At 72.5% G+C, this 115,026-nt stretch carries 98 protein-coding genes, 1 tRNA gene and 2 pseudogenes (2 of these 101 cut by a window edge); 42 read left to right on the top strand and 59 right to left on the bottom strand.

Translation table 11 applies throughout. From position 1 onward, the window contains the following. From IPJ59_RS11660 to IPJ59_RS11670, 3 genes are all read left to right on the top strand, one after another. Window positions 1–622 carry the final stretch of a hypothetical protein gene (locus tag IPJ59_RS11660; RefSeq protein WP_293256011.1) on the top strand. Its footprint begins 1,679 nt before the window's first position, so only the last 622 of its 2,301 coding nucleotides appear in the window; its start codon lies beyond the left edge, outside the window; the stop codon is at window positions 620–622. 11 nt (window positions 623–633) lie between these two features. Further along, window positions 634–1,944 (top strand): DUF1501 domain-containing protein, encoded by a 1,311-nt coding sequence (locus tag IPJ59_RS11665; RefSeq protein ID WP_293271564.1) that lies wholly within the window; start codon window positions 634–636, stop codon window positions 1,942–1,944. 161 nt (window positions 1,945–2,105) lie between these two features. Continuing rightward, window positions 2,106–4,001, top strand: a complete 1,896-nt coding sequence (locus IPJ59_RS11670; protein WP_293271566.1) for a hypothetical protein — start codon at window positions 2,106–2,108, stop codon at window positions 3,999–4,001. A gap of 41 nt (window positions 4,002–4,042) precedes the next feature. Here the strand turns inward: IPJ59_RS11670 and IPJ59_RS11675 are convergent, their stop codons facing one another. The 3 genes from IPJ59_RS11675 to IPJ59_RS11685 form a co-directional block, all read right to left on the bottom strand. Then, window positions 4,043–4,651: a hypothetical protein gene (locus IPJ59_RS11675; RefSeq protein ID WP_293256002.1), complete on the bottom strand. Its 609-nt coding sequence runs from the start codon at window positions 4,649–4,651 to the stop codon at window positions 4,043–4,045. Between the two features lie 66 nt (window positions 4,652–4,717). After that, window positions 4,718–4,790, bottom strand: a tRNA-Lys gene (locus IPJ59_RS11680). Between the two features lie 93 nt (window positions 4,791–4,883). Next, window positions 4,884–5,438 carry a helix-turn-helix domain-containing protein gene (locus IPJ59_RS11685; protein WP_293271568.1) on the bottom strand — a complete coding sequence of 185 codons (555 nt, stop codon included), beginning with the start codon at window positions 5,436–5,438 and terminating at the stop codon, window positions 4,884–4,886. Window positions 5,439–5,530: 92 nt separating this feature from the next. Between IPJ59_RS11685 and IPJ59_RS11690 the strand changes: the two genes are divergently transcribed. Next, window positions 5,531–6,286 (top strand): SDR family NAD(P)-dependent oxidoreductase, encoded by a 756-nt coding sequence (locus IPJ59_RS11690; protein ID WP_293255996.1) that lies wholly within the window; start codon window positions 5,531–5,533, stop codon window positions 6,284–6,286. Then, window positions 6,286–7,350: an S-adenosylmethionine:tRNA ribosyltransferase-isomerase gene (locus IPJ59_RS11695; protein ID WP_293271570.1), complete on the top strand. Its 1,065-nt coding sequence runs from the start codon at window positions 6,286–6,288 to the stop codon at window positions 7,348–7,350. The genes IPJ59_RS11690 and IPJ59_RS11695 overlap by 1 nt, the downstream gene beginning before the upstream one ends. 169 nt (window positions 7,351–7,519) lie before the next feature. On the opposite strand, the gene IPJ59_RS11700 is transcribed toward IPJ59_RS11695, so the two are convergent. After that, complete coding sequence (locus tag IPJ59_RS11700; RefSeq protein WP_293255990.1) at window positions 7,520–7,720, bottom strand: hypothetical protein; 201 nt, start codon at window positions 7,718–7,720, stop codon at window positions 7,520–7,522. 336 nt (window positions 7,721–8,056) lie between these two features. After that, entirely contained in the window at window positions 8,057–8,797 is a 741-nt protein-coding gene (locus IPJ59_RS11705; protein ID WP_293271571.1) for a tRNA (adenosine(37)-N6)-threonylcarbamoyltransferase complex ATPase subunit type 1 TsaE, read from the bottom strand. A 241-nt stretch (window positions 8,798–9,038) separates the two neighbouring features. Here IPJ59_RS11705 and IPJ59_RS11710 point away from each other — a divergent pair, with 241 nt between their 5' ends. Both IPJ59_RS11710 and IPJ59_RS11715 read left to right on the top strand, forming a co-directional pair. After that, window positions 9,039–11,108, top strand: coding sequence for a M1 family metallopeptidase (locus IPJ59_RS11710; protein ID WP_293271573.1), 2,070 nt, complete (start codon window positions 9,039–9,041; stop codon window positions 11,106–11,108). Continuing rightward, a complete protein-coding gene (locus tag IPJ59_RS11715; protein WP_293271575.1) occupies window positions 11,105–11,854 on the top strand; it encodes a hypothetical protein in 750 nt (249 codons plus the stop codon). The genes IPJ59_RS11710 and IPJ59_RS11715 overlap by 4 nt, the downstream gene beginning before the upstream one ends. Window positions 11,855–11,950: 96 nt before the next feature. Here IPJ59_RS11715 and ruvB read toward each other — a convergent pair whose 3' ends face one another. From ruvB to guaB, 3 genes and pseudogenes are all read right to left on the bottom strand, one after another. Continuing rightward, window positions 11,951–13,135 (bottom strand): Holliday junction branch migration DNA helicase RuvB, encoded by a 1,185-nt coding sequence (gene ruvB, locus IPJ59_RS11720; protein WP_293255979.1) that lies wholly within the window; start codon window positions 13,133–13,135, stop codon window positions 11,951–11,953. A gap of 2 nt (window positions 13,136–13,137) precedes the next feature. Beyond that, window positions 13,138–14,682, bottom strand: coding sequence for a glutamine-hydrolyzing GMP synthase (gene guaA, locus IPJ59_RS11725; RefSeq protein ID WP_293255976.1), 1,545 nt, complete (start codon window positions 14,680–14,682; stop codon window positions 13,138–13,140). A 122-nt stretch (window positions 14,683–14,804) separates the two neighbouring features. Next, a pseudogene (gene guaB / locus IPJ59_RS37720) lies at window positions 14,805–16,261 on the bottom strand (IMP dehydrogenase). Window positions 16,262–16,474: 213 nt separating this feature from the next. On the opposite strand from guaB, the gene IPJ59_RS11740 reads away from it, so the two are divergent. Both IPJ59_RS11740 and IPJ59_RS11745 read left to right on the top strand, forming a co-directional pair. Then, entirely contained in the window at window positions 16,475–16,735 is a 261-nt protein-coding gene (locus IPJ59_RS11740) for a hypothetical protein (RefSeq protein ID WP_293255971.1), read from the top strand. After that, window positions 16,732–17,571 (top strand): hypothetical protein, encoded by an 840-nt coding sequence (locus tag IPJ59_RS11745; RefSeq protein WP_293255968.1) that lies wholly within the window; start codon window positions 16,732–16,734, stop codon window positions 17,569–17,571. The genes IPJ59_RS11740 and IPJ59_RS11745 overlap by 4 nt, the downstream gene beginning before the upstream one ends. A gap of 96 nt (window positions 17,572–17,667) precedes the next feature. Here IPJ59_RS11745 and IPJ59_RS11750 read toward each other — a convergent pair whose 3' ends face one another. The 7 genes from IPJ59_RS11750 to IPJ59_RS11780 all read right to left on the bottom strand — a co-directional run bounded on the left by IPJ59_RS11750 (window position 17,668) and on the right by IPJ59_RS11780 (window position 23,834). After that, on the bottom strand, window positions 17,668–18,381 hold the full coding sequence (locus tag IPJ59_RS11750) for a hypothetical protein (protein ID WP_293255966.1): 714 nt from the start codon (window positions 18,379–18,381) through the stop codon (window positions 17,668–17,670). After that, complete coding sequence (locus IPJ59_RS11755; RefSeq protein ID WP_293271579.1) at window positions 18,378–19,766, bottom strand: protein kinase family protein; 1,389 nt, start codon at window positions 19,764–19,766, stop codon at window positions 18,378–18,380. Before IPJ59_RS11755 ends, IPJ59_RS11750 begins: the two co-directional genes overlap by 4 nt. Beyond that, entirely contained in the window at window positions 19,759–21,246 is a 1,488-nt protein-coding gene (locus tag IPJ59_RS11760; protein ID WP_293271581.1) for a serine/threonine-protein kinase, read from the bottom strand. Before IPJ59_RS11760 ends, IPJ59_RS11755 begins: the two co-directional genes overlap by 8 nt. A 10-nt stretch (window positions 21,247–21,256) precedes the next feature. Then, complete coding sequence (locus IPJ59_RS11765; RefSeq protein WP_293271583.1) at window positions 21,257–21,901, bottom strand: hypothetical protein; 645 nt, start codon at window positions 21,899–21,901, stop codon at window positions 21,257–21,259. Then, window positions 21,898–22,386 (bottom strand): globin family protein, encoded by a 489-nt coding sequence (locus tag IPJ59_RS11770; RefSeq protein WP_293271585.1) that lies wholly within the window; start codon window positions 22,384–22,386, stop codon window positions 21,898–21,900. Before IPJ59_RS11770 ends, IPJ59_RS11765 begins: the two co-directional genes overlap by 4 nt. A 19-nt stretch (window positions 22,387–22,405) precedes the next feature. Continuing rightward, a complete protein-coding gene (locus IPJ59_RS11775; RefSeq protein ID WP_293271587.1) occupies window positions 22,406–23,080 on the bottom strand; it encodes a hypothetical protein in 675 nt (224 codons plus the stop codon). Between the two features lie 271 nt (window positions 23,081–23,351). Next, window positions 23,352–23,834, bottom strand: coding sequence for a 2Fe-2S iron-sulfur cluster-binding protein (locus tag IPJ59_RS11780; RefSeq protein WP_293271589.1), 483 nt, complete (start codon window positions 23,832–23,834; stop codon window positions 23,352–23,354). Between the two features lie 132 nt (window positions 23,835–23,966). Between IPJ59_RS11780 and IPJ59_RS11785 the strand changes: the two genes are divergently transcribed. Both IPJ59_RS11785 and IPJ59_RS11790 read left to right on the top strand, forming a co-directional pair. Continuing rightward, window positions 23,967–24,623 (top strand): V4R domain-containing protein, encoded by a 657-nt coding sequence (locus IPJ59_RS11785; RefSeq protein ID WP_293255942.1) that lies wholly within the window; start codon window positions 23,967–23,969, stop codon window positions 24,621–24,623. After that, window positions 24,620–25,402 carry a biliverdin-producing heme oxygenase gene (locus IPJ59_RS11790; protein ID WP_293271591.1) on the top strand — a complete coding sequence of 261 codons (783 nt, stop codon included), beginning with the start codon at window positions 24,620–24,622 and terminating at the stop codon, window positions 25,400–25,402. Before IPJ59_RS11785 ends, IPJ59_RS11790 begins: the two co-directional genes overlap by 4 nt. A gap of 32 nt (window positions 25,403–25,434) precedes the next feature. Here IPJ59_RS11790 and mfd read toward each other — a convergent pair whose 3' ends face one another. Together mfd and IPJ59_RS11800 are read right to left on the bottom strand one after the other, a co-directional pair. Further along, a complete protein-coding gene (mfd, locus tag IPJ59_RS11795; RefSeq protein ID WP_293271593.1) occupies window positions 25,435–27,924 on the bottom strand; it encodes a transcription-repair coupling factor in 2,490 nt (829 codons plus the stop codon). Between the two features lie 354 nt (window positions 27,925–28,278). Next, the gene (locus IPJ59_RS11800) at window positions 28,279–29,265 is read right to left on the bottom strand and encodes a hypothetical protein (protein ID WP_293271595.1); all 987 of its coding nucleotides are present in this window, start codon (window positions 29,263–29,265) and stop codon (window positions 28,279–28,281) included. 68 nt (window positions 29,266–29,333) lie between these two features. Here IPJ59_RS11800 and IPJ59_RS11805 point away from each other — a divergent pair, with 68 nt between their 5' ends. The 3 genes from IPJ59_RS11805 (at window position 29,334) to IPJ59_RS11815 (ending at window position 34,796) form a co-directional block, all read left to right on the top strand. Beyond that, window positions 29,334–30,827, top strand: a complete 1,494-nt coding sequence (locus IPJ59_RS11805; protein ID WP_293271597.1) for a hypothetical protein — start codon at window positions 29,334–29,336, stop codon at window positions 30,825–30,827. Window positions 30,828–30,837: 10 nt separating this feature from the next. Next, window positions 30,838–32,868: a coiled-coil domain-containing protein gene (locus IPJ59_RS11810; RefSeq protein ID WP_293271600.1), complete on the top strand. Its 2,031-nt coding sequence runs from the start codon at window positions 30,838–30,840 to the stop codon at window positions 32,866–32,868. A gap of 137 nt (window positions 32,869–33,005) precedes the next feature. Next, window positions 33,006–34,796, top strand: coding sequence for a glycoside hydrolase family 44 protein (locus tag IPJ59_RS11815; protein WP_293271602.1), 1,791 nt, complete (start codon window positions 33,006–33,008; stop codon window positions 34,794–34,796). A 135-nt stretch (window positions 34,797–34,931) separates the two neighbouring features. Here IPJ59_RS11815 and IPJ59_RS11820 read toward each other — a convergent pair whose 3' ends face one another. Continuing rightward, window positions 34,932–36,092: a DUF4215 domain-containing protein gene (locus tag IPJ59_RS11820; RefSeq protein WP_293271604.1), complete on the bottom strand. Its 1,161-nt coding sequence runs from the start codon at window positions 36,090–36,092 to the stop codon at window positions 34,932–34,934. Window positions 36,093–36,294: 202 nt separating this feature from the next. Between IPJ59_RS11820 and IPJ59_RS11825 the strand changes: the two genes are divergently transcribed. Then, entirely contained in the window at window positions 36,295–36,744 is a 450-nt protein-coding gene (locus IPJ59_RS11825) for a hypothetical protein (protein WP_293255921.1), read from the top strand. Between the two features lie 26 nt (window positions 36,745–36,770). Here IPJ59_RS11825 and IPJ59_RS11830 read toward each other — a convergent pair whose 3' ends face one another. After that, the gene (locus IPJ59_RS11830; protein ID WP_293255918.1) at window positions 36,771–37,643 is read right to left on the bottom strand and encodes a radical SAM protein; all 873 of its coding nucleotides are present in this window, start codon (window positions 37,641–37,643) and stop codon (window positions 36,771–36,773) included. A gap of 209 nt (window positions 37,644–37,852) precedes the next feature. Between IPJ59_RS11830 and IPJ59_RS11835 the strand changes: the two genes are divergently transcribed. Genes IPJ59_RS11835 through IPJ59_RS11845 form a run of 3 tightly spaced genes read left to right on the top strand, consistent with a single transcriptional unit; the run spans window position 37,853 to window position 42,103 of the window. Then, the gene (locus IPJ59_RS11835) at window positions 37,853–38,845 is read left to right on the top strand and encodes an AAA family ATPase (RefSeq protein ID WP_463673358.1); all 993 of its coding nucleotides are present in this window, start codon (window positions 37,853–37,855) and stop codon (window positions 38,843–38,845) included. A gap of 8 nt (window positions 38,846–38,853) precedes the next feature. Beyond that, a complete protein-coding gene (locus IPJ59_RS11840) occupies window positions 38,854–39,864 on the top strand; it encodes a DUF58 domain-containing protein (protein WP_293271608.1) in 1,011 nt (336 codons plus the stop codon). A gap of 52 nt (window positions 39,865–39,916) precedes the next feature. Beyond that, window positions 39,917–42,103 carry a vWA domain-containing protein gene (locus tag IPJ59_RS11845; RefSeq protein ID WP_293271610.1) on the top strand — a complete coding sequence of 729 codons (2,187 nt, stop codon included), beginning with the start codon at window positions 39,917–39,919 and terminating at the stop codon, window positions 42,101–42,103. Window positions 42,104–42,816: 713 nt separating this feature from the next. Here IPJ59_RS11845 and IPJ59_RS11850 read toward each other — a convergent pair. Then, entirely contained in the window at window positions 42,817–43,038 is a 222-nt protein-coding gene (locus tag IPJ59_RS11850) for a hypothetical protein (RefSeq protein WP_293271613.1), read from the bottom strand. Window positions 43,039–43,071: 33 nt separating this feature from the next. On the opposite strand from IPJ59_RS11850, the gene IPJ59_RS11855 reads away from it, so the two are divergent. Further along, window positions 43,072–45,114: a VWA domain-containing protein gene (locus tag IPJ59_RS11855; protein ID WP_293271615.1), complete on the top strand. Its 2,043-nt coding sequence runs from the start codon at window positions 43,072–43,074 to the stop codon at window positions 45,112–45,114. Window positions 45,115–46,072: 958 nt separating this feature from the next. Here the strand turns inward: IPJ59_RS11855 and IPJ59_RS11860 are convergent. After that, window positions 46,073–46,375 carry an HU family DNA-binding protein gene (locus IPJ59_RS11860; protein WP_293255903.1) on the bottom strand — a complete coding sequence of 101 codons (303 nt, stop codon included), beginning with the start codon at window positions 46,373–46,375 and terminating at the stop codon, window positions 46,073–46,075. A 266-nt stretch (window positions 46,376–46,641) separates the two neighbouring features. Between IPJ59_RS11860 and IPJ59_RS11865 the strand changes: the two genes are divergently transcribed. The 3 genes from IPJ59_RS11865 to IPJ59_RS11875 all read left to right on the top strand — a co-directional run bounded on the left by IPJ59_RS11865 (window position 46,642) and on the right by IPJ59_RS11875 (window position 48,413). After that, window positions 46,642–46,932 carry a hypothetical protein gene (locus IPJ59_RS11865; protein WP_293255900.1) on the top strand — a complete coding sequence of 97 codons (291 nt, stop codon included), beginning with the start codon at window positions 46,642–46,644 and terminating at the stop codon, window positions 46,930–46,932. Window positions 46,933–46,945: 13 nt separating this feature from the next. Continuing rightward, window positions 46,946–47,749 (top strand): hypothetical protein, encoded by an 804-nt coding sequence (locus IPJ59_RS11870; protein WP_293255897.1) that lies wholly within the window; start codon window positions 46,946–46,948, stop codon window positions 47,747–47,749. Between the two features lie 64 nt (window positions 47,750–47,813). Beyond that, window positions 47,814–48,413 carry a hypothetical protein gene (locus IPJ59_RS11875; RefSeq protein WP_293255894.1) on the top strand — a complete coding sequence of 200 codons (600 nt, stop codon included), beginning with the start codon at window positions 47,814–47,816 and terminating at the stop codon, window positions 48,411–48,413. A gap of 56 nt (window positions 48,414–48,469) precedes the next feature. On the opposite strand, the gene IPJ59_RS11880 is transcribed toward IPJ59_RS11875, so the two are convergent. After that, complete coding sequence (locus IPJ59_RS11880; RefSeq protein ID WP_293271618.1) at window positions 48,470–48,910, bottom strand: hypothetical protein; 441 nt, start codon at window positions 48,908–48,910, stop codon at window positions 48,470–48,472. A 175-nt stretch (window positions 48,911–49,085) separates the two neighbouring features. Here IPJ59_RS11880 and IPJ59_RS11885 point away from each other — a divergent pair, with 175 nt between their 5' ends. The 5 genes from IPJ59_RS11885 (at window position 49,086) to IPJ59_RS11905 (ending at window position 55,449) form a co-directional block, all read left to right on the top strand. Then, entirely contained in the window at window positions 49,086–50,102 is a 1,017-nt protein-coding gene (locus IPJ59_RS11885; protein WP_293271620.1) for an FHA domain-containing protein, read from the top strand. Between the two features lie 76 nt (window positions 50,103–50,178). Then, window positions 50,179–51,600, top strand: a complete 1,422-nt coding sequence (gene sthA / locus IPJ59_RS11890) for a Si-specific NAD(P)(+) transhydrogenase (RefSeq protein ID WP_293271622.1) — start codon at window positions 50,179–50,181, stop codon at window positions 51,598–51,600. Between the two features lie 265 nt (window positions 51,601–51,865). Beyond that, window positions 51,866–52,678, top strand: a complete 813-nt coding sequence (locus IPJ59_RS11895; protein WP_293255886.1) for a hypothetical protein — start codon at window positions 51,866–51,868, stop codon at window positions 52,676–52,678. Window positions 52,679–53,615: 937 nt separating this feature from the next. After that, the gene (locus IPJ59_RS11900) at window positions 53,616–54,638 is read left to right on the top strand and encodes a cation diffusion facilitator family transporter (protein WP_293255883.1); all 1,023 of its coding nucleotides are present in this window, start codon (window positions 53,616–53,618) and stop codon (window positions 54,636–54,638) included. 7 nt (window positions 54,639–54,645) lie between these two features. Then, a complete protein-coding gene (locus IPJ59_RS11905) occupies window positions 54,646–55,449 on the top strand; it encodes a crotonase/enoyl-CoA hydratase family protein (RefSeq protein ID WP_366524584.1) in 804 nt (267 codons plus the stop codon). Window positions 55,450–55,743: 294 nt separating this feature from the next. Here IPJ59_RS11905 and IPJ59_RS37725 read toward each other — a convergent pair. From IPJ59_RS37725 to IPJ59_RS12015, 22 genes and pseudogenes are all read right to left on the bottom strand, one after another. Beyond that, window positions 55,744–55,866 (bottom strand): annotated as a pseudogene (locus IPJ59_RS37725) (hypothetical protein); the annotation flags it as partial. Window positions 55,867–58,035: 2,169 nt separating this feature from the next. Then, the gene (locus tag IPJ59_RS11915; protein WP_293255874.1) at window positions 58,036–58,461 is read right to left on the bottom strand and encodes a hypothetical protein; all 426 of its coding nucleotides are present in this window, start codon (window positions 58,459–58,461) and stop codon (window positions 58,036–58,038) included. A 2-nt stretch (window positions 58,462–58,463) separates the two neighbouring features. Then, window positions 58,464–59,102: a phage tail protein gene (locus IPJ59_RS11920; protein ID WP_293271626.1), complete on the bottom strand. Its 639-nt coding sequence runs from the start codon at window positions 59,100–59,102 to the stop codon at window positions 58,464–58,466. Further along, window positions 59,099–59,380 (bottom strand): hypothetical protein, encoded by a 282-nt coding sequence (locus IPJ59_RS11925; RefSeq protein WP_293271628.1) that lies wholly within the window; start codon window positions 59,378–59,380, stop codon window positions 59,099–59,101. The genes IPJ59_RS11920 and IPJ59_RS11925 overlap by 4 nt, the downstream gene beginning before the upstream one ends. After that, the gene (locus tag IPJ59_RS11930) at window positions 59,365–60,069 is read right to left on the bottom strand and encodes a hypothetical protein (protein ID WP_293271629.1); all 705 of its coding nucleotides are present in this window, start codon (window positions 60,067–60,069) and stop codon (window positions 59,365–59,367) included. Before IPJ59_RS11930 ends, IPJ59_RS11925 begins: the two co-directional genes overlap by 16 nt. 67 nt (window positions 60,070–60,136) lie before the next feature. Beyond that, complete coding sequence (locus tag IPJ59_RS11935; RefSeq protein ID WP_293271631.1) at window positions 60,137–63,319, bottom strand: putative baseplate assembly protein; 3,183 nt, start codon at window positions 63,317–63,319, stop codon at window positions 60,137–60,139. Continuing rightward, on the bottom strand, window positions 63,312–63,713 hold the full coding sequence (locus tag IPJ59_RS11940) for a GPW/gp25 family protein (protein WP_293255860.1): 402 nt from the start codon (window positions 63,711–63,713) through the stop codon (window positions 63,312–63,314). The genes IPJ59_RS11935 and IPJ59_RS11940 overlap by 8 nt, the downstream gene beginning before the upstream one ends. Before the next feature lie 5 nt (window positions 63,714–63,718). Then, window positions 63,719–63,931 (bottom strand): hypothetical protein, encoded by a 213-nt coding sequence (locus IPJ59_RS11945; protein ID WP_293271633.1) that lies wholly within the window; start codon window positions 63,929–63,931, stop codon window positions 63,719–63,721. Continuing rightward, window positions 63,928–64,329 carry a phage baseplate assembly protein V gene (locus tag IPJ59_RS11950; RefSeq protein ID WP_293271634.1) on the bottom strand — a complete coding sequence of 134 codons (402 nt, stop codon included), beginning with the start codon at window positions 64,327–64,329 and terminating at the stop codon, window positions 63,928–63,930. Before IPJ59_RS11950 ends, IPJ59_RS11945 begins: the two co-directional genes overlap by 4 nt. After that, the gene (locus IPJ59_RS11955; RefSeq protein WP_293271636.1) at window positions 64,326–65,369 is read right to left on the bottom strand and encodes a phage late control D family protein; all 1,044 of its coding nucleotides are present in this window, start codon (window positions 65,367–65,369) and stop codon (window positions 64,326–64,328) included. The genes IPJ59_RS11950 and IPJ59_RS11955 overlap by 4 nt, the downstream gene beginning before the upstream one ends. Further along, entirely contained in the window at window positions 65,366–66,106 is a 741-nt protein-coding gene (locus tag IPJ59_RS11960; RefSeq protein WP_293255851.1) for a CIS tube protein, read from the bottom strand. The genes IPJ59_RS11955 and IPJ59_RS11960 overlap by 4 nt, the downstream gene beginning before the upstream one ends. After that, a complete protein-coding gene (locus IPJ59_RS11965; RefSeq protein ID WP_293271638.1) occupies window positions 66,103–67,488 on the bottom strand; it encodes a hypothetical protein in 1,386 nt (461 codons plus the stop codon). The genes IPJ59_RS11960 and IPJ59_RS11965 overlap by 4 nt, the downstream gene beginning before the upstream one ends. Then, on the bottom strand, window positions 67,481–67,999 hold the full coding sequence (locus IPJ59_RS11970) for a phage tail protein (RefSeq protein ID WP_293271640.1): 519 nt from the start codon (window positions 67,997–67,999) through the stop codon (window positions 67,481–67,483). The genes IPJ59_RS11965 and IPJ59_RS11970 overlap by 8 nt, the downstream gene beginning before the upstream one ends. A gap of 46 nt (window positions 68,000–68,045) precedes the next feature. Beyond that, on the bottom strand, window positions 68,046–68,228 hold the full coding sequence (locus tag IPJ59_RS11975; protein ID WP_366524581.1) for a DUF6760 family protein: 183 nt from the start codon (window positions 68,226–68,228) through the stop codon (window positions 68,046–68,048). Beyond that, window positions 68,225–68,593 (bottom strand): phage tail assembly protein, encoded by a 369-nt coding sequence (locus IPJ59_RS11980; RefSeq protein WP_463673355.1) that lies wholly within the window; start codon window positions 68,591–68,593, stop codon window positions 68,225–68,227. The genes IPJ59_RS11975 and IPJ59_RS11980 overlap by 4 nt, the downstream gene beginning before the upstream one ends. Beyond that, a complete protein-coding gene (locus IPJ59_RS11985; RefSeq protein WP_293255836.1) occupies window positions 68,587–69,027 on the bottom strand; it encodes a phage tail protein in 441 nt (146 codons plus the stop codon). Before IPJ59_RS11985 ends, IPJ59_RS11980 begins: the two co-directional genes overlap by 7 nt. Before the next feature lie 14 nt (window positions 69,028–69,041). Further along, entirely contained in the window at window positions 69,042–70,190 is a 1,149-nt protein-coding gene (locus IPJ59_RS11990; protein ID WP_293255833.1) for a phage tail sheath family protein, read from the bottom strand. A 10-nt stretch (window positions 70,191–70,200) separates the two neighbouring features. Further along, entirely contained in the window at window positions 70,201–71,400 is a 1,200-nt protein-coding gene (locus IPJ59_RS11995) for a phage tail sheath family protein (RefSeq protein ID WP_293255830.1), read from the bottom strand. A gap of 10 nt (window positions 71,401–71,410) precedes the next feature. Beyond that, window positions 71,411–71,998 (bottom strand): Pvc16 family protein, encoded by a 588-nt coding sequence (locus IPJ59_RS12000; RefSeq protein WP_293255826.1) that lies wholly within the window; start codon window positions 71,996–71,998, stop codon window positions 71,411–71,413. A 253-nt stretch (window positions 71,999–72,251) separates the two neighbouring features. After that, window positions 72,252–74,369, bottom strand: coding sequence for an AAA family ATPase (locus tag IPJ59_RS12005; RefSeq protein WP_293255822.1), 2,118 nt, complete (start codon window positions 74,367–74,369; stop codon window positions 72,252–72,254). 40 nt (window positions 74,370–74,409) lie between these two features. After that, window positions 74,410–75,600, bottom strand: coding sequence for a DUF7802 domain-containing protein (locus tag IPJ59_RS12010; RefSeq protein ID WP_293271644.1), 1,191 nt, complete (start codon window positions 75,598–75,600; stop codon window positions 74,410–74,412). Window positions 75,601–75,609: 9 nt separating this feature from the next. Continuing rightward, a complete protein-coding gene (locus IPJ59_RS12015) occupies window positions 75,610–76,404 on the bottom strand; it encodes a sterol desaturase family protein (protein ID WP_293271646.1) in 795 nt (264 codons plus the stop codon). A gap of 242 nt (window positions 76,405–76,646) precedes the next feature. Between IPJ59_RS12015 and IPJ59_RS12020 the strand changes: the two genes are divergently transcribed. Together IPJ59_RS12020 and IPJ59_RS12025 are read left to right on the top strand one after the other, a co-directional pair. Next, window positions 76,647–77,426, top strand: a complete 780-nt coding sequence (locus tag IPJ59_RS12020) for an RNA ligase family protein (protein ID WP_293255813.1) — start codon at window positions 76,647–76,649, stop codon at window positions 77,424–77,426. Between the two features lie 10 nt (window positions 77,427–77,436). Then, window positions 77,437–78,567, top strand: a complete 1,131-nt coding sequence (locus IPJ59_RS12025) for an AAA family ATPase (RefSeq protein WP_293271648.1) — start codon at window positions 77,437–77,439, stop codon at window positions 78,565–78,567. Between the two features lie 26 nt (window positions 78,568–78,593). Here the strand turns inward: IPJ59_RS12025 and IPJ59_RS12030 are convergent, their stop codons facing one another. The 4 genes from IPJ59_RS12030 to IPJ59_RS12045 all read right to left on the bottom strand — a co-directional run bounded on the left by IPJ59_RS12030 (window position 78,594) and on the right by IPJ59_RS12045 (window position 81,899). Continuing rightward, window positions 78,594–79,403 carry an SDR family NAD(P)-dependent oxidoreductase gene (locus IPJ59_RS12030; protein WP_293271650.1) on the bottom strand — a complete coding sequence of 270 codons (810 nt, stop codon included), beginning with the start codon at window positions 79,401–79,403 and terminating at the stop codon, window positions 78,594–78,596. 23 nt (window positions 79,404–79,426) lie between these two features. After that, on the bottom strand, window positions 79,427–80,365 hold the full coding sequence (locus tag IPJ59_RS12035) for a DUF4215 domain-containing protein (RefSeq protein WP_293271651.1): 939 nt from the start codon (window positions 80,363–80,365) through the stop codon (window positions 79,427–79,429). Between the two features lie 107 nt (window positions 80,366–80,472). Further along, window positions 80,473–81,330, bottom strand: coding sequence for a hypothetical protein (locus IPJ59_RS12040; RefSeq protein WP_293271653.1), 858 nt, complete (start codon window positions 81,328–81,330; stop codon window positions 80,473–80,475). Next, a complete protein-coding gene (locus IPJ59_RS12045) occupies window positions 81,330–81,899 on the bottom strand; it encodes an RNA polymerase sigma factor (RefSeq protein ID WP_293271655.1) in 570 nt (189 codons plus the stop codon). Before IPJ59_RS12045 ends, IPJ59_RS12040 begins: the two co-directional genes overlap by 1 nt. A 121-nt stretch (window positions 81,900–82,020) precedes the next feature. On the opposite strand from IPJ59_RS12045, the gene IPJ59_RS12050 reads away from it, so the two are divergent. Both IPJ59_RS12050 and IPJ59_RS12055 read left to right on the top strand, forming a co-directional pair. Then, the gene (locus IPJ59_RS12050; RefSeq protein ID WP_293271657.1) at window positions 82,021–83,439 is read left to right on the top strand and encodes a hypothetical protein; all 1,419 of its coding nucleotides are present in this window, start codon (window positions 82,021–82,023) and stop codon (window positions 83,437–83,439) included. Window positions 83,440–83,569: 130 nt separating this feature from the next. After that, complete coding sequence (locus IPJ59_RS12055) at window positions 83,570–86,281, top strand: MMPL family transporter (RefSeq protein WP_293271659.1); 2,712 nt, start codon at window positions 83,570–83,572, stop codon at window positions 86,279–86,281. A 16-nt stretch (window positions 86,282–86,297) separates the two neighbouring features. On the opposite strand, the gene IPJ59_RS12060 is transcribed toward IPJ59_RS12055, so the two are convergent. Both IPJ59_RS12060 and IPJ59_RS12065 read right to left on the bottom strand, forming a co-directional pair. Then, the gene (locus IPJ59_RS12060) at window positions 86,298–87,071 is read right to left on the bottom strand and encodes a hypothetical protein (protein ID WP_293271661.1); all 774 of its coding nucleotides are present in this window, start codon (window positions 87,069–87,071) and stop codon (window positions 86,298–86,300) included. A 150-nt stretch (window positions 87,072–87,221) separates the two neighbouring features. Beyond that, window positions 87,222–89,273, bottom strand: coding sequence for a M61 family metallopeptidase (locus IPJ59_RS12065; protein ID WP_293271663.1), 2,052 nt, complete (start codon window positions 89,271–89,273; stop codon window positions 87,222–87,224). A gap of 173 nt (window positions 89,274–89,446) precedes the next feature. Between IPJ59_RS12065 and IPJ59_RS12070 the strand changes: the two genes are divergently transcribed. From IPJ59_RS12070 to IPJ59_RS12095, 6 genes are all read left to right on the top strand, one after another. Next, window positions 89,447–91,843 (top strand): hypothetical protein, encoded by a 2,397-nt coding sequence (locus IPJ59_RS12070; RefSeq protein ID WP_293271665.1) that lies wholly within the window; start codon window positions 89,447–89,449, stop codon window positions 91,841–91,843. Between the two features lie 154 nt (window positions 91,844–91,997). Continuing rightward, window positions 91,998–93,473: an exodeoxyribonuclease VII large subunit gene (gene xseA / locus IPJ59_RS12075; RefSeq protein ID WP_293271667.1), complete on the top strand. Its 1,476-nt coding sequence runs from the start codon at window positions 91,998–92,000 to the stop codon at window positions 93,471–93,473. An 86-nt stretch (window positions 93,474–93,559) separates the two neighbouring features. Beyond that, entirely contained in the window at window positions 93,560–93,940 is a 381-nt protein-coding gene (locus IPJ59_RS12080; protein WP_293271669.1) for a hypothetical protein, read from the top strand. Window positions 93,941–94,008: 68 nt separating this feature from the next. Then, window positions 94,009–95,748, top strand: coding sequence for a SulP family inorganic anion transporter (locus IPJ59_RS12085; RefSeq protein WP_293271670.1), 1,740 nt, complete (start codon window positions 94,009–94,011; stop codon window positions 95,746–95,748). Window positions 95,749–96,012: 264 nt separating this feature from the next. Further along, the gene (locus IPJ59_RS12090) at window positions 96,013–97,002 is read left to right on the top strand and encodes a penicillin-insensitive murein endopeptidase (protein ID WP_293271672.1); all 990 of its coding nucleotides are present in this window, start codon (window positions 96,013–96,015) and stop codon (window positions 97,000–97,002) included. 73 nt (window positions 97,003–97,075) lie between these two features. Then, window positions 97,076–97,852: an SDR family NAD(P)-dependent oxidoreductase gene (locus tag IPJ59_RS12095; protein WP_293271674.1), complete on the top strand. Its 777-nt coding sequence runs from the start codon at window positions 97,076–97,078 to the stop codon at window positions 97,850–97,852. A 77-nt stretch (window positions 97,853–97,929) separates the two neighbouring features. On the opposite strand, the gene IPJ59_RS12100 is transcribed toward IPJ59_RS12095, so the two are convergent. After that, window positions 97,930–98,685, bottom strand: a complete 756-nt coding sequence (locus IPJ59_RS12100) for a hypothetical protein (protein WP_293271676.1) — start codon at window positions 98,683–98,685, stop codon at window positions 97,930–97,932. Window positions 98,686–98,823: 138 nt separating this feature from the next. Between IPJ59_RS12100 and IPJ59_RS12105 the strand changes: the two genes are divergently transcribed. Continuing rightward, on the top strand, window positions 98,824–99,822 hold the full coding sequence (locus IPJ59_RS12105) for a prenyltransferase (RefSeq protein ID WP_293255763.1): 999 nt from the start codon (window positions 98,824–98,826) through the stop codon (window positions 99,820–99,822). Window positions 99,823–99,895: 73 nt separating this feature from the next. Here the strand turns inward: IPJ59_RS12105 and IPJ59_RS12110 are convergent, their stop codons facing one another. Then, window positions 99,896–100,384: a hypothetical protein gene (locus IPJ59_RS12110; protein ID WP_293271678.1), complete on the bottom strand. Its 489-nt coding sequence runs from the start codon at window positions 100,382–100,384 to the stop codon at window positions 99,896–99,898. 542 nt (window positions 100,385–100,926) lie between these two features. Between IPJ59_RS12110 and IPJ59_RS12115 the strand changes: the two genes are divergently transcribed. Further along, on the top strand, window positions 100,927–104,166 hold the full coding sequence (locus IPJ59_RS12115; RefSeq protein ID WP_293271680.1) for a PilZ domain-containing protein: 3,240 nt from the start codon (window positions 100,927–100,929) through the stop codon (window positions 104,164–104,166). After that, window positions 104,163–106,985: an HD domain-containing phosphohydrolase gene (locus IPJ59_RS12120; RefSeq protein ID WP_293271682.1), complete on the top strand. Its 2,823-nt coding sequence runs from the start codon at window positions 104,163–104,165 to the stop codon at window positions 106,983–106,985. The genes IPJ59_RS12115 and IPJ59_RS12120 overlap by 4 nt, the downstream gene beginning before the upstream one ends. Before the next feature lie 73 nt (window positions 106,986–107,058). Here the strand turns inward: IPJ59_RS12120 and IPJ59_RS12125 are convergent, their stop codons facing one another. The 5 genes from IPJ59_RS12125 to IPJ59_RS12145 form a co-directional block, all read right to left on the bottom strand. Further along, on the bottom strand, window positions 107,059–107,673 hold the full coding sequence (locus tag IPJ59_RS12125; protein WP_293255751.1) for a 2OG-Fe(II) oxygenase family protein: 615 nt from the start codon (window positions 107,671–107,673) through the stop codon (window positions 107,059–107,061). 10 nt (window positions 107,674–107,683) lie between these two features. Beyond that, a complete protein-coding gene (locus IPJ59_RS12130; protein WP_293271684.1) occupies window positions 107,684–108,805 on the bottom strand; it encodes a hypothetical protein in 1,122 nt (373 codons plus the stop codon). A gap of 71 nt (window positions 108,806–108,876) precedes the next feature. Further along, window positions 108,877–109,656: a CAP domain-containing protein gene (locus IPJ59_RS12135; RefSeq protein ID WP_293271686.1), complete on the bottom strand. Its 780-nt coding sequence runs from the start codon at window positions 109,654–109,656 to the stop codon at window positions 108,877–108,879. After that, window positions 109,653–110,555 carry a hypothetical protein gene (locus tag IPJ59_RS12140; RefSeq protein WP_293271688.1) on the bottom strand — a complete coding sequence of 301 codons (903 nt, stop codon included), beginning with the start codon at window positions 110,553–110,555 and terminating at the stop codon, window positions 109,653–109,655. Before IPJ59_RS12140 ends, IPJ59_RS12135 begins: the two co-directional genes overlap by 4 nt. Before the next feature lie 59 nt (window positions 110,556–110,614). Then, window positions 110,615–111,844 carry a carbohydrate-binding family 9-like protein gene (locus tag IPJ59_RS12145; RefSeq protein ID WP_293271690.1) on the bottom strand — a complete coding sequence of 410 codons (1,230 nt, stop codon included), beginning with the start codon at window positions 111,842–111,844 and terminating at the stop codon, window positions 110,615–110,617. 203 nt (window positions 111,845–112,047) lie between these two features. Here IPJ59_RS12145 and IPJ59_RS12150 point away from each other — a divergent pair, with 203 nt between their 5' ends. Both IPJ59_RS12150 and IPJ59_RS12155 read left to right on the top strand, forming a co-directional pair. Beyond that, window positions 112,048–112,578: a hypothetical protein gene (locus IPJ59_RS12150; RefSeq protein WP_293271692.1), complete on the top strand. Its 531-nt coding sequence runs from the start codon at window positions 112,048–112,050 to the stop codon at window positions 112,576–112,578. Further along, window positions 112,575–113,486, top strand: coding sequence for a ferritin-like domain-containing protein (locus IPJ59_RS12155; RefSeq protein WP_293271694.1), 912 nt, complete (start codon window positions 112,575–112,577; stop codon window positions 113,484–113,486). The genes IPJ59_RS12150 and IPJ59_RS12155 overlap by 4 nt, the downstream gene beginning before the upstream one ends. On the opposite strand, the gene IPJ59_RS12160 is transcribed toward IPJ59_RS12155, so the two are convergent. Together IPJ59_RS12160 and IPJ59_RS12165 are read right to left on the bottom strand one after the other, a co-directional pair. Then, window positions 113,441–114,337 (bottom strand): LysR family transcriptional regulator, encoded by an 897-nt coding sequence (locus IPJ59_RS12160; RefSeq protein ID WP_293271696.1) that lies wholly within the window; start codon window positions 114,335–114,337, stop codon window positions 113,441–113,443. The two genes, IPJ59_RS12155 and IPJ59_RS12160, sit on opposite strands and share 46 nt — an antisense overlap. Window positions 114,338–114,479: 142 nt before the next feature. Next, window positions 114,480–115,026, bottom strand: the 3' portion of a protein-coding gene (locus IPJ59_RS12165) for a hypothetical protein (protein WP_293255730.1). 95 nt of this gene lie beyond the right edge of the window; the window shows 547 of its 642 coding nt (coding positions 96–642); the start codon falls outside the window, past its right edge; it ends in the stop codon at window positions 114,480–114,482.

Raw genomic sequence — 115,026 nt, forward strand, 5'->3', positions numbered from 1 at the left:
GCCGGAGCAGCTCAACCGCAAGATCACCGCGGTCACCGGCTACCCGTGGCGGCCCCAGCCCGACGCCCAGGATCTGCTGATCAACGAGAACGAGTACCGCATCTTTTACGGCGGCATCGACTCCAACTCGATCACCCAGCGCATCACCGACCCGAACGGCATCATGGCCAACATCTCGCTGCGCATGGCGAACGAGATGTCCTGCCTCTCGACGGCGCACGACTTCGCCGAGGACCCGTCCGACCGCCTGCTCTTCCCGTACGTCGAGACCGGCTTCATCCCCGAGGACGGCAACGGCTTCTCGGTCCCCGCCGTCAACGACGCCATCCGCGCCAACATCCAGCACCTCTACGACCACGTGCTCGGCGAGCGCTACGACCTCTCCGATCCCGAGATCACCGAGGTCTACAACCTGTTCGTCACCATCTGGAAGGACGGCAAGAACAACGTCGCCGCCGGCACCTACTCGGCGGACCTCGGCAACTGCCGCGCCACCAACGACTACTGGACCGGCGCGGACCTGGCGGAACGCGCCATCACTCAGGACCCCGACTACACGGTCCGCGCCTGGATGGGCGTGCTGACCTACATGCTGTCGGACTACAAGTTCTTGCACGAATAGGAGGTGTGACCATGGACCGTCGTCAATTTCTCAGCCTTGCATCCCTTGCCGGTCTCGCAGTCGCATCGACCGACGCCTTCGGCCGCCCTGGCACCCTCGGCGCCGGCAAGACCCCGATCTCGGAGGCCTACAAGGGCCCCCTGTACATCATGGTCAACACCGGCGGCGGGTGGGACCCGACCTCGCTGTGCGACCCGAAGGGGTCGGCCAGCCCGGACGACCCCGACGCGATGAACCGCTCGTACCTCACCAAGGACATCGGCGTCACGCCGAGCGGCATCCGCTACGCCCCGCTCGGCGACATGGACCGTCCGAACTACTTCCGTGACTTCTTCGAGAAGCACGACAAGCAGCTCCTGGTCCTGAACGGCGTCGACGTCGCCACCAACGGCCACGACACGGGCAACCGCCACACCTGGTCGGGCCGCCTCGCCGAGGGCTACCCGAGCTTCGCCGCCCTGGTCGCCGCCGTGTACGGCCGCGACCTGGCGATGAGCTACCTCAGCTTCGGCGGCTACGACGAGACGCAGGGCCAGGTCGCCCGCACGCGCAGCGGCAACACGCAGGCCCTCGCCCGCATCGCCTATCCGGACCGTGCCAACCCGGACGACGAGATGTCGCAGTTTCACTCGACCTACGCCGCCAAGGCGATCCTCGACGCGCAGAACGCCCGCAAGGACCGCCTGCTCGCCCGGGAGCAGCTCCCGCGCGTGCAGCGTGCCGTCGGCGTCATGTACGCCTCGCGCACCGGCTCCAACGAGCTCAAGAAGCTGCAGCAGTTCCTCCCGGAGATGCTCGACAACTCCGGCAACGGCCTGCTGCGCCAGATCCAGGTCGCGATGGCGGCCTACCGCGCCGGCATCACCGTCGCTGTCAACCTCGACATCGGCGGCTTCGACACCCACGGCCACCACGACGCCAACCACATCCCGCGCCTCCTGCAGGTGCTCGAGGGCCTGAACTTCATCGGCGAGGAGGCCGAGCGCCAGAAGATCAGCGGCAACTACGTGTGCATGGTCGGCTCCGACTTCGGCCGCACGCCCGGCTACAACGACACCGACGGCAAGGACCACTGGGCGGTCACCAGCGTCATCGCCTTCGGCAAGGGCATCAAGGGCGGCCGCGTCCTCGGCGGCACCGACGACCGCCACAACGTGCTCACCGTCAACACCAAGACGGTCACGCCCGACGAGAAGGGCATCCGCCTCGAGCCCAAGCACATCCACCAGAACCTGCGCCGCCTGGCCGGCATCGACAAGGACGAGCTGATGAACTTCTATCCGCTGGCGATCCCGGCCGAGGAAGACCTCAAGCTGTTCTAGGACCCTCAGCCAGGGGCCAGAGCCCCTGACGAGCCTGGCGAATGCTGACGAATGCTGACGCCCGGAGTCCCCACGAGGACCCCGGGCGTCACTGTCTTTTCTCCACTCCCGCGCGCGGTGTTCGCCTGCGAGGGCCTGTGATAACGTCGACGATCGCGGCCATGGCACCTCGCAGCACCACCCTCCCCGTCCTCCTGGCCCTGTGTGTGGCGCTCCCGACGGCGAGCTGCGGCGGCGACGACCCCCGCGGCTCCGCCGACGGCAGCGGCACGGACGGCACAGGCGGCACCCTGCCCACGACGGGCGACGCGACCACCGATACGCCCACCGGTGGCGGCGCGGACGACTTCGGCCCCGAGTCCGAGTTCGTCCTGCGCCTCAACGACAAGCCCTCCGATCCGCTCCAGCTCAACATGAACAAGGCCGAGGTGGCCGAGCTCTTCGGCGACACCGCGAAGGACATCGCGCTGATCGAGGTCGAGTCCAAGACCCTCCTGACCCAGACCCTCGACACCATCAAGAACGCCTGCGGCACCGCCTGGACCGCGGACGACCCCGATCCCAAACACAACTGCGACCTGACCGAGCTCGGCAAGACCTTCAAGGGCCCCGACAACACCTGGAAGTCCAGCCCCGAATATTCGCTGATCCGCATCCTCACGATGACCCCGGCCAACTCGAAGGTGAAGGGCACCTCGATCGCCGGCATGCAGGGCCTCGCCGACGCGCTCGGCATCGGCGGCGGCTTCGCCCAGATCCTCTCCGAGTCGCTGGGCATCGCCCGCACCGAGGAGTTCATCACCACCCCCGAGCTGGTGCTCGCCCTCCAGCGCAACCTGCTGGCCACGCACCCGGCCGTCGGCGGCGACGGGAGCACCTTGCCCGTCAACCTCGAGGACGCGCTCAAGGACCTCACCACCCTCAGCACCAAGCTCGGCCCCGTCGGCAACCACCCCGGCATCCTCGCTCCCGGCTTCCAGACCTACAGCGAGGTCCTCACCGCCGACTTTCGCATGATGGCCGAGGCCGACTCGAACCTGCGCCTGCTCGACGGCATCGACCTCTCGGTCGGCAAGGACTACATGTCGACGATCGTCGACCTCACCGGGCCGGACTTCGACAACGCGCTCGAGTTCGACTTCGAGGACCCCGACAAGTTCTCGATCACCGGCGTCGCCGACAACCCCACCGTCGACATGCGCTTCGCCGTGCGCGAGCACGCGACCTTCATCAACTCGTGCGCCGGCGACGAGGCCTGCAAGCAGAACCTCCCGGAGAACGAGGCCATGGTCAAGGCCATGTGGCCCGGCTCCGCCTGGGCGATCGACAAGTGGCTGCTCGAGGCCGTCGTCGTGACCGGCGGCCGCGAGAAGTACAAGAACCGCATGTTCAAGAAGTGCTACGAGGTGCTCTTCACCTGCGCCCTCGGGGCCGAGGTCTCGATCGGACCGCCCTCGGGCTGGGCCAAGTTCGACGTGTTCCTCAACCTCGGCAACCCGCCCAGGGACCAGTACGTCTGGGAGCTCATCAACGAGGTCGCCCAGGTCGCCCTCCACACCCCGCCGAGCGGCGACATCCCCGAGGGCCAGGCCAACGTCGAGTTCACGCTCTTCGACATCCCGATCGGCATCACCGGTCCGCAGGTCGCCGAGGCCGTGCGCCCCTTCCTGCAGCAGCAGGCCGGCAAGATCTCCGAGCTGCTGCTCGGCGACTACAAGAAGAACAACGGCGCCGTCGACTTCTACTACCGCCGCGGCGCCGACGGCGTCCCCTACCTCTTCTTCGTCACCGCCGAGGACCTCGCCGACGGCACCCCCGCCGACCTCTACAAGAACCCCGGCTTCTTCAGCTGCCCCGCCGTGAGCGCCGACTGCAAGGTCTCCACCCTCGAGCTGGGCGACGCCGGCGACACCACCCACGAGAAGGTCAAGCTCGCCCCCGGCGAGACCACCCTCTACCTGCAGGACGACACCGGCGAGGTCTACCGCGCCGCCTTCAACGTCCCCGACAGCGGCGACCCGGTGGAGATCGGCGTACGCGTGGCCGCCAAGAAGTAGCCAGTGGCGACGAGGCCTGCGCGAGGCGCCGCGCCGACTTGCTAGCGCCCGGTCCGCGACAGCCGCTCGTACACCTTCTGCGCGTCCAGGTGCGCCATCAGCCGCGACAGCGCGTCCTCCAGCAAGCTCTGGAACGCTGGCGAGGTGTCCCGCACCGACCCGATCGGGACCTTCCCCTGGGCGGTCCCCTGATACACGAACGCGTCCGCCGGGGCCCCGTAGGCCCGGATATGCAGGCTCCACTGCATCCGTGCGTAGGCCCCCGCGACCGTGCTACCCGGCGCTGGCGGCCCGGCGTAGGTCGAGAGGCTGCCGATCAGCACCTCGCCGGTGAAGAACAGCCCCGCTGGCGCCGGCGCGCTCGGGGCTGCCACGGTCACGCTCGAGAACACCTGCGACAACGCCCGCTGCAGGTCGCGCTCGACGAACGCATGCAGGCCCGAGACCTCGATCGGCTTGACCCCCTGTCCGGTGGCCGTCATCGCGTCGGGCAGCTTCACCGGGTCGAGGACGATGTAGAGCGGGATCTCGATGCGCCGGGTGTCCAGCGGCTGGGGCACGTTCGGCGCCAGCGACCGGGCGTCCACCGGCTGCATCGCGCAACCAGCCATCATGAGCGCGAAAACAGCGGCGCAGAGCAAACGAAACATGCCCGCGAGCCTACCCCAAATCAAAAAGGCCAGAACGTCGCCGTCCTGACCTCTTGATATCTTGCGTGAGCCCGGTAGGAATCGAACCTACAACCCAGGGATTAAGAGTCCCTTGCTCTGCCAATTGAGCTACGAGCCCGCCCTCGAAAGGGGCCTCCTTGTACACCAATCCCGGCCGAAGTGAAGCCGCTTTTTCGCGCCGCAAAACCGAGACTTGGGTCACATATTCGGGTCACCCGCTCACCGGCGCCAGCGCGATCACGCTGTACGCGATCGCCTGCTCGCGCCCCGGGTTGCGATAGCCGTGGCTCTGGTCCCCGCGAAACACCACCACGTCGCCCGCCTCCAGCCGCCACAGCCGCCCCGACTCGCTGAGCTCGACCTCGCCGCGCTCGCAGGTCAGGTACTCGCGGGTCCCCGGCGTGTGCGTGATGCCGGTCATGCTGGCGCCCGGCGGCAGCACCACCCGCTCGACCTCGAGGCCGGCGATCGCTTCCGGCAGCAGCCGACGCACCGTCACCTTGCCGCGCTGACGCACCGGCAGGCTCGCCGCCGGATAGAACTTCGAGCTCGTGCGCGGCGGGCTGATCAGCTCCTCGAGCGAGACCTGCAGCGCCGTCGCCACCTTGACCAACACCGCCAGCGTCGGGTTGGCCGCGCCCGACTCGAGGTTCGACCAGGTCGGCCGCGGCACCCCGCTGATCTTGGCCATCTGCTGCTGGGTCAGCCCGCGGGTCTCGCGGAGCTGGCGGATGTTGTTCGACAGGTGGTCGGCGACCGGGTCCATGTCGCCACAATGACCGCTTGCCAATCCATCATCAACCCGGACGACACATCAACCGGGCCGCCCCACGCTCCAGACATCCCAAGGAGCTGCGCATGTCCGCCAACCACTTCATCGTCGCCCACTTCATCGTCCCTGGCCGCACGGCCCTCATCACCGGCGCCAGCCGCGGGCTAGGCCGCGCGCTCGCCCTCAGCCTCGCCGCCCGCGGCGTCCGCCTCGTGCTCGTCGCCCGCGGCCAGGCCGACCTCGACGCCGTCGTCGCCGAGGTCCGTGCGCGCGGCGGCGAGGCCCACGGCATCGTCGCCGACCTCGCCGACAAGCGCGCGATCTACCCGCTCGCCGGTCAGGCCGCCGCCCTCGTCGGCCCGATCGACCTGCTCATCCACAACGCCAGCACTCTCGGCCCGACCCCGCTACGCCTCCTCCTCGACAGCGAGTGCGAGGATCTCGAGCAGGTCCTCGCGGTCAACCTCGTCGGCCCCTTTCGCCTCAGCAAGATCGTCGCCGGCGCGATGGCCCTGCGCGGCGAGGGCGTCATCGTCCACATCAGCTCCGACGCCGCGATTGAGGCCTACCCGCGCTGGGGCGCCTACAGCGTCGCCAAGGCCGGCCAGGACCACCTCTCGCGGATCTTCGCCGCCGAGCTCGCGGACACCGGCGTGCGCGTGCTGGCCGTCGACCCCGGCGAGATGAACACCGCCATGCACGCCGCCGCGATCCCGGAGGCCGACCCGGACACCCTCGCCGACCCCGCCCTCGCCGCGGCGCGGATCGTCGCCATGATCGACGACCCGGCCCGCGCCCCGACCGGCAGCCGCCTCACCGCCACCAGCTGGGAGCTGTCGTGATGCACCCCGCGATCCACCCCCGCGACACCCGCGACGACACCCGCCTGCTCACCGTCGACCGCGACAGCGGCGCGCTGCGAGACCTCGCCATCACCGACCTCGCCCAGCAGCTCCGGCCTGGCGATCTCCTGATCGTCAACGACGCCGCCACCCTGCCCGGCTCGCTGCGTGCCCGCCGACAGGGCCACAGCGAGTCGCTCGAGCTGCGCCTCACCGGCCCGATCGACGAGCAGCTCGCCACCGCCGCGCTGCTCGGCGCCGGCGATTGGCAGAGCCCCACCGAGCACCGCCCCGCGCCGCCGGTGCTGGTCCCTGGCGATCGCCTGCTGCTCCTCGCGCCAGGTCCCGAAGGACCTGTCCCAGACGACATGTCCCAGACGACAGTCACCATCGAGGCCGTCGACCCGCGGACCCCGCGACTGCTGACGATCCGCTTCGACCGCGCCGGCGCGTCGCTGTGGAGCGCGCTCTACCGGCTCGGACGGCCGGTGCAATACAGCTACCTGCGCGCCCCGCTCGAGCTGTGGGCCGTGCAGACCGCCTTCGCTGGCCGGCCCTGGGCCGCCGAGATGCCCTCCGCCGGCCGCCCGCTCGCGTGGTCGACCCTCCTCGCCCTGCGGGAGCGCGGCGTCGAGGTCGCGTCGCTGACCCATGCGGCGGGCCTGAGCTCGACCGGCGACCCGACCCTCGACGCCCTCCTGCCGCTGCCCGAGCGCTACGATCTGCCGGCCGCCACGATCGCCGCGATCGCCCGCGCTCGCGCCCGTGGCGGACGCGTGGTCGCGGCCGGCACCACCGTCGTGCGCGCGCTCGAGGGCTGCGTCGCCGAGCGCGGCGGCCTGCTCGCGGGCCCCGGAGTCACCGCATTGCGCCTGCACGCGGGCTTCGTCCCGCGCGTCGTCGACGGCCTCCTCACCGGCATGCACGACCCCAGCGAGAGCCACTTCCACCTGCTCCGCGCCTTCGCCCGCGAGCCGCTGCTCCTCGCTGCCTGGCGCCACGCCGACGCGTCTGGCTATCGCCAGCACGAGTTCGGCGACGCGACCCTGCTGATATCCGCCTGACCACAAATCGCGGGCACGAATCGCAGCCCAACATCGATAGATTGACGGGACCGAATGAAAGCCACGCGAAAGCCGAACGAAAACCAAACAAAAACCAAACAAAAAGAGCCGCCCCCACGAAGGAGACGGCTCACTCGGCACACCGGGCAGGAGGCCCGGAGCATCCGGCTCACAGGTCGTGCGGGCGGACGGTGCTGCGGTTGTTGGCCTTGGTGCGCTCGATGGCGTCGGCGAGCAGCTCGTGGACCTTGTCCGAGACGGCCTGGATGAGCTCGCCATCGCTGCGGAGGCCGGCGTCACGGATCACGTCCTTGACCTTGCTACCGACGACCAGAATTTCCTTGGGTGCCTTGTTCTTTGCGGTGGCCATTTGTCTATTCTTTCGCTGTGAGGTCGCTGTGCGACGTTTGGAGAGGCTCTGAGTGGATCGGAGAAACCGACCTCGTTGCTCGCCACGGACCATAAACCCGAAAATTTGCTTTGCAAAGGCAAAATTGCAGCTTGTGCGGCACTTTTTTTCAGGGAGTTGTCGCAGCGGCGGTGTAGCTGCATCTCTACTGGCGATCCATCGACCGATCATTTGCCTGCCCTTCGCCCCCTCCGCGTCTCCCGTGCCAGCCCGAGATCCGCGTTATTCGTGTGAATTTCGCCGATCTGAGCCGACGACAGCCAGACCGACGCCAACCCGACGACGCCAACCACCGGGTCACCCGCCCCGAATTTTGCGGCCTCGCAGCGACGACGACGATCTCCGACGATCGGCATCGCAGGGGATCGCCACCGTCGACGATCCGCGGCCCAACCATCCGCGTCGCCGATCGCGAGGCGGTGCACCTGCATCCTTAATTAAAGGAGAGGCGTCGTCGCTCGCGGGTCCGACCAGCGGGCCAGGATCGCCGCAGAACGGGCCCCTCGGGCCTCCACGGCCACGATTCGCCGCGAATCGTCGAACCCGTCCGCGCCCCCGGGGAACGCCAGTCGGATCGCAAGGTGGTCGGGCGGCGGCGCCGACCACTTCGCCGCCCACTCGACGACGAGCACCCGCGGCGCCGCGGCGACGCCCCTGCGCGCCGATGCTCATCGCCTCGCCGGCGATCTCCTCGAGGTCCAGCGCGTCGAAGCCCGCCACGCCGCCCATCCCCTCGTCATCGGCGTCGGCCAGGCGAAACAGGTCGACGTGGATCAGGGTCACGGGCCCTGGCCCGGCGCCCGCGTGGACCATGCACAGGGTAAAGGTCGGGCTGCACACCCGCTCGGCATGGGCCACCCCGAGGCCCGCGGCCAGCGCCCGCGTGAAGGTCGTCTTGCCCGCTCCCATCGGCCCATCGAGCAGCAGCACCGCCGCGAACTCATCCCCGACGAGGCCCTCAGCGCTGGCTCGGAGCAGCGCCCCGAGCGCGCGCGCGCGCTCCTTCAGCGCGACCTCGTCGAGCAGCGCAGAGCTCACGGCGCGGCACTATACACGCGGCCGCGGCCTTGTGCCCCGCGAAACACCGGTGGTAGGCATGCAGTCCGAGATGGTCGACATGACCGCCACCCGCACCGCGGCCCCCGCCAACAGACCGCGTTGGCTTGCGTGGCTGCGTCGGGGGCTGCCTCGGGTGCTGCCGCGGGGGCTTCCGGGTCGGCTCGCAGGAGGGCTCGCATGTTGGCTCCTTGGGACCGCCTGCGGGCCCGCGTCCACCCCCATGTCCGGGCCCGCGTCCACCCCGGTCCCGGAGCCCGCCCAGGCCCTGCGTCCCGAGGCGCTGCGGGGGGAAGTACCTGCCCGGGCCCGCGTCGTCGACTACGTGATCGACGCCCGCCTCGACGCCGAGCAGCACCGGATCACCGGCACCGTGCGGATCACCTGGCACAACACCAGCACCCGCGCCGTCGACCAGCTCCCGCTCCACCTCTACATGAACAGCTTTCGCGCCGAGGACACCGCGTGGATGAGCGAGGCTCGCGGCAGCCACCGCGGCGTGCAGCAGACCAAGGCCGGCGCCTGGGGCTACATCGACGTCACCGCCGCCCGCCTGCTCGGCCGCGGCCCGGGACCCGAGCTCGGCGAGCTCGAGACGGGCCGCGGCCCGGTCGTCCCGCTCACCGCCCGGGAAGGCGACGACCCCTCCGTCGGCAGCGTCCGCTTGCCCGCCGCGGTCCAGCCCGGCGAGCAAGTCGTCGTCGAGCTCGAGTTCCTCACCCAGCTGCCCGAGGTGTTCGCCCGCACCGGCTACGCCGACCAGTTCCACATCGCCGGCCAATGGTTCCCGAAGCTCGGCGTGCTGCAGCCGGACGGCGTCTGGCGGACCCACGTCTTCACCCTCAACGCCGAGTTCTACGCCGACTTCGGCGACTACGAGGTCCACCTCGACGTCCCCGAGGCGATGGTGGTCGGGGCGACCGGGATCCTCGTCGCCGCGGACCCACCCGCGGACGGCCGCAAGCGCCTGCACTACCGCGCCGAGATGGTCCACGACTTCGCGTGGGCCGCCGACCCGGCCTTCGTCGAGGCCTCCTCGACGTGGAAGGACGTACGGATCCGTCAGCTCCTCCAGCCAGAGCACCTCGCCGACGCCCCGCTCCACCTCGAGGCCCTGGTCGCCACCCTCGAGAGCATGGAGGCCCGCTTCGGCCCCTACCCCTGGTCGACGATCACGGTCGTCCACCCGCCCGAGCGGGCCAAGGGCGCCCAGGGCATGGAGTACCCGACCTTCTTCACCACCTCCGAGGTCGTCCACCCGCCCGCCTGGGTCGCCCTCTTCGGCCTCGAGGAGCGCTTCAGCGGCGTGTTCACCACCGTCCACGAGTTCGGCCACCAGTACTTCCAGGGCATGCTCGCCTCCGACGAGGCCGCCCAGCCCTGGCTCGACGAGGGCCTCAACACCACCAGCAACATGCTCACCCTCGCCGACTGGCACGGCGAGCAGCCATGGTTCGCCAAGATCGGCAATCAGCGCATCACCGTCGACGACTTCGTCCGCGGCACCGTCGACGGCGAGGTCCACCTTGACCCCGTCGACGCCCCCGCCGAGACCTACCGCGACGTCATCGGCAGCTACGGCGACGTCGTCTACCGCAAGACCGGCGCCATTCTCATGACCCTGCGAAACCTCGCCGGCCCCGCCCGCTTCGACGCCGCCTTCAAGTCCTACGCCCTCACCTGGCGCTTCCGTCACCCGACCGGCGCCGACCTCGTCGCCACCCTGCTCCGCGAGCTCGGCCCCACGCTGCAGCTCGCCGGCGCGGGTGACCGCGGCGACGACGGGGTCCGCCTCGACGTCGCCGACTTCCTCGAGCAGTCCCTGCACACCGTCAACGAGGTCGACTTCAGCCTCGAGGTCGTGAAGAACCGTCGCCGGGTCGGCGCGGCCGGCTGGCACCGCGATGAGCACGGCGCCCTCACCCTGAAGCCCGCCCCCGAGTCGAACGATCTGCCGGTCCGCGAGCTCGCCGACGCCGAGGTCGAGGCCGTGGTCGTGATCCACCGCAGCGGCGAGTTTCGCCTGCCGGTCGAGCTCGAGGTCGAGTTCGTCGACGGCACCCGCGAGCGCAGCACCTGGGCCGGCCAGGACCGCTACAAGATCTACACCTGGCCGGGCCGCCGGGTCCGCGCCGCTCGCATCGACCCCGACCACAAGCTGAGCCTCGAGTCGCGCCGCCTCGACAACCACCGCGCCGCCACCGACGCCGCGCGCAGCGACGGCCTCAGCCGCCCGGTCGGCGACCTCGCCGAGGCCGCCAGCCTCGCCCTGCTCGGAGGCCTCAGCCTGTGAGCGCGCTGCGTCGCGTCCTCGCCGCGCCCTGGCTGTGGCTCGCCCTCGCCGGCCTCCAACTCGCCCTCGCGGCCGGCGTCGCCGCGCCGCTGCGCGCCGTGCTGCGGGCCGCCATGGGCCCCTTCACGATCGGCGACGAGACCCAGCTGCTCGGCCCCCTGTTCGAGCTGCTCGCCCACAACCCGGCCGTCAGCGCCGCGCTGCTCGCCAGCCTCGCGGTGAGCGGCGCGCTCGGCCTCCTGCTCGCCCCGCTGCTCGCCGGCGCCGTCGTCTCGCGCCTCGCCGGCCCATGCAGCCCCGGCGAGCAGGCCCGCGTCAGCCTCGTGCAGTCCCCCGCGATGCTCGTGATCGCGATCTACGGCCTCATCCTGCGCGGCCTGCTGGCGCTCATCGCCGCCGCGCTCGGCACCCTGCACTTCGGACTCGAGATCGCCGCGATCGCGGCCAGCCTCGGCCTCTGCGCCCTCGTCGTCGACCTCGCCCGCGCCCGCGTCGTCCTGGACGGCGCCCGCGGCTTTCACCCTCGCACCTTCATCCGGGCCGTCGCCGAGGTCAGCCCCGGCCTGTGGCTGCGCTCCACCCTGCTCAGCGCGGCGCAATGGGGCGTCACCCTCGGCATCCTCCTGGCCGCCGTGCACGGCATGGGCACCGCGTGGGCGCCGTGGCTGATCCGCGGCCTCGCCGTGCTCGGCACCGGCTTCGGCCTGTGGCGGATCGCCGTCGCGGTCGAGCACACCCGCCGCTGAGCCCAGGCGATCCTCGCCGTCGGGCGCCGACGGTGCAGCCCGCTCAGAGCTCGAGCTCACGGCCCCGCCCGAGGTTGAGCCGACGGTGCAGCCTGATCAGAGCTCGAGCTCGCCCTGCCCTGGCGCGGGCAGCTCGAGGTTCAGGTGCCGCGCCGCCTTCGCCGTGGCGAGCCGTCCGCGGTGGGTCCGCAGCAGGAAGCCGCGCTGCAGCAGGAATGGTTCGACCACCCCCTCGAGCGTGTCACGCGGCTCGCCGAGGCTGGCCGCCAGCGCGTCGACCCCGACCGGCCCGCCGCGAAAATTCTCGACGATCATCGTCAGCATGCGGCGGTCGAGCGCGTCGAGCCCCGCCTCGTCGATGCCGAGCTCGTGCAGCGCCTGCTTCGTGTCGCGCAGCTCGATGCGCCGCGGTCCAGCCGCGACCTGGGCGAAGTCTCGCACGCGGCGGGTCAGGCGGTTGGCGATCCGCGGCGTGCCGCGGCTGCGCTGCCCGATCTCCAGCGCCGCCTCCTTGCTGATCGCAAAGCCCAGCAGCCCCGCCGTGCGCAGCACGATCGCCGCCAGCTCGTCGTCGCCGTAGAACTCGATGCCCTCGAGGATCTGGAAGCGGTCGCGCAGCGGCCCGCTGAGCAGCGCCGTCCGCGTCGTCGCCCCGACCAAGGTGAACGGCGCCAGCTCGAAGCCGATGGTCCGCGCGCGCGTCCCCTCGCCGACCGGCAGATCGATGCGTCCGTCCTCCATCGCCGAGTACAGGCTCTCCTCGACCGTCGGCGACAGACGGTGGATCTCGTCGATGAACAGCACATCGCGGGCCCCCAGCGCCGTCAGGTGCCCGGCCAGGATCCCCTTGTGCTCGATCGCCGGCCCCGAGGTCAGGTGCAGCTTGACCCCCAGCTCGTGCGCCAGGATGTGGGCCATCGTCGTCTTGCCGAGCCCCGGCGGCCCGTGCAGCAGGGTGTGGTCGAGCGGCTCATTGCGGCCCTGAGCCGCGCGCACGAACACCTCGAGCTTGCGCTTGAGCGCCGCCTGACCGATGTACTCGGCGAAGCGCTGCGGGCGGATCGTCGCCACCTCGGCCTCGCCCTGCTGCCGCGCCCCGCTGACCAGCGCCCGCTCCGGGCTGTCCTTTGGGTCAGGTCGATGCGGCTCCGTGGTCACCGCCCGCGCGGCCTTCGCGTCCGGTCGATGCGGCTCCGCGATCACGGCCCCCGCCTTCGCCGCTCTCGGCGCCCTCGGCGGCTTCTTCGGTCCCTGCGGCCCGTCGTCGTGCGGCACTCGCATCGCTACTCCCACTCGATCGTCGCCGGCGGCTTGCTGCTGATGTCGTAACACACGCGGTTGATCCCGCGGACCTCGTTGATGATGCGACGGCTCATCACGTCGAGCAGCTCGTAGGGCAGGCGCGCCCAGTCGGCCGTCATCGCGTCGGTGCTGGTCACCGCGCGGATCGCCAGCGCGTTCTCGTAGGTGCGGCCGTCGCCCATCACGCCGACGCTCTGGACCGGCAGCAGCACGCCGAACACCTGCCACAGCTCGCGGTAGAGCCCGGCCCGGCGCACCTCCTCGATCACGATCGCGTCGGCCTCGCGCAGCAGGTCGCAGCGCACCTGCGTCACCTCGCCGAGCACCCGCACCGCCAGGCCCGGGCCCGGGAAGGGGTGGCGCCACACCATGTCCTCCGGCAGCCCGAGCTCCGCGCCGAGCCGCCGCACCTCGTCCTTGAACAGCTCGCGCAGCGGCTCGACCACCCCCATGCGCATGCGCTCGGGCAGCCCGCCGACGTTGTGATGCGTCTTGATCGTGACCGACGCCCCGCGCAGGTTCACCGACTCGATCACGTCCGGATACAGCGTGCCCTGGACCAGGAAGTCGGCCCCGCCGAGCCGCTGCGCCTCGGCCTCGAACACGTCGATGAAGGCGGCGCCGATCCGCTTGCGCTTTAGCTCCGGGTCGATCACCCCCGCGAGCTCGCGATAAAACCGCTGACTCGCGTCCACCGTGACCAGCGGCTGGGCCAGGCGCCCCGCGAACAGGCGCTCGACCTCCGCCCGCTCGGCCTTCCGCAGCAGCCCGTTGTCGACGAAGATGCAGTGCAGGCGCGGCCCGATCGCCCGCTCGACCAGCAGCGCCGCCACCGACGAGTCGACCCCGCCCGACAGCCCGCACAGCACCGTCCCGGTCTCCCCGACGCGGGCCCGGATCTTGGCGACCGCCTCGTCGATGAACGCCGCGGTGCTCCAGTCGCCGCGGAAGCCAGCGGCCGCCAGGAACGCCGCCAGGACCGCCTCTCCGCCCTCGCTGTGCGTCACCTCGGGGTGAAACTGCACGCCCCACAAATTGCGCTGCGGGTGCCACACCGCCGCGAATTCGCAGTTCGCCGACCGCCCCACCGCGCGAAAGCCCGGCGGCAGCGCGGCCACCCGGTCCCCGTGCGACATCCACACCCGCAGCGACGCGCCCGCCGCGAAGCGTGCCAGCGGACCCTCCGCGAGCTCGACCTGCAGCTGCGCCGCCCCGTACTCGCGCTCCTTCGCCGCGACCACCTCGCCGCCGAGTCCGGCCACCAGCAGGTACAGCCCGTAGCAGATGCCGAGCACCGGCACCCCGAGCTGCAGCACCGCCGGGTCGAGCTGCGGCGCCCCCTCGTCGTACAGCGACGACGGCCCCCCGCTCAGGATGATCGCCCGCGGGTCGCGAGCGGCCAGCTGCGCCACCGGCGTGTGATACGGCAAGATCTCCGCGAACACCCCGAGCTCGCGCACCCGACGGGCGATGAGCTGGGTGACCTGAGATCCGAAGTCGAGAACGATGAGGGTCTGATGGGCCATGAATCCTCCGGGGGCCGACTGCACGCGCCTGCGCGACGCCTCACTCCACACGCTACTCGACGCGCCTCACTCGACGCGCCTCACTCGACGCGCCTCACTCGACGCGCCTCACTCCACGCGCCTCACTCCACACGGTAGTTCGGCGCCTCTTTGGTGATGATCACGTCGTGCACGTGGCTCTCGCGCAGCCCCTGGCTGGTGATGCGCCGCAGCTCCGCGTTGGCCTGCAGCTCTGCGATCGTGCGCGCCCCGCAGTAGCCCATGCCCGAGCGCAGCCCGCCGACCATCTGGTACAGCGAATCTGCGAGCGGCCCGCGGTAGGGCACGCGCCCCTCGATGCCCTCCGGCACCAGCTTGCGCTCGTCGCTGACCCCGCCCTGAAAGTAGCGGTCCTTGCTGCCCGCCTTCATCGCCCCGAGCGAGCCCATGCCGCGGTAGACCTTGTAGCTGCGCCCCTGGTAGAGCACGAGCTCGCCGGGCGCCTCGTCGGTCCCCGCGAACAGCGAGCCGACCATCACGCTGTCGGCCCCCGCCGCGAGCGCCTTGACCACGTCGCCCGAGTACTTGATCCCGCCGTCCGCGATGATCGGCACCCCGCGCCGGCGCGCCTCCGCGGCGCACTCGAGGATCGCCGAGATCTGCGGCACACCCACGCCCGCGACCACCCGCGTGGTGCAGATCGACCCCGGGCCGATCCCCAGCTTGACCCCGTCCGCGCCCGCGTCGCACAGCGCCGCGTAGCCGGCCGCGGTGGCGATGTTGCCGGCCACGATCTGCAGGTCGCGATACTCTGCGCGCAGCGCCCGAACCGCGTCGAGCACCCCCTTCGAGTGCCCGTGCGCCGTGTCGACCTGATCACGTCGACGTGCTCGGCCACCAGCGCCGCGACCCGGGCCTGCAGGTCCGCGCCGACGCCGACCGCCGCGCCGACCCGCAGGCGCCCCGAGCTGTCCTTGATCGCGTGCGGGTGCGACTGCGCGTTGAGGATGTCCTTGACCGTGATGAGCCCGAGCAGCTCGCCAGCCGGGTCGACGACCAGCAGCTTCTCGATGCGGTGCTTGTGCAACAGCTGGCGCGCCTCCTCGAGCGCGATCCCCTGCGGCACCGTGATCGGATCGCGCGTCATCACCCCGCCGACCAGCTGGTCGAGGTTGGTCTCGAAGCGCAGGTCGCGGCTCGTCAAGATGCCGACCGGCTTGCCCGCGCGCACCACCGGCAGCCCCGAGAAGCCGCACGCGTGCATCACCGCGAGCGCCTGACGCAGCGTGTGCTCCGGCGTGATCGTGACCGGATCGACCACCATCCCGCTCTCGGTCTTCTTGACCCGCCGCACCTCCTGGGCCTGCTGGTCGGGCGTCATGTTCTTGTGGATCACGCCCATGCCGCCGTGGCGGGCCATGCAGATCGCCGTCTGCGCCTCGGTCACCGTGTCCATCGCCGCCGACAGCAGCGGGATGTTCAGCGTGATCCCCCGCGACACCCGGCTGCCGACCTCCACCTGACCCGGCAGCACCTCGCTGTAGCGCGGCACCAGCAGCACGTCGTCGAAGGTCAGCGCTTCCTTGATCTCGGTCGCCATGCCGGCGGGAGTATCAAGGCCGCGTGTTCGCGCGACAAGCCGGCCGGTCTCGCCTCAGCGCCGTGCCGCGGCGCGTTCGCGTGCGTTAGCTCAGGCCCCGGTCCTCGCCCGCGCAACGGCCCCACACCGCGTCCGCGACGGCCACTGCCCGCGGCGAAGCTTCGTGGGCGCAGAATCAGATAACATCGGGCCCGGTCCGCGGGCCCGTCTGGCGTGTCAGTCATCAAGCCCATCGTGGCGGCGAGCTTCGCCGACCACATCGTTCAGGTGCTTTCGCCGCTCCTCGGCCCGCACACCGCCAAGCGCGCCCTGGCGATGATCTGCAAGAAGGCCGGCAAGGAGACCCACCAGCTCGGCCCCGGCGACCTGGCGGTCGCGCACGCCACCCTGCGACCGATGCTCCGCACGCTCATCGGCAACGACGTCACCGTCCGCGTGCTCGCCGATCTCGACGCCGGAGGCAACCCGTCATGAGCGAGGGATCCTTCGTGCTCCGCAGCGGCCTGCGCCCCGCCGTCGCCCTGCTGATCCTGGTCGCCGCCGTCGGCGGTCGGATCGCCCTCGACCTCCAGGTCAGCCCCGGCGCCGGCGAGCTGTGGCAGCGCGCCGTCGAGGTCTTCACCGCCGCTGTCACCGGCGCCGTCGTCCTCCACTTCGCCCGCGACGACCCGCCGCGCCTGCCCTGGTCGCTGTTCTTCGTCTCGATGATCATCGTCCCGATCGTCCGGCTCCTCAGCTACCTCCACGTCGAGCCCGGCGGCATCCCGCTCGCGTACCTCGTCATCATCGGCGGCAACTTCGTCCTCGTCGCCGCGATGCTGGCCTTCGGCCGCGTGCTCGGCAGCTCCGAGCTGCTGTCCGAGCGCACCCGCGACGACCGCGTGCGCGCCACCGCCGTCGTCGGCGTGCTCGCCGTCGGCGCCCTCGCCACGATCGCCTACAACACCTTCGAGGTCGCCGAGCGCGGCCTGCCCACCACCGTGGCCGGCTGGATCTCCGCCACCGCCAACGTCGTCAGCACCGTGTGCGACGCCATCGCCTTCGCCGGCAGCCTCTACCTCGTGTGGCTGGTGCGCCCGCTGATCGGCGGCCTGCTGGCGCGCCCCTACATCCTCATCGCCGCCGCCGCCGGGGTGTTCCTCGCCGTCGACATCCTGCTCGTCGCCGCCGGCGCGACCACCCAGACCGACCTCGTCGTCACCGGCCTGCGCACCCAGCTGCCCAAGTGGCTCGGCTGCCTCGCGTACGCCACCCTCGCCCTCGCCGCGAGCAGCCAGCTGGCCCTGCTCCGCGCGCTGCGACGCCGCTGATCTGCAGCGGCCTCTCCTTGCCCTCCGTGGCCCTCCTTGCCCCCCGTGGCCCTCCGCGGGCCTCCATTGGACCACCGTTCGCTCGCCGCCGCGGGCTCACCCCGGCGCCGTGAACAACTGCTCGAGGTAGGCCGCGGCCGGCCCGGCGCCGAAGATGCGGGCCAGTGCGTCGTGCTCGCGGCGGTTGCAGAGCTCGGCCCGGCACCACGCAGCCACCCGCTCCCGCGCCGCGGCGGCACGCGCCGGCGCCAACATCGGCCCCTCCGCGTAGACCTCCGGCAGCCGGGCGATGAAGTCCCGCACCGCCGCGAGCAGCGGCGCCTCGGCGCCTCGCTGCGCCCCGACGATCAGCGCCCGCGGCGAGAACACCCCCTGCGCGAAGCTCGGCACCCGGCGCGCGACCACCCCGTCCCCGATCGCCGCGTGCAGCTCGACCAGCGGCGCCGCCGCCCGCTCCTCCCACCGCAGATCGTCGATCGGCGCGAGGTCGACGGCGACCAGGCTAAGCGCCCCGGCGAGCCCGATCAGATCGACGCCGAGCACCGGCCCCCCGCTGCCGTCCGCCGGCATGCCGATCACCGTCACGCTGCACAGCCCGCCGTCCGCCCCGCAGATCGTCGCGCAGGTCAGCGACGCGAACGGTCCCCCCTGCTCGCGGCGCGTCTCGAGCCGCAGCGGCGCCCCACGCAGCTCGCCGTCCATCCGCGCCAGCTCGCCGGGCAGCGGCGCCGGTCGCAGCCCCAGCGTCGCCGACCACGCCCGCGTCGCCGCCAGCACCTCGCAAAGCCCCGCCTCGATCGCCACGCTCATCGCCTGCCCTCCCCCGCCTGCTCGCGCAGCGCCGCCACGACCTCGCCCCAGCCACGCGGGCGGCTGTCCGCCTGCGCCCGCAGCAGCCGGGCGATCAGCGACGCCAGCCCGCGCTCACTCGAGAGCCCCGACTCCGCCACCCGCGGCGGCGGCGGCCGACCGGTGAGCGCCGTGTAGAGCGCGACCCCGAGGCTGAACATGTCCCCGGCGACGCTCGCTGGGCCACCCTGGGCCCGCTCCGGCGCGCGATGCACGGCCCGTCCCGCGGCCTCGGTCGGCGCCGCGAAGTCGACGATCGTCACCCGGGCGTCGGCCCGCGCCACGAAGATCCGGTCGAGCCCGAGCTCCCCGTGCAGCACCCCGGCCGCGGCCGCGGCCGCCAGCGCCTCCGCGGCCGCGAGTCCGATCTGCGCGACCCGGCGGGTCGACAGCGGCCCGCTCCCGGCGACGAACTCCTCGAGCCCGACCCCGCCAAGATCCGCGAACGCCAGGAACGCCAGCCCCTGCGCCGCCCCGCTCGCCACCAGCGGGACGATCGCCGGGTGCACGAGCCGGGCGTAGGCCGCCGCCTGGACCGCGAGCTCACCGTCGTCGCGGCGCAGCTTGAGCAGCACCGGCCCCGCCCCGCCGAGCGCGCGGTACATCGCTGTCACCTCGCCGCCGCGCAGCCGCATGAGCAGACGGTAGCCGGCGACGCTCTCACCAGCCGCCGGCAGCCCCATCGCGGCCAGCCGCTCCGGCGGGGGCGGCAACCCCGGCGAGGGCGACAGCGCCGCGTCGACCGCCGCGCGCACCCTCGACGAGTGCGCCGCGCTCGCGCCCGGCGAACCCGTCCAGCGCAGGCCGAGCTGAGACCGGTCCGCCCCGCCCTGCTTCTCCTCCTCCGCCGTGTCGACGCCCGGTCGGTCGGTGTCCCCCGCCACAGACAACCTGTCCCCCGGGACAGCCGACATGTCCCCCGGGACAGCCACCACCGACCTGTCCCCCGGGACATCCGGCCTGTCCCCCGGGACAGCCACCGCTGGCCTGTCCCCCGGGACAGCCGGCCTGTCCGCCGAGACAGCCACCGCCGGCCTGTCCCTTCGGACACTCGGACTCTCACCACCGCTCGCAGCCGGGTCCCGCGAGACCTCCGCCCGCTCCCCCGCCCCATCGAGGCCCACCCCGCGAAACAGCCCGACCAGCGCCGCCGACTCGATCCGCAGGTAGCCCTTGATCGCGGCCGAGATCGTCCCGACCCCGGCCGCGTCGAGCACCCCGAGCTCGACCAGGTGCCGCAGCAGCGGCCGCTCCGGCGTCCACCCCACGAGCCACGCGTCGAGCCGACTCGCCGGCAGCAGGCCCGGCCCCACGAGGTTGCGACGGAGCCACTCGAGCTCAGCCATCGCCCGCCTCCCCATCCTCCGCATCCTCGACGATCAAGCGCCGCAGCCGCGCCGGACCCGGCCCTGGCGTGACCGCATAGCAGTCGACCGGCAGCGGCCCGTGATCGATCACCGTCAGCCCGTCCGCCACGAGCCCCAGCAGCGCCGCCCCGCGCTCATCGCCGCAGACGATCAGCGCCGCCTCGTCGCGCCGCACCAGCGCATACACCGGGGCTGGCGCGCGCAGCACCTGCACCCGCACCCCCGCGCCCACGCGCGCGACCAGCAGCAGCGTGTGCGCCCCGTGCAGCCCCAGCAGCGCGGCCTCGTGATCCAGCGTGACCCCCGTCAGCGGCGCGTCCGGCCCGAGCAGCGGCCGCCACTCGTCGGGCAGGGGCACCCGCGCCCCCGCCTGTCCGCCCGCGAGATCGCTGACGACCAGCCGCTCGCCGCGGAGCAACCACGCCGCCCCGCGCCGACGCGAGGCCACGAAGCCCAGCAGATCGTCCTCGACCGCGAGCAAGGTCGTCGCGCGGCCGTCGAGTCCGACGATGCGGCGATCGCAAGCCACGATCGCCGTCGCCTCGTCGGCCTCGTGGATGAAGCGACGCCCCCGCGTCACCCGACACACCGGCGCCAGCCGGGACGTCTCGCGACAAACTCGCAACACCTCGCCACCCGCCAGCAGGTGCATCGCGCCGTCGGCCGTGCGCCCGACGTCGAAGGCACCCGGCAGCCCCGCCAGCGCCAGCACCAGCGCCTCGCAGCCCGGGAAGCGCCGCCCCGGGTCCGGGTCGAGCAGGCGAGCGACCACCGCCATCAGCCCCGACGCGCAGCCCGGCTGCAGCCGGAACGCGCTGCGACCCGCCAGCTCCGGCCGCGCCCCGAGCAGCAGCTCGAGCGCCACCACCCCGAGCGAGTACTGGTCCGACGCCGCGTCCGCGACCCCGAGCGCCACCTCCGGCGCCATGTACGGCAGCGAGCCCGCCAGCGATCGCAGCGCCGCCCCGCGGGCCAGGAAGCGCCCCGCCCCGAAGTCGGTCAGCGCCCACGGCGGCTCCCCCACCTGCGTCAACGCCAGGATGTTCTCCGGCTTCACGTCGCGGTGGACCACCCCGTGCGCGTGCGCGTGGTCCAGCGCCGCCGCCATCGCGAGCAGCAGACCTCGCACTTCCTCCTCGGTGAAGCGCCGCCCGCTGGCCAACGCCCGCCGCAGCGAGCCGCCCATCGCCCGCGGAAACACCAGCACCGACAGCCCGAAGCCCGCGTCGTGGCCGACGTCGAGGCAGGGCACGATGTGCGGGTGCACGAGCCGCAGCGCCAGCCGCATCTCGTCGACCCACGCCGCGTAGTTGTCGTTCGCCCCGTCGAAGAACTTGACCGCCACCGCCCGCCCCGTGCGCGGGTCGGTCGCCGCGACGACGGTGCCGAGCGAGCCCGCCGCCAGCCGCTCGCCCAGCACGTAGCGCCCGAGCACCGTGTCGCCCTCCAGCTCGGCCACCGCGGCCCCCTCAGGTCGGCAGCGCGCCCGAGAGCGCCTTGACGATCGCGCTGTGCACCTGCTTGTTGGCCCGCATCCCCTCGACCCGGCGCGCCACCTCGGTCGCGGCGACGATGAAGGTCGTCCCCTCGCGGTCCCCGAGGCGCAGGTCGCCGGTCTGCACGCTGCGCATCTCGGCGTCGCAAAAGCCCGAGAAGAACCCGCACAAGATCCCCGCGAACATGTCGTCGCCGACGTGCCCGCTCGGCCCGATGTCCTGCATCGGCGAGTCGATCAGCCGGATCGCCAGGAAGCCGTGCTGACCCTGGTCCCAGTCGACCTCCAGCCGCCCGAGCCCACAGCCATGCCACAGGTCGCGGACCAGCAGGTCGAACTCCGCCATGCTGCGGTCGCGCAGCGAGACCCCCGCGTACTGCCCGAGCTCCGCCTCGAAGCGGCGCGCCATCCGACGCCCGAAGAACTCGCCGCAGCGCCGCAGCACCAGCGCCGCCGCCGGCCCCGTCTCGTGCTCACACGCGGTCACGAAGCCGCGCAGGAAGTCGTCGCTCACGGCGATCATCCGCGTGCCCCCGCGGCTGCGGATCACCCCCGCCTTGACGTCCAGCTTCACGAACTCCGGGCTCGTGAAGTAGTTGAGGTTGCGCCGCTCGTTCATGTCGCCGCCTCGGTCTTGCCCGGCAACACCGCCACGCAGCGCTCGAGGTAGGGCCGCAGCAGCTCGCTCACCGCTGGCGGCAGCTCGCGCGCCGCCGCCTTCATCATCGCCTTGTAGGTGTCCTCGATGAACTGCGGCGCCAGCCCGACCCCGCGCAGGATCGTCGACATCCACGTCAGCAGGCTGTCCTCGAGGTACTGCAGGTCGTCCCGCAGCAGCGCCTGCGCGCAGTAGCGGAGCACCAGCGAGAGATCGCGGACCCCGCTGGTGCGGATGCCCTTGTAGAACTTCTCGACGTTCGGGTACGCGGCCAGCACCTCGTCGAGGGTCTGCCCCACGATCGCCTCCTCCGCCGCCCGGATCGCCTCGAGCGCGGCCAATCGCGTCTCGACCTGCTCGGCCCAGCCGCGCAGCAGCGCCTGCTCCGCCCGGGTCGGGTAACGCCCCTCACTCGCCGTCAACATCGCCTGGATCTCGTGGTTCATCGCGGTCTCTCCAGTCCTTTCAATCCCACTCGAAGCCGTCGAAGGCGTTGGGCAGGCGCAGCGCCTCGATGCCGGTGGTCGGCGCCTCGCGGCGACGGATCAACCCCGGCGAGGTGATCGCCAGGAAGAAGCGCTCCACTGACGCCGCCTGCCAGCGCGTGAAGTCGATCGTCAGCCCCGCCGGCGTCGCCGACACCAGCCGACCAAAGAAACGCCGCACGCTGCTCTCCCCGAGCGGCGAGGCCAGCAGCCCACTCGCGCCCTCGACCCGGGCCGCCGCCGACGGCGCAACGACCGTCACCGCGGGCGTCCGCGGGGCCGCCGGCGTCACCGTCACGGGTGCCGCCGCGGGCGCCGACGGGGCCACAGCTGCCACCGCCTCGGGCACCACCGCCACAGGCGCCGGCCGGACCGCGACCGCGGGCGCCACCGCGACCGCGGGCGCCACCGCGGGCGCCGCGACCGCGGGCGCCGCGACCGCGGGCGCCGCCAAAGCCATCACGTCCTCGACCTCCTCGATGATCGCCAGCTCGGGCACGGCGACCGCCGCGGCAGGCCGCCCCCCCGCGACCGTGGCTGTCTCTCGGGACAGCTCACGCGCCGCTGGCAACGCCGCCGGACGGTCCGCAAACAGCCGTCTGAGCAGCGCCGAGAAGCGGCGCACGAGTCCATCAAGCCAGGCAAACACGCGCATGATCGGCGGCCAAGCTAGCAAGCGTGTCCACGTCGTGACGGCCAAATTGCCGTGGACGGCTCTCCCTGGCCTCACGCGCGTTACGCCGGTCAGTTGACCGTACAAGTGACCAGATACTGATCCCAGATCAGCCCCACAGATCAGCCCACAGATCAGCCCCACAGAACAACCCCACAGATCACCTGTCAGTCACCCATCAGCGACCGCGACCAGTCACCCATCAGAGACCGCGATCAGTCACCAATCAGAGACCGCAATCAGGCGCCGACGCTCAGCCCATGCTCAGCGAACGCGTCCGCATCTCCGCGAGGTCGACGTCGACCTGCGAGAGCTCGCGAATCCGCGAGCGCGTGATGATCTTCCCCGCCTCGATCAAGACCCGACCGTCGACCGGGTGCAGCACTCGCTCCTCCGCGCGCCGCCCGACCAGGCTCTCGAGGTCCTTCGTCGCCGTCAGGTAGCGCCCGCCCGGCAAGCCCACGATCACGCCGTCACCCGAGACCTTGGCCTGGCAGGCCAGCCGCGAGCTCGGCCGCTTGTCGCTCAGCATGCGCAGCGCCAGCTGCTCGCGCGGCGTCCGCGGCGACAGGTGCTCCGCGCCCGCCTGCACATACACGTGGCAGGTCGCGCACAGCCCCTTGCCCCCGCACGCCATCAACACCGGCGTGCCCGCGGCGACCAGGACATCGAGCAGACGCTTGTGGGTCTGCACGTCGATCGGATCCACCAACCCCTCGATCGCTACGCGCTTCATGGCGACCATTACCTTGCCAGCACCCAGCCCCTGCACGCGCGCGACGTCGCAGGCATGCATCGTGCGTTGACGCCGGAACGGTCACGCCCCGCATTCTTCACCTTCGCCCATATGCTGGTCGCCGAGGCCCCCATGACCCTGCCGAAGGTCAGCATCAACGCAGACCAGCCCTCCACCACGCTCCACAATTATTACGAGGCGCACAAGTTCCTCCGCCGCGAGGCCCCCGGCCGCCTCGTCAACGCCCTCGGCCAGCGCACCATGCTCGTCAGCGAGGACTTCATCGTCGGCTACCAGGTCGCGCTCGAGGAGGAGGTCGGCGACGCCGCGGGTGAGATCATGTACCGCTGCGGCTTCGAGTGGGGCCGCCAGGACATCACCGGCTTCGAGACCCGCTTCACCGCCGAGTTCGGCTTCGGCCCCGGCGACGCCAAGTTCGGCATGATGCTCGAGACCTGGTGGTGGCCGCTGCAGGCCGCCGGCTGGGGCGCCTGGCGCTACGACCTCTCGCACCGCAAGGAGGGCCTCGTCTTCATCGACCTGTTCGACTCCGCCGTCGCCCGCAGCATCGGCAACGTCGGCAAGGTCGTGTGCCACTACTACGCCGGCATGTTCGCCGCCGTGTTCGGCCACCTCGCCCGCCGCGAGCTCAGCGGCATCGAGATCCAGTGCTATTCGATGGGCGAGGACCACTGCAAGTTCCTCATCGGCTCGTCCAAGCGCATCAACGCCGCCCAGTTCTGGGTCGCCGAGGGCGCCACCGCCACCGAGGTCATGTCCCGCCTGTGACCCCCACCGTCCACAGCACGCCCGAGCCCATCGCTCCTCGCGTCACCCATCAGGTCACCATGCCGCGGGCCACCCACCCGGTCACCCACCCGGCCACCCACCCGGTCACCCACCCGGTCACCCACCTGGCCACCGACCTGGCCACCCATGACACCGCCCTGGGCCTGGCCACCGCCCTGCGCGAGGGCACCCGCGACGCCCACCGCGACGCCGAGCGCGGCCCCTTCGTGCACGCGCTGATCCGCGGCCAGCTCGCCCGCGCGACCTACCTCGACTACCTGCGCGCCCTCGAGACGATCTACGCCGCCCTCGAGGCCAGCCTCGCCCGCCACGCCGATCACCCGATCGTCGGCCCGCTCGCCCGCCCCGAGCTCCTGCGCCGCCCCGCGATCGCCCGCGACCTCGCCACCCTCGGCGCCGCCACCCAGCCGCCCGTCGCGGCCGCCCGCGCCTACGCCGATCGCCTGCACACACTCGCCGACCACCACCCGGCCCTGCTCGTCGCCCACGCCTACACCCGCTACCTGGGCGACCTCTCGGGCGGCCAGCTCCTGCGCCGCGGCGCAGCGCGAACCCTCGGCACGGGCCCCGAGGGCCCCGGCCTCGAGTTCTACGACTTCCCCGAGATCGCCGACCCAGGCGCCTACAAGCGCGAGCTGCGGGCCTGCCTCGACGCCCTCCCCGTCGACGCCGCCACCGCCGCAGCGATCGTCGACGAAGCCCGCCGCGCCTTCACCGACACCGCCTCCGTCTTCGCCGCCCTCGCCGCGAGCGAGTGAGCCTCCAACCTGTCCCCGCGGACAGCCCCCGCTCAGCCCGCCTTGCGCCCCGTACGCCCCGCCGGCGCCTCGGCCAGCGCCGTCAGCTCGGCCAGCGCCGCCAGGCACACCCGCAGCTGCGTGCGCCGGTCCGGCCCATTCGGCTCGGGCACCGTCGTCGTCACCCGCTCGCCGCCCTCGAGGCGAAACTTCCCGCCGGTGCGCGCCGACAGCCGCGCCGCCACCTCGGCCTGCAGCGGCGTCTCCGGCCCGAGCCGGACCCCCAGCTTCGCGCCGCGCAGCTCGAGCGCCAGCGCCCCGAGCCGCCGCCCGTAGGTCTTGCACGCCATCAGCAGCCCGAGGTGCTCCGCCTCGAGCGGCGGGTCGCCGAAGCGGTCGACCAGCTCCGCGATCACGTCCTCCACCTGGTCGCGGTCACGCGCCGCCGACAGCCGGCGATAGAAGTCGAGGCGCTGCCCGACCTCCGCCACGTAGGTCTCGGGCAAGTACGCCGGCGCGTCGAACACCATCTCCGGGTCGCTCTCGCGGGTGATCGGCTCGCCGCGCAGCTCGGCCACCGCCTCGTGCAAGATCCGCGCGTAGGCGTCGAAGCCGATCGCCTGGATCTGCCCGCTCTGGCGCCCCCCGAGCAATTCCCCCGCGCCGCGGATCTCGAGGTCGTGGACCGCCACCCCGAAGCCCGAGCCGAGCTCGCTGTGCCGCTGCACCGCCTCGAGCCGGCGCCGCGCCTCCGGCGACAGCCGCTCGAGCGCCTGCACCATCAAGTAGCAGTGCGCCCGCTGTCGGCTGCGCCCGACCCGTCCGCGCAGCTGGTAGATCTGGGCCAACCCGAACTGCTCCGCGTGGGCGATGAACATCGTGTTGGCGCGCGGGATGTCGAGCCCGCTCTCGATGATCGCCGTCGACACCAGCACGTCCGCCCGGTGCTCCACGAAGTCGACCATGGTCCGCTCGAGCAGCTCGTCCGGCACCTGGCCGTGGGCCACCAGCACCCGCGCGTGCGGCACCAGCTGGCGGATGCGGTTGGCGTGCTCCTCGATCCCGAGGATCCGCGGCACCACGTAGAACACCTGCCCGCCGCGGGCCAGCTCGCGCGTCACCCCCTCCTCGAGCACCGCGTCGCTGATCCGCGTGATGTACGTGCGCACCGCCAGGCGATCGACCGGCGGGGTGCGGATCATGCTGATCTCGCGCAGCCCCAGCAGCGACATGTGCAGGGTCCGCGGGATCGGCGTCGCCGACAAGGTCAGCACGTCGACCTGCGCCTTGAACTTCTTGAAGCGCTCCTTCTGCGCCACCCCGAAGCGCTGCTCCTCGTCGATCACCAGCAGCCCGAGGTCCTTGAAGCGCACGTCGCGTCCGAGCATTCGGTGCGTGCCGATCACGATGTCGACCGCCCCGCTGCGCACCGCCTCCACGATCTGCTTCTGCTGGCGATCGCTGGCGAAGCGGTTGAGGCACGCGACCTTGATCGGGAACGGCGCCATCCGGTCGCTGAAGGTGAGGAAGTGCTGCTGCACCAGCACCGTCGTCGGCGCCAGCACGGCCACCTGCTTGCCCGCCATCGCCACCCGGAACGCCGCGCGCAGGGCCACCTCGGTCTTGCCGAAGCCGACGTCGCCGCAGACCAGCCGGTCCATCGGCCGCGCCCGCGACAGGTCGCCGTGCACCGCCGCGATCACCTCCGCCTGGTCGGCCGTCTCGGCGAAAGGGAAGGTGTCCGCGAAGGCGTCCATCTCGGCCCGCAGCAGCGGGTACGCGACCCCCGGCTGCGACTCGCGCTGGGCGTAGATCTGCAGCAGCTCCTCCGCCATCTGCCGCACCTCCTGCTTGACCTTGCCGGCCTTGACCAGGAAGGTGCTGCCCCCCATCCGGTCGAGCTTCGGCGGCTTGCCCTCCGCCGCCACGTAGCGCTCGATCTCATGCAGGCGATAGACCGGCAGGTACAGCTTGTCGCCGCCCGCGTACTCGAGCTGCACGTAATCCCCCGGCACCCCGCGCAGCTCGAGCTGCACGAGCCCGTTGTAACGCCCGACACCGTGGGTCACGTGGACGATGAAGTCGCCGACCCCCAGCTGCGACAGGCTCGCCAGCCCCGTGCGCCGCCGGCTCTGGGCCCGCCGCGTCGCCTTGCCGAAGATGTCGGCCTCGGCCAGCACCAGCACCCGGTCGGCCGGGCTGGCGAAGCCCTCGCTGAGCTCGCCGACCGCGATCTCCAGCCGCGTCTCGCCGCCCTCCGGCGCGCGCAGCCCCGGCGCCTCGCCGGCCGGCACCGCCGCGATCGAAAGCCCGTAGTCCGCCAGCACCCCGCGCAGCCGCTCGACCTGCGTCTGCCCCGGCACCACCAGCAGCACCGTCCACGGCGCCAGCGCGGCCAGGCTCGCCGTCGCCGTCCCGCCCGCCGGGGCCGACAGCTCGCGGATGCGCTCGACCAGCGGCCGCAGCAGCTCCCCCCCGCGCTCGGCCCGGGCCGCCTCCAGCTGCGTGCGCAGCACCTTGTGCCGCTCGAGCGAGAGCCACACGATCGGCCGGTCGCCGGGGATCCCCAGCCGCGCCGCGTCCTCCGACCTGTCCCCCGGGACAGCTCCATCCGACCTGTCCCCGGGCCAGTCGCTCTCTCCCCCGAACCAACCGACCTGTCCCCGGAGCCAGCCGACCTGTCCCCAGAGCCAGCCTCGTCCGCGCCCTCCCCCGCGTCGGCGAAGGCCAGCCGGGTCGCGACCACCGGCGCCGCCTGCAGGCGCTCAGCGATCAGCTCGGGCGCGACGAAGAATTGCTCCGGCGCCGCCACCAGGTCGCGCTGGGCCACGCGGCGCCCGTGCTGCTCCACCCACTCGCCGTGCTGTTCCGTGGCCAGCCCCGTCAACGCCTCCGGCTCATCGATGAACCAGCGCGCCTCGTCCGGCAGGTAGTCCCACAGCGGCACCATCCCCGCGTGGTACAGCGGCGTCAGGGCCTCCTGGCCGAAGAACGACACCCCGCCCTCGAGGTCCTCGATCACCTGCCGGCTCTTGCTGGACGGCGCCCCGATCGCGTCGGCCAGCGCCAGCACCCGCGGCCGCAGCGGCCCCGCGATCGTCGCCACCGTCTCGCGCACCGGGTGGATCGGGCAGTGATCGATCGGCCGCAGGCTGCGCTGCGTGTCCGGGTCGAACAGGCCGCATGCGCTCGATCTCCACGTCGTCCAGCTCGATCCGCACCGGGAAGCGCAGGCTCGCGACATACACGTCGATCACCCCGCCGCGGACCGCGTAGCTGCCCGGGTCCTCGACCACGTCGACGCGCAGATAGCCGGCCCGCTCGAGCGTGGCGATCGCGTCGTCGCGCTCGATCAGGTCCCCGCGCGACCACCTCGTGCACAGCCCGAGCAGGGCCGCCGGCGCGATCACCCGCCGCAGCAGCGAGCGCACGCTCGCCACCACCAGCCGCGGCGGATCGCTGTGCGCGTCGACCAGGCGGTGCAGCGCCGCCAGCCGCAGCGCCACCGCCCGCGGGTCGGCGCCGGTGTCGGCGTAGGGCGAGACGTCGATCTCCGGCACCACCAGCACCGGCCCCTCCACACCGACCTCGCGCTGCCCCGCGCCCATGAAGAATGTCGCGTCGATCGCCAGCGCCCGCGCGGCCGCGTCGTCCGCCGCGACCGTGAACACCGGCCCCTCCGCGCGCGGATCGAGGGCCGCCTGCGCCAACAAGTAGCCGCGATAGCCGCCGACCGCACCGACCACCCGCAGCGGCCGGGCCTCGCGCAGCGCCGCCAGCACCCGCCCGACCGCCCCATCGACCCCACCGGCAATGCCGCCGGACCCACCTGGCCCCGACGAAGGTTCACGCGACGAGTGATGACTGACAGGCGGCTTGCGCATGCGCGAGGGGGGACGCGGGCGGTCGAGCAGGCTAGCCGTCTGCGCGCGCGGCGGGGTACCCTATGCCGGTGACGCGACCGCGAGACAAGTCGAGCCAGTGGGAGCCCGCACACGCCCACCGCAACCGCCGCACGAGCCGCCCTGAGGCCGCGCCTGGCTCGCGCTCCCTCGCCACCACCTCACTCTCGCGGACGAGCGCCGCGCTCTCGCTGGCTTCGCTGCTCTCCCTGGCTTCGTTGCTCTCCCTGACCGCCTGCGCCGGCGCCACGCCGCCGGCCAGCGACAGCCCTGGCGACAGCCCCGGCACCAGCCCCACCGCCGCGACGCCCGCCCCGGCCGGCCTCGCCCAGGCCCGGGCCGCCGAGCAGACCCGCAAGATCATGGAGGCCGTGGCCAAAGCCCGCGCGTTGCCCGTGACCGGCAAGGTCGGGGTCGAGGTCATGCAGCGCGCCGAGATCCGCGACTTCGCGAAGACCGCGATGTACGAGCACCACAGCCGCGAGCAGATCCGGATGTTCACGCGCATCGAGTCGGCGATGGGCGTGCTGCCGCTCGGCTCCGACGGCGAGGCCATCCTCCTCGACATGCTCGAGACCGGCGTGATGGGCCTCTACGAGCCCAAGAAGAAAACCCTCTTCATCGGCACCCACGTCAGCGACGGCCAGCTCGACATGGTCGTCGGCCACGAGATCGCCCACGGCCTGCAAGACATGCACTTCGGCCTCGAGCGCCTGCAGCAGCCGATCCGCGGCGACAGCGACGCCGAGGCCGCGCGCACCTACCTCGTCGAGGGCGACGCCCAGGCCGCCTACCTCGCCTGGGTCAGCGGCGCCGCCGGCCTCGCCAGCATCAGCCCCGAGGTCATGCTCGTCACCGGCAACCAGGCCCTCGACCTCGCCGACCTGGTCGACTACCCCGTGCTCGCCCGCTCGCTGCAGCTGCCCTACGCCGACGGCGCCATGACCGTCGCCGCCCTCGTCCGCGCCCAGGGCTGGCCCGCCGTCGACGCCCTCTACACCACCCTCCCCACCACCACCGAGCAGATGCTCCACCTCGACAAGCTGCTCGCCCGCGAGGCCGCCGTCGCCGTCGTCGCCGACCCAGCCGCCCTCGCCGCCCACCTGCCCGGCCAGCGCGTCGTCTGGCAGGACAACCTCGGCGAGGCATCCCTCCTCACCATGCTCGCCGACGTCGAGCCCGCGCCGGTCGCCCGCGCCGCCGCGGCCGGCTGGGGCGGCGACCGCTACCTCGCGCTCGAGCGCGACCCCTTCGGCGCCGCCCCGCTGATCGTCGGCCTGATCGCCTGGGACAGCGAGGCCGACGCCGAGGAGTTCGCTACCACCTTCCGCCTCTACCTCGAGAAGGCCATGCCCGACGCCTTCATCCTCCAGCGCCGCGGCGACCAGCTGCTGTTCGCCGCCCAGGTCCGCGACGCCGCCACCCGCGACGCCCTCGCCACCCACGCCTGGTCCGCCTTCACCGTCGCCGGCAAGCCCGCCGGCACCCGCATCACCAGCAAGCTCGCGCCCGCGGGCACCACCGCGGGCCGGGCCGCCAGCTGACCCGGAGGACATGTCCCATGCGCCAGGCCAGCCTGTCCCCCGCGACATGTCCCATGCGCCAGGCCAGCCTGTCCCCCGCGACATGTCCCATGCGCCAGGAGCCGACATGACCCGCCTGCGCGCCGTGCACCGCCTCGTGCGCGCCGTGCAGCGGCGCGAGCGGCTCGCCGAGGCCACCCGCCTGCTCACCGGCGTCGCCCTCCCGCTCGGCCTCCTGATCGCCGCCATCGCCATCGCCGGCCTGCGCCGCTTCGCCGGCCCTGACGCCGCCGACTCCTTCCTCGCCTACCTCCCGTGGCTCGGCCTGCTGCCCGCGCCGCTGCTGCTGCTGTGGGCCGCGCTGCGCCCCCGCCACGCCCGCCACGCCGCCCGCCGCCTCGACCACCACTACGCCCTCCACGACCTCCTCGGCGGCGCCGTCGAACTCACCACCACCACCACCAAGCCCGACGCCGACCCGCGCAGCCAGGACCTCATCGCCCTCGTCAGCGCCGACGCCGAGGCCGCCGCCGCCGGCCTCGACCCCCGCCCCGTCGTCCCGCTCCCCCGCCCCGGCGCGCGCGACCTCCTGCTCGGCTGGCTCGGCGCCCTGGCTGTCCTCGGGGCCATGTTCGTCCCGCCCGCGCCCGCGCCCGTCATCGCTATCGTCGACGGCCCCGGCGCGTCGCTCACCGCCGTCCCCGTCGCGCTCCGCCCCGCCCCCGACCGCGCCCTCGCCGAGCCCCTGCGCGAGGATCTTCGCACCTTGGTCGGCGGCCAGGACAGCGCCGCCAAGATCGCCGAGGCCATGCTCGAGGTGCTCGACGCCTTCACCCGCGGCGAGATCGACCGCGCCGCCGCCTTCGCCCGCCTGGAGCAGCTCGAGCAGGAGCTCGCGCAGGCCGAGGCCGAGCTCGAGGCCAGCGAGGACGCCGACCCGGCGATCCTCGCCGAGGGCATGCGCGAGCTCGCCGAAGCGCTCGAGCAGGAGGCCATCACCACTCCGGCCGGTGAGGCGCTCGCCCGCGGCGAACCCGACCGCGCCGAGCAGGCCCTCGCCGCCGCCGAAGACGCCGCCGCCAGCAACGAGGCCGACATGCAGTCGCTCGAGCGGGCCATGGCCGCCGCCGAGAAGGCCCTCGGCAAGGCCGCCGGCGAGAACACCGACACCGCCGCCCAGCTCGCCGAGGCCGAGCGCCGCCTCAAGCGGCAGCAGAAGCAGCCCGCCGCCGACCCCGAGGAGCAGGAGCGCCGCCTCAAGAAGCAGCAAGACCGCGTCGACCAGCTGCGCCGTCAGCACGAGAAGGAGAAGGAGGCCCAGCGCCAGCTCGATCAACTGCGCCGCGACGCCAACGACGCCAAGTCCGGCAGCAAGGGCAAGGAGCAGCAGAAGCGAGCGCTCGAGAAGCTGCGCCGCGACGCCAGCGACACCGCCCGCAAGGCCCAGCGCTCGCGTCGCCTCGGCCAGGCGAGAGACGACATGGAGGAAGCCAAAAGCTTCCTGCGCCGCGCCGGCAACGGCGACAAGCAGGACCAGAAGCGCCGCGAGCAGATGCAGCGCTTCGCCAAGGCCGCCAAGGGCAAGCGCGGCGACAAGCAGAAGGGCCCGACCATGCTCGTCGAGGGCGACATCGGCGACAGCGGCGAGCCGATCGAGATGGATAGCGGCGACGATCAGGGCGACGGCGACGGCGACGGTCAGGGCGACGGCGACGGCGACGGCGACGGCGACGGCCAGGGCGACAGCGCCGGCCAGAGCCAGGCCGACGGTCAGGGCCAGGGCGACGGCATGGGCCAGGGCAGCCAGGACCCGCTCGCCGACCCCACCGGCATCAAGGCCAAGACCAAGGCCGTGCGCGTCAACCCGCGCAAGGGTCAGGGCACCACCCGGGCCGAGGTCATCCGCACCGCCAGCCAGGAGGGCTTCGCCAACGCCAGCTACCGCGACGTCTTCACCGACTACAAGAGCTTCGCCCAGAGCAGCATCGACAACGAGTCGGTCCCCGCCCCGCAGCGCCGCCGCATCAAGCGCTACTTCCAGATGATCCAGCCGCGCCGCTGACAGCGATCAGGCCGGCGCACGAGACAGCGATCGCGCCGCTGACAGCGATCGAGCGGCCGCGCGCGCGGCCAGCGTCCCCCGGGGCAGCACACTCGCCGCGCGCGAACCCCCGCGGCCGCATCCGATATCCTGCCGCCATGCGCACTGGCTGGCTCTCCCCCGTGATCGTCGCGCTGCTCCTCCCGGCCTGCAAGGACGGCGAGAGTGACAGCAGCACCTCCACCAGCGATCTCAGCGACGGTCCCACCAGCGATCCCAGCAGCGCCACCGACCCCTCGGGCCCCACGAGCGACACGCCGACCAGCACCGATCCCAGCACCACCACCGACCCCACCGCGACCACCGACCCCACCGCCACCACCGGCGTCGACCCTGGCGAGGTCATCGAGCCCGGCGACCCCGGCCCCGGCGACGTCAACTTCACGATCCGCGTCGACACCGACGTGCACCCGATCAGCCCCCGGATCTACGGCACCAACCAGCCGCACGACCTCGCCAAGGCCCAGCGCGGCCTCGGCATGATCCGTCAGGGCGGCAACCGCATGACCGCCTACAACTGGGAGAACAACGCCTCCAACGCCGGCTCCGACTACATGCATCAGAACGACGACTTCCTCGAGTCGGCGCTCATGGTCGACGGCAGCATCCCTGGCGAGGTCGCGCGCGCGGCCACCCAGACCGCCCTCGACGCCGGCGCCGACATGCTGCTCACGATCCCCGTCTGCGGCCACGTCGCCGCCGACAAGGACGGCGGCGGCGACGTCAACCAGACCCCGAACTACCTGCAGACCCGCTTCCACCCGACGATCGCCACCAAGGGCGCCGCCTTCAGCGACCCGCCCGACGCCAACGACGACAAGGTCTACCAGGACGAGTTCGTCGCCTTCCTCAAGTCCCGCTTCCCCGACGCCTTCGTCGGCGACGACGCGCACATCCTGTTCTCGATCGACAACGAACCCGACCTGTGGTCTGGCACCCACCCGCGGATCCACCCGGACGGCGTCGGCTACGTCGAGCTCGCCGACAAGAACCGCGACTTCGCGGCCGCCGTCAAGGCCGTCGCCCCCAACGCCACCATCGCGGGCTTCGTCTCCTACGGCTTCGCCGGCTACCAGAACCTGCAGGACGCCCCCGACGCGATGGGCGACGCCATCGAGTATTACCTGGGTCGCATGCAGCAGGCCGACAGCGACGCCGGCCTCCGCCTCATCGACGTCCTCGATCTCCACTGGTACAGCGAGGTCTACGCCAACGGCCAGCGCATCACCGGCGACGACAACTCCGACGCCTCCGCCGAGGCCCGCATGCAGGCCCCACGCTCGCTGTGGGACCCGAGCTTCCAGGAGGACTCCTGGATCGCCAACGACGTCCTGAACGCCCCGATCCGCCTGATCCCCTGGCTCAAGGACAAGATCGCCGCCCACTACCCCGGCACCGGCATCGGCTTCAGCGAGTACAACTACGGCGGCGGCGGCCACATCTCCGGCGCCATCGCCCAGGCCGACGTGCTCGGCATCTTCGGCCGCGAAGGCGTCGCCCTCGCCGCCTACTGGCAGCTCTCCGACCAGGTCAGCTACATCGACGCCGCCTTCCGCGTGTTCACCAGCCACGACGACAACGGCGCCCACTTCGGCGACACCTCCGTCTCCGCCCTCACCAGCGACCCCGCAACAACCTCCGTCTACGCCAGCTACGACGCCCAGAACCCCGGCCGCACCGTCATCGTCGCCATCAACAAGACCGCAGGCCCGCTCACCGCCGCCGTCACCCTCGCCGCCTACGCCGACTACAGCAGCATCGCCGTCTGGCAGCTGCGCGACGCCGGTCCGCAGCTCACCAGCGTCCCCGGCCCCGAGCTCGCCGCCACCAACGCCTTCCTCTACAGCATGCCCGCGCGCAGCGTCTCGGTGCTGGTCCCGGCCGAGTGATCACTTCACGCAGGTCCACATCACCCACTTGCACACGATCGGCCCGAGCCCGTCCTGCCCGCAGTTGCCCGCGCCCTGCCACGCCCCTGCGTGAACACCATCTGCCCGGGTTGGTGCAGCTGGTGTTGCCCTGGTTCAGCCCGCACACCAACCCGCCGTCCCGCCCCACAGCCCGACCGTCGCGTAGCCGAGGTTCTGACAGATCTTCACCGGGTGGTACTGGCCCTCGAAGTTGGCCGAGATCCACGCCGTGTTGGCGTCCGCCGTGCACACCACCCACGGCGAGCCCGTCCCCGGATCGTTGCCCTGGTCGCACTTCTTGGGCCCCTGCGCCTCCTTCTTGCACCCCGACGAGCACCCGTCGCCGCCGTTCGCGTTGCCGTCGTCGCACTCCTCGCCCGCCTGCGTGTTCACGTTCTTGTCACCGCACTTCACGCTCGTGCAGTCGCCGTCGCAGCTGGCCGACTGCGCGCCGGTGTCACAGTCCTCGCCCGCCGCCGCGTTCGCCACCCCGTCCCCGCACTTCGACACCGTGCAGTTCGCGTTGCACTGCAGCGACGCCCCGCTGGTGTCGCACTGCTCGACCCCGCCGTACACCACCCCGTCGCCGCACTTCGCCGTCGTGCACGCGTTCAGGCACGCGTCGAAATTGTTGGCGTTGCCGTCGTCGCACTGCTCGCCCGGCTGCGCCTTGCCGTCGCCGCAGCTGCCCGCCTGGCAGGTGTTGCTGCACGCGTCCGCGTCGTTCTGGTTGCCGTCGTCGCAGCCCTCGACCCCGACCTGGACCACACCGTCGCCGCACTTCGCCACCTGACAGTTGTTGCGGCAGCCGTCCGCGTCGACCTGGTTGCCGTCGTCACATGCCTCGACCCCGACGTTGACCGCACCGTCCCCGCAGGCCGCCAGCGTGCAGTTGCTGCGGCACGCGTCGTCGTCGGCGACGTCCCCGTCGTCGCACTCCTCGCCCATGTCGACGACCCCATCCCCGCACCCGGGCGGCGGCGGCGGCGGCTCGCTCCCCCCGCTGAGCCCGCTGTCCGAGCTGCCCTCACTCGCCTCGCCGGTCGCCGCCCCGCTACCCGTGACGCCCCCGCCCGTCGGCTCGTCCGGCGCCCCGCTCGTCCCACCCGCCGTCGCAACCGACCCGCTGTCGTCCGCCGAGTAGCCGAAGGGCCCCCCGCCGAAGCCCTGGCTGGCCTCGTACTCGCCGGAGCTGCAGCCGCCCAGCGCGAGCCCGATGAGGCCGATGAAGCCGATGAAGCCGATGAGGCCGCAACAAACGAGGGACTCGCGCACGCTCGGGACCGTCTTGGACCGCATCACCCCGCCTTTTGCCGCGCGCCCGCAGCAGCGTCAAGCCCGAACCCCCCCTCGCCTCGTCAGGAGACCTCCAGCGCCAGGCGATCACCCGTCGCACTCGATCCAATCCCACAGGCAACGTGCTCGCACGGGTCCCCCGTCCCGGCGCCCGCGCACGCCCGACCCCCTCGTCGCCCGCGTGTCGCTCGTGTACACGAGCGACACGCCGGTCCGCGACCCCTACCTCGTCCGCCGCCTCGACCACCCGCTCCTGGGCGACGCCTACCTGGCGACGCTGCTCGCCAGCGGAGCCGCGTTCGCCGTCGCCGGCTGGGGCCTCCTGATGGGCCTGCTCTGCGGCATCGCCCTCGGCGTCCCGGCGATCGCCCTCTGCGCCTTCGTGCTCCATCGCCTCGCGCGCCACGACCCCCGCGGCCTGCGCTCGCGCCTGCTCACCTGCCTCACCCTCGGCAGCGTCGTCGCCACCGTCACTGTCCTGTGGGTCGGCCTCCCGGGCCTGCTGATCGGCGCCGCCCTGGCCGCCCTCACCGGCGCCCGCGCCCTGATCCGCGATCGATCTGTCTTCAAGGACAGGCCGCTAGCTGGACCCGACGACGCCCCCGCGATCGCCCCGCGCCCCGGCGCTTGACCTGTCCCGCGAGGCCAGCCGCAAGCTCACAGCCCGCGCGCCCACTCGGGCCGCAGCAGCACCTGCCCGGCCAGCGCCCCGTCGATCGTCTCGACGATGCGCTCGCGGTCCTGCGGCAGCCGACCAGCCAGCGGCAGGTAATTCGACGCGTGGTTGGTGCGGAACACCGCGTCGCTCGGGCGGGCCCGGTCGACGATCGTGCGCAGCTCCGCCAGCATCCCGTCGACCCCCGGCAGCACGTAGCGCCCCGTGCTCTGCAGGCGATACAGCGGCGTCCCCGGGACCACCGTGGTCGTCAGCGCCGCGAAGTACTCCGGGTCCATCTCGGTGATCAGATCGGCGGTCGCCGCCGCGTGCTCCTGCGCCCGCGCCGTGCCGGCGATCCCCAGCAGCACGATCATGCTCAGCTCCATCCCGGCCGCGTGCGCGCGCCGGGCAGCTTCGACGTGCTCCGCGTGGCTCGCCCCCTTCGCGATGCGCTTGAGCGTCGCGTCATCGCCCGACTCGGGGCCGATGTAGAGCCGCGTCAGGCCGCGCTCGCGCAGCGTCGCCAGCTCCTCCGGCGACTTCTTCAGCAAGTTGCTCGCGGTCGCGTAGCACGACACCCGACGCAGCTTCGGCAGCCCCGCGCGCGCCGCGTCGAGGATCGCCAGCCACGACTCGGTGGCCATCCCGAGCGCGTCGCCGTCGGCGACGAACAGCTTGTCGAGGCGCTGCCCCGCGATCGCCACCGCCGTGCGCAGGTCCTCGAGCACGTCCGCCAGCTCGCGCTCGCGGTAGACCTTGTCGCGATACATGTCGCAGTAGGTGCAGCGGTTCCAGGAGCAGCCGATCGTGGCCTGGAGGATGTACGCGTCGCTCTCGGACGGCGGGCGATAGACCTTGCCTTCGTAGCGCATAGACGGCGCAAACAGCGTCCCGGCGATTCTACGCGCCCATTTCGCCGGGACGGCCGCGCGCGACATGGGGGAGCTCACGCGCGACGAAACCGCGCCCGGACAGCTGCCCTGTCGTCGCATCTGCAATTTCTCGTCGTCGCAGAAATCGGCCCGCGATCGAGACCGGTCGGACAGTGGTCCGCGTGTATGCTGTCCGCCCGCCCCTCGACATGACGATCTCCGAGACGCAAGCCCAGCTCGAAGCGATCCAGCACAGCCTCGACCTCCTGATCCGCGAGATCCAGCAGGTCATCGTCGGCCAGGACGACGTGCTCCGCGGCATCCTCACCTGCCTCCTCGCCGGCGGCCACGGCCTGCTCGAGGGCGTCCCGGGCCTCGGCAAGACGCTGATGATCCGCACCCTCGCGTCGGCCGTCGACCTCTCCTTCGCCCGCGTCCAGTTCACCCCGGACCTCATGCCCGCCGACATCGTCGGCACCTCCGTCCTCATCGACCGCCCCGACGGCGGCCGCGAGCTCAACTTCCAGCCCGGCCCGGTGTTCGCCAACATCCTCCTCGCCGACGAGATCAACCGCGCCACCCCGAAGACCCAGTCGGCCCTGCTCGAGGCGATGGCCGAGGGCACCGTCACCGCCGCCGGCAAGACCCGCCCGCTGCCCGAGCCCTTCCTCGTGCTCGCGACCCAGAACCCGCTCGAGATGGAGGGCACCTACCCGCTGCCCGAGGCCCAGCTCGACCGCTTCCTGTTCAAGATCGACGTCCCCTTCCCCAGCGAACAGGACCTCCTGCAGATCCTCGAGCGCACCACCGGCCAGCGCAACCATCAGGCCCGCCCCGTGCTCAACGCCCAGCAGCTGCTCGGCATGCGCAGCTTCGTCCGGGCGATCCCCGTCGCCCCCACGATCAGCCGCTACGTCGTCCGCGTCCTGCGAGCCACCCACCCCGACGACCCCCACGCCACCGACCTCGTCAAGCGCTACGTCCGCTTCGGCGGCAGCCCGCGCGGCGCCCAGGCGATCCTCCTCGCCGCCCGCATCCGCAGCCTCATGGCCGGCCGCAAGACCCCGTCGATCGACGACGTGCGGGCCGTCGCGCCCCAGGCCCTGCGCCACCGCGTGATCCTCAACTTCGAGGGCGAGGCCGAGGGCGTCGCCATCGACAAGGTGCTCGCCCAGGTGCTCACCGGCGTGCCCACCGACTGAGACCCTCCATGGCCTGGTGGAAGCGCAGCGCGCCGACGCCTTCGGCCCTCAACGACGAACCTGTCCCCGAGGCCAGGTCACTCGCCGGCGCCCGACCGAGCCATCACCAGGGCCCCAGGCGCGCCGCCGGACCCGACGACGTGTTCGACGACGCCTTCCTCGCCCGCCTCGAGCTGCTGCAGGTCATCGCCCGCCGGCTGTTCCGCGGCCGCCAGCGAGCCGAGCGCAAGACGCGAAAGGTCGGCAGCGGCCTCGAGTTCGCCGACCACCGCGAGTACTCCCCCGGCGACGACATCCGCAACCTCGACTGGAACGTGCTCATGCGCCTCGGCCAGTCGCTCATCCGCCTCTACGAGGAGGACGAGGACCTCCCGATCCGCATCGCCATCGACGTCAGCGAGTCGATGCAGACCTCCGGCGGCGGCAAGCTGCGCTACGCCAGCCAGGTCGCCGCCGCCCTCGCCTACGTCGGCCTCGCCAACCTCGACCGCGTCGGCCTCACCTGCATGAGCCGCAAGGTCCACAACAGCCTGCCCGCCGTCCGCGGCAAGGGCCGCATCTTCCGCGTGTTCGACTTCCTGCGCGCCGCCCCGCGCGGCGGCACCACCGACCTGCGCGCCGCCTGCTCCCGCCTCGCCGCCGAGAGCGTGCAGCCCGGCCTCACCGTCGTCCTCTCCGACTTCTACGACATGGACGGCGCCTTCGACGGCCTGAACCTCCTGCGCTTCCGCAAGCACGAGCCCGTCGCCATCCAGATCCTCGACCCCGCCGAGGTCCACCCCGAGCGCAGCGCCCTGCGCGGCGACGTCAGCCTGGTCGACTGCGAGGGCGGCGACCCGCGCGACGTGACCCTGAGCCCCGCCACCCTGCGCGCCTACGCCGAGGCCCACGAGAGGTTCTGCGGCGCCCTCGCCAGCAGCTGCCGCGCCCGCGGCATCCCCTACTTCCGGGCCGAGATCGACGTCCCCTTCGACGAGCTCGTCCTCCGCATGTTCCGCCTCGGAGGCCTGCTGCGATGAGGCGCCCCGACCACCGCTGCACCGCGCACGCGCCCGGCCCCGGAGGCCCGCGATGAACCTCGCCGGCTGGACCCTCGCCGAGCTGCTGCCGCTGTTCGCCGCCGGCGCCACCGCGATCACGGCGCTCTACCTGCTGCGCATGCGTCGGCGCCAGCTGGTCGTCCCCTTCGCCGCGCTGTGGCGTCAGGTCACCCGCGAGAGCGACACCCGTCGCCTGTGGCGCAAGCTCCGGCGCATGCTCTCGTGGCTGCTGCAGCTGTGCCTGCTCGCGCTGCTCTGCCTCGCCCTCGGCGACCCGCGCCCCTCCGCCTGGCTGCGCGACCCGGTCACCCTGGCGATCGTCATCGACCGATCGGCCAGCATGGGCGGCCCCGCTGGCGACGGCACCACCGGTACGGCCGACCCCGCCAACCCCGGCCTCACCCGCCTCGACCTCGCCGTCCGCCGCGCCCGCGCCGAGCTCTCCGCCCTCGGCCCCGTCGACCGCGCCCTCGTGATCACCGCCGGCCCCGAGGTCGCGGTCCCCGGCCCGCTCGGCCGCGACAGCGACCCGCTCCTGCGCAGCCTCGAGGGCCTGCGCCCCGCCGCCGGCGAGGCCGACCTCGGCCGCGCGATCGCCCTCGCCCGCAGCGCCCTCGCCGGCCAGCCCGGCGGGCGCATCCTCGTCCTCAGCGACGGCGCCCTCGACCCCGCCGGCGCCGCCGCGCTCGCGGCCTGCACCGCGCCTGTCCCCGAGGACATGTCCACCGGCACAGGTTCACAAGCTGTCCCCAAGGACAGCCCCGCCGACGCAGGCCCACAAGCTGTCCCCGAGGCCATGTCCCCCGGCACAGGTCCCGAAGCCCAGCCCGATCGCCCCCCGCGCTGCCAGCTCGCCCGCGTCGGCGGCCCGGTCGACAACGTCGCCATCACCGCCTTCGCCGCCCGCCGCTACCCCGAGGACCGCGAGCACGTCGAGGTGCTCGCCGAGGTCCACAACCTCGGCGACGCCGCGGCCGAGGTCGTGCTCGAGGTCCGCGCCGACGGCCTCAGCGTCGGCCGCCGCACCCTCACCCTCGCCCCCGGCGAGCGCCACACCGAGGTCCTGCGCGACCTCGACGCCGCCCGCACCCGCCTGCTCGCCCAGCTGTCCCCGGGGCCAGGTAGCAGCGCCGCCGCCCTCGGCCCCGCCGGCGACGACCGGGCCCACGCGATCGTCCCGCCGCTGCGCCCCTTCAAGGTCGCGCTCATCACCGAGGGCAGCGACCTGTTCCTCGAGGCCGCCCTGCTCACCCTGCAGGACCACATCCAGCTCACCGGCATGGGCCCCGCCGCGGTCCCGGGCAACCCCGCGCTCGCCGAGGCCGACCTCGTCGTCATCGACCTCGGCGCCGAGGCCCTGCCGAGCCCGCTGCCCGCGCAGGACCTGGTGATCTTCGACCCGCTGCGCCGCGCCGACGGCCCGAGCCCCTTCACCAGCAACGGCGAGCTGACCCGCCCCTTCCTCACCGAGCAGGCGCTCGGCCACCCGCTGCTCGACGGCGTCGTCCTCAAGGACGTGAACCTCGCCCGCGCCACCCGCCTCGCCGCCCTGCCCGGCGACCAGGTGCTGATCCGCAGCCTCGGCGACCCGGTCGCGCTGCTGCGCCACGAGGCCGGCCAGGACGACGGCAGCAGCGCCCGCACGATCGTCGGCTTCGGCTTCGACCCGCGCCAGAGCGACCTGCCCCTGCGCACCGCCTTCCCGCTCCTGGTCGCCAACCTCGTCACCTACTTCGAGCAGGCCCGCCCCGGCTTCGTCGCCAGCGTCCCCGTCGGCGCCGCCCGCCCACTCGCCGTCGCCGAGCTCGGCCTGGCACCCGAGGGCCTCGGCGCGGTCGAGGTCGCCGGCCCCGAACCCCTCGCCGACGGCACGAGCCCCGACCTCGCCGCCGACGCGCCCCTCCCCACCGCCCGCGTCCCGGTCGACCGCGGCGTGTTCCGCCTGCGCGCCCGCGAGCCCGGCATCTACCGCGTCACCGCCCTCGACGGCCCCGCCGCCGGCGCCACCGTCCTGCTCGCCGTCAACCAGGCCAGCGCCCCCGCCTCCGACCTCCACGACCGCATCGACGATCTGGAGCTCCCCCCGGAGGCCAGCGCCGGCGACCCGCCCACGCCCCTCCCGGTCGGCGAGGGCCCCCTGTGGACCCTCCTGCTGCTCGCGGCCGCCGCCCTCATCGCCCTCGAGTGGGCCACCTACCACCGGCGGGTGACAGTATGAGCCCGCAGCACCACCTGTCCCCGCGGTCAGCCCACCTGTCCCTCCAGACAGCCGGTGCACACCTGTCCCCGCGGACAGACCACCTGTCCCCACGGACAGCCCACCTGTCCCTCCAGACAGCCGGTGCACACCTGTCCCCGCGGACAGACCACCTGTCCCCGCGGACAGCCAACCTGTCCCTCCAGACAGCCCAGGAGCCCGCGTGCTGAGGCCGCTGCTCGCCCTCCTGCTCGGCCTCGCCGCCGCCGCTGCGCTGCACAGCTACGGCCCCGAGGTCGCGCCGCTGCAGCTCCAGCTCCCGCCCTGGCTGGCCGCGCGCCTGTCCGCCAGCGGCGACCGGGACCTCATCCTCAGCCAGCCCGCGGCCCTGTGGCTGCTCCCGCTCGCGCTGCTGCCCTACCTCATCGTCGTCGCTCGCCGCTCGCTGGTCGACCTCCACGGCTGGCAGGTCGCGCTCCAGGCCGTCGTGCGCCTGCTGGTCCTCGCCGGCCTCGCCCTCGCCCTCGCCATCCCGACCCTGCAGGCCCCGCGCCGCGGCAAGACCGTCGTCATCGCCGTCGACGTGTCCGCCAGCGTCGACGACGACCAGCTCGCCGCCGCCCGCTCGCTGGTCCGCGAGGCCATCACCGCCGTCCAGGCCGAGACCGGCGACCGCGAGGACCGCACCCGCCTGCGCCTGCTCAGCTACGCCGCGGCCGCCCGCGCCGTCCCCGTCAGCGCCGACACCGACGCCAGCCACGATCGACCTGTCCCGAGAGCCAGGCGGCGGTCTGGCCAGCGATCACGCCGGCGCGCTCCACCTCGCGGAGGCGCTGCTGGACCCCGACACCGAGGGCCGCGTCGTCCTCATCAGCGACGGCGCCGGCAGCGTCGCCGAGCGGGCCGACCTCGCCGCCACCGCCCGCGAGCTCGGCGAACGCGGCCTCACCCTGCACACCCGCAGCTTCCCCCCGCGCGCCCGCGGCGACGTGCTGGTCGAGGCCCTGCACCTCCCCGCCGAGCTGCGCGTCGGCCAGACCTTCGACGTCACGATCGACCTGTGGGCCAGCGCCCCGGCGACCCTCACCCTGCGCCTCGACAAGGACGGCCAGCCGAACCCCCTCGCCCCCAGCAGCGAGCTGATCCTGCGCGGCGGCCCGCAGCAGATCAAGCTGCCCGCCCGCGCCAGCGCGCCCGGCCCGATCGTCTTCACCGCCAGCCTCGACGCCGCGGCCCTCCCCGCCGAGCAGAACCGCAGCCCCGCCAACGACCGCGCCGCCGTCGTCGGCGAGGTCCGCGGCCGCCCGCGCGTGCTCCACCTCGGCGACGCCGACGAGTCCAGCGCCCTCCCCCGGGCCCTGCGCAGCGACCACCTGCAGGTCGACGCCGTCGCCCCCGAGGCCGCCCCCGCCAGCGCCGAGGGCCTGCGCCCCTACGACCTCGTCGTCGTCTCCGACCTCCCCGCCCGCCGGGCCAGCGGCGCCCTGCAGCAGGCGATCGCCAAGTACGTCAACGACGGCGGCGGCTTCATCATGGTCGGCGGCGAGCGAGCCTTCGGCGTCGGCGGCTGGGGCGGCACCGTGATCGAGGAGATCCTTCCGGTCCGCTTCGAGGGCGAGCGCCAGCGCGAGCAGCCGACCCTCGCGCTCGTCCTGGTGATCGACAAGAGCGGCTCGATGTCCAGCGAGGACCGCCTCGACCTCGTCAAGGAGGCCGCCCGCGCGACCGCCAGCACCCTCGACCCCGGCGACGAGCTCGGCGTCATCGCCTTCGACTCGCGCCCCTACACCCTCGTCCGCCTGCAGCCCGCCGCCAACCGCATCCGCATCGCTGGCGACATCCGCCGCCTCAGCGCCGGTGGTGGCACCAACGCCCTGCCCGCGCTGCGCGAGGCCTACCTCCAACTCGTCGGCTCCAAGGCCCTGGTCAAGCACGTCATCCTGCTCAGCGACGGCCAGTCGCCCGAGGCCGGCGTCAACACCCTGCTCGGCGACATGCGCGACGCCGACATCACCGTCTCCGCCGTCGGCGTCGGCGCCGGCGCCGGCAAGGACTTCCTCGCCCGCGTCGCCGAGCGCGGCCGCGGCCGCTACTACTTCTCGCAGGACGGCACCGACGTCCCCCGCATCTTCAGCCGCGAGACCCGCGAGGTCACCCGCAACGCCGTCGTCGAGCGCGACCTCTACCCCCGCGTCGCCAAGCGCGTGCAGCTCCTGCGCGGCCTCGACTTCGAGCGCGCCCCCGGCCTCTCCGGCATCATCCCGCTCAAGCTCAAGCCCCTCGCCGAGCTCATCCTCCGCACCCACCTCGGCGACCCCCTGCTGGTCCGCGGCCGCCGCGGCCTCGGCCGTACCGCCGCCTTCGCCTCCGACGCCCAGCCCCGCTGGGCCGCCCGCTGGGTCGCCTGGGAGGGCTTCGGCAAGTTCTGGGCCCAGCTCGCCCGCGACACCATGCGCCAGGGCGCCGGCACGCTCGGCGGCGCCACCCTGCGCGTCACCCCCGGAACCGACGAGGGCAGCTACAGCGTCGTCGTCGACGTCGACGCCGCCGAGGGCTTCGTCAACGACCTCCACGGCGAGCTCCTCGTCATCGACCCTTCACAACCCGCCGGCAGCGACGCCCACACCGCCCGCCTCCCGATCGCCCTCACCGCGCCCGGCCGCTACGAGGCCACCGTCCTCGGCGTCCACGCCGGCCAGCGCCTGCTCAAGGCCCAGCTCCACGACGAGGGCCAGAGCCCGCGCCGCCTCGCCGCCGAGGCCATCGGCCAGGTCTCCGTCCCCTACCCCCGCGAGCTCGCCCCCGATCAACAAAACGCCGATCCCGCGTGGCTCGCCAGCCTGTCCCCGGAGACAGGTACCCACAGTGGCTCGCTCGGCCCCGTGCTCTCGACCCCCGGCGCCCCGAAGGGCACGCGCACCCGGCCGATCTGGCCCGAGGTCCTGTGGGCCCTGGTCCTCCCGCTGCTCCTCCTCGACCTCCTGCTGCGCCGCGTCGCCCTCGGCCGGCCCGCCCGCGGCCGCCTCGGCTAGCTCCGGGTCGTCGCACGAGCTGCTGGCTGAACGAGCGGGCGGACGACGTCGCACGAGCGACCGGCTGAACGAGCGGCGCGGACGACGTCGCACGAGCGACCGGCTGAACGAGCGGCGCGGACGACGTCGCACGGGCCGCTGCGGTCCGGCTGGGCGCCCGCGCAGGCTCGAGAAGCCGGATGTCCGAGAGGGGGGTCGCCCTCAAACACGGCCTGACACACCGTCGCCGGGGCGATATCCGGGTCTACGCCGGACTCGGTCGACCCCCCTCTCGGCCCTCCGGCACGGCAAGCCTCCGCTAAAGGACGGTACGGTCGGCCTCGCCGAAGCCGGACCGCACCGGCCCTGAGGGCGCAACCTGGCCACACAAACATGTCCCTTGCGACAGCTCGAAGGCTCCGTGGTCGAGGCCCACGTCGGCAGGATCTCCGGCATCGATCGTGCGCGCCATGGGCGGCCACTGCTGCTTGGGCCCGGCCTGCTTCGACACCGCGATCCCCCCGCTACTTGAGCACATCATCCGAACGAGCATGTCGTAAGGGACATGTTCGTGAGACCATGTCACACCCTCAGGGCCGCTGCGCTCCGGCTCTCCGAGCTAACATGTCGTAATGGACATGTTCGTGAGGCCATGTCTCGCCCTCAGGGCCGCTGCGGTCCGGCTTCTCGGCGACGCCGACCGCACCGTCCTTGAGCGGAGGCTTCCCGTGCCGGAGGGTCGACGGGGGTCCGGACGGAGTCCAGGGGCGCCGATGACAACGAAGTTGTCATGAGGCGAACCCGCCCTGTTTGACGGCCGGACCCCCGTCGACCCTCCGGCTTCTCGAGCCTGCGCGGGCGCCCAGCCGGACCGCAGCGGCCCGTGCGACGTCGTCCGCGCCGCTCATTCAGGCAGCGGGCCTTGCGACGTCACCCGCGCCGCCGATCGTTCACCCGCTGCGCCCTCCACAAGCCGGAGTCACTCGAGCGTCGTCTTGAACTCACGCGCCGGCTTGAAGCGCACCGTCGTCGCCGCCGCGATCTCGATCACCTCGCCCGTCTTCGGGTGCAAGCCCGGCCGCGCCGGCTGGGCCTTGATCGTGAAGGTGCCGAAGCCCGGGTGGCTGTAGCGCCCCTCGCTGCGCAGCGCCTCGGCGATGCCCGCGAACGCCGCGTCGAGCACGCGACCGATCTGTCGCCCGCCCAGCTCCGCCGCCTCACCCGCCGCCTCGTCGCCGCCCAGCTGGCGCTGCACGTACTCGATCAATTCCCGTCGCGTCATGGCGCGCGCAGCCTAACACGCTCGTCTGGGGTCTGCGGCACCCGACCAGCCCGCGTCATTCATGTGCCGCAGATTACAAATTCATCCCAATCGTCCGCTCGCCAAAATAATTTGCAGCTGCAATGAAGGGACGGGCCTGGTCACTGCATATACGGCCAGCTTGCGCCAGGTCGGGCGATCCCTAGAATCGTAGACCTGGCTCCAGGAGCCACTCACCGGGAGCCCCCGGGAGTCCCCGGGCGTTCCCTCTCAAGGAGTGAGTCAGGATGATCAGCACCACAAAGTTCGCGCTGGGCTTCGCCCTCAGCCTCCTCGCCGGCACCACCGTCCTGGTTCAGCCGACCGAGCCCGTCGGCGGATGGTTCGGCAACTGCCTCCGCTGCGAGTGGGACCCGTGGGGCGGGCCGGCCTACTGCGCCGTGTCGTCGGGCACAGGCTGGTGGGGTTGCCTCGCCGTCGGCTACAAGTGCACCCAGGGCGGCAGCCCCTGCGGCAAGAAGCCCGGCGGCATCTATGCCGGCCAGACCGCGCCCGCGCCCTCCGACCTGTCGCCGTGAGCGCGGGGCCACCATGCAGCGCAAGCGCCTCCTCTCGATCGCCGCTGGCCTCGTCAGCGTGTGCGCCCTCGTCTCGCTCGCCGTCTACGGGGCGCTGCCGGGCAGCCGCGGCGCCCGCGGCCGCCGCGACGGCGAGGCGCGCGCGGCCCCGGTGTACGCCTCGTACTTGCAGGTCGTCGGCGTCAAGCCGATGGACTTCGACCGCGTCAGCAAGGGCAGCCGCCGCGACGGCGCCGCGTGGGTGCAGGGTGAGGTCGACCTCGACCTGGTCCGGGCCCACGCCGACGCGGCCCAGGACCTCGACGTGCTCGCCCGCAGCGACGAGAAGTGGATCCCCACGCAGACGTGGAAGCTGCGCCACGGCGGCGCCTCGCCGTTCGCCGTCGCCAAGGAGCACTGCTCCATGCAGCACCTGGTGCGGATGGAGCACACCTGCAAAAACGACGTCGACGTCGTCGTCGAGCGCACCGCCCCCGGCCTGGGCCGCGTCGTCTACGCCCGCCCGAACCTCGCCGACGACGCCGACGACGAGTGCCACGCCTACGCCGACTGCGTCGCCCGCAACGCCTGGCTCGGCCGCGAGAGCCCGCTGCCCGCCGACGCCGGGCCGCTGCACGGCTTCAAGGCCGGCGACGTGCACTTCCCGGTGCAGGGCGGCAAGGCCGAGCTGCGCGCCGGCTTCCAGGACGGCATCGACCTGTGCAAGCGCAACCTCCTCGCGCTCTCGCGGCTCGACCAGCACGACCCGATCATCACCCAGAACATCACGCTCAACGCCGACCTGCTCGAGCAGCTCGAGTGGCTGATGAGCCTTTGATGCCTCGCCGGAGCAGCTCGCATGGCTGGCTGCCGTCGCAACGCGAAGGCTGGATGAGCCTGTGATGCATCGGCTCCGACGTCAGCGCGCCCTGATCCTCGGCCTGCTCGCCGGGGCCGGGGTCGCCGTGCTCGTGCAACGAGCCCTCGACCCCGCCCGCTGGATCCCCGCCGACATCGGCCGCGTCTACGTCGTCGGCACCTGCTCCTACAGCCGCGTCGCCGTCGACATGCTGGCCGCCGACCCCACCGCGCCGTGGGTCGCCCTCCCGCTCGACGTCGAGACCCCCGAGTTCGACGGCCCCGTCTGTCACGCCACCCTCGCCCGCCTGCGGGCCGCCGGCAGCTGGTGGCTCGCGCTGCTGCCCGAGGCCCGCGCCTGCGCCCGCCTGCAGGACTGGGCCGGCCGCCGCTACGCCCAGGAGACCCCCGCCCAGGGCTTCCCCGCCTGGGTCGACGGCGCCGGCGAGTTCCTCGGCTTCGGCGTCGACCCCCAGCAGATCGCGAGCCTCGGCCTCACACCGACGGCGAAGATCGTGCGCTTCTGGGTCGAGGGCGGCTACGACAGAGCGCTGGTCGAGGGCCTCGGCTTCACCGTCCCCGAGGGCACCGAGCAGGGCCTGCCGATCCGCAGCCCGCACGTCGAACCCGAGCCGCACCGCTGAGTCGTCACCGCCGCGGGAGGTGAACAGGACGCGGTCCGAGCCGCACCGCCGAGTCATCACCGCCGCGGCGCCGCGGGATGTCCCTCGGGCCAGGTCTCGCGCGCGCCCTGCAGGACCACGAAGCTGTACGCGAAGCAGGCCATCGCCGCGAGCGCCGGCAGCCGCGAGCCCGACGCGATCGCATAGCCTCCGTGCAGCAGAGCACACCCGGCGAACAACCACGCCCGCGGTCCCGGGGCCAGCCACGCGAGCAGCCGCGCCGCCGCGACCGCCGCCGCGATCACCCACGCCAGCAGCCCCCAGACCCGCAGCGGCACGCCGGGCCAGCTCCCGGTCGCCAGCCCCGCCAGCACCGCGTCGATCACGCTGTGGCCGTCGAGCAGGTCGAGCAACGGCAGACAGGCACAGGCGATCCCGAACCACCGCGCTCCGCGGCGCAGCGCCGCATCCTCCCAGCGGCGGGTCAGCCCCGCGAGCGGCAACGACGGCCCATCCACGCCGGGCCAGCATAGCAAGGCGTGCCCGGGCCCGCGGAGGTCAAGCGCCCCCGTTCGTGGCTCGGCGCCAGCGCGGACGCCCACGCGCGCGTGCGAGCCTCGCCCGAGAACGCCGATCCGCCTGAGATCACGGGTCCCCTCGCCGTGAAAGCCCGGCCGAGTATCATGAGCCGCCATGCGCGACGACGACGACGACGACGGCCTCCAGGCCGCTCCCCGACCGGCCTACGCCAGCCGGGCCACGCGGGTGATCAACACGCCGCCTGCCCGAAAGGCCAGCTTCGCCAGCACCTTCAAGGCCATCTTCCACGAGCTGCGCCCGATCTTCGCCGCCTTCGACCGCGACGGCCTGCTCTGCGTCGCCGCCCGCGAGAACGGCACCATCGCGTCCTACGTGCACCTCCCGATCCTCAGCCAGGAGGGCGCCTTCGGGGTGATCGGCCGCCACGAGTGCTGCGCCCTCACCCTCCTCGACGAGGAGGTGTCCCTGCGTCACGCCCTGGTCCGCGTCACCCGCAGCGCCGGCGACGAGGTCCGCGTCCGCCTCATCGACCTGGGCTCGAGCAACACCTTCCACACGGAGGACAACCAGGCCTGCAAGTCGGTCATGGCCGAGGGCCCGATGTTCATCAACCTGCTCGGCTACCAGCTGTTCCTGCTGCCGACCGGCAGCCTGAACCCCTGCGCCTGGTCCGACGACGCCGAGACCACCTGGCAGTCGTTCCCGGAGCGGGTCTACTTCGACCACCGCATGCCCGAGCGCATGGTCGGCCGCCCCGCCGCCCCGCCGCAGCGCAACCGCCGGCACACGTACATGACCCTGCTGCCCGCGGCCCAGCACCTGCGCGCCCGCCCGGGCGCCGGCGGCGACGCGGTCGGCACGATCTTGCTGTCGGCCGAGAGCACCCAGATCGCCCACCGCGTGTCGCACGAGGACCTCGAGCGCGGCGTCCTGATCGGCCGCTACGAGCGCTGTCAGCTGGCCGGCGCGACCGGCAGCCTGTCGCGCGTGCACCTCGTGCTGCTGCTCGACAGCGGCGACGTGTGGGCCGTCGACACCGCCAGTCTCAACGGCACCCTCGTCGAGGGCCAGCGCATCTCCGCGATCCAGCTCGACCGCGAGATCGAGCTCAAGCTGCCCTCCGGCATGGGCATGCGCTGGGTGCCCGAACACATCCCGCCCGGCCAGTGACCCCGGGCAGTGACCCCCAACGATCCCGACAGCGCCCGGTCAGTGACCCCGCGCAGCGACTCCCAACGACCACAACATGCAAGCCACGCAGAGCCCCAGCGACCCGCAGGACTTCGACGTCATCGTGCTCGGCAGCGGCCCGGGCGGCGAGGGGGCCGCGATGCGGGCCACCAAGGCCGGCAAGCGCGTCGCCATGGTCGAGAAGCACCGCGAGGTCGGCGGCGCCTGCACCCACTCGGCCACGATCCCCAGCAAGGCGCTGCGCCAGGCCGTGCGCTCGCTGCAGGAGTTCCGCCACAACCCGCTGTTCGCCGGGGCGCTCGAGGGCCGCGAGATCAGCTTCCCGATGCTGCTGCGCAGCGCCACCGCCGTGATCCACAACCAGGTGGAGATGCGCCGCGGCTTCTACGAGCGCAACCACGTGCGCGTGTTCCACGGCCACGCCCGCTTCGTCGACCCGCACACCGTCGAGGTCGAGGCCGCCAGCGGCGCCCGCCCGCGCCTGCGCGCCGCCGGCTTCGTCCTCGCCACCGGCTCGCGGCCCTATCGCCCGCCGGACGTCGACTTTGGCCACCCCCGCGTGTTCGACAGCGACACGATCCTCGGCCTCGATCACACCCCGAACACGGTCACGATCTACGGCGCCGGCGTGGTCGGCTGCGAGTACGCGTCGATCTTCCGCGGCCTCGACGTCAAGGTCAACCTCATCAACAACCGCGACAAGCTGCTCGCCTTCCTCGACGACGAGATCATCGACGCCCTCAGCTACCACCTGCGCGACCAGGGCGTCGTCATCCGCCACAACGAGACCTACGAGCGCATCGAGGCCCAGGCCGACGGTGTGGTGGTGCAGCTCAAGTCGGGCAAGAAGATCAAGTCCGACATCCTGCTGTGGGCCAACGGGCGCACCGGCAACACCCACGAGCTCGGCCTCGATCAGCTCGGCATCACCGCCAACGGCCGCGGCCAGATCGACGTCGACGAGTTCTACCGCAGCCGCGTCGCCCCGCACGTCTACGCCGTCGGCGACGTCGTCGGCTACCCGAGCCTCGCCTCCGCCGCCTACGACCAGGGCCGCTTCGCCGCCGAGCACCTGATCACCGGGCAGTGCGACACCCGCCTGATCAAGGACATCCCGACCGGCATCTACACCAACCCCGAGGTCAGCTCGATCGGCCGCACCGAGTCGGAGCTCACCAAGGAGGGCGTGCCCTACGAGGTCGGCCACGCCCTGTTTCGCAGCCTCGCCCGCGCCCAGCTCACCGGCTACCGCGTCGGCATGCTCAAGCTGCTGTTCCACCGCGAGAGCCTGCAGCTCCTCGGCATCCACTGCTTCGGCGATCAGGCCGCCGAGATCGTGCACATCGGCCAGGCGATCATGGCCCAGCAGGGCGAGGCCAACAGCCTGCGCTACTTCATCAACACCACCTTCAACTACCCGACGATGGCCGAGGCCTACCGCGTCGCCGCCCTCAACGGCCTGAACCGCCTGTTCTAGCGGCGGGGCCGTTGTCGTCGACCCCGGGGCAGCCGAGGTGGGCCTGGCGTCACCGCCGATCGTTCAGGCTGCCGGACCTGTCTCGCGGGGTCGGGCGACCGCGTGTGCCTGCCCCGCTGCCGGTCGATCTCGCGTGGACGCTCGCCCACAGGGCCCTGGAGGCATTCGGGGCCCTCGGGCTCTGGCCGCCGGCAGAGTCCTGGCCCGGAGACAATTCGTCGACGGGGTCTGTTATCCTCGCCGGGCCGTCGAGGACGAGGGGCCCATGTCTGAGCAACGCGACTACGCCGTCCGCACCGCGCTCCACGCGTATTACTCTCACAGCCAGCTCCTCATCGTCGCCGAGGGCGAGCTGCCCTCCCCCGAGTACGAGATCGACATCTCGCAGGCGAACAGCAACGACGAGGGCGTGCCGACCTTCCAGCTGATGCGACGGCCGCGTCCGGCAGCCGAGACGGCCCCGCTGGCCAAGACACCGTTCCGCTACGGCGAGATCTTCAGCATCGGGCGCCCACCGGACAACATCCTCGTCCGCCACGCCGAGGGCTTCAACGAGGTCAGCGTCGAGTTCACCCGCCAGGATCTCGTCGACATCGTGCTCAGCCTGAGCGCCGGCGACGTCGACGTCAGCCTCCCCGATGCCTCCCACGAGGACAGCCCGCACGAGGACTCGGCCGCGACCGGCCGCTTCGAGGCAATCCCGCCGCCGCCGCCGCACGCCGCCCCCCTGCCCGACCAGCCGGCAACAGGGCCGGCAACAGGGCCGGCAACAGGGCCGACAACAGGGCCCGCAACAGGGCCCGCCGCAGGGGTGCCGGTCCAGTCGCGCCCGCTGACGGGCTCCGAGAAGGCCGGCATCCTCTCCGACATCGCCGTCCGCTACCGCGAATCGATCGGCTATTCGAACAAGCTCTCCTTCGACGAGGCCTTCGCCGACGCCGTCAAGAAGCTGCCCGCAGCATCGGTGAAGTTCCCCGACATGCTGGAGACCGTCGAGGTCGTGCAGATCGGCGCGAGCTTCGGCGGCATCGCCGGCTTCCATCGCCTCGAGGTCCGGATCCGCGCCTACCCGGATTGACGATTCATCGCGGTAGATCGCCATCGCGGTAGATCGCCCAGATTGGCGGTGAATTGGCGGTGCGATTCGCGTTGCGATTCGCGTTGCGATTCGCGTTGATCAGGCATTGATCGGGACCGCGGGCCCGTGATACTGATGCCCTCGTGCAAGGTGGGTCCACAGCCGGAGGGCAGGTCTAGCTCGGTGCTCTGCACCGGGGCGGCGTTGCGCCGCCCGAGCTTCTTCCACGCCATTCATCACAAGGAAGGCTGTTCCAGAACTCGCTGATCGTCCGGACCCCGTACGGATGGCGACGGGCTGGAACAACCTCGACGATCGCGGTTCCGTGCGCCATCCGTACGGGGTCCGGACGGCGAGTTCAGTGAGCCTTCCATGTCCCAGGTCATGAGGTAGACCCTCCGGTCTCCACCGCACAACAAAGGCCGACGAGCTCCCCGCTCGTTGGCCTTTGTCTTGGCCTCTGTTTGGCCCTTTGTTTGGCCCGCAGCAACCATGTTAGTCTCGCGCCGTGCTTCGTCTCGCAGGAGGGCAGGTCTAGCTCGGTGCTCTGCACCGGGGCGGCGTTGCGCCGCCCGAGCTTCTTCCACGCCATTCATCACAAGGAAGGCTGTTCCAGAAGTCGCTGATCGCCATACTACGTGGCGCGGGGCGACGGGCTGGAACAACCCCGCCGATCGTAGTTCCGTGCGCCCCGCGCCACGTAGTATGGCGGCGACTTCAGTGAGCCTTCCATGTCCCAGGTCATGAGGTAGACCCTCCGAATCGACGAGCACCGCCGAGGCCGGCCCCGTGAGGGACCGGCCTCTGTGTCTTTGTCGGTGCTGGAATGTTCGGTGCTGGCGCTCCGTGGGCTGTCGTGAGGGACCGGCCTCTGTGTCCTTGCCGGCCCGGCCTGCCGCGCTTGACTTCGCGGGCGCGTACGACAAGCCTGACAGCCATGGGCCACGCTCACGCCCACACGCGCGGCTCTGGCGAGCGCGTCCGCCACGCCCTGCGCTGGTCGCTGGCGCTGAACGGCGTGTTCCTGGTGATCGAGGCCGCGGTCGGCTTCTGGAGCGGCTCGCTCGCGCTGCTCTCCGACGCGGCGCACATGGTCAGCGACGTCTCGGCGCTGGCGCTGGCGCTGTTCGTCGCCGAGCTGGCGCGACGACCGGCGAGCCGCGGCCGCACCTTCGGGCTGGTCCGCGCCGAAGTGCTCGGCGCCTTCGTCAACGCGCTGCTGCTCGGGGCCGCCTGCGTGCTGCTCGGCAGCCAGGCGATCGGCCGCCTGCTCAGCGGTCACAGCGAGTTCCACGCCGGACCGGTGCTGGTCGTCGGCGTGATCGGCCTGCTGATCAACCTCGGCTCGGCGTGGATGCTGGCCCGCAGCGACCGCGACAACCTCAACGTGCGCGGCGCCCTGGCCCACATGCTGGCCGACGCGCTCGGCTCGGTCGGGGCGATCCTCGCGGCGGTCCTGGCCGGCGCCTTCGACCTCCACGCCGCCGACCCGATCCTCAGCCTGCTCATCTGCGGCCTGATCATGTTCGGCACCTGGAGCGTGCTGCGCGACTCGACCCGCGTGCTGCTCGACTTCGTGCCGCGAGATCTGCCGCAGGAGCGCGTGGAGGAGGCCCTGCGCGGGCTCCCGGGCGTACAGGCCGTGCACGAGCTGCACCTGTGGAGCACCGGCTCGCAGACGATGCTCACGACGCACCTGGTGCCCGAGCCCGGCGTCGACCCGACCGAGCTGCTGGCGCGGGCCGAGCACGCGCTGCGCGTGCTCCTCCGCATCCAGCACACCACGATCCAGATCGACGCGCCGGCCGCGGACTGCGAGCAGAAGGCCTGCCCGCTGCTGCAGGACAGCGAGGATCACGGGCACGCGGACGGCGACCGCGATCATGGGCACCACGATCACGGCCACCACGATCACGGCCATAGCGATCACGGCCACCACGATCATGGCCACCACCACTGAGGGCCGCATGAGCGTCACCACCGCGGCCAGCGGCCCCGTGCTCACCGTCCTGCTCGCGCGCCCCGGGCGGCGCAACGCGGTCGACGCGGCCACCGCGGCGGCGCTCGAGCGGGCCTTCCGCGACTTCGACGGCGACGACCGCTACCGCGTCGCGGTGCTCCACGGCGAGCACGGCAGCTTCTGCGCCGGGGCCGACCTCAAGGCGCTGGCGGCCGGCGACGACCCGTCGCGGCTGGTGATCGACGACGACGCGCCGCCGCCGGGGCCGCGGGCGCCGATGGGCCCGACCCGGCTGTTCCTGGGCAAGCCGGTGATCGCGGCGATCGCCGGGCACGCGGTCGCTGGCGGGCTCGAGCTGGCGCTGTGGTGCGACCTGCGGGTGATGGAGGAGGACGCGGTGCTCGGCGTCTTCTGTCGCCGCTTCGGCGTGCCGCTGATCGACGGCGGGACGGTCCGCCTGCCGCGGCTCATCGGTCACGGTCGGGCCCTCGACCTGATCCTCACCGGCCGCGAGGTGCGGGCCGACGAGGCGCTGGCGATCGGGCTGGTGAACCGCGTGGTCCCGCGCGGTCAGGCGCGCGCGTCCGCCGAGGCGCTGGCGGCCGAGCTGGCCGCGTTCCCGCAGACCTGCATGCGCGCCGACCGACACTCCGCGTATGCCCAGTGGGACATGTCCGAACGGTCAGCTTTGATCGCCGAGGCGCGCGGCGGGATCGCGGCGGTCGAGCGCGAGGCGATCGCCGGGGCGCAGCGCTTCGCGGCCGGCGCGGGCCGGCACGGCGCGGCCGTCGACGAGTCCGCGGACGACTGAACATGACGTAAGGGACATGTTCATGCGGCCATGTCGCGCCCTCCGGGCCCCCGCGGCGTCGCTGTGCTCGATGGACTAGCGGGCGCGCACGCCCGCGAGCTCGCGCAGCTGGGCGTCGAGGGCGGCGATCTTGGCCTCGAGCTGCTGCCTCAGCTGCTGCACCGCCGCGATCGCGATCACGCCGAAGGTGTCGTACTTGAGGCCGAGCACCTTGCGGGCCGCGTCGCCCTCGCCGTGGACGCTCTCGCTGACGATCTCCGGGAACAGCGGCAGGACCTCCTGGGCGATGAAGCCGAGGCAGGGCGTGCCGGTCGCGTTCCACTTGAAGCGGACCGGGCGCAGGCGCAGGCCAGCTCGAGCGCGTCGTCCATCGCCGTGACGTCGTGCTTGAGCGAGCGGTCGGAGTTCCGGTTCCACACGCCGTCCTGGCGCATGTACTGGCCCTGACCGTTCTGGTGGTAGAGGATGAAGGTGTTGTTGTCCCCCTCGTAGCAGAGGTTCATGTACACGCCGCGGTTGGTGTGGTTGGTGACGCGCAGGCCGGCCCAGCTGCCGGCCTGATTGACCGTGAGCGTGCCGTTGGCGACCTGGCCGCCGTTGACGTTGAGCGTGCCGTTGACGTCGAGGCGGTCCCAGATGCCGACGCGGCGCTCACCGCCGGCCGACTTGTTGCCGATGACCATCAGGCACTTGTAGGTGTCGATGTCGTTGCTGATCTCCGAGGCCTCGGCGTTGCCGTCGGGGAAGCCGGTCCAGCCGTGGGTGAAGCGCAGCGGGGCGCGGCCGCCGAAGGTGACCCAGCCGTTGCGGTCGACCTTCAGCAGCTCCTGGCCGTTCACGGGGTTGTTGTCCAGCGGCAGGAAGGAGAAGCTGCCGTCGGCGCGCACGCCCGCGTCCCAGTAGGTGTTGCTCGCCGCCCCGCCGGTGCGGCCGTAGCGGATCGAGGCCTTGTTGTCGCGCCAGGTGATGTGCGGGTTGGACAGCATGACGCCGGCGGCCCCGCCCGCCCCGAGGGTGACGAACTGGTTCTCACCGTCGCCCCAGTCCTTGGTGGTGGTGACGACGAGGCGGTCCCAGCTGTTGGCGCCGCCGGTGCGAAGCACGGTGGTGCCCTGCACGGTGAGGCTGGCGTTCTCGGGGCTGGTCGTGGCGATCGCCACCTTTCCGCCGGGGTTGACCACGAGGTCGGCCCAGGCGTTCAGCGCCGGGTTGTGGGCCCCGAGCACCGCCTGATTGCTGAACTCGCCGGCGACGATGACGCTGTTCTCGCCGCCCGCGACCAGGCGGCCGCACCACTGGTTGGCGATGGTGGCCCCGTGGAGCCGCAGGCGGACCTGCTCGCTCCAGGCGACGGTGCCGATGCTGACATGGCCGGAGTCGTGGATGGTCATCACGGAGGCGCCGGGGCCCTGGTTCAGCGGGCCGGCCGGGCTGTCCTTGGCGCGGGCGAAGTGCAGGCGCCAGCCGGTGTTGTCGCCGAAGCGGACGTAGCCGGCGTTGGGGCTCGCGTCGGAGGCGTCCATGCCGATGCCGTTCTCGATGCCGCCGATCTGCAGCATGCGGGTGGCGCCAGGGTTGCCGATGCTGAGGCCGGTGACCACGCGGGCGCGGCCGGCGACGTTGAGGTGGTCCCACACGCCGACCACACGACCGGCTCCGCCGGTCCCGTTGCCGACCACCATCAGGCACTTGTACTGGTTGCTGTCGTTCGAGATCTCCGCGTTCTTGCTGCCGTCGCCGAAGCCGTTCCAGGTGCCGCTGATGCGCAGCGGGTTCTGCAGCCAGTTGAGCGTGACGTCGCCGTTGGCGTGGAACTCTTGCGCCTTGGCGCTGCCGATGCCGCCGTCGTTGAAGGGGGGGGTCACGGGCCGGCGCCGTGCCCTCGACGGGGGTCGGGCCGTTGAAGATCACGCCGTCCTGCACGCTGAGGCTGCCGAGCACGCGCAGGTTGCCGGCGAGCAGCGCGTCCTTCGGGCGCGGGTCGCCGCCGCTGACCAGCGTCGGGCCGGCAGGACCGCCGAGGCGCAGGCCGGAGTACACGCGGACATCGGCCGGCGCGCTGACGACCACGCCGCCGCCGGCGTCGATGGTGAGCAGGGCGAGGCCGACGGCGCCCTCGGGGGCCGCCTTGCCGACCGCGTAGGCGCTGACGGTCGCGTCGTCACGGAAGCGGGTGTCGCCGCGGGTGCCCTTCTGCTCGGCGTTGCCGCCCATGGTGCGGTCGGTGGGCTGGGCGAACACGAGGCAGAGCACGTACTGCGCCGGCTTGGCGAGGTCGCCCGGGAGGGTGAGCTCGCGGGCGGCGAGCAGGACGATCTGGCGCCCGCGATCGTCGATCGCGGTGCCGGCCTCGATCTTGACCTTGAGCACGCCGGTCGCGCTGACGCCGAGGCCGTCGCTGACGCCGCGGACGCGCAGCTGTGCGGTGTGTCGGCGCATGCGGTCGACGTGGTAGCGCTGCTCGTCGATGAAGTCCTGGGAGCCCAGGAACTGGCCGTCGAAGTAGCGCACGCGGCTGTCGCTCGGGCGCTCGGGGTATTGCGCGTACTTGTCTTCGTTGCCCATGGTGTGCCTCCGCGGGTGCGCCTAGGTGGCCTTGGCGCGCTGGTTCGTGGTCTTGAACTCGCCGAACCCGGCGTAGCTCGTCATCGGGTCGGGGATGGGGCTCGGCGCGGCCGGCTGCTGCGCTGGCGTGGCGACCTGGAACTTGGCGTTCCACTTGCCGGCGGCGAGCAGCACGGCCTTGCCGCCGGACTTGACCTTCTGGGCCTGCTGGTCGGCGGTGAGCGAGTCGATGCTGAGGGTGCCGACGCCGGGCGTGCTGTGGGTCGAGGTGAAGTAAGCGCAGCCCGCGACCATGACCTGCGCCTCGTCGCCAGCGACGCAGACCGTGAGGCCGCCGGCCTTGGCCTTGCCCGAGGCCGTCATGACGCCGGGGATGACGGTGACGGTGGCGGCGCCGCAGGCCATCTCGAACACGGCCTGATCTGCTTGTGTGACGATCGCTGGCATGGTCAGTGGAGACTGTTGGATCCGAGGGTGGTGTTGACGCCGACGTAGATGCCGTCGCTGTCGCGGGCCGGCGCGTCGACGATCTGCATGGTGGGGAACAAGATCCGCAGGCCGTAGAAGGTGTGGCTCGGCTTGTCGGCGTCGATGATCGCCCGCACGCAGCGGTCGAGGCGGGCGAGCTGGGTCGGGTCGCGCTGGGTCTGGACGATCTCGACCTGGAAGAAGTGTGGCGGCGCGTCGAACTCGTAGATCGTGACCGCGTCGGGCTGGTTGACGTAGAGGTTCAGCAGCGCCAAGAGGCCGCCCCGCGTGCCGCGCAGGCGATAGAGCGGGACCGCGTTGGCGAGGAAGCGACGCCGCGTCTCGGGGTCCCAGTCGTCGCGCAGGGTGAGGCCCATCCAGCCGGCGAGCCACGGGACGAAGGGCTCCGGGGTGCGGCTGCGCTCGGGCGCGCCGGGGCCGGGGCGGAACAGGCGGGCGAGGTCGTCGAGGCTGGCCTCGAGGCCAGGTTGGCCCGGCAGCGGGTCGCCCGGGACGGCGACGGGGAAGCCGGCGAGGAGCTTCTCGAAGGCGAGCAGGAGCCGCCCGATCAGCGGGTCCTCCTGCAGCACCGCCGGCAGGTACTGCGAGTAGCTGCTCACGATCCGATCATCTGCCATGAGCCCCCCGTTTGCCCCCACAGCTCGACGGTGCCGGCCTTGGGTTCGTAGTCCACCAGCTCGTGCGGCCGCAGGCGCACGCCCACCAGATCCTGGCCGTCGAGGATGCGGCGCGCCGGGTCGTCGGTGACGATGTCGAGGCCCTCGACGAAGTCGACGCCGGCGACCGCGTCGAGCAGCGCGAGCAGCTCGGAGCCGTAGACGCTGCGCCCGAGCGGCCAGCCCGCGCCGGCGGGTCCGCCGATCAGCGGGTCGAACATGTCCCGAAGGACAGCCTGAACGCGGGTCCGGTGCGCTCGGCCTCGGCGTCGTCGCGCAGGTACACGCGGGCGCTGACGCCGACCTTGAGGTAGCTGGCGGCGACCACGTGGTTGTGCACGCTGAGCAGGCGACGCGGCTCGAGGAAGGCGGCCAGGGCGGCGATCAGGGCCGGGCTCGGGGCGGGTCGGCGCGCGCCGGGGGCGGCGTCGGGCACGACGATCACGCTGACGTGTCCGGGCGCGGGGCCGAGCTCGGCGCCGACGCGCGAGAGGTCGCGCTCGACCAGCACGTGGGCGCGGCGGATCGCCTGCGACTCCTTGAGCGCGCGGGCCTCGGGCGAACGCGGCCACGGGCCGGCGATGAGTGCGACGTAGTCGGCCGCCGTGACGGCGCGGTAGGTCTCACGCACGGCGCGGAGGGTCTCGTCGATCGAGCTCTCGAGCGGCTGGCCAGGCGGGAACGGCCAGGCGGCGCCGCGGGCCAGCTGCAGCAGCGCGCGCAGGTTGTCCTCGGGGACCTGGCGCGCCTGGTACAGCAGCATCTCGGTGAGGTGGGCGAGCAGCTCGACGAGGGCGATGCCGGGGTCGCTCGGGTTGTGGTCGGTCCACTCCGGGCACAGGCCGGGGACCTGCGTCATCGCCTCGGCGAGGAGGGCGTCGTAGCTCGGTGGTGGTGGACGCGTGGTCACAGCTGCTGCTCCTTGCCGTGCTCGCGCACGGCGACCACGGCGTCGCTCGCGGGTGGTGGACGCGTGCTCACAGGCCCCCCTCCCCGACCACGCCGTGCAGCGTCACGCTGTGGGTGCCGGAGTAGATCATGATGCGCTGGAGGTCGGCGAGCTGGTCGTCGCTCAGCGCCTGGTCGATCGGCGGCAGCGCGGGCGTGCAGCTCACGACCAGCCCGCGCAGGTGATCGACGCCCGGCACGCCGGTGATGACGCGGCCGAGGTCAGAGCGCCGCGGAGCGCGTCCGAAGGGCCAGCCGACGCCGTCGACGCCGCCGGTCAGCGGGTGCAGGAAGCGACGCAGCGCCGCCTGCACGTCGGCGCAGACCACCTCGGCCCGCTCGTGCGAGACGGCGACGACGCGGCACTGCACCGAGACCTCGATCCAGCGCGGGCCGGTGACCTCGAGGCGCAGCAGCGGCGAGCAGCGGGCCCGCACGTGGCGCTCGACCTGGGCGAGCAGGCCGGCGCTCGGGACCGGGCGGTCCTCGTCGCCGCGGGCGACCACGAGGAGGCGCGCGAGGCCGGCGCGGCCGCTGCTGACGCTCGCGGTCTCGGGTGGGATCTGCGGCAGCTTCACGCGGCCGTTGGCCAGCAGCACCGGGGCTCCTGGGACCGGCGGCGCGCCGCTGCGGTCGAGCGCGCCGAGGTCGACCGCGACCTCGATCGGGTCGAAGCGCGGCGTGATCGCCTTGACCTGCGCGAGCTCGGGGGAGGCCTCGCGCGCGAGGTCCTCGAGGTCCTGGCTGGCGACGCCGCGGTCGCCGTGGCGCAGCAGGGCCGAGCCGCGGCCGGCGATGTCGGGCGTGTCCTCGCCCGCGGCGCCGCCGGTGGCCGGCTCGTCGTGATCGACGCCGGCGATGTAAGGCAGGCTGGCGCGCAGCTCGGTGATCGTGTTGGGGCCGCTGTTGCCGGACGGGCCGCCGCCGTACTCGTAGCTGATGCGCAGGTTGTTGCGGCCGCGTGGGAGCAGGCGACCGCGACGGCCGTCGCCGAGCTCGAGCTCGCCGGTGCCGCTGCGCAAGACGTAGTGGCGGTCCTCGGGGCCCGAGGACCGCAGGTCGACGACCGGGCGCCAGCGGACCCACACGGACGCGCCCTCGGCGGTGGTCTCGACGATCGCGTCGCCGGGCGGCACGCTGGCGACCAGCGCCGCGGCCTCGGCTGGCGAGGCCCCCGTCTGCTCGCGCACCCACGCGCGCTCGCCCTCGAGGACGGGCCGCAGGTTGGTGACGAAGACCTGGCCGCCGGCGCCGTCGCCCGAGCCGAGCACCTCGTGATCGATCGCCACCGCGTGGCGGGCCCACACCGCGTTCAGGCGCACGGCGGTGAGGCGCGGTGGGCCGCGGAACAGCCCGCCGGCCCAGCGCGCGCGCAGCCAGCACAGTGAGCGGCCGAACTCGCTGGTGACCGTGAGGTCGGCCGGCGCGGTGAAGCGGACCAGGCCGCTGATGGTCAGGTCCGCGGTCTCGTCGCCGACGCCGATCGGGGTCCAGCCGGAGGGTCCGCGCAGCTCCCACTGCACGCGCGGCGGGTCGTCGCTGGCGGGCATCTCGGCCTCGGCGGGGCGCAGCGCGGCGACCCCGAGGTACAGCGACACCGGCACCGCGCCGGGCGGGGCCGCGAAGCCGAGGTACAGCGCCGGCCCGGGCTCGATCGGCGCGGCGAACAGGGCGAAGGGCGGGCCCGCGTCGCGCAGGTGGACGCTGCGATCGACGATCGTGAAGTCGCCGGCGAGAAGGGCCGCGCTCGGGCGCAGCTCGGCGCTGGTGAACTCGAGGCTGAAGCTCAGCGGTCGCAGCAGCGGCGGGGCGAAGCTCGCGGGCACCGGCTTCGGCGGGTTCATGCCGTAGTCGACCCGCAGCGGCTTGCCGTAGTCGCCGGCGGCGATCCACACGCGCAGCCAGCAGCCGTCGGCATCGGCCTCGGGCGCGGCGGGCAGCGTGAAGCTCACGGCGCCGCTGCTGCACAGCAGCGCGGTGCTGTCGCTGAAGTTGCTGCCGGGCGCCGGGGTGACCTTGGTTTTGGTGCTGCGTCCCAGCTCGCGCCAGCCGGCGGCGCTACGCATCTCCCACACCAGCTCGAGGTTGTCGGACGCGGTGGGGGCGATCGGCGGCGCGGGGTGGGCCTTGACCGCGAGGGTGACGACGGTGCCCACGGGCGCGCCGGCGGCCGCGTCGAGCCCGAGCGAGAGCACGGCGCCGAGCTGCGGCGCGGCCTCGAAGGGGTAGAGGTCGCGGGTGACGTCGACGGGTCGACCGCTCTGGCGACCGGCGTCGGGGGCCTGCGCGGGGCTGCGGGTCTTGACCCGGACGGCGGCGCGCTGCAGCGGCGGCACGGCGCGCAGCGCCTCGGCGACGCCGATCTCCTTGGTCGGTGGGAAGCTGCCGGCGTTGCGCCACCAGCCGACCATCGCCTCGCTGTCGACCTGTACTTTGAGCCAGGTCGCATCGATCCCGTCGACGACGCAGGCCACCAGCGCGGGCGCCGGATCGACGGTCCACTGCAGGCGATGGCGGCCCTCCACGAGCGACGCGACCGGAGCTCCGCCGACGCCGCGCCAGGCCGCGCCGTCCCACACGTACAGGCGGATCGGCAGCCCGGCCAGCTTGGCCAGCTCGCCGAGGGCCGGCGTGAAGTCGAGGGCGAGCTCGACGCGCGCGAGGCCCGTGAGCGGCAGCAGCGGCTCGCACGCGAGGTACAGCGCGCGCTCGATCGCCGCGTCGCCGACGAAGGCCGCCGCCGGGGCGACGAGGCCGGGCCCGAGCAGCGCGTCGCGGTCGCCCCAGCGATCGGCCGCCGGGTCGCGCACGCGCAGCGCCTCGAGGCCGGCGCGCACCACCGTCAGCGCCGACTCCGTCTCGAACACCACCTCGTCGTCGCTGTTCGACCCGACCTGCGTGCGCGCTGGCACGGCGGCGTCGACGAGCGTGCCCTCGGCGAGGCGGAACACCAGCGGCACGCGGGCGGCTCGCGGCGGGCGCGGGCGCATCCCGAGCAGCTCGAGCAGCGCCTCGATCTGCAGCTGCGGCGCCTCGTTGAGCGCCGCGACGCCGCGCACCGCCATGCGGGAGAACACGCGGACCAGCGCGCCGATGCCGTCGAGGTCGCCGCCGGGGTCGCGGCGCCACGGCGTGAAGGCCTCGACCAGGGTCTCGGCCTGGGCCACGAGCGTGGGCGCGTCGCGGGGGTCGAGCTTGGGCGTCTCAGACATCCGCGGCGCCTCCGAGGTAGAACGGGTAGACCAGGTTGAGCGGGCTGTTGGTCGCGAGGATCTGGACCTGCAGGTCGATGACGAGGCGCTCGGGGTCCTGCGGGTCGGGCAGCAGGCTCACGCTCTGCAGGGCGACCCGCGGCTCCCACTGGGCGATCGCCCGGCGCACCGCCTCGGTGACGCGCCCGAACAGCTCGGTGTTGGCGGGCGCGAACACGAGGTCGTGGAGGCCGCAGCCGAACTCGGGCCGCATCGCCCGCTCGCCGAGCGCGGTCGCCAGGACCAGCCACAGCGAGCGCCGCACCGCGTCCTCCTCGCGGGCCATCACGAGGCGGCCGCGCGGGTCGAACTGCAGCGGGTAGCTCCAACCTGCGCCGAGAAATTCCTGGGCCATGGCGACTACGAGACCTCCAGCGCGCCGTTGTTGATGTCGACCTTGTCGCAGCTGATCTTGAGCTCGGCGCCGGTGATGGCGAGCTTCGCCCCGTCGCCGCCGATCGTGAGCTTGCCGGTGCAGGCGAGCACCAGCTCCTTGTCGGCGGTGACGGTGACGCGGCCGTTCTTCATGTCGATGACGACGCTGTCCTTGCCGTTGCCGTCGCGCACGATCACCTGCTCCTCCCGTCGGTGTCGTCGAGCACGACCTCGTGACCCGCGCGCGAGCGGAGCACCCGCAGGTTGTTCTTGCCGTCGTCATTGCTGGTCGGCGGCGAGTCCTTGCCGTTCCACAGCGCGCCGAGCACGTAGGCCGACTCGGGCCGTCCGTGCTCGAAGGCCACCAGCACCTCGTCATCGACCTCGGGCAGCAGGAACAGGCCGCGGCCCTTGCCGGCCATCGGCGCGGCGACCCGGGCCCAGTGGCTGGCGTCGTCGTCCGAGAGCCAGGGGAAGCGCACGCGCACGCGGCCGAGCTTCTCGGGGTCCTGGTTGTCGGTGACGAGGCCGACCATCACGCCGAAGAAGCGGCCGCCGCCGGCCTCGCCCTCACTGATGCCGTCGAACACGCTCACGACGCCGCCCTCCGCATCGTCAGGCGGGTCTCGTAGCGGCGCGAGCCGACGAGCTCGAAGTCGTGGCCCGCCGAGGTCACGTAGTAGTTGCCGCTGAAGCGCGAGCCGACGTCCTTGATCTCGACCACCATGCCGGCCTCGATCGCGCTGTCGCCGTGAACCGTCGCTTCGGCGCTGACGTGGGCGAGGGCGAGGTCTTGCAGCTGCGACGCGGCGCGGGCCTCGGCCTCGGCCTGCGACGCGACGGGAAATTCGCCGCCGGTGATCGGCGCCGGGCCGAACACGTCCTTCGAGCGGACCGGCCCGCTGCCGCGGCCCAGCGAGCTGCTGCTGGCCTTGCCGACGATCGCCTTCTTGTTGACCACGTCCCAGCCGCCGACCTGCACCTCGGTGGCCTGGTTCATCGAGGTCACTGCCGCGTGGAAGTCGAGCAGATCGGTCTCGGCGGACAGGCGCAGGCTCGGCGGCGACTTGTGTTGACAGGGCCGGAAGTGCAGCGTCTTGCCGATCACCACCACCTCGAAGCCGTTGGCCGCGGCGCGCTGCTTGAGGAACTCGAGGTCGCTCTGTTCGGCCTGCAGCAGGTAGGGGTGGACGATCTTGGTGACGGTGGCGCGGACCTGCAGGCCGTGCTTGCGACCGATCTGCAGGGCGATGTCGCTGTCCTTGACGCGCTCGTAGCTCCGGGGGCTGCGCGCGCGCATCATCCGGTGGCGCCCGTCGTAGCCGCGCAGCGACAGCGAGACCGCCAGGCGACCGCTGAAGCTGATGTCGAGGCCCGTGATCTCGCCGGCGAAGACCAGGCCGCGGCGCTGGGTCGTGCCCATCTCGACCTCGATCGGCGAGCCCTCGTCGACCTTCGCGTCGTCGAGCCAGGCGTAGATCTCGTCCCTGGGCGCGTTGATCGCCAGCGCCACGGAACCGGCCGCGCCGATGTCCTGCAGCACTTTCACCGATGCCACCGATTGCATGTACTTCGCGGCCAGCTCCTGCCCGTCGATGCGCAGGCGCAGGTCCCAGGATGTGCTTGGGTGGGTCATCGGGGGATCTTGAGCAGGCGGCCTGGGAGCACCGTGCGCGGGTTGGAGATGTTGTTGGCGAGGGCGATGTCTCGCCAGCGCCCGGCGCTGCCGTACGCGGCCACCGCGATCGACTGCAGGGTCTCGCCGAGGCCGACGATGTGGAGCCGGCTGATGCCCTGGGTCGCGCCGGTGGGCGGTGCGATCGGCGTGTCGTCGACCTCGCGAAACTCGCAGTCGAGGGTCGCGCGCACCGGGGTCCCGTCGGCCATGAAGTGGGTGAAGTTCTGCGACACGCTGGCCAGCGCGCCGCGCAAGATCTGGTAGCGGCCCCACCACAGCTCGCAGATCGGCGGGCGCGTCATGCCGCGTGCGGGCCGCAGCAGCGCGGCCACGGCGGTGGTGTGCACGAGCACGCTGGTGCCGCTGTTGCCCCCGCCCGCGCCGAACAGCGACGCCAGCGCGCCGGGGCTGTCGGCCTCGGAGGTGTCGAAGAACAGGCTGACGCTGAGGGTGAGCGGCTCGTAGCTGTAGTCGGACAGGTCGACCGCCAGCGGCTTGCCAGGCGAGGCGTTGGCGCGGGTCTGGATCGTCGAGCTGCCGCGCAGGCTGATCTTGTTGGGGTTGAACAGCGCCCGGATCTCGCCGCTGCCGCCGAGCGTCGCGCCGGTGCTGTAGCGGATCACGAGCCGGCCCATCTCCTGCCACGAGCTCGGCAGGGTCACCTTGTCGGGCGAGCCGCGGTAGTTGGTGCTCACGGGCGACCTCCCCGGCGTTCACGTTCCCACCGCAGCTCGCGCTCGAGGTGACGGTGCACCGCCTGGGCGATCGCCGGGATGTCGAGCTGCGAGGTCTCGACCCGCGCGACCACCGGACGCGCCGCGGGCGGGGTGCGGGCGGCGGGCGGCGGGCTCGTGCTCGGCTGGGCTGCGGGCAGGGTGACGTCGATGCGCGAGGCCGCGGGCTGGGTCGCGGTCATCGAGCTCGCGGCGGTCAGTCCCGGGCTCGACGGCAGCGTGGGCGAGGCCAGCGAGACGCGCGGGCGCGCGGCCGGGTTGTTCGGGAGGCTGTCCACAAGGACAGGTGAGACCGGCGCCGCGACGACGCGGCCGCGCACCCGCAGCGGGGCGACCGCCGACGATGTCGCCAGGTCGAGGGCAATGGTCGCTGACGCGGCGTCCAGAGCGGGCGCGGCGGAGCTGCTCGGCTGGCGCGTGCACGACGGTGGGCGCCGGCGCGCCCGGGGTCGTCGTCGACGCTGGCCGTCATGTTGCGGGGCGACGCGACGATCGGCGCCGGCCTCGTCGAGCTCGTGCGTGCGACGACCGTGCTCGACGACCATCGACGCCGGAGCCTCGCGTGGCGGAGTCACGGGTGGTGCCGTCGCCGCGATCGTCGCGGACGGCTGCGACGACGCGGCGAGTTGCTGCGCGCGCGCCAGGTCCATCGTCGTCAGCAGGCGCGGCCGGGTCCGCGGACGCATCGGCGGCCCCGACTCACTCGCGGGCGCATGCACCACGCGCGGCGGCACGGTGGTCGCGGACGGCAGGGTGGCCGCGACCAGCAGCGCCGGGTCGACGCGCAGGTCGAGGCCCGTCGTCGCAGCGGGCATGGCTGTCGGCGCCGCGACCCGCGGGTCCCCGTCGACGCGTGGCACGGCGGGCTGCGACGCCGCAGGCTCGCTCCTCACGACCTCGTGCGGACGCTCGCTCATCGCCACGATCGGCGCGCCGCGTTCGCTCGCAGCGTGCTGCGACCCCTCGTGTGTCCCGCCGCGAATCGCCTCGCGCTCCCCCGTCGCAGCGGCGCGAGCGACCGCCACGATCGCGGTGCGCGGCGTCTCGGGGGCGAGCCTGGCCTGCACCGCGGCGATCGCCGGCGCGACCACACCTTCTGGCGCGCGCTCGTGGGGCAGCGCGTGGACGATCGGTCGCAGCCCCGCGACCGCCGCCTCATTCATCCCCCAGCGCACCGCCCAGCTGGCGAACAGCGGCAGCCCGCCCCGCTTGCCGCGCGCGAGCGCCTCGCGGGCCCACGCGCACGCGATCGCGGCGGAGCGCCGCAGCGGTCGCTGCAGGCGCGTCACCAGGGCCGGGTCGACGCCGGCCTGCCACGCTCGGGTGTCGTGCGTCTCAGCCATCGAGCCCCGACTCCGCGAAGATCTTGGCGCGGGCGATCGCCCCGAAGGCCGCGAACCACTCCGGCCGCTCGAGGCCCATGTGGACCAGCTCGATCTTCTCGATCGCGACCTCGCTGTCGCGGCTGGCGTCGAAGCTCGGGCCGACCCAGCGCACCGGCACCGCGCTGTGAAAGATCCAGCCGTTGACCGGCATGCGCTGGGCGTTGAGCATCACGATCGCGCCGCTGCGCCGCTTGATGTCGCCGCGGGCCGTGGCGGCGAACCAGCGCCACATGCTGTCGACCTCCATCATCCCGCGCGAGAGCACGAGGTTGGGCCAGCGCGCCCCCTTGAGCAGCTTGTGCGGCGCGTCGTTGCGGCCGCCCTCGGCGTACTCCTCGACCTCGATCGTGCCCTCGACCCCCTCGACCTGCGAGAAGCCGCCGACGATCAGGCCGTCGAGCTCGACGATGAAGTTAAACGGCGTGAACGGATCGAGGCGCACCCCGAGGGCGCCGACGCCTAAGGTCATGAGGGTATTGAGGCCGAGCACATCACGCTCCTCTCTGCGGCCGCCATCACGGGCGCCGCGCCGCTTCCTGCTGGATCTGATTGCGCTGACTGTTCAGGCGGGAGAGCTCCCCGACCCAGCGCAGGCGCTCCTGGTGGTCCATCGCCATGACCTGCTCGTACGGCCAGTGAAAGTAGTAAGAAAGAAATGCCACCTCCTCGGCCAGCCGATCCGAGGGGTAGCGGGTCATTCCCCCGGGGGCGGGCCCTCCACCTCGAACTCGCCGCTGCAGTGGGGGCAGGCGACCAGCAGGTGCTGGCGGCCGGTGCGATTGATCCGCTGATACATGTCCTGCAGGTACACGAGGTCGCACGCGAACAGCCCCTCGATCGTCTTGGGGTTGATGAACTCGAGCGAGCCCAGGCGGGTGAGCACGCGCGACAGCAGGATGACGACCAGGTAGCCCGGGTTGCTCTGGACCCGCGGGTCCTTGAGCGGGGCGATCTCGTCGAAGGCCGTGGCCATGCGCATCGCGCCCTCGCGGTGCAGCACGCCCTCGCTGTCGCAGTATCCGTGCGGCAGCACGAGCGGGAACTCCAGCGCGCCGCTCACCATTTCGCGACCTCGATGCCCTCGTGCGCCAGCTCGAGCGACTCGATGGCGATGGCGTCGCTGCCGGCGTCGAAGGCGGGGCCGCTCCACTTGACCGGCCAGGCCGCGCGCACGTTCCAGCGCATGCGCTCGGCGCCGGTGTCGTCGAGCAGGATGATGGAGATGGCCCGGCGGTCGACCTTGCCGGAGACCGCCTTCTGCTGCCAGTCCCACAGCGCGTGGTCGGTGCTGAGGCCGCGCTTGAGGGTGATGTTGGACCAGCTCACGAGGCCCGGGATCTTGCGCTTGCTGAGCGTCGGATCGGTGCCCTCGCGGTAGTCGGAGGCCGACTGGGTCCGGTCGAGCCCCGAGCACTCCTTGAAGCCCGTGCCGGTGATGCCGTCCAGCTCGATCGCAAAGTTGTAGCCGGAGAAGGGGTCCTTCCTGTCGATAGCCATGCTTGTCTCCCTGATCAGGTCGTCACGGTGATGCCCTGCGTCGTGTAGCTGATACGCAGGACGATGAAGCTCCGCGGCATGACCGGCGCGACGCCGATCTCCGCACAGACGATGCCGGCAGCCCGCAGCTCGGGCGGGTTGGTCTCCTCGTCGCAGCGCACGTAGTACGCGTCCTGCGGCGTCTGCCCGAAGAAGGCCCCGCGCCGGTACAGCGCGCCGAGCTCGGCGTGCAGCGCCCGCAGGATGCGGGTCCACAGCCCGGTGTCGTTGGGCTCGAAGTTGAATTCGCTGTGCCGCCGCTCGAGCCAGCGGCCGAGCGTGAGCAGCAGGCGACGCACGCCGATGTGGCGGGCCGAGGCCTGCGTGGCCAGCGTGTGCGCGCCCCAGATCCGCAGGCCGCGGCCCGGGAACGGGCAGATGCAGTTGAGCGCCGCGAGCGGGCCGGCCTGGCTGGCCGCGTCGACCCGCAGCTCGAGGTCGACGACCCCGTGCAGCGCCTCGTTGGCCGGCGCCTTGTGGACGCCGCGCTCGGCGTCGGTGGCCGCGAACACCCCGGCGACGTGCCCGCTCGGCGGCACGAAGCTGGCGTCGCCCTGCAGCGCGCGCAGCCACGGGAAGTAGATCGCCCCGTTCTCGCTGCCGGGCGCGCCGACCAGGCGCTCGCTGTGGCGACGCACCGCCTCGAGGTGATCCTCGGGGCGCAGCTGCACGCGCATCGGCGAGTCGAGGATCGCGAAGCGAGCCCGGCGCTGACAGTGCTCGAGCACGCGGCGCTGCTGGGCCGCGAGCAGCAGCTCGCCGCCGGGCACATCGAAGCGGTGGGTGAACGCCAGCTCCGGCGCGATCACCAGGTCGGCGTCCTCGGCCTCGTCGCTGCGCGCCAGCGCCTGGGCCAGCGCGAGGTCCGGGGCCCCGCCGCCGATCGGGACCAGGTGACAGCGCTGGCCGCCGCAGGCGAAGAAGCCGCGCACGGCCGCCAACGCCGGGGCGCTCAGCGAGGCCAGCAGCGCCGGCGGCAGCTGCCCGAGCGAGCCGAGCGCGAGCGGTGCGGGCAACGAGGCCGCGACCAGGATCGCCGGCACGCCGGTGCGGAAGTCGGCGACCGTCTCCGGCCGGACCTCCTCCCGCGACAAGCCGGGCACCCGATACGCGCTCGCTGGCATCGTGCTGCTCCTAGCCGCCGGCCTTCTGCGTCAGGCGGAAGATGACGAACTCCGCCGGCTTGGTCACCGCCACGCCGATCTCGATCACGACCTGGCCGAGCGCACGCAGCTCCGGCGGGTTGTTCTCGGCGTCGCACTTGACCACGAAGGCCTCCTCCTCCGTGGTGCCGAACAGCGCCCCGGACTGCCAGACCGTCGTCAGGAAGGCGCGCACGTTGCGGGTCACGCGGGCCCACAGATCGGGCGTATTGGGCTCGAACACCACCCAGCCGGTGCCCTCCTGCAGCGACTCGCGGAGGAAGGCGAACAGGCGGCGCACGTTGATGTAGACGAAGTCCTTCTGCGCGGCCTGACTCTTGTCGGCCAGCGTGCGCGCGCCCCAGATCTTCACGGTGTTGCCGAAGGGCCGGATCACGTTGATGCCGACCGGATTCAGGCCGTCGTGCAGCTCCTTGCTGACGCGGTAACGGACCCCGAGCGCGCCCCGGATCGCCTCGTTGGCCGGCGCCTTGTGCACCCCGCGGGTCGCGTCGACCCGCGCGAACACCCCGGCGACGTGGCCCGAGGGCGGCGCGTAGGCCCCGTCGCCGCGGACGTCGATCCATGGGAAGTAGTACGCGCCGTAGTCGCTGTTGCGCAGCTTGAGGATGTTGCCGGCCGTCAGATCGCCGGTGATGTCGCGCGGCGCGTCGAGGATCGCCACCCGGTCGCCGAGCTTCTCGGCGTGGGTCAGCAGGCGCTCCTGGATCGCCTTCACCCGCACCGCGTCGTCGCTCAGCAGCGGCGCCGCGACCAGCGAGATCTCGTCGATCGCCGCGAAGGCGGCCAGCGCCGCGTCGATCAGGTCGGGGTCCTTGTCGGCCGGCGCAGCCACCGTGGTGACCCGCGCGACCCAGGCCCGCGAGCCCCCGTTGTTGAAGAAGCCGCGGACCGCGTGCGCGAGCACGTTGGCCTCCGTCACCCCGGCCGCGTCACTGGGCGCCGCGCCGAACTTGCGGGTGAACTCGCTCCAGTTGGTCACGAGCTGCGGGACCCCGGCCGGCGCCACCGTATGCTTGGCACCCGGCGCAGCGTCGGCGCGCTGGGGCATCTCCACGTTGTCGGGCACCACGCCGATGAAGCCCGCGACGCTCGTGCTCACGCCGGCGATCGGCGCCGAGCCCGATGGGACCTCCTCGACGTACACTCCTGGCGACAGATATGCTGGCATGTTCTCCCTCTCACTTGCTGCTGACCTTGACCACAGATTGCTTCGTCAGGGCTCCGCCCTCCTCGACTGGCATCACGTCGAGGGCCACCGTGACTATGAGGTTAAAGGAAGGTCGCGGCTTGCCGCCGAACACCTTCCAGAAGTCCGCGATGCTGCGCACGTGCTCACCGTGCAGCACGCTGGTGCGCACCGGCTTGTCGCTGGCGGCCAGCGCCCCGCGCAGCGCCGACGCCGGCAGCTCGCGGTGCCGCAGCAGGGCCAGCATCGCCGCGCCGAGCAGCCGGTGCTCGTCCTGCTCGGGGCTCGGAACGCCGTCGCGGGCCCACGCCGTGACCAGATAGTGGCAATCCACGCGCACCGCGTTCGGCTTGCGATACGCGGTCTTGTCGGGCCGTAGCTCCCAGTCGGGCCGGCTGCTGCGCAGGTCGTGGTTCTCGCTGAGGGCGTAGAGGAACAGGCTGATCGCGGGCAAGGTCACCGATGGCGGCGGGAAATCGCTGCCCGGCGAAGCGAAGCTGATCGTCGTCTGCTCGCGCAGATCGACCGGCAGTTGCTCGTGCAACAGCGCCTCCAGCGAGCTATCGAGATCGTGCAGCATTCACCACGCATTCACGGACCGCAGCGCCGTGCCGCGGCAACGTATCGCGGCCAAAGAATGCCAGTCAACGCCACGAATGCGCGCACAATGGATCCAGCGCGCGCGCCTGCGGTCGTCTCGACATTGCAGATACAGCGTTACGCTGTAGCGTTTGCGAATCTGCGCCGCACGAGTCTCTGAATCGCGCGAGCTTGGCGCGATTCATCGCGATTCATCGCGCTCCACCGCGAAGGTCACCCTCCCCCGCTGGATCTCACGCGCCCGGGAGACCCGCGAAGTGCGAGGCCTCGACGACCTTGCCGAGCTTCTGAAACTCGCGCCGGGTCGCCGCGACGAGGTGGCGCATCGCCAGCGGCCCGCCCTCCTCGGCCGCGAGGAAGGCCGCCGCGACCGCGATGTTGCGGATGTTGCCGCCCGGCAGCGCGAAGCGGCTGGCGAGCGCCGCGAGGTCGAGGTCGTCGGCCCGCGGCAGCGCCGGCGGCAGCACCCGGCGCCAGATCTGCAGGCGCTCCTGCGCCTCCGGCACCGGGAAGTCGACGATGAACTGCAGCCGCCGCAGGAACGCCTCGTCCATGTTCTTGCGGAAGTTCGAGGCCAGCAGCACGACCCCGTCGTAGCTGTCGAGGCGCTGCAGCAGGTAGCTCGTCTCGATGTTGGCGTGGCGGTCGTGGGCGTCGCGTACCTCGGTGCGCTTGCCGAACAGCGCGTCGGCCTCGTCGAAGAACAGCAGCGCGCTGGCGGCCTCGGCCTCATCGAACAGGCGCGCGAGCTGCTTCTCGGTCTCGCCGATGTACTTGCTGACCACCGAGGCCAGGTCGATCTGATAGCCATCGAGCCCGAGCTGCCCGGCGACCAGACCCGCCGCCAGCGTCTTGCCCGTGCCCGAGGCGCCGGTGAACAGCGCCGTCAGCCCGCGACCGCCGGCCAGGCCGCCGCGAAAGCCCCAGCGCCCCAGCACCAGCTCGCGGTGCTGCGCGTGGCGACACAGCTCGACCAGGATCTGCTTGCGATCGATCGGCAGCACCAGGTCGTCCCACCCGCGCGCGACCACCAGCGGCCGCGCCAGCGAGCCGAGCGCGCGCAGCGAACGACGACGCACCGCGGCGCCGAGCTCGGCCCGCGACAGCCGGCCATCATCACCGCCGTGGCGCCGCGCCGTGGCCACGATCTCGTGGATCGGCCCGGCCGCGAATCCGTAGAGGCCGACCAGCTCGGCCAGCACTTCGTCATCGACGCTGGCCTCGTGACGCGCCAGCGCGGCGCGCCACAATTCGCGGCGCTCACCGAGCTCGGCCCGCTCGACCCGCAGCGCCGTCACGGCAGCGCCCGCGGGCTCCCACGCGCTCGTGCCCGTGTACGCGGCGCGCACCGCCGGCGCGGCGGCCATGCACGCGATCACCTGCAGGCGCCGCGCCTCGTCGAGGCCGTCGAGCTCCTCCCACACGACCACGAGCCCGCCGAGCAGCGCCTCCCGACGCACGCGCCCCAGCTGCGCCGCGAAGCCTGGTAGATCGATCGCCGCGCACGCGACCCGCAGCACGCCGAGGCCGAGGTCGACACAGACCGCCTCGATCGCCGCCGCCCGCCCGCTGCCCGCTGCCCCGTGCAGGTACACGCCGGAGCTCTCGCCCGCGGCCCAGCGCCCGCGCAGCGCCGTCAGCCGCGCGCGCAGCGGCTCGGCGAGCACCAGCTGCGCCAGCCCGATCGCCGCGCCGCCGCGACGGGCCACCGCGCCGAGCTGCGGGTCCAGATCGTCGTCGCCGTGGAGGAACTCGACGACGCGCTCCGCGACCGCGATCGGGCTCGCCAGCGCGGTGCTCCCCGTCTCAGCCTCGATTCGTCGCAGCAGCCCCTCGCGCAGCAGCCGTCCGCCGGCCGCGAGGCTGCGCCGCAGCGCGAGCTGGCCGGCGTCGTCGCGGGCCAGCACCTGCAACGCGAGGCCGGTGCTCACGCGCCGGCGCGTCAGGTCGTCGTGCAGGTAGCCGACGATCCGCTCGAAGCGCGGCCCCAGCTCCGGCGCCAGCGCGAACAGCAGCGCGTCCTGCTCGACCTGCGACAGCGCGAAGCGGCGGACCAGCGTCGCCAGGCGCAGCGACACCCCGGCCGCCTCGCTGTCCGCCACGCGCCCCGCGATCGCCGTCGCTGCCAGGTCGGCCGCCGCCAGCAGGGCCTGCCCCTCGGCATCCGGCGGCTCGCGTCGCAGCGGGCGCGCCAGCTGCCAGTCGATCTCCTCGTCGAGGATCGCCAGCGCAGAGGTCTCGCGTACCGGCAGCGGCGTGCGCCGCAGCTCCAGCACCGCCGCCCGCAGCAGCAGCAGCAGCCGCCCCAGCTCGTCCTCGAGGTGGTCCTGCGAGTCGCGGTACGCGGTCACGCCAGGCGAACGCTACGCCCGCGGACGATGCAGCTGCAAGTCAGGGCCTGCGCGCGTTTCGGCGCAGCCCGCCGAGCATAAACGAGTACAGGAGAATGCCGACGATCGCGAACCCCGACACGCCGAGCAGCCAGCGCGTGAAGTCGCTGTGCGGGCGGCCGCAGACCGTGTACCACTCGCTGCCCGCGGCCGGCAGCGGCTGGGCCTCCGGGCACGCGAAGCTGAAGTCCTCGTCGAAGTCCTCGGCGCACAGGTACTGGTAGCGCGTGAGCCCGGCGATGTCCTTGGCCTCCACGTGACATGCCCCGTAGGTCTGATGCATGCTCGTGTTGACGTGGGTCTCGGGCGCGAACGCGGCCATGATCACGACCAGCGCGGAGAAGTAGATCACCGCGGCCGCGTTGAGCAGGCGGTCGGCCCCAATGCGCGGGAGCGGCTGACGTCGACGCCAGCCGAGGGCCACCACCGCGGCGTAGCCGAGCACCACCACCGCGAGCCCGACCGGCCCCGGGATCCCGCCGTCGATCTGCTGCAGCGCGGTGATCTGGACCAGGAAGGTCAGGGTGCTGAGCCCGCAGACCAGCGCGAGCCCGCGGGCGAAGGTCTTGCCCGAGACCGCCGGGTCGCGGTCGATCGCGCGATTGAGCAGCCACGCGAAGCTCGCCGTGAACATGATGATCCACATCGTGCTGCCGATCGGCGCGCCGAGGATGCGGTTCGAGATCGGCAGGTCGCTGTCGTGCCAGGTCCACCACGAGAACTTGGCCCCGACGATGTCGTAGGGCCCGTAGAACACGCTCGCCGCCAGCCCGGTCAGCGCCGCCCGCGACCACTGCGGCAGGCCCAGGCGCCACACCGACACCGTCGCGTAGTACATGAAGCAGATGTACACGCAGGGGATGTAGAGCGGCAGCCGCGGGGTGATCATGATCGTCGCCTGCGCCTGCCAGAAGTTGTCGACCAGCGGCAGCGCCATGAAGAACATGTCGTTGGCCGTGCCCGCCAGCAGCGCCCCGACCCACGCCAGCAGGTGCCGGCGCCGGCCCTCGCCCTGGCGCCACGCGTGCAGCAGACCGAGCGCCGCGAGGGCGATGAACATGTACTCGCCGATCACGAACGAGGGCTGCGCCGCCCACTTCGTGATCGGGCTGGTGAACGCCTGCCACGGCAGGTGCAGCGCGAGGTCCCAGGGCGCCGCGCCAGCGATCTGCGTCATCGACTCGATCAGCACGACGACACCTCAGTAGCGGATCTGCCGGCCCTTGACGGCGCCATCGATCGACTTGCCCTTGCCGCCGAACACGTCCGCCCCGTAGCGCCGGCCCTCGCGGCGCAGGGTGTCGTGGAAGCGGTCCCAGAAGGTCAGCACCTGGCCGAAATTGCAGTGGAAGTACACGTGGTGGTCGTCGTGAAAGCTGCTCGGACCCTGCCACGGCAGCCGCGACTGCAGCTTCACCCCCGAGTGGTCGATGATGTTGAACACCAGGATGTAGACGAACACGAAGATCGCCGACATGTAGTGCACCGGCACGATCAGCATCGGGATGAAGGTCGCCGCCTGGAAGATGATCAGCTCGACCGGGTGCATCGCCGTGACCACGAAGGGCGTGGTCGCGATGTAGCGGTGGTGCCAGCGGTGGATGTACGTGAACATCACGCGGTTGTGCAGCATCCGATGGGCGTAGTACGCCAGCCCGTCGACCATCACGAACAGCAGCACCGTGCTCAGCAGCGTGTAGGTCCAGCCGTACTCCGCCACATCGAAGTAGATCGGGGTCTCCCAGCCGTGCTGCAGCGCGTAGATAAAGGTGCCCGAGAGCAGGCCGCCGATCGCCAGGTTCAGCGTGCTGAGCCGCATCGCCTGGCGCTGCTGGTCGGGCCGCAGGAAACGCCGCGGCTGGCACTTCCAGGTCTCCGGCTCGTGCCGCCGCAGCACGTAGTAGCGAATGTGATAGTAGCCCGCGACCACCCACAGGATGACGATGCCCCCGAGGATCGACGACAGCACGGTGATGAACCAGGCCGACCAGTCCATATCAACCACCCAGGCGCACCACGGCGCCGCGAGACCCGACGAGATTGCCTGCACGCACGGAGACGCACCGTATCGGCCGCCTCCGCGCGGGTCAACCAGCGGCGAGAAGGCGCGCCGCCCGTGCTCTCGGCCGCGTCGCCGTGCCTCGTCTGGCGCGCGCACGCGAGCCCGCGCCCCGCGTCAGCTCACGCCGTCGTCCGCGGCCTGCCACCGCCACCGCGGCGAAGATCTACGCCGCCGTCATGCAGCCGATCCTCAAGAAGTACCCGCGCACGCGTCACGTCGAGACCTCGCGCTTCCAGCACGGCGACCATGACCTCGAGGCCGTGCCCTTCAAGGACATCCAGGGCCGCTACCTGGTCGTCGAGGAGAAGATGGACGGCGCCAACGCGGGCCTCAGCTTCTCGCCCGACGGGACCCTGCTCCTGCAGTCGCGCGGCCACTACCTCACCGGCGGCCCGCGCGAGCGTCACTTCAATCGCTTCAAGCAGTGGGCCCACAGCCACGCCGAGGATCTCTACCTCGCCCTCGGCGAGCGCCACATCCTCTACGGCGAGTGGCTCTACGCCAAGCACACCTGCTTCTACGATCGCCTCCCGCACCACTTCATGGAATTCGACATCTACGACCGCGAGCAGGACCTCTTCCTCTCGACCGCCCGGCGCCGCCAGATGCTCGCCGGCCTGCCCGTGGTCTCGGTCGCCGTGCTGTGGGAGGGCCGCCCCGCCCGGCTCGCCGAGCTCACCGGCCTCGTCGGCCCCTCGCTGTTCAAGAGCCCGCGCTGGCGCGACGCCCTGATCGAGGCCGGCGCCGCCGCGGGCGTGCCCGCGGCCCAGGTCGTCGCCGAGACCGACCGCGACGACGCGATGGAGGGCCTGTACATCAAGGTCGAGGACGACGAACGCGTCCTCGAGCGCCTCAAGTGGGTCCGCCCCGGCTTCCTCAGCGCCGTCACCGACTCGGGCAGCCACTGGCTCGACCGACCGATCGTCGCCAACCGCCTCGCCGACGACGAGGCCTGAGCTCGCCGCCATGCGCCTGCCCTATCCGTGCCCACCTGTCCCTTCGGACAGCCTCACGATCGCCTGGGACACGCTCGGGCGCGGCGCCTTCGCGCCGTCGATCGCCGAGATGGCCGCCTGCCCGCAGGACCCCGAGCACCACGCCGAGGGCGACGTCTGGACCCACACCCGGATGGTCTGCGAGGCCCTGGTCGCCCTGCCCGCGTGGCAGGCCCTGCCCGCCGACGAGCGCGAGCTGGTGTTCGCCGCCTGCCTGCTGCACGACATCGCCAAGCCCGCGACCACCCGCATCGACGACGACGGACGGATCCGCCAGCCCGGCCACTCGCCCCGCGGCGCGCTCATGGTGCGCGAGCTGCTGTGGCGCATGGCCGTCGCCCCGGCCCTGCGCGAGCAGATCGCCGCGCTCGTGCGCAGCCACCAGGTCCCCTTCTTCCTCATCGAGGAGGCCGACCCGCGGCGCCGCCTCGCCCGCGTCAGCCAGACCACCCGCTGCGACCACCTCGCCCTCGTCACCCGCGCCGACGCCCTCGGCCGGGTCTGCCGCGATCCCCAGCGCCTGCACGACAACATCGACCTCTTCCTCGAGCTGTGCCGCGAGCACGCCTGCCTCGCCCGCCCCTTCGCCTTCGCCAGCGACCACAGCCGCTTCCTCTACTTCCGCAGCGACGACCGCGACCCCGGCTACGCCGCCCACGACGACACCCGCTGCGAGCTGGTCCTGATGTGCGGCCTCCCCGGCGCCGGCAAGGACCACTGGATCGCCCGCAACCTCGACCTCCCCGTCGTCTCGCTCGACGCCCTCCGCGAGCAGCACGAGCACCGCGGCACCGGCGACCAGGGCGTCGTCATCCAGGCCGCGCGCGAGCAGGCCCGCGAGCACCTGCGCCGCGGCCAGTCCTTCGTGTGGAACGCGACCAACCTCAGCCGCGAGATCCGCGGCCGCACGATCGACCTCGCCGCCGCCTACAACGCCCGCGTGCGCGTCGTGTTCATCGACACCGCCTACCAGCGCCTGCTGCGACAGAACCGCGAGCGCCAGGCCGCCGTCCCGCTCGCCGCGATCCAGCGGATGGCCCGGCTGTGGGAGCCCCCGGACCCCTGCGAGGCCCACCGCGTCGACTGGGTCGTCCAGGACTGACGACCACCCACCCAGTCGAGTGGGACTCAGGACTCGACCATCGCCGACTTCCCGCGCCGCATGATCAGGTGCACCAGCCCCGGCATGTGCTGCCCCAACCACGCGCCGAACTTGCCGTGGGCCGTGAAGGTGTACTCGCGCTTGCGGCGATCGATCGCGTCCGCCATCACCCGCGCCGCCGCCTCCGCCGTCCACATCAACTTGAGCGGCCGCTTGTCGCGGCGCGATCCGTCGAAGCGCCCGACGTTGTCGACCTGACCGATCTCCGTCGCCACGAAGCCGGGGTTCAGCAGCGTGCAGCTGACCCCCTCGGCGTACAGCTCCTGCGCCAGCGTCAGCCCGAGCCCCCGCAGCGCGAACTTCGACGCCGTGTACGCCCCGCTGCGCGGCGAGGCCAGCAGCGCCGCCACGCTGCTGACCAGCGCCAGGCGCCCCTTCGTGCGCCGCAGCGCCGGCAGGGCGTGGCGCGCCGTCGACATCGCCCCGAACACGTTGGTGTCGAACTGCCGCCGCAGGTCCGCGTCGCTCAGCTGCTCGAGCTTGCCGATCACTCCAAAGCCCGCGTTGGCGATCGCCACGTCGATGCGACCGAAGTGCGCCAGCACCTCCTCGACCGCCCGCGCCACGTCCTCGTCGCGCGTGACGTCGCAGGCGACCGCGAGCCCGCGGCGCCCGAGCGCCTCGATCTCCTGCACCACCTCCGCCAGGCGATCGACCCGCCGCGCCGACACGGCCACGTCGGCCCCGCGCCGGGCGTACTCGAGGGCGAGCGCCCGGCCCATGCCCGCGCTCGCCCCAGTGATCCACACGACCTCGCCCCGGTGGTGGTGCTGCATCGCCGCCGGGTCTAACACATCCCTCAGAAGGTGTAGAGGAGCACGTCGCCCCAGCCGTTCAAGTGGATCGCCACCTGCCCCTCGTTCATCAGCGCCGTCTTGATCGGCACCAGGTCGAGCTTGCGCTGCTCCATCACGAAGGCGTCGCAGGCGTCGCCGTGCGCGTCGTGGCTGAGGTCGACCCAGATCTGGACCGGGAACGACTCGGCCACCTCGCCGCCCCAGCACAGCCCGATGTCGTGGGTCTCGCAGCCGCCGCCGTAGCTCACGTCCACCACCAGTTCGTCGCCGACGATCACCGCGTTGTCGACCGTGAGCGTGCCGCTGCCGACGCACTCCTGCACGCCGCTTAGCACGCAGGCGTTGCTGCACTCGTCGTCGTCGACCGCGTTGCCGTCGTCGCACTGCTCGCCCGCGTCGACGATCCCGTTGCCGCACTCCGGCGCCGGGCACTCCTGCGTGTCGCAGGCCCAGGTCCCCTCCGGCGTGCAGTCGCAGGCGTTGCAGTCCTCCAGCTTCTGCTGACCCGGCGTGCACTCCCCCGGCACGCAGCCGAGCTTGGTGCAGCTCCAGGTCCCGTCGCCCGCGCACTCGCAGGTGTTGCAGTCCTGCATCTTCACGTCGCCGGGCATGCACTGCGGCTCCTCGCAGCCGATCTCGGTGCACGCCCACTGCCCGCCGCCGCAGGTGCAGGTGTTGCAGCCGTCGGGCGCCGGCTGCATGTCGCCGTCCTTGCACTCCTCCGGCAGATCGCCGCACGCGATCGCCGTGCAGGCCCACTGGCCATCGACGCAGCTGCACGAGTTGCAGGCGTCGTCCGCCGGCTTCTCCTCGCCCTCCTCACAGATCGGCTCCTCGCCGATCTTCTTCGGGCCGAGGTCGCAGGCGGCGAGGCTGAGGCCGACGATCGCGCCGGCGAGGAGGAGGGAGCTGGTGGAGAACAGGGAGATAAGCTTGGTCATGGTGTCGCTCTCAGGTTCTGGCTGGTGTTTGTCCAGCCCGCCCGCGCTCTGTGTCCGCCGCGAAGATTCAATTCGGAGACCTCGCGCACGACCTCCGTGTCAGCCCGTCAGCGCCCCTCGCAGGCCCCGCGGACCCGCTCCGCCAGCAGCGAGCCGGCGTGCGCCGCGAGGAACGCCGCCGCCTCCGCCCTGCCCTCGCCCACCCGCCCCGCGGCGCACAGCGCCGTCACCCGCAGCGCGTCGCGCTCGCGCGCCAGCACCCCGTCCTTGAAGCCCCGCGCGTGCTCGCCGAGCCGCGCCAGCGCAGCCTCCGGATCGCCCGCCGCCAGCGCCGTCTGGGCCCGCTGCAGCAGCGCCGCCTCGGCCGCCAGCGACGAGCTGTCCCCCGGGACAGCCTCCGCCGCGCCCGCGCCCCGCGCTCCCGCGCCGCCCCGCGCCCTGTCCTCCGGGACAGCCTCCGACGACCTGTCCTCCAGGACAGCCTCCGACGACCTGTCCTCCGGGACAGCCACACCCACGCCCGGCCCCGCCACACCTGTCCCTTCAGACAGCCCCGGCGCACCAGCCGCGCCAGCCGCACCTGTCCCTTCAGACAGCCCTGACCCGACCGCCCGCCCGGGCCCCGCCGCGCCGACCTGGGCCGTCCGCTCGCCCGCCGCCCCGCCGTCGTAGCGGGCCGCCTCGCCGCGCGGCGCCTGGGCGATCGCCAGCGCCCCGCGCCCGAGCTCGACCACCGCCAGCGCCAGCCCGGCCGCGATCGCCAGCACGATCGCCGCCCCGCCCCAGCGCCCCCGCGATGAACCTGTCCCTTGCGACATGTCCAAAAGCGCCGGCGCCCGCTCGACGCGGGCCCACACCCGCTCGCGCGCCGCGTCCGGCACGTCGTCGTCGGCCCGCAGCGCGGCCAGGGCGGCCCGCGCCGCCGGCGACAGACCCTCGTCGTGGATGTTGCGGACCTCGTTCATCACAGCACACTCCTTCGCGGGCCCGCCTCACGGTCGGCGAGCGCGCGGCTCAGTTGTTCACGCACCGCTCGCAGCCGGGCGTACGCGGTGTTGAGGTTCATCCCCAGCGTCTCGGCGATCTCGGGCACCTTCAGCCCCTCGAGGTCCGCCAGCTCGAACAACAGGCGGCGATCCTCGTCGAGCCCGGCCAGGAAGCCGCGCACGAACGCCGCCAGCTGCTGCTGCTCGGTCCGCTGCTCCGGGTCCGGCGCCCCGCCCGGCGACGGCGCCACGCTCAACCTGCGCTGGGCCCGGGCCACCCCGCGGCGGTGGTTGCTCGCCACCCCCCGGGCGATGCCGAACAGCCAGGTCGTCAGCGCGGCCCGCCCATCGAACTCAGCGAGCCGCCGGTGCACGACCAGGAAGACATCGTGGACCACGTCCTCGAGCGCCGCGTCCGCGACCCCGAGCCGCCGCAGCACCCGCCACACGAAGCCCACGTGGGCCCGGTACACCTCCGCCAGGCTCATCGCCACGCGCTCGCTCTCGGCGGCACGCGGCGGGGCATCGACGGTCGTGGTGGCGCTCACCGGTCGTGATTGTCCGGCCGCCGCCACTTCTGTGCGCCCCGACATCCGCCCACCATAGCGCGATCACCGGCGCGCGTTCGCCCTGGCCAAACCCCCCGCGATCGGCGAGAAGATCGCCCCGATGCCGCGCCCTCGCCTGCTCGCGCCCCTGCTGGCCCTCCCCCTCGCCTGCAGCACCGGCGGCGAGGCCACCAGCGCCACCACCACGGGCTTCGAGTCCGGCCCCCCCACCTCCGGCGGCCCCGGCCCGGACAGCTTCGGCACCAACAGCTCGACCGAGCTCCCGACCACCGACGACCCCGGCACCAGCACCACCACCACGAACCCCAGCACCAGCGACGCCAACACCACCACGGACGCCAGCACCACCGCCAACACCACCGCCAACACCACCGGCACCCCCGCGGCCTGCGGCGACGGCGTGATCGATCGCGGCGAGTTCTGCGACGACGGCAACCAGAGCGACGACGACGCCTGCCTCGCCGACTGTCACCCCGGCACCGCCCTCCTGGTCCTCGCCGGCCTCGCCAGCAAGCCCGCGCTCGCCCTCCTCTACGACCCCGAGCTCGGCTGGACCAGCGAGCCCACGACCATGGCCCTCGCCAGCGCCGAGCTCGAGGCCACCCCGACCGGCGCGCTCGCGGCGATCCGCCGCACCAGCGCCGTGCCGGCCGAGGACGACGAGCTGTGGTTCTCGCGCTGGAGCCCCGGCGACGCCGCCCTGTTCCCGATGTTCACCAAGGTGGGCGCCTTCGGCATCGCCAGCGACGGCCCGAGCCTCGCCGCCGTCGCCGACACCGTCACCCTCGCCTTCCTCGGCACCGACAACAAGCACTACAGCGCCCTCTTCAGCGGCGACGCCTGGGCCCCCTTCGCCAAGATCCCCGCCGGCAAGCTCGACATCCAGGCCTTCGGTCCCAGCGCCGCCGTCGTCATCCCCGGCCAGGCCGAGACCTACGCCGTCTACACCGGCGACGACGCCCGCATCTACTACAGCAGCAAGCCCGCGCCCGACGCTGCCTGGGTCGCCTCGCAAGCCGCCCCCCCGGCCGGCGTCGTCGGCTCGCCCGTCGGCCTCGTCGATCCGCAAGCCGACCTGCTCGTCGCCTACGTCCGCAAGGCCGACGGCAAGCTCGCCGTGATCAAGCTGCTCACCCCGCAGAACGCCTGGACGAAGGAAGCTCTGGTCCACCCCGACGCCATCACCGGCTCCGCGATCAGCCTCGCCCGCCTCGCCGACGGCCGCCACGCCCTCGCCTGGCGCGGCTTCGACAACGACGGCATCTACCTCGCCCTCGCCGCCGACTTCGACGTCTGGGACGCCCCCCAGACCGTCGAGCTCCCGCCCTCCGCCACCACCCCGCCGCTGCTGGTCCCCGGGGCCACCGGCGCCGACCTCGAGATCCTCTACACCGCCGGCGGCAAGCTCCGCCACGCCCGCCTGCAGGGCGACACCCTCGCGCCGCCCGTCGACGTCCCCGGGGTCAGCGGCGCCGCCACCCTCGCCGCCACCCGCGTCCAGCTCGCCCCCGGCCCCTGATCCCCCCGCTGATCCCACCTGTCCCTGCGGACAGCTAACCTGTCCCCGCAGACAGCTCCCTGCCAAGCGACCCCCGCGCGTGCCCGACCCGCCCGGCCCACCGCGCGCCCTGGTATAAGACCCCTCGCGCATGCCCGACCCGCAGCCTGACCCGCAGCACCCGCACCGCGGCCCAGGTGCCCGCCTCACTGGCTTCACCGGCTTCATCACGGGCTTCATCACGGGCCGCCCCGCGCTCATCGTCGTCCTCGCGCTGCTGCTCGGCGTCCTCGCCTTCCAGGGCGCGCGCCGCCTCGGCATCAACCAGGAGCTGCGCGCCATGCTCCCCGACCACGCCCCCAGCGTGGTCCGCCTCGACGCCGCCGCCGCCCGCCTCGGCAACCAGTCCGACCTCTACGTCACGATCCGCAGCCCCTCGCGCGCCGCCAACATCGCCTTCGGCAGCAAGCTCGCCGCCGCCCTCGAGCAGCGCGACGACATGCGCTACGTCCTGTTCCACCGCGACCCGAGCTTCTTCAAGCAGAACGCCCTCCTCTACGCCAAGCTCGGCGACCTGCTCGAGATCCGCGCCCGCGTCATCGCGGCGATCCAGGCCCGCGTCCGTCGCGAGCTCAGCGCCTTCCCCGAGGACGAGCCCCCGCTCGCCGACACCGAGCTCCACCTCGACGAGACCGAGCTGCGCCGCCGCTACCACCTCGAGGACGAGCCCCCCGCCTACTTCGAGGCCGACGAGGGCCGCGTGCTCGTCGTCCGCGCCCGCCCGACCTACCCCAACACCGACATCGCCCGCGCCCGCGGCCTGTTCGCCGACGTCAACGCGGTCATCGCCGCCACCGACCCCGCCGCCCACCACCCGGCGATGGACGTCCAGATCGACGGCAGCTACGCCCTCCACACCCGCCTCGCCAGCGACCTCCAGCGCGACATCATCAACGGCAGCCTCGTCGCCTTCGCCCTGCTCCTGCTGACCGTCGCCGCCTACTTCCGCGGCCTGCGAGCGGTGCCCCTGGTCCTCACCCCGCTGCTCATCTCCGCCTTCACCGCCCTCGCCTTCGCCGCCGCCGTCTACGGCGAACTGAACCTCGTCAGCGCCTTCATCTTCGCCGTCCAGCTCGGCCTCGGCATCGACTTCGGCACCCACATGCTCGCCCGCCACCGCGACGAGCTCGCCCGCGGCAGCTCGCACCGCCAGGCCATCGCCACCACGATCGCCACCACCGGCGTGTCGACGGCCGGCGGCGCCCTCAGCACCGCCTTCTCCTTCCTCCTGCTCGCGCTCGCCGAGTTCCGCGGCTTCACCCAATTCGGCGTCGTCGCCTTCGTCGGCATCCTCGTCGCCTACCTCGCCGCGATCGTCGTGCTGCCCGCCCTCGTGCTCGTGCTCGACGCCGTGTGGCCATGGAAGGTCCGCAGCAAGCCCCCCGCCGGCAGCTTCAAGCGCAGCGACCCGCGCCCCGTCCCCGCGCTCGCCCTCACCGTGCTCGCCGCCTGCCTCGGCCTCGGCGTCCTCGGGGCCACCCAGACCGCGAAGATCGGCTTCGAGTACGACCTCAACAAGCTCGACGTCCCCGACGACCGCACGGAGGCCGAGCTGGCCCGCACCCGCGAGTTCCGCGGCGCCGTCGGCAAGGTCCAGTCGACCGACCCCACCGTCGTCCTCACCGAGGACCTCGCCCAGACCCGCGAGCTGCACCGCCAACTCCAGGCGATCCACGAGCTCCGCCACGACGAGATCGCCGCCATCACCGGCCTCCCCCAGCTCACGCAGGACGAAGGCCCGCCGCCGCCCAAGCCCGCCCCGAGGCCCGCCCCGCACGTCGCCGACGACGACCCCGACGACCTCGAGTTCGAGGTCGAACCCGACGACCCCCGCTTCATCGAGCTCGCCCGCGTCGCCGACGACCACGCCCAGCTCGCCCCCGAGACCCGCGCCGCCCTCGCGCACTACGCCCCCGAGCGCCTGCGCGAGATGGACGACCTGCTCGCCAGCGTCCTCTCGATCTACACCTTCATCCCCGAGCTGCAGGCCGAGAAGCTCGCGGTCATCCGCGACATCCGCAGCCGCATCGACAAGAAGCGCGGCTCCCTCAGCGACGACGACACCCGCAAGCTCGCCACCTGGGACCGCTACCTCGAGGTCGATCGCCCGGTCGAGGTCGCCGACCTGCCCGCCTGGGTCCGCGTCCAGTTCACCGACATGGACGGCCAGGTCGGCCGCTTCGTCGCCCTCTGGCACGTCGGCCCCACCGCCGACTACGTCCACGCCAAGCGCATCCACGAGGCCTTCGACACCCTGGACACCAGCCGCGGCCCGGTCCCCGCCGTCGCCAACTACTACGTCATCCCCGAGATCGTCGACACCATCGCCGGCGACGGCCCCCTCGTCATCAGCGCCGTGTTCGGCGTCCTCATCCTCACCGCCTTCCTCATGTTCCGCCGCGTCGGCCAGACGCTGTTCGTCCTGCTCACCGTCGTCCTCGCCCTGCTCTGGCTCGCCGGCCTGTTCGTCCTGCTCGGCTGGAAGCTCAACCTCTTCAACCTCATCGCCCTCCCCCTGCTCATCGGCATGGGCCAGGACGACAGCCTCCACATCATCCACCGCTACCGCGAGGAGGGCCCCGGCAGCCTCCGCTTCGTCCTCCGCGAGACCGGCGGCGCCGTGTTCCTCACCACCCTCACCACCGTCATCGGCTTCTCCAGCATGCTCTTCGTCCAGCACCAGGGCCTGCGCTCGCTCGGCTGGACCGCCTGCATCGGCATGACCTTCTGCCTCATCAGCTCGCTGCTGGTCGTCCCCTCCGCCCTGCGCATCAGCGAGTGGCTGACCGCGCGCCGCCGCTGACCCCGAGACTGGCGCCTCAGTTCGCGCACACCAGGAACCAGTCGAACTCCGCCAGCCCGACCCCGTAGCCGCCGATCGACGCGGTCCCGCTCATCAGCTGGTCGTCCTGCGCCATCAGCATCGCCTGGCCGTCGACCGCGGCCTGCAGCCCCGTCCCGTGCACCCGCAACGACAGCGTGTACCAGGCCTGCACATCGACCGCGAACGGCGTGTTGTCCAGCCCCGCCACCTGCCCCCCGACCACCCGGCCAAGCTGCAGGTCCTGCGCCGGATGCATCGTCGCGTAGTAGTAGGAGAACCCGGGCAGCGCCTCGCTGGTCCGCAGCCGCAGCGTCGCAAAGCCCGCCGTCACCCGCACCCGCGTGTACGCCGTGGCGTCGGCCCAGCTCTCCATCGTGCTCGCAAAGGTGCTCTGCCCCTTGTCGGTCCCCGCGGTCACGGTCCCCGACTTCTGGTTCCAGGCCCATGATCCCGAGAGATTGAGCACGCTCGCCGGGTCCTCGGAGAAGTCGGTATAGAACAGCGGCGTACAGCCCGGCACCGGCAGCTCCGGGATGCCACCGCTGGTCCCACCGGTGCTGCCCTCCGCGCCGCCCGTCGTCGCCGTCGTCCCCGCCGTGACCGTCGTGCCCGTCGTGGCCATCACGTCGCTCGTGCTCACCACCTCACCGCTGCTCAGCGTCACCGTCGAGGTCGGCTCCGGCCCGCCGCTCGTCCCGCCCGTCCCCGTCACCACCGGCCCGCCACTGCTCGAGCTGCCCCCCCCGGTGCTCGCGCTCGTGCTGCCCACCGCGCCGACCGTCACGCTCCCCGGATCGACGAAACAGCCGCAAAGCGATCCCAGGAGCCCCAACAAGCGCAGACACAACCGCATCACGCCCCCTCTCGCCACCGACGACGGCCCCGACCACTGCAGTGACTGCCCCGACCACTTCACCGCCTACTGCGCCTTCGCCGGCTTCTTCGCCTTCTTCGTCTTCTTGCCCTTCGCCCCGCTCGCCGGCGTGGTCGTCGGCGCCGCGTCCTCGACCACCGTCGGGTCGGTCGTGAACAGCCGCAGCGCCGCCTCGCGCAGCTGGTCGTTCGACCCGGGCGCCGCGGCCGTCTGCGCGACGAAGCCGAGCCACGCCTGCCGCGTCAACTTCTGCTCGTAGCTGACACTCGCCAGCGAGCTGACCTTGTACTGCGTCACCGCGGCCGTCACCGGCACCACCGTCTTCGTCAACATTCGCGGCCCGCGCAGCAGCGTGAAGGTGTGCTTGCTGCCCCCGGCCATCGCCTTGATCTGCTTCGGCGCGTCCCTGGCCGTGACCTTGAGCCCGTCGATCGCCACCAGCACGTCGCCGTTGCTGAGCCCCGCCTTCTCCGCCGGCCCGTCCGCGCGCACCAGGTCGAGCACCGCCGCGAGGTCCCCCGGCCGCTCCGTGATCGTCGCCTCGATGTCCCCCCCGGACTCGCCCTGCGACTGCTCGACGCGGTAGCCCGCCAGCCCGAGGTGGCGGTTGTAGTCGATCTCGTCGAAGCCGTGCACGTAGCGGCGAAACAGGTCCGAGATCTCGGTGCCCGCCGCCCCGCCCTGCGACACGAAGATCTGCTCGAGCTCCGCCGGCCCGAGCCCCGTGCCGAGCCGCAGGTGCCGCGCCCACAGCTCGCGCATCACCGTGTCGACGCTGCGCTGCCCGCCAGAGATTCGCCGGATCTCGAGGTCCAGCACCGCCGCGATCAGCATGCCCTTCCCGTAGTAGTCGACGTAGCTGTTGCCCGCGTCCTCCGGCTTCAGCCAGGTCTCCCAGCTGGCCTGCTCGACCGTCATCGTCTTGCGCCCCGGCGACTCCTGCAGCTTGCGGATCGTCTCCGCCAGGTAGCTCAGCGCGTCCGCCTCGTCGCTGAGCCCCGCCCGCGCCAGCAGCACCCAGCCGTAGTAGCGGGTGAAGCCCTCCGAGAACCACAGCATGCTCGTGTGGACCTCGCGCTCGTACGCGAAGGGCCCCAGCACCGTCGGCCGGATCCGCTTCACGTTCCACGCGTGGAACAGCTCGTGCGCCGACAGCCGCAGCAGGCTCCGGTAGCCCTCCGGCTCGCTGAACACGAACGGCTCCGCCCCGATCACCGTCGAGTTCAGGTGCTCGAGCCCAGCGCGGTTGCCCGGGCGCAGGTGGTAGATGAACGTGTAGTCGTCGAAGGGCACCGCGTCGGGCCCGTCGCCGAACACCGCGAAGGTCGCCTGGGCGATCTTCGTCAGGTCGGCGATGATCTTCTTCTCGCTGTAGTTCCCGATCCCCGCCATCGCCACGCGAAACTTGGTCTTGCCGACCGCGAACGGGATCAGGTCCACCTTGCCCGCGTGCACCGGCGAGTCCACCAGCACGTCGTAGTTGGCCGCCCGGTAGCTCTTGCTGGACCCCGACCGCGGCAGCGCCGTGATCACCTGCGCCCCCTGCCCCGGCGCGTCCTCGATCTTCAGATCGATCGGCCGGTCCTTGTGCCCGACCGCGTACAGGAACAGATACACCCCGTTCCAGAACCCGAACTCGTCGTCCAGGTAGGCCCCCGCGATGCCGTTGTAGCTCCCGCGGTACACCCGGTACTTCACGCGGAACGGCTGCCCCGCGTGGCTCACCCGCCACGTGATCTCGTCGACCTTCACCACCGGCACCGGCTTGCCCGCCGGCGTCTCGACCACCACCCCACGCAGGTTGCGGTGCGCCTCCGTCAGCCGATACGCCCCCGGGTTCCACTTCGGCAGCTGCAGGTCGACGCTGTTCCCCGGGATGTCCGAGAAGCCCAGCTCAAGCGCAAACTCGTGGCGCTCCGGGTCGTCCATCGCCACCCGGTACTGGAACGCCGCCGCCTTGCTCGCCGGCGCAGTCGCAGGCCCAGTCGCAGGCCCAGCTGCAGGCGCCCCGCCGGCCACCTGCGCCTGCGCCGGCACCGGCGCCCCGAGCAACGCCGCCACCAACCAGACACAACGCTTCCAGGCCTTGGGCTGCATATCGCGGCCAGCATACCGGAAGCCTCGCACCCCCGTGTAGCGCCCCGCAGCCGCTGGCCTGGAGCCCACGAAGCCCCGCGAGCTCCCCACGCCGCCAGCATCGCCAGCGCGTGAGCCGTCGCGCCAGTCCGCGACCGCTCGCCACACCGACTGCTGATAAGCTCGCCCGCCCCGTGGCCCCGCCCCCGACACCGCCCCCGAACGGCCACCACGGCGCCACCACGACCGGCCCCACCACCGAGCTCGCCACCAGCCACGGCGCCACCACCGGCCTCACCCGCCTCGGCGCCGCAGCCCCCCTCGCCGCCCTCGCCACCCTCGTCGCCCTCGCCATCACAGTCCCGGGCTACCGCGCCCACGGCCTGTGGTCGACCGGCGAGATCAGCGTGCTCCAGCGCGCCCAGGCCGCCCTCGGCGCAGCTCTCGGCGGCCTCGAGCGCGCCCCGATCCTCCCCGACGCCCTGCGGACGCAGGCCCTCGCCCTCACCGGCGACCCCGCCGCGATCCGCCTCCCGGGTGCCCTCGCCGCCGCCCTCCTGGTCGGCCTCGCCGTCCTGCTCGCCCGCCGCCTCGGCGCCGCACCCCGCTTCGCCCTCCTCGCCGGCGGCTTCGCCCTCGCCTTCCCCGTGCTCCAGAGCCAGGCCCGCCTCGCCCTCGGCAACCCGATCGGCGAGCTCGCAGCCACCACGGCCGCCCTCCTCGGCGCCGCCGCCCTCACCAGCCCCCGCCGCAGCACCGCCCTCGCCCTCGCCCTCGCCACCCTCGCCACCCTCGCCCTCGCCCTCCTCAGCGCCGGCCTGCTCCTCGGCGTCCTCCTCCCGCTCCTCGCCATCGCCCTCGCCTGGCCCCGCCGCCCGAGCCCGCCCGACCTGTCCCAAGCGCCAGCCAACCTGTCCCAACAGCCAGCCTCCACCGACCTGTCCAAACAGCCAACCGACCTGTCCCAAGCGCCAGCCAACCTGTCCCAACAGCCAGCCGACCTGTCCCAAGCGCCAGCCCTCGTTCAGCACCCGCCACGCTGGCTCGCCGCCCTGCTCGCCGCCGCGATCCTCGGCGTCGTCGGCCTGCTCCTCGCCCTCGCCTACCACCAGGGCGACGGCTGGATCCCCGCCCTCGCCGCCGCCCGCGACCTCCCGCTGGCCGCGCGCCCCTACTACCGCGACTTCGCGGCCAGCCTGCAGGAGCTCAGCAACCAGCTGTTCCCCTGGCTGCCCTTGCTCGTCGTCGGCCTGCTCCACCCCGGTCGCGCCCGCTGGCCGGCGCTGTGGCTGCTCGCCGGCCTCGTCCTCGTCAGCGCCTGGTCGCTGCGCTACGGCCCGACCCCGCTCCCGCTCATCGTCCCCGCCGCCCTCGTCTGCGCCGCCGCCGTCGAGCACCTCCTCGCCCCCAGCACGTCCACCGCCACCCGCCGCCTCGGCCTCGCCCTCGCCCTCGCCGGCGGCCTCATCCTCGCCAAGGACGCCCGCCGCACCCCCGGATCGATCGGCGCCGTCCTCGTCCACACCCAGAGCGAGCACAACTACCCCGCCAAAGAGCTCGCCGCCCCCGACCTCCTCGCCCAGCTCGCCCAGCTCGCCGCCCTCGCCGTCCTCCTCGCCGTCCTGACCCGCCGCCCGGTCCCACCATCAGGCGCGCAGACCCGCCTCCAGCGCCTCCAGGCCCGCCTCCCGCCCTGGCTCCCCGTCGCCCTCCTGCTCGCCACCCTCGCCCACCAGGCCCTGCGCTACGGCCACAGCCTGCTGCCCCGCACCTCCGAGCTGCTCTCGCTCCACCGCCCGCTCACCCGCTACGCCGCCTGGCGCGACGCCGGCGCGCTCATCAGCCCGCTCGCGATCCACCGCATCAGCGACCCCGGCGTCGCCCTCTACGGCCCACCCGCCGCCGGACGCAGCGCCCTCGCCTCCCGCGACAGCATACTCACCTGGCTCAAGGGACAGGCGCCCGCCGCCGCCCTGGTCCGCCGCAGCGAGCTCGCCTCGCTCCACGAGCAGGCCCGCGCCGACGGCTGGCCGCTGTACGTCCTCGACGCCAGCAACCGCGACATCGTCCTCCTCGCCAACACCCTCCCGCCCGGCGCCGTCGACGCCAACCCGATCCTCCGCGTCCTCCGCGACGCGCCGCCCGAGCTCGCCCACAGCACCCTGGTCCGCTTCGAAGACTTCGTCGAGGTCCTCGGCTGGCAGTGGCACGAGCCGATCGTCCGCGGCCGCGAGACCACCCTCGAGGTCGCCCTCCACGTCCTCAAGCCACTGATCGCCGGCAGCAAGCTCTACTTCCGCCTCCAGCAGGGCCGCCTCTCACGCATCAACCCCATGCCCCACGAGCTCGCCGAGGGCCTCTACCCCGCGCAGCACTGGCGCGCCGGCGACTACATCCTCCACCGCTTCACCGTCGCCGTGCCCATGCTCGAGGTCCTCCCCGGCGCCCACGAGGTCGTGCTCGGCCTGCGCCGCAGCGAGTCGAGCAACTACAAGATCTCGTTCCCCACCACCGACGACCCCGAGCTCGCCGTCCACTTCCCGGGCAGCAACCACGAGTTCGCCGAGCTCGGCCCCGTCACGGTGTGGTGAGTCCCGCCACCGCGACGCCAAAGCCGGCGCCCGCTGCGTACCATCAGCCCCGCCACGGGCGACGCCAAAGCCGTCGCCCGCTGCGTGCCATCAGCCCCGCCACGACCACGCCGAAGCTCCACACCGGCGCCGGACGAGTGGTATAAGCCCCGCCGTGGCGACGCCCGCGCCGAAGATCTACACCGTCGCCGAGCTCGTCAACCGCGCCCACCGCTGCATCGAACACAACTTCAACGGCGTCCACGTCGAGGGCGAGGTCACCAACCTCCGCATCGTCAGCTCCGGCCACGCCTACTTCACCCTCCGCGACCCCGAGGCCCTCCTCCCGGTCGCGATGTGGCGCTCCGCCCTCGTCCGCCTCCGCTTCCAGCTCCACGACGGCCAGCGCGTCCGCGTCTACGGCCGCCCCGGTATCTACGCCGCCCAGGGCAAGTTCCAGCTCTACGCCGAACGGGCCGAACCCGCCGGCCAGGGCGCCCTCCTCCTCCAGCTCGAGCAGCTCAAGGCCCGCCTCGCCGCCGAGGGCCTGTTCGCCCGCGAACGCAAGCGGCCCCTGCCGCGCTGGCCCCGGGTCATCGGCGTCGTCACATCAGCCACCGGCGCCGCCATCCACGACATCCTCAAGGTCGCCCGCCGCCGCTGCCCGGTCCGCATCCTGCTCGCCCCGGCCCAGGTCCAGGGCGACGACGCCCCGGCCAGCATCGTCCGCGCCCTCACCCGCCTGCAGGCCATGCCCGGCGTCGAGGTCATCATCCTCGGCCGCGGCGGCGGAGCCAGCGAGGACCTCTGGGCCTTCAACGACGAGGCCGTCGCCCGGGCCGTCGCCGCCTGCCGCGTCCCAGTCGTGTCCGCCGTCGGTCACGAGGTCGACACCACGATCTGCGACCTCGTCGCCGACCTGCGCGCCGCCACCCCCTCGCACGCCGCCGAGCTCGTCGTCCCCGACCGCGACGCCTGCCTCGCCCAGTTCGCCCAGCTGCGCCGCCGCCTCGGCCTGGCCGCCCACCGCCGCCTCCTCAACGAACAGAGCCGCCGCGAGCGCGCCACCCACCGCCTCCACGCCCTCGCCCGCCGCGTCTTCCTCCCGCCCCGCCGCCGCCTCGCCGCCCTCCTCGCCCGCCTCGAGGCCCTCCACCCCCGCCGCCGCCTCGACCTCGACCGCAAGCGCCTCGCCGCCCTCCTCGCCCGCCTCCACCAGCACCACCCCCGCCACCGCCTCGGCCTGACCCGCCGCCGCCTCGCCGCCCTCCTCGCCCGCCTCCACCAGCAACACCCCCGCCACCGCCTCGACCTCGACCGCAAGCGCCTCGCCGCCCTCCTCGCCCGCCTCCACCAGCAACACCCCCGCCACCGCCTCGACCTCGACCGCCGCCGCCTCGCCAACGCCCTCCTCGCCCTCTCCCAGCGCGGCTCCCAGCTCCCCGCCGCCGCCCGCCTCCGCCTGGCCACCGCCGCCAGCACCCTGCACGCGCTCAGCCCGCTCGCCGTGCTGGCCCGCGGCTACACGGTGGTCCGCGACGCCCAGGCCCGCATCGTCCGCGACGCCGACCAGGTCCAGCCCGGCGACGAGCTCGACCTCCACCTCTCCCGCGGCGCCCTGCGGACACGTGTCCTGGCCCGCACCGAGTGATCGGTCACGCCTCGGCAAAAACGCGACGCCTCATTCGCGTAACAACCCGCTTGAACGCCTGACCCCCGGCCATATACTCGCAACCCATGGACCGGGGATGCCGCCGGTGGTTCGCGGCGCTGCGAATGCTGCTCGTGGCGGCGTGCGTGTGCCTGCTGGGCGCCGCATCCCGCGGCGAACGCAGCGGCCTCCCGGAGCTCGCGGCCAGCATCGCCGAGCTCGCCGCCAGACCGGCCCACGCCGAGGCCGTCGGCCTCCCCGTCCCCGGCCCGGCCGTGGTCGAGGAGTCGAGCGAGGACCCGCGCAGCGCCGAGGAAGATGACGAGCTCGCCCACGGCCCACGCCCGGGCCTCGCCATCCTCGCCCCCGGCATCGCCGGCGTGCACAGGATCCGCGGCCCGCCCGCGGCCCTCGGCAGCGTCACCTGGCAGCCCCGGAGCTCGAGGGGTCCCCCCGCGCAGATCTAGAGGTCCCACCATCATCTGTCCCAACAGACAGGTGCTTCGTCCTCTCGTCTGTGCCCCTCGAAAGCCCCATGAACAACCTCAAAGTCCCCAAGGACGGCCTCGCCGGCTTCACGGAGAACCTCCGCGCCGACCTCATCTCCGGCTTCCTCGTGTTCCTGATCGCCCTCCCGCTGTGCATCGGCATCTCGATGGCCAGCGGCTTCCCTCCGGTCGCCGGCCTCTTCACCGCGATCATCGGCGGCGTCATCGTCAGCTTCTTCTCGGGCGCCCCGATCACGATCAAGGGCCCCGCCGCCGGCCTCATCCCGATCGCCGCCGGCTGCATCGAGGCCCTGCGCGCCGACCCCACCGTCAGCAACCCCTACCTGGCCGCGCTCGCCGTCGTCACCGTCGCTGGCGTCCTCCAGATCCTGTTCGGCCTGGTCCGCGCTGGCAAGCTCACCGACTTCTTCCCGACCGCCGCCGTGCACGGCATGCTCGCCGCGATCGGCATCCTGATCATCTCCAAGGAGATCCACGCCGCCCTCGGCGTCACCTCGGCGGCCAAGTCCGCGATCGGCCGCATCGCCGACATCCCCCACAGCTTCACGCACATGAACCCGCAGATCGCCCTGATCGGCGGCATCAGCCTGCTCATCCTGATCGTGATGCCGCGGATCAAACACCAGCTCGCACGCAAGGTCCCGGCGCCCATGCTCGTGCTGGCCGTCGCCATCCCGCTCGGGCTCTTCTTCGAGCTCGAGCACACGCACAGCTACATGATGTTCGGCAGCGAACACAAGATCGTCAGCACCGAGCAGCTCATCACCCTCCCGGCCAACATCGGCGACGCCATCGCCTTCCCCGACTTCAGCCACATCCTCACCAGCGCCTCGATCCAGTACATCATCCTGTTCGCCCTGATCGGCAGCATCGAGTCGCTCGCCAGCGCCAAGGCCATCGACACCCTCGATCCCTACAAGCGCAAGAGCAACTTCAACAAGGACCTGCTCGCCGTCGGCATCGGCAACACCGCCGCCGGCCTGGTCGGCGGCCTGCCGATGATCTCGGAGATCGTCCGCAGCAGCGCCAACGTCAACAACGGCGGCAAGACCCGCTGGGCCAACTTCTGGCACGGCATCTTCCTGCTCGGCGTCCTCGCCCTGGTCCCCGGCGTGCTCCACTACATCCCGCGCGCGGCCCTCGGCGCCATGCTGGTGTTCACCGGCTTCCGCCTCGCCTCGCCCAAAGAGTTCGCCCACATGCTCCACGTCGGCAAGGAGCAGCTGTTCATCTTCCTCGTCACGATCGTCGTCACCGTCGTCGAGGACCTCCTGTTCGGCATCATCGCCGGCATCGTCACCAAGATGATCATCCACCTGGTCCGCGGCGCCCCCATCTCCGCCCTGTTCAAGCCCGCCATCGTCGCCCACGACGAGGGCGACCACGTCCGCCTCGAGGTCCCAAAAGGCCGCGATCTTCAGCAACTACCTCGGGATCAAGAGCCGCATCTTCGCCGTCGACCCCGGCAAGGGCATCGTCGTCGACCTCAGCGGCGCCCGCCTGGTCGACCACAGCGTCATGCAGTACCTCCGCGAGCTGACCACCGACTTCGCCGCCGCCGGCCGCAGCTTCAAGGTCATCGGCCTCGAACACCACGTGCCCTACTCGCACGACCCCACCGCGGCCCGCCGGCTCCCCACCTGACCCGGGCCCCGGGCCCGGCCCGACCTGGGCATTACCCGGCCGATCTCCCGCGAGCCCACCAAGGCCCGCAAGACTTGCAACCCCACCGGCCCGGACGCCTCACGGCGCCCGGGCCGCCGTAATTTTGCCCTCCGAACGAGCCCACAGGGCGGCTCCCGGGCTTGTGCTCCCTTGCCCCACAGCGCCTCCATATCCACGTTCTGCACAAAATTTGCCCAGCCCCGCGATCTAGTGGTTGCGCCCCACCCCGCCCACCGCCTACCGTGAGATTCTCCCGCGTGATGTGAAAATCGCGCATTCCTACCAACCACGGCTCCGATAAACCCCGGTCCAGGAGAAGCAGGCACATGCGCGACTCGACAACCGCAACAACCCGAAGCTCCCACGTGCAACGCCTTGCACGGCTCTCGCTGGCCCTCGGCGCCCTCCTCGGCCTCGCCTGCGACCCCGGCGAACCGGGCCAGCGGTTGGGCGGGCTCCACCTCATCGACCACCCGGACCTCCCGGTCCAGGCGATGCACTTCGAGCCCAACGCCGCCGCCCTGCCCACCCTCACCGCCCAGCACCGGACCACCACGATGGCCACCACGGCGGAGACAACCCCGGTCCTCGCCGAGGTGTTCTGGACCGCCCGCGAACCCAAGACCCCGCAGCAGCAGGCGACCGAGTGGGGCCTCAAGTTCAGCGACCTCGCCGCCCTGAACCCGGAGCTCGACCCGGCCACCACCCTCGCCGAGGGCACCCGCCTCAAGGTCTACCAGCACGACCCCGCGAACCCTCCGCAGTCGATCGGCTCGCCGAACCGAGGCAAGCTGCGCAACGCCATGCCCCTGCCCGAGGGCGACGCCTGGCGCCTGCGCCCGGTCCGGCGCCGGGCCTGGGGCACCCACACCACCGTGACCTCGCTGGTCGAGGCCTTCGAGTCCTACGGCGAGCACTTCCCCGACGGCCCGAAGATCCGCGTCGGCGAGCTCGCCAAGCGCACCGGCGGCCGCATCTCCCCCCACGCCTCGCACCGCTCCGGCCGCGACGTCGACATCGGCTACGTCTTCCGCGGCGATGACGATGGCGAGGACCGCTGGCGCTTCATGCACGAGAGCAACTTCGACGCCGAGAAGAACTGGTACCTCATCCAGGAGATCCTCGCGTCCGGCAAGGTCCAGACCATCTACATCAGCAAGAAGCTGCAGAAGCTGCTCCACGCCGAGGCCGCCAAGAGCCTGCCCGAGGCCGAGCTCGCCGCCCTCTTCGAATATCCTCGCACCGAGCAGAGCCCGCACGCCACCTTGCAGCACTGGAAGGGCCACCACAACCACATGCACGTCCGCTTCCAGTGCGAGCCCGGCAACCCCCGCTGCCGCGCCCGCGGCCACTAGCACGGGCTCAACTGTCTTCGCGGGCACCCGCCCCGGCTTGCCCGCGCCGCCCCGGCCGGGCATCGTCGCCGCCGTGTCCGCACCGCTCATCGACCTCCGCGACCAGGTAGCGATCATCACCGGCTCGAGCCGCGGCATCGGCCGCGCCATCGCCGAGACCATGGCCCGCGCCGGCGCCCGCGTCGTCATCTCGAGCCGCAAGCGCGAGGCCTGCGAGGCCGTCGGCGCCGGCATCCGCGACGCTGGCGGCCAGGCGATCGTCGTCCCCTGCAACATCTCCGAGCGGGCCCAGGTCGAGCACCTCGTCGACTTCACCCTCCAGACCTGGGGCCGCGTCGACACCCTGGTCTGCAACGCCGCCAGCAACCCCTACTTCGGCCCGATCACCGGGGTGCCCGACGAGGTCTTCACCAAGATCATGCACAACAACGTGCTCGCCAACCTCTGGCTGGCGCGCCTCGTCGCCCCCGGCATGCGCGACCGCCAGGGCGGCAGCATCATCCTCGTCTCGAGCATCGGCGGCCTGCGCGGCGACGCCTTCCTCGGCGCCTACAACATCTCCAAGGCCGCCGACATGCAGCTGGTCCGCGGCCTCGCCGTCGAGCTCGGCCCCGCCAACATCCGCGTCAACGCCATCGCCCCCGGCCTCATCAAGACCGACTTCGCCAAAGCCCTGTGGGAAAACCCCGAGCTGCTCGCCCGCCTCGAGCGCAGCACCCCGCTCGGCCGCATCGGCGCCCCCGACGACATCGCCGGCCTCGCCGCCTTCCTCGCCTCGAGCGGCGCCCACTTCCTCACCGGCCAGACCATCGTGGTCGACGGCGGCCTCACCACCGCCGCCGCCTGGTAGCCCTGCTCGAGCACGAACCTGGCCCGAGGGACATCCTGCAGGGCGGCCTCACCGCCGCCTGGTAGCCCTCCGCGAACCTACTCGAGCCCCACGCTGCTGCACGTACAACCCGCCACGCCCTCGCCGCAGCTGGCGGGCGCGCTCTGGTTGCCCGCCGCGTAGCTGATCGCGATCCGCCGCGGAGCCGCCTGCGCGTGCGCGTCGACCCGGGCCCACAGCGCCGCACCCTCCTCACCGCCGGCGATCGCCGCCGCGTCCGCGTTGGTCAGGAACGGCAGCAGCAGCGAGCCCTGCCCCTCCATCGCCGGCGGCTGGATGCCCAGCGTGTACGGCCCCGCCAGCACGCACGCCGCCGGGTCGAACTCGCCGAACACATCCGCCGGACACGCCGCGCCCGTGACCCCCGGGTGATAGAACGCCAGCGCCGCCTCGCAGCCGTCCGCGTCGCAGCGGTTGGCCCACTTGAACGCGTACTTCGCCAGCGTCAGGCACGGGTGCGCGCAGGTCGTCACCGAGATCGCCAGCTTGTCGCCCGGCTTCACCGCGTCGCTGACACAGAAGGTCCCGCGAAAGAACGGCATCGTCACGTCCGCGAGGTCGCCCTCCGCCATCGCGGTGCAGCCCTCCGGCGTGTCGCAGACCACCGGCTCCGCGGTGTCCACGGTGGTCGTCATCACCCCGCCGGTCGGCGTCGTCGTCTCGTCACCGCCGGTGCTCCCGCCAGTGCTCGCCACGCTCGCCGTGGCCTCGCCCGTGCTCGCGTCATCACCGTTCTGACAGCCCAGCGCGAACCCCAGCGAGACCCACCCCAGCCACCGCGTCGCCACGATCATCGGCCCAGTGTAACTGCCCCCACGCGCCGCCCCGGCGATCTTTCGCCGGGTCTCGCCGGCCCCAACCGGCCCCAACCGCCGCCTTCGCAACCGTCGCCCGGCCTTGCCGATCCCCGGGTCCCGTGCGAGCGTCCCGCGATGCTCAACCTTCGCATGTGGTCCCGCGCCCTGCGGGTGATCCCGCGGGTCAGCAAGGACGAGTGGGCCCGACTCGACCTCGTCAGCCGCTGGCTCATCGCCACCCGCGCGGCCGTGTTCGTCATGACCGCCGTGTCCGCCGGCATCGGCGGCCTGCTCGCCCTGCGTGACGGCGTGTTCTCCGGCCCCCGCTTCCTCGCCTGCCTGCTCGGGCTCGTGTTCGCCCACGCCACCAACAACCTCCTCAACGACCTCACCGACCACCTCAAGGGCGTCGACAAGGACAACTACTTCCGCGCCCAGTACGGCCCCCAGCCGCTCGAGCACGGCCTCCTCAGCATCGCCCAGGTGCTCCGCTACGCCGCCTTCTCCGGCGCCGTCGCCCTCGCCGCCGGCATCTACCTGGTCCTCGAGACAGGCGGCGTCACCCTCAGCCTGCTCGCCGCCGGCGTGTTCTTCGTGCTGTTCTACACCTGGCCGCTCAAGTACATCGGCCTCGGCGAACCCGCGGTCCTGCTGGTCTGGGGCCCGCTCATGGTCGGCGGCACCTACTTCGTGGTCAGCGGCGGCCACTACGACCCGAGCGTCACCTGGATCTCGCTGGCCTACGCCTTCGGCCCGACCGCCGTGCTGTTCGGCAAGCACACCGACAAGCTCGAGGCCGACCGCGCCAAGGGCATCCGCACCCTCCCGGTCCTGCTCGGCGAGCCGCTCGCGCGCCTCGTCGTCATCGCCATGCTGGTCACCCAGCTGCTCCTCACCGTCGGCCTGGTCGCCCGCGGCGCCCTCGGCTGGCCGCTCCTGCTGGTCCTGCTCGCCCTCCCCAGCCTGCGCGACACCATCGCCGTGTTCCTGCGCCCGCGCCCCAAGACCCGCCCCGAGCGCTTCCCCGCCCACATCTGGCCGACCTACCTGGTCGCCTACGCCTTCCGCCACAACCGCGTGTTCGGCCTGCTCTTCCTGGTCGGACTGCTCGCCACGCTCGTCCTCGGCACCTGAGTCCCCACAAGACCAACGCACAAAGGCGGTCGACCACCCGGTCGACCGCCTTCACGACTTCACTCGCACGCGCTCAGGGGTTCGGCGCGGGCGCGGCCTCGGCCGCCGGAGCGACCGCAGCAGGCGCAGGCGCAGGCGCAGGCGCGGCCGAGCCGGTGCTCGGCGTGCAGATCGGCGCCGAGCTGGCGTCCTCCTGCACCTTGTTGGCGACCTGATAGCAGCCCCACACGACCTCGAGCTCGCGGCACGAGCCCGGGTTCAACTCGATGAACTTCGCGGCCTTGGCCCGCGCCTCCGGGGTCGGCCCGATCCCCGGCTCGACCCACACCAGCTGCAAGCGCCCGAGGATCTCCTTGGTCAGCCCGACATTGATGCTCTCCCGGGCCGCCGCGCTCTCCACACACTGGTTGTAATCGACGATGTTCTGCATCACGCAGACATTGCCCTGGGTCATGACATACCCGGCTTCACAGCCGCCAGGGGCGCTCGAGCCCTGGTTCTTGCAGGCGGCGGCACTGAGGGCGGTGGTGGCGAGGGCGAGGACGGCGAAAGTACGGAGCATGGGAGAGGCCTCAATCCTGGTTCGAGGCCCATCTTATGCCACAGCCACCGAGCCAGGGCACGAAATTCGCCATTCCCGCGTAACCGCCAGATAAACGCCGTTATCTCGGCTCAAGGCCCGGCGGGAGCCGATCGTCGATCCATCACCGCAACGCCACCGCCACCGCCGCGGCGACCTGCGACGATCGTCACCGGACCTCGCGGCGACATCATGTGCTGCGGCAGGGCTCACCCCAGCCCACATGCCAAAACCCACCGTGGATCAGCCTGCGTCGCGGGCACCTCGTGGGCACCTCGTGGGCACTTCGCCAGCTCGTCCGATCTGTCCCTTGAGACATCCCGCCACCACCCGACCGGGCGCCGCTCCCAGGCCGCTCCCAGGCCGCTGCGCCCCGCTGCGCCCCGCTGCGAGCAGGCGCCCTTGCGCGCGCACAGGATCGCGCCGGCCCCGACGATCGCCACGGAGCACGGCACACCGGTGTTACCATCCTCGCTCGCCGCGTCGCTGTCAGGCCCGGCGAGACTTCATCCAAGGAGAGGATCGTGAACCTTCAAGCTCTCGGTCGACCGGGGGATCGCCGCGCCTATCCCCGCGTCACGTGCACGCTGTCCTGCGCCGTCGCCGGCCTCGGCGAGGGCCGCGTCCTCAACGTGTCCGACGGCGGCGCCTTCGTCGCCCTGCCGGAGACCCAGGTCCACCCGCCGCGCCTGATCCACCTCCGCCTCGGCATCAGCGAGCCGCCGATCGAGCTCCCCGCCGAGGTCGTCCGCGTCACCACCCTCGCGCCCCAGGGCATCGGCCTCGCCGTGCAATGGAAGGGCGTCCAGGAGACCGCCAGCGAGCAGATCCACCGCTTCGTGCTCGCCCGCCTGCTCGCCGAGATCGCCGAGATCATGGAGGGCGACCCGCGCCCCGTCGATCCTCGCAACGTCCAGGTCGTGCACTCCGTCGAGTCCGTCGCCGCCGCGATGCGCCAGATGATCGAGCGCGAGGGCCCCGTCCCCGGCAACCTGTTCCAGCGCGACGTCGGCGAGCTCGTCGACATCCAGCTGGTCGCCGCCGACCACCGCGAGGTCGTCGTCCTCCTCCGCGACCCCGCCGCCCGCAGGCCCGAGCCCGGCGACCACGTCCACCTCACCCTCACCCGCGGCTCCTTCAACGCCCACGCCCACGCCGCCGTCCGCGGCCGCAGCGGCGAGCGCGTCAGCCTCGAGGTCCCCACCACCCTCACCGTGTTCGAGCTGCGCCGCGCCCCCAGGCGCGCCCCCACGGCCGAGGAGATGTACGTAGCGATCCCCGTGCCCTACCCGCCGGGCCGCAAGCTGCGCTGCGAGGTGCTCGACATCTCGAGCACCGGCCTCGCCTTCAAGCTCGAGCGCGACGCCCCCTACTTCCTCCCCGGCACGCCGCTGCGCGAGGTCGCGATCCTCGGCGCCCGCGGCGACGGCGAGCGCCGCAAGTCGGCGCAGGTCATGCACATCACCCCGGTCAACGACGCCGCCGGCAACATCGACCACCTCCGCGTCGGCATCGACTTCGGGATCACCGACGACGCCTTCGCCAAGGGCGCCCGCCCGCGCGCCGCCGGCGAGAAGCGCTCCGCCAGCTTCGTCGAGAAGATGGGCCTCCTGATCGGCCGCCTGGTCCCGCGCCGCGGCCCGACCACCGCCTCGCTCGCCTCCGGCAACGGCGTCGAGGTCGTGCGCATGCCCAACAAGCGGCGCGAGGATGTCGTCGCCCTCATCAACACCACCCCGCGCGCCGGCCGGCGCCTGCACGCGCCCGTCATCATCATCCCGCCCGCCCACGGCAAGCGCAAAGAGTCGACCAGCGTGCTCGCCCAGATCCTGGTCGAGTCCTTCGCCAAGGCCCGCCGCGACGTCGTCGTGCTCCGCTTCGACGGCGTGCGCAACATCGGCGAGAGCTACAAGGACCCCGACTGTCGCGAGCCCGGCCGCGAGGCGATGCGCTCGACCCTCTCGCAGGCCGTCGACGACATCAACACCGCGATCGACTACGTCTACAACAACCCGATCTTCTCGCCCAGCGAGGTCGTGCTGTGCTGCTTCAGCCTGCAGGGCGTGCCGGGCCGCCGCGCCGCCTTCATCGACCAGGGCAAGCGCCTCCACTACCTGATCGGCGTCAACGGTGCCGTCGCCGCCCAGGAGATGATCCGCAACGCCTCCGGCGGCATCGACTACGTGGCCCAGCGCGCCAGCGGCCGCCACATCGGCCCCGCCTCGATCCTCGGCATCTCCCTCGACGGCGACCCCTACGCCGACGACCTCATCCGCAACGGCCTCGCCTTCGTCGGCGACGCCAAGCGAGAGATCGCCGCGATCCCGATCCCCGTCACATGGTTCCTCGGCCGCCACGACGCCTGGATCGACCCGGCCACGATCCGCGAGTTCATCGCCGTCCCCGCCAGCGCCCCGCGCGAGCTCATCGAGCTCGACATCGGCCACCTCCCGCTGACCTCCTTCGAGGCCTTCACCCTGTTCTCCCAGATCGTCCGCTGCATCGGCAAACAGCTGCTGCACGAGGACCTCGAGCCCGCGATCCCCGACCCCCGCGAGCTGGTCCGCGTGCGCCAGGCCGAGTGGCGCCGCGTGCCCAAGAGCCCGCTCCCCGACCGCCGCTCCTACTGGCAGGAGTACCTGCTCGGCAACGCCGAGCACAAGGTCGGCTACGACGTCCTGAACGCCTCCGACGACTACCTCGCCTTCCTCGACCGCGAGGCCGAGCTGCTCGACCTCCGCCCCGAGCACGTCATCGCCGACATGGGCTGCGGCACCGGCAACTTCGCCGCCCGCCTGCTGCGCCGCCGCGGCCACAAGACCCGACCGATCTGCGCCCGCCTCGCGCTCGTCGACTTCGTCCCCGACGCCCTCGACAACGCCGAGCGCAAGCTCCACGCCCTCGCCCAGGAGCGCGACCTCTCGCTCCCCGCCGTCTCGCGCCACCTCGTCAACCTCGACATCTCCCCGCTGCGCACCCTGCGTCGCTTCGTCGCCGGCGAGCTGTTCGGCTACGACGCCCTCAAGGGCATCATCCGCGGCCTCAGCGACTACTCGATCGACACCTGGCGCGCCCACGAAGACTGGCGCCTCCACGACATCGTCCGCGGCCGCGAGCTCGACAAGCAGGACCTCGCCTACGTCCGCGCCAACTTCCCCGCCGACGAGCAGGAGGTCATCCTCGACACCAACCGCCTCACCCGCTGGCTGCGCGGCCGCTGGAGCGCCGACGACCTCACCCGCGACGGCCGCAGCCGCGTCGACCGCGGCGAGGCGCTGCTCGCCAGCGACCTCAAGCTCAGCCGCCTCACCCTCAAGACCAGCGACAACGTCGAGCGACTCCCCTTCGCCGACGCTAGCCTCGACCGCATCAACTGCAGCCTGGTCCTCAGCTACCTCAGCAACCCGCTCGAGCTGCTCCGCGAGTTCCACCGCGTGCTCCGCCCCGGCGGCCGCATCGTCATGTCGTCGATGCTGCCCGACACCGACATGAGCAAGATCTACCAGCGACTGCTGCGACGCATCGAGACCGACCCCGCCCTGCCGCTCCCGCCCGGCATGGACCGCGCCACCTTCGCGGGCGAGATGCGCCACTTCCTCAGCGCCGCCGCCTTCCTGTTCATGCTCGCCGAGGAGGGCCAGTTCGCCTTCTTCTCGCGCGAGGAGATGTGCAACCTCTGCGAGCGCGCCGGCTTCCGCCGCGTCGAGAGCCACCTCGCCTTCGGCGAGCCGGCCCAGGCCCACATCACCGTCGGACTGCGATGAGCCAGGCCCCGGATCTCAGCTTGCTCGCCGCGCCCCTGCCCCGGGACGAGGCCTTCACGCGCAAGCTCCGCGGCGAGATCCGGGCCGGCTACCAGCGCGCCACCTACCTCAGCATCGCCCTCATCCTCGGCTTCGCGATCCTCGACGCCACGACCGTCGCGCAGGCCGGCCTGATGTACACCTTCTTCGCGCTGCGAGCCGGCATCTGCGCCCTGCTCTTCGCCCTGCTGCGCGTCAGCCAGCACCCGCGCCTGGCCCCCCACGTCGAGTTCATCGCCATGCTCGGCGCCGCCTCCACCGGCGGCGTAATCGCCCTGATGAGCGCCCTCTACATGGGCCACGAGAGCTACTACTACGCCGGCATGAGCCTCACGCTGGTCGCGATCGGCGTGCTGGTCCCGGTCGGCCCCGCCTCGCTCGCCGGCGCCGCCCTGGCCATCTACCTCAGCTTCATCGTCTTCCTGCAGTTCCTCGATCCCACCCCGCTGGCCGACTGGAACTGGAACGTCTTCGTCGCCAACAGCATCTTCCTCATCGTCACCGCCGCCGTCGTCGTCATCGGCGCCTTCATCAACCACCGCCTGCGCCGCCAGGCCTTCGACGCCGCCTGGGAGCAGGAGCGGGCCTCCGAGGAGCTCCGCCTCGTCAACGAGCGCGTCAAGCAGAGCTACCTCGAGATCTCGGAGAAGAACCGCGAGATCGAGGACGCCTACCGCAGCAAGTCCCAGTTCCTCGACAACATCTCCCACGAGCTGCGCACCCCGCTGACCTGCATCCTCACCCCGCTCGAGGGCCTGCTCGCCGGCAACGCCCGCGGCGAGCTGCGCGGCGTCTTCGAGGACATGCACAGCGCCTCGCGCCAGCTCTACGACCTCATCAACGACCTGCTCGACTACTCCAAGTACGGCTCGCGCGACCAGCCGACCCAGCGCGACCCCGTCGACCTCCGCGCCGTCGTCGACGAGCACGTCCGATCATTCAAGCCGACCGCCCGCCAGCGCATGCTCACCCTCGAGTGGGAGCCGCCCGCCGAGCCGCTGATCGCCCGCGGCAGCGCCCGCGAGCTCGGCAAGGTCGTCCGCAACCTGATCTCCAACGCCGTCAAGTTCACCCCGTTCGGCGGCCGCATCAGCGTCACCCTCGGCGGCGACGACCTCGCCGTCACCCTCAAGGTCGTCGACACCGGCATCGGCATGAGCCCCGAGGTCCAGGCCAAGCTCTTCACCCCCTTCTACCAGGGCGACGCCACCTCGACCCGCGCCTTCGAGGGCACCGGCATCGGCCTCGCCCTCGTCAAGACGATCGTCAATCGCCACGACGGCGGCATCGCCGTCACCAGCGCCCAGGGCCAGGGCACCACCATGACCGTCACCCTCCCGCGCAGCCCGCTCGACCCCACCGAGTTGGCCGGCATGGAGGCTGGTATGGACGCCGGCATGGACACCAGCATCAGCACCGGGCCCGACCTCCGCAGCGACCTGGCCGTCGACATGGGCGTCGACATGGCCGCTGGGGCCAGCATCCTCGCCCCGGTCCTGCAGTTCTCCGAGCCCTCGCAGAAGATCCTCGTCACCGAGGATCTGCTGCAGCCCGAGCCCCGCCGCGTCGACGTCGTCGGCCCGCCGCTATCACCGACGCAGGCGGGCAACTTCGACGACGGCCGCATCCCCGACGCAACGCCGCTGCTCGGCGAACACCTGCCCCAGGCCCGCGTCCAGCGCTCGCGCATCCTCGTCATCGACGACCACCCGGAGATCGTCCGCCTCATCGCCCGCCTGCTCGCCCCGGTGCACGACATCATCACCGCCAGCAACGGCGAGGAGGGCCTCCAGAAGGTCCACGACGAGCGCCCCGACCTCGTCATCTCCGACGTCATGATGCCCAAGATGAGCGGCTTCCAGCTGGTCGAGCGCCTGCGCGAGGACCCCGAGACCGCCCGCCTCCCCGTCCTCCTCCTCACCGCCCGCGCCGACGGCCACGACCGCGTCCGCGGCCTGCGACGCGGCGCCAGCGACTACCTGATCAAGCCCTTCCTCCCCGAGGAGCTCAAGGCCCGCGTCGACAACCTCCTGCGCCACCAGCACTACGAGAGCTACATGACCCGGCTCAACGAGGAGCTAGAGGCCGACAAGAACACCCTCGAGGGCCGCGTCCACGGCCTCTTCGTCGACACCGTGCGCACCCTGGTCGCCGCCATCGACGCCAAGGACACCTACACCGGCGGCCACTCCGAGCGCGTCAGCTTCTTCTCCGTCCGCATCGCCGAACAGCTGAAGCTGCCGCGCCCGATGGTCCGCACCATCGAGCTCGGCGCCCTCCTCCACGACGTCGGCAAGATCGGCATCCCCGACCGCGTCCTCAACAAGCCCGGCGCCCTCACCCTCGACGAGATCGAGATCATCCGCCAGCACACGATCTTCGGCGGCCAGATCCTCGAGAAGTCGCCCGAGCTCGCCGAGCTGCGCCGCTTCGCCCTCCACCACCACGAGCGCTGGGACGGCACCGGCTACCCCGACCGCCTCGCCTCCGTCGACATCCCCCAGAGCGTCCGCGTCGTCAGCGTCGCCGACTGCTGGGACGCCATGGTCTCCGACCGCATCTACCGCGCCGGCATGGAGCCCCAGGTCGCCGCCGAGAAGGTCGCACGCCTGGGCGGCACCCAGTTCGACCCCGAGGTCGTCGAGGCCATGATGTCGGTCTGGCGCCAGCTCGAGCTCCCGCCCTACCTGCGCCCGCTCAAGTCCCGCATGGTCCCGCACGAGAACCGCGCCAGCCCCCGCGTCAGCGAGTGCGGCGAGACCTACCACGTGCACGAGTGACACCGCCGACCACCGCTGCGCCTGACGGCGCCCCACACCCGCCACGTGTTCATGCAACGCCGACGCACGCGCCTCACACCCCGCACGCCCGCTCGATCGCCGCGTAGATGAACGCGGTCAGCGTCACCTTCGCCCCGCGCAGCACCGACAGCCCGAGGTGCCACGAAGCCCGATCCTCCGCGCCCTCCGGCGTGTAGTTGTACCAGTGCAGCAGCTGCCCCGCGCGCAGCCCGATCGTCGCCGGTGGCCGCGCCCGCGGGAAGCAGGTCTCGCCGCCGAGCTCCGGCCCCACCAGACAGAGCATCGCCGTAGCGACCAGATGCAGCCCCGCGAACTCGTAGGTGTCGAGGTGCGGCGGATGCCCCTCGCCGACCGCGTAGCGACGAAAGCGCAGCGTCCCCCCGACCTCGTTGCGCAGCCCGACCGTCGCCTCGATCCGCCCTGCCACCGCGGCGATCAGCGGGTCGCCCGCGATCGGGAGCTCGCACGAAAAACCGGTGCGGTCGTGCCGACTCGCGACCCCCCGCGCCGCCCGCCACGCAGCATCCCCGGCCAGCGCCAGCAACCTCTCGACCTCCGCCGGCGCCACCAGCCCCTCCGCGAGCCACAACCGCGGCGACCCGCGCAGCGACAGCAACCCCGACAACTCGCCCATCGGCATCAGCCCCGCCGACTCACCCACCGGCATCAACCGCGACTCACTCGCTGCCGGGCTTCTGCGCCACCTTCTGCGCCTGCTCCTCGGCACTCACCTTCTGCCCCTGCTCCTTCGCGCTCGCCTTGCCGTCCTGCTCCTGCTTCTGCGGCCCCGCCTTCACCTGCTGCTCCTGCTTCTGCACCGCGCTGGCCTTCGACTCCTGCTCTTGCTTCTGCACGTTCGCCTTCTGCGCCTGCTCCTTCTGCGGCCCCGCCTTCACGTCCTGCTCCTGCTTCTGCACCGCGCTCGCCTTCTCGTCCTGCTCGCTCGCCCCCGGCGACTTCTTGGCCTGCTCCTGCTTCTGCACCGCGCTCGCCTTCTCCTCCTGCTCCTTCGCCGGCCCCGCCTTGACGTCCTGCTCCTGCCTCTGCACCGCGCTCGCCTTGTCCTCCTGCTCCTGCGGCGCCAGGTCCTTCTTTTTCTGCTTCTCCTTCATCGCGCTCCCCTTCTCCTCCTGCTCCTGCACGGGCCGCGCCTCCAGCTTGTTGTGCTGCTCCATCTTGCTGGTCTGCTCATTCCGCTGCTGCTGCTGCTGCTGCGTCTGCACCTTCGCCTGCTGCTCGCGCTGCATCGGCGTCTTGTGCTCCTGCTCCTGCGCGGCGACCTTCTGCTGCTGCTCGGCCTCACGCTCCCGCGCCGCGAGCTCGTGCTGCTGCACCTTGGCCTGCCGCTCCGCCTGCGCCTGCTGGGCCGCCCCCTCCTTCACCTTCTGCTCGTCAGCCCGCGCCTGCTCGCTCGCCTTGAACAGCTGCTCCGCCTGCACCTGACCCTTCTGCTCGCCCGCCGCCGCCGCGCCGAGCGGGGCCAGCCCCGCCGTCACCGCCCCGGCCGCCGCCAGCGACAGCACCTCGCGCCGCGACAGCCCGCGACTCGCGGCCGGCGGCGCCACCCGGGCGACCATCAGCTCCGCGTCCGCGAGCTCGTCGAGCGCCCGCCACACCGCGTCGACCGGGGCCCCGACGAGCACCGCCAGGTCATCGACCGACCGCAGCCCGTCGGCGTGCAACCACACCGCCGCGGCGACGCCGACCAGCTGGACCGGCTCTCGCTGCGGGTGCCGCAACACCAGACCCGCCGCAACCTCCGTAACCGCGAAACCCTCGACCATCGCCCGTGGATGCATGGCCTGCCAGCTAGCCACGGGGCCCTACAGGGGTCAAGGCGCGCGAGTGCACAGCGCGTGCCCGCTCCGCCTCAGCGCGTCCCCAGCGTCACGATCACCACCAGCGAGCCGCTGTCCTTGCCCTGCTTCACCTGGGCGACCCCGAGCCCCGCCGCCCCGAGCGACGCCTGCTTCCACACCGCGAGCCCGTCGAGCGCCGCGAAGTTCGGCGCGAGCACCTCGTGATGCGCGATGGTCTGGTACGCGAGCCCCTCGATCGCCGCGTCGTAACGCTGCTCCGCCGCCGCCTTCTTGCCGGCCGCGATGCCCTCCGCCAGCGCCTGCGACGGCCCGAACAGCGCGGTGTCCCACACGACCGGCCGCAGCCCCGCCGCCGCCCGCAGCCCGTCCACCCGCGCCCGCAACCCGGCCACCGGATCCGCCGGCAGGTCCGCCCCGAGCTTCGCGTAGAAGTTCTGCGTCAGAAAGATCGGCCGCGGCGCCCCGGCGGCCGACGTCTCCGGCGCCCCGATCACCGCGCCGATGCCGACGTGCGTGACGTCGGCCGCGAGGATGTTGACCCGATGCCCCGGGCTCGCCATCAAGCTCTCGTGGATCCCCCGCGGCCCGTAGCCGCGCGCCACGTTCTCCCGCACCACCGCCATGCTGAGCCCCGCGCGGCGAAACCGGGCCTCCACGTCGCCGCTCGTCGGCGAGTCGTGACCCACGAAGTTGTGGGACAGCATGTCCTGGCTGTGCCCGAGAGCCACCGCCGCCGCCGCGTTGTCCCACTGCAACGCCGCCAGCCCCTGCCGCGCCCGCGTGTTGTTCAGCGCCGCGAAGTTGGAGCGCGCGACGTCCTGCGCGCTCACCTCCGGCCCGATCCGCTCGACCTCCACCCGCAACGACAGCGGCGCCTTGACACCGCAGTACACGGGAAGTTGGCGACCACCTCGGGACCGTACGCCCCCTCCGCCAGCAGCTCGACCTGATACGCCCCGCGCCCGCGATCGCAGCGCAGCTGCGCCGCGAACTCGCCGCGATTCACCCGCGCCGCCAGCGTGGTCCAGCGCCCCTCGGCGTCGACAACCTCGAGCGAGGGCTGACTCCGCTTGCCGAGCAGCCGCCCCTTGAGCGCGATCGTCCCGCCCACCGCGACCTGATTGGCGAACGGATCGATCTGCGCCCCGCGCTCCGACACCGCGACCACCAGCCGCGTCGTCCCGTCCGCCTGCGCCGCCGCGCCCGCGCCGATCCACCGCGGCCCGCTCCCCAGCAGCCCCGCGCGCGTCGCCGTGATCACCGAGCGCAACGCCTCACGACACGACTCGCTGATCTGCGCCCCGCACGGCGCCCCGCCGGCCGGCAGCTCGACCACCGCCAGCCGCGGTGGCGGATCGACGAGCCCCGCCCACGCCATCACCCCGTCGACCAGCGAGCCCGGCACCGTGCTCCCGTCCGGCGCGCTGCGGGCCAGCTCCCGCGCCGCCCGACTGAGCCCCGGCTCGTGCCGCACGTCCCCACCTTGCAACCCATCGACCAGCGCCTGCTCGGCCGCCGTCAAGGTCTGCGCCACCGGCACCCCGTAGCGCTGCGCCGCCGGCCCCGGCAGCTTGACCTCGACCACCTCCACCGAGATCCCCGCGACCACCGGCGCCGCCGTGGCCCCGTCCGCCAGCGCCTCGCCAGCACCACCACCGCGGCCCGACCCGGCCCCGCTCGCGCCGCCCGGACCACCCGCACAACCTGTCCCGAGAGACAGGGCCACCATCAGCCCCCAGCGTCGCGCCGTCACAACCCCCACCATACGTGCTTCGTCTCGTGGGTGCATCACTGCAGTTCGAGCTCCGCCGCGTTGCCCCACGCGTGAAAGTCCGGCGCGCGGGTCGGGCTCAACGCCAGCGCATCGGTGCGCTTGCGATCCGGCCGCTCGAGCCGGAACGCGTTGACGCGCAGCCGCATTCCCGGCGCCGGCGGGCACACGAGCCCAGTCTCCGCGCACAGCTCCGACCACGGGATCGCCAGCTCCGTCGACCACCCGCGGTCACGATCGTCGGCCGCCCCGACCGTCCCGGCCACCATGACGGCCGCACGAAAGCTCGAGTCCCACGCCTCGTCGCCCGCCCGGTAACGCGGGAAGCGAGCGTCGAAGGTGACCCCCCGCGCCGACACCTGATACTCGAGGTATCGCGTCCCCTCGCCGCTCGCCGCGACGAAAAATTCAAACGCCTCCTGCCTGTACAACGGATCGTCCTGCGCCGTGTACTCGCTCCACAGATCCGAATCGGGCAGGCTCGCCGCCACATACAGCGCCGCGTCATCCCAGCCGATCCGCACCATCGTCCCCCGCCCCGGCGCCAGCGCATCGTCCCCGATCGCCTGCAGCTCCACCGCCGTCGCCGTCGGGTCCGGCTCACCATCGAGGCTCTGCGCCAGCAACAGCGTCGGCCGCTCCACCCACGCCGCCTCCGTGATCGTCCCGTCGACCACGACGCCGCGCACCCGCGTGGCCGTCACCCGCGTCGGCCGCGTCACCACCGGCAGCACCGCCAGCACGCCCGCGCCACGATCGAGCCGCGGCCCGCTGCGCGCCATCAAGGTCGACGCACCACGCCGCAACTCGAGCACCAGCACCGCCTGCTCCGCGTGCCACTCGCTCGCCAGCTCGAGCGTCGCCGTCATCACATCATCCACCACCGTCGCCCGCACCCAGCGGTCGCGCCGATCGGCCCCCGGCGCCACCAGCCGCCGCGACTGCCCCGCGACCTCCTGCCGCCCCGCAGCCCGCGGCGCCCGCAATCCGACCCACGCCTCGACTCCATCCGGCAGCCCCGTCAACCCGGCCCGCACCGTCACCGCCGACCCCGGCTCGACCCGCGCCGGCGAGACCACGCGCGCCCCGACCCGCACCCCCTCGAAAAACACAATATCCCCCGCGAACGACTCACCGCTCGCCCAGCTCGTCGGCTCGGCCGGGCTCTCGGCCAGCGCCGCGACGTCATCGCCACAACCAGCGACCACGCCGACCAGCAACGAAGCCATGTACCTACGCACGAGCACCCACGCGCAGAACATCACGCGCCGCGCCCCCTGTCCAGAGCAGGACGCCACGCCCGCAAGACCCCCACGGCACCCGCGCAGGACATCACGCCGATTATCAACCCCCGCCGAACAATCCCGGCAACCAAAGATCGCTTCCCCAGCCCCACAGCGCGGCCCACACTGCGATCGGAGCCTCGCTTATGTCCTTCCACCCTCGCCCTTTGCTCGCCCATCAACAGCGCGCCCTCTCGGCCGCGGCTGGCCTCGTCGGTCGACCCCGCCTGCATGCCGGCCTACTCCTCACCCTCGCCTGCGCCTGCGGCCCCATCGACGGCGCTGGCAACGACGACAGCATCGGCGACAGCGACACCTCGCTCACCGCCGCCGACAGCAGCACGAGCCTCGCCCCCACCACCGGCGACCCCGGCTCGACCAACGACGACCCGGCCCAGACCAGCAGCACGACCAGCGGCGACACCCTCCTCACCGACGCCAGCACGACCCTAACCACCACGAGCGGCACCGACGCCACCACCACGAGCGGCACGGACGCCACTACCAGCGACGCCACCGGCACCGGCGGCCTCGACGACTGCTTCCTCGACCGCACCACCATGGAGGTCGACTGGGCCTGCTGCGAGGCCCAGAACTGGATGCCCAGCCCGCAGTGCACCCCCTGGGGCCCCCCCGCGCCCCCGGTCGCCGACGGCCGCTTACAGGCCGCCCGCCGGGCCCGGCAGGTGCTCGCGTGAACGCCAACCTCGACCTCGCCGGCGCCGCCCGTCGCGCCCAACTCGACCTCGCCGACGCCGCCCGACGCGCCCACCTCGACCTCGCCGGCGCCGCCCGACGCGCCCACCTCGACCTCGCCGGCGCCGCCCGACGCGTCGGCCTCACGCTCACCACCGCCGAGCTCGCCGGCCTCGACGACCACGCTCGCCTGTCCGCGATCGCCACCTGGCGCGGCCGCATGATCAACGAGCACGTCTCGGCCCGCGTGTTCGCCAGCCTCGAGCGCCAGCTCGCCCGCGCCGGTCGCCCCACCGACGCCCGCGCCGCCGCCCGCATGGTCGGCGACGAGCACCGCCACGCCGAGCTCTGCGCCGCCGTCGTCGAGGCCCTCGGCGGCGCCCCAGCGGCCGAATTGCCCGAGCTCCCCGCGGTCCCCGAGCACGCCGACGCCGACCCCCTCGAGGCCGCCCTGCGCAACGTCCTCTCGATCTCCTGCCTGAGCGAGACCGTCGCCGTCGCCCTCATCGACGCCGAGCGCCGCGCCGCCGGTCCGCCCGCCCTCGCCACGCTGCTCGCCCAGATCGTCGCCGACGAGGTCCAGCACGCCCGCTCCGGCTGGCGCCTGCTCGAGGACTGCGCCCCGCGCCTCGGCCCCGACCTCCGCGCCCGCCTCGACGACTACCTCGTCCTCGCCTTCGCCCACCTCGTCGAGCACGAGCTCGCCCACCTCCCCGCGCGCCCCGCCCCCTCGCCCGCCGCCGAGGCGATCGGCGTCTGCGACGGCCTCGGCGCCCGCCAGCTGTTCTTCGCCACCGTCGAGCAGATCATCGTCCCCGGCCTGCAAGCCCACGGCCTCGACGCCGTGGGCGCGTGGCGAGCCGCTCAGCGGATCGGCGCCGCCGCCAGCAGCCCCGCCAGCGCCCCATAGATCTCCGCCCGCGGATCGTCCCCGCGATATACCAGGCGAAAATAATCGGCGCGCAGCACCACCCGCGGGAACAGCCGCCGCAGCCGTCGCAGCCGCAGCTCCGCCGCGATCATGTACTCCGGCAGCACCGCCACCCCCTCGCCCGCCAGCACCATCGCCTTGACCGCCGCCCCCAGCCCGAGCCAGCGGTGCCCCGCAAATCGCGGCAGCGTCGGCGCCCCCTCGGCCTCGCTGAAGTAGCGATAGAGCGGCAGCCCGGCGTCGATGTCGAGCAGCACGTGCCCGGCCGCCTCCTCCGGCCGCGTCAGCGGCCGCCGCCGCAGCAGCCCCGGCGCCGCCACCAGCGCGTAGCGCTCCTCGTGTAGGCGCGCCCCGACCAGCCGCAGATCGTGGATCTGCGTCGAGGTCACCGCGCACTCGATCAGCCCCGCCCGCAGCCGCTCGGTGATCTCATGACCTGACCCAAAGAACAGGTGCATCGTGAGCTGCGGCAGCGCGGCCCGCAGCCCCGGCAGCAGCGGCACGATCCACGACATCCCCAGCTCGAAGCGGGTCCCGAGCGTCAGCTCCACCGGCGCCGGCGCGCCCTCGCCCCGGGCCGCGCGCACACACGCCGCCGCCTCGCCCAGGCACGCCCGCGCCCGCGGCAGCAGGGCCAACCCCGCCGGCGTCAGCTGCACCGACCGCGTCGTCCGCTGAAACAGCCCCGCCCCGAGCTGCTCCTCGAGCACGCGGATCCGCTGACTGAGCGCCGCCGGCGTCAGGCCGACCACCTTCGCCGCCGCCCGAAAGTTCAGCCGCTCCGCCGCCGCGACGAAGCAACGCAGGCTCTCGATCGCCGGCAGATCCATCGAGGCAGTATCCGCCAGCGCGAGCCGCCGCAGGCAATAATCCCCACCGCCACGAACCCCGACACCTCTCGTCGCGCCAGCCCTCCCGCAGTACGGTCCCGACGTGCCTTTCCCCGTCTCATCGGCGGCCCCATCCGCCACCTCAGAACCTGATCCCGAACCCCTGCTCAGGCGGCCGCACCCGCCCCGCGTTCGCGTCGAGGTCATCGGGCCGATCGTCCTTCGCCGCCTTGACCGCGAACGCCGTGATCGCCGCTCCGCTCGCCGCGATCGCCAGGATCGTCACCCAGAAGTACCACTTCTTCGCGATCTTCTCCTTCGGCGGCGGCGCTGCCGGCTTCGGCTTGACCGGCTCCGGCTTCGGTAGCAGCGCCTGCTCGCGCTCGCTTCGCGCCTGGTCGAGCGCCGCGCGCCGCGTCGACGCCGGCTCGTCCGCGACTGTCCCCCGGGACATGTCCTCGAGGTCAGCCAGCTCCGCCGCCGCCTCGCTGCGCTCCGGCGATCCCTTGGCCGCCAGGTCGCGCTGCTGCGTCCGCGCCGTCCGGGCGCAGGCGAAGTCCGCCTGACGCTCGCACACCTCCGCCTCCGCCGCCCAGCTCGCCGCGCTCGGTGCCGCCTTGCGGGCCGACTCGGCCAGGCTGCGCGCCGCCGTCAGGTCACCGCTGGCGAGCGCCGCCGCCACGCTGGCC

Origin of the sequence: Nannocystis sp. (genome assembly GCF_016714285.1) — a bacterium.
Classification (GTDB): Bacteria; Myxococcota_A; Polyangia; order Nannocystales; family Nannocystaceae; genus Nannocystis.

Coding starts and splice junctions, on each gene's coding strand:
- IPJ59_RS11665 (WP_293271564.1), top strand. CDS start 634: ATGGACCGTCGTCAATTTCTCAGCCTTGCATCCCTTGCCGGTCTCGCA.
- IPJ59_RS11670 (WP_293271566.1), top strand. CDS start 2,106: ATGGCACCTCGCAGCACCACCCTCCCCGTCCTCCTGGCCCTGTGTGTG.
- IPJ59_RS11675 (WP_293256002.1), bottom strand. CDS start 4,651: ATGTTTCGTTTGCTCTGCGCCGCTGTTTTCGCGCTCATGATGGCTGGT.
- IPJ59_RS11685 (WP_293271568.1), bottom strand. CDS start 5,438: ATGGACCCGGTCGCCGACCACCTGTCGAACAACATCCGCCAGCTCCGC.
- IPJ59_RS11690 (WP_293255996.1), top strand. CDS start 5,531: ATGTCCGCCAACCACTTCATCGTCGCCCACTTCATCGTCCCTGGCCGC.
- IPJ59_RS11695 (WP_293271570.1), top strand. CDS start 6,286: ATGCACCCCGCGATCCACCCCCGCGACACCCGCGACGACACCCGCCTG.
- IPJ59_RS11700 (WP_293255990.1), bottom strand. CDS start 7,720: ATGGCCACCGCAAAGAACAAGGCACCCAAGGAAATTCTGGTCGTCGGT.
- IPJ59_RS11710 (WP_293271573.1), top strand. CDS start 9,039: ATGTCCGGGCCCGCGTCCACCCCGGTCCCGGAGCCCGCCCAGGCCCTG.
- ruvB (WP_293255979.1), bottom strand. CDS start 13,135: ATGCGAGTGCCGCACGACGACGGGCCGCAGGGACCGAAGAAGCCGCCG.
- guaA (WP_293255976.1), bottom strand. CDS start 14,682: ATGGCCCATCAGACCCTCATCGTTCTCGACTTCGGATCTCAGGTCACC.
- IPJ59_RS11745 (WP_293255968.1), top strand. CDS start 16,732: ATGAGCGAGGGATCCTTCGTGCTCCGCAGCGGCCTGCGCCCCGCCGTC.
- IPJ59_RS11750 (WP_293255966.1), bottom strand. CDS start 18,381: ATGAGCGTGGCGATCGAGGCGGGGCTTTGCGAGGTGCTGGCGGCGACG.
- IPJ59_RS11755 (WP_293271579.1), bottom strand. CDS start 19,766: ATGGCTGAGCTCGAGTGGCTCCGTCGCAACCTCGTGGGGCCGGGCCTG.
- IPJ59_RS11765 (WP_293271583.1), bottom strand. CDS start 21,901: ATGAACGAGCGGCGCAACCTCAACTACTTCACGAGCCCGGAGTTCGTG.
- IPJ59_RS11770 (WP_293271585.1), bottom strand. CDS start 22,386: ATGAACCACGAGATCCAGGCGATGTTGACGGCGAGTGAGGGGCGTTAC.
- IPJ59_RS11775 (WP_293271587.1), bottom strand. CDS start 23,080: ATGCGCGTGTTTGCCTGGCTTGATGGACTCGTGCGCCGCTTCTCGGCG.
- IPJ59_RS11780 (WP_293271589.1), bottom strand. CDS start 23,834: ATGAAGCGCGTAGCGATCGAGGGGTTGGTGGATCCGATCGACGTGCAG.
- IPJ59_RS11785 (WP_293255942.1), top strand. CDS start 23,967: ATGACCCTGCCGAAGGTCAGCATCAACGCAGACCAGCCCTCCACCACG.
- IPJ59_RS11800 (WP_293271595.1), bottom strand. CDS start 29,265: ATGCGCAAGCCGCCTGTCAGTCATCACTCGTCGCGTGAACCTTCGTCG.
- IPJ59_RS11810 (WP_293271600.1), top strand. CDS start 30,838: ATGTCCCATGCGCCAGGCCAGCCTGTCCCCCGCGACATGTCCCATGCG.
- IPJ59_RS11815 (WP_293271602.1), top strand. CDS start 33,006: ATGCGCACTGGCTGGCTCTCCCCCGTGATCGTCGCGCTGCTCCTCCCG.
- IPJ59_RS11830 (WP_293255918.1), bottom strand. CDS start 37,643: ATGCGCTACGAAGGCAAGGTCTATCGCCCGCCGTCCGAGAGCGACGCG.
- IPJ59_RS11835 (WP_463673358.1), top strand. CDS start 37,853: ATGACGATCTCCGAGACGCAAGCCCAGCTCGAAGCGATCCAGCACAGC.
- IPJ59_RS11840 (WP_293271608.1), top strand. CDS start 38,854: ATGGCCTGGTGGAAGCGCAGCGCGCCGACGCCTTCGGCCCTCAACGAC.
- IPJ59_RS11845 (WP_293271610.1), top strand. CDS start 39,917: ATGAACCTCGCCGGCTGGACCCTCGCCGAGCTGCTGCCGCTGTTCGCC.
- IPJ59_RS11860 (WP_293255903.1), bottom strand. CDS start 46,375: ATGACGCGACGGGAATTGATCGAGTACGTGCAGCGCCAGCTGGGCGGC.
- IPJ59_RS11865 (WP_293255900.1), top strand. CDS start 46,642: ATGATCAGCACCACAAAGTTCGCGCTGGGCTTCGCCCTCAGCCTCCTC.
- IPJ59_RS11870 (WP_293255897.1), top strand. CDS start 46,946: ATGCAGCGCAAGCGCCTCCTCTCGATCGCCGCTGGCCTCGTCAGCGTG.
- IPJ59_RS11875 (WP_293255894.1), top strand. CDS start 47,814: ATGCATCGGCTCCGACGTCAGCGCGCCCTGATCCTCGGCCTGCTCGCC.
- IPJ59_RS11885 (WP_293271620.1), top strand. CDS start 49,086: ATGCGCGACGACGACGACGACGACGGCCTCCAGGCCGCTCCCCGACCG.
- sthA (WP_293271622.1), top strand. CDS start 50,179: ATGCAAGCCACGCAGAGCCCCAGCGACCCGCAGGACTTCGACGTCATC.
- IPJ59_RS11895 (WP_293255886.1), top strand. CDS start 51,866: ATGTCTGAGCAACGCGACTACGCCGTCCGCACCGCGCTCCACGCGTAT.
- IPJ59_RS11900 (WP_293255883.1), top strand. CDS start 53,616: ATGGGCCACGCTCACGCCCACACGCGCGGCTCTGGCGAGCGCGTCCGC.
- IPJ59_RS11905 (WP_366524584.1), top strand. CDS start 54,646: ATGAGCGTCACCACCGCGGCCAGCGGCCCCGTGCTCACCGTCCTGCTC.
- IPJ59_RS11915 (WP_293255874.1), bottom strand. CDS start 58,461: ATGCCAGCGATCGTCACACAAGCAGATCAGGCCGTGTTCGAGATGGCC.
- IPJ59_RS11925 (WP_293271628.1), bottom strand. CDS start 59,380: ATGTTCGACCCGCTGATCGGCGGACCCGCCGGCGCGGGCTGGCCGCTC.
- IPJ59_RS11935 (WP_293271631.1), bottom strand. CDS start 63,319: ATGTCTGAGACGCCCAAGCTCGACCCCCGCGACGCGCCCACGCTCGTG.
- IPJ59_RS11940 (WP_293255860.1), bottom strand. CDS start 63,713: ATGGCCCAGGAATTTCTCGGCGCAGGTTGGAGCTACCCGCTGCAGTTC.
- IPJ59_RS11955 (WP_293271636.1), bottom strand. CDS start 65,369: ATGACCCACCCAAGCACATCCTGGGACCTGCGCCTGCGCATCGACGGG.
- IPJ59_RS11965 (WP_293271638.1), bottom strand. CDS start 67,488: ATGGCTGAGACGCACGACACCCGAGCGTGGCAGGCCGGCGTCGACCCG.
- IPJ59_RS11970 (WP_293271640.1), bottom strand. CDS start 67,999: ATGACCTTAGGCGTCGGCGCCCTCGGGGTGCGCCTCGATCCGTTCACG.
- IPJ59_RS11975 (WP_366524581.1), bottom strand. CDS start 68,228: ATGACCCGCTACCCCTCGGATCGGCTGGCCGAGGAGGTGGCATTTCTT.
- IPJ59_RS11980 (WP_463673355.1), bottom strand. CDS start 68,593: ATGGTGAGCGGCGCGCTGGAGTTCCCGCTCGTGCTGCCGCACGGATAC.
- IPJ59_RS11985 (WP_293255836.1), bottom strand. CDS start 69,027: ATGGCTATCGACAGGAAGGACCCCTTCTCCGGCTACAACTTTGCGATC.
- IPJ59_RS11990 (WP_293255833.1), bottom strand. CDS start 70,190: ATGCCAGCGAGCGCGTATCGGGTGCCCGGCTTGTCGCGGGAGGAGGTC.
- IPJ59_RS11995 (WP_293255830.1), bottom strand. CDS start 71,400: ATGCCAGCATATCTGTCGCCAGGAGTGTACGTCGAGGAGGTCCCATCG.
- IPJ59_RS12000 (WP_293255826.1), bottom strand. CDS start 71,998: ATGCTGCACGATCTCGATAGCTCGCTGGAGGCGCTGTTGCACGAGCAA.
- IPJ59_RS12015 (WP_293271646.1), bottom strand. CDS start 76,404: ATGGACTGGTCGGCCTGGTTCATCACCGTGCTGTCGTCGATCCTCGGG.
- IPJ59_RS12020 (WP_293255813.1), top strand. CDS start 76,647: ATGCAGCCGATCCTCAAGAAGTACCCGCGCACGCGTCACGTCGAGACC.
- IPJ59_RS12025 (WP_293271648.1), top strand. CDS start 77,437: ATGCGCCTGCCCTATCCGTGCCCACCTGTCCCTTCGGACAGCCTCACG.
- IPJ59_RS12030 (WP_293271650.1), bottom strand. CDS start 79,403: ATGCAGCACCACCACCGGGGCGAGGTCGTGTGGATCACTGGGGCGAGC.
- IPJ59_RS12035 (WP_293271651.1), bottom strand. CDS start 80,365: ATGACCAAGCTTATCTCCCTGTTCTCCACCAGCTCCCTCCTCCTCGCC.
- IPJ59_RS12040 (WP_293271653.1), bottom strand. CDS start 81,330: ATGAACGAGGTCCGCAACATCCACGACGAGGGTCTGTCGCCGGCGGCG.
- IPJ59_RS12050 (WP_293271657.1), top strand. CDS start 82,021: ATGCCGCGCCCTCGCCTGCTCGCGCCCCTGCTGGCCCTCCCCCTCGCC.
- IPJ59_RS12055 (WP_293271659.1), top strand. CDS start 83,570: ATGCCCGACCCGCAGCCTGACCCGCAGCACCCGCACCGCGGCCCAGGT.
- IPJ59_RS12065 (WP_293271663.1), bottom strand. CDS start 89,273: ATGCAGCCCAAGGCCTGGAAGCGTTGTGTCTGGTTGGTGGCGGCGTTG.
- IPJ59_RS12080 (WP_293271669.1), top strand. CDS start 93,560: ATGGACCGGGGATGCCGCCGGTGGTTCGCGGCGCTGCGAATGCTGCTC.
- IPJ59_RS12085 (WP_293271670.1), top strand. CDS start 94,009: ATGAACAACCTCAAAGTCCCCAAGGACGGCCTCGCCGGCTTCACGGAG.
- IPJ59_RS12100 (WP_293271676.1), bottom strand. CDS start 98,685: ATGATCGTGGCGACGCGGTGGCTGGGGTGGGTCTCGCTGGGGTTCGCG.
- IPJ59_RS12105 (WP_293255763.1), top strand. CDS start 98,824: ATGCTCAACCTTCGCATGTGGTCCCGCGCCCTGCGGGTGATCCCGCGG.
- IPJ59_RS12110 (WP_293271678.1), bottom strand. CDS start 100,384: ATGCTCCGTACTTTCGCCGTCCTCGCCCTCGCCACCACCGCCCTCAGT.
- IPJ59_RS12120 (WP_293271682.1), top strand. CDS start 104,163: ATGAGCCAGGCCCCGGATCTCAGCTTGCTCGCCGCGCCCCTGCCCCGG.
- IPJ59_RS12125 (WP_293255751.1), bottom strand. CDS start 107,673: ATGCCGGTGGGTGAGTCGGCGGGGCTGATGCCGATGGGCGAGTTGTCG.
- IPJ59_RS12130 (WP_293271684.1), bottom strand. CDS start 108,805: ATGCATCCACGGGCGATGGTCGAGGGTTTCGCGGTTACGGAGGTTGCG.
- IPJ59_RS12140 (WP_293271688.1), bottom strand. CDS start 110,555: ATGGTGGCCCTGTCTCTCGGGACAGGTTGTGCGGGTGGTCCGGGCGGC.
- IPJ59_RS12160 (WP_293271696.1), bottom strand. CDS start 114,337: ATGGATCTGCCGGCGATCGAGAGCCTGCGTTGCTTCGTCGCGGCGGCG.